At 63.4% G+C, this 111993-nt stretch carries 106 protein-coding genes, 1 tRNA gene, 1 other RNA gene, 1 pseudogene and 1 riboswitch (2 of these 110 cut by a window edge); of the genes and pseudogenes, 55 read left to right on the top strand and 54 right to left on the bottom strand.

Features of this window, described 5'->3' with window-relative positions; genetic code table 11:
* The 5 genes in view from AC58NV_RS08025 to AC58NV_RS08005 are tightly spaced (at most 53 nt apart) and all read left to right on the top strand, a layout consistent with a single transcriptional unit that may run on beyond the window.
* Positions 1–1569, top strand: the final stretch of a protein-coding gene (locus tag AC58NV_RS08025; RefSeq protein WP_497226658.1) for a MupA/Atu3671 family FMN-dependent luciferase-like monooxygenase. It extends 2997 nt beyond the left edge of the window; 1569 of the gene's 4566 nt are visible here — the last part of the coding sequence; its start codon lies off the left edge, out of view; it ends in the stop codon at positions 1567–1569.
* Positions 1566–2255: a 4'-phosphopantetheinyl transferase family protein gene (locus AC58NV_RS08020; protein WP_497226657.1), complete on the top strand. Its 690-nt coding sequence runs from the start codon at positions 1566–1568 to the stop codon at positions 2253–2255. Before AC58NV_RS08025 ends, AC58NV_RS08020 begins: the two co-directional genes overlap by 4 nt.
* 53 nt (positions 2256–2308) lie before the next feature.
* The gene (locus AC58NV_RS08015) at positions 2309–3190 is read left to right on the top strand and encodes a hypothetical protein (RefSeq protein WP_497226656.1); all 882 of its coding nucleotides are present in this window, start codon (positions 2309–2311) and stop codon (positions 3188–3190) included.
* Entirely contained in the window at positions 3187–5691 is a 2505-nt protein-coding gene (locus AC58NV_RS08010) for a hypothetical protein (protein ID WP_497226655.1), read from the top strand. Before AC58NV_RS08015 ends, AC58NV_RS08010 begins: the two co-directional genes overlap by 4 nt.
* Entirely contained in the window at positions 5688–6524 is an 837-nt protein-coding gene (locus tag AC58NV_RS08005; protein ID WP_497226654.1) for a glycosyltransferase family 2 protein, read from the top strand. Before AC58NV_RS08010 ends, AC58NV_RS08005 begins: the two co-directional genes overlap by 4 nt.
* 103 nt (positions 6525–6627) lie before the next feature.
* Here the strand turns inward: AC58NV_RS08005 and AC58NV_RS08000 are convergent, their stop codons facing one another.
* A complete protein-coding gene (locus tag AC58NV_RS08000) occupies positions 6628–7836 on the bottom strand; it encodes a glycosyltransferase (RefSeq protein WP_497226653.1) in 1209 nt (402 codons plus the stop codon).
* Between the two features lie 237 nt (positions 7837–8073).
* Between AC58NV_RS08000 and AC58NV_RS07995 the strand changes: the two genes are divergently transcribed.
* Positions 8074–9444: an oligosaccharide flippase family protein gene (locus AC58NV_RS07995; RefSeq protein WP_497226652.1), complete on the top strand. Its 1371-nt coding sequence runs from the start codon at positions 8074–8076 to the stop codon at positions 9442–9444.
* 58 nt (positions 9445–9502) lie between these two features.
* On the opposite strand, the gene AC58NV_RS07990 is transcribed toward AC58NV_RS07995, so the two are convergent.
* From AC58NV_RS07990 to AC58NV_RS07980, 3 genes are all read right to left on the bottom strand, one after another.
* Positions 9503–10747, bottom strand: a complete 1245-nt coding sequence (locus AC58NV_RS07990) for a GumC domain-containing protein (RefSeq protein ID WP_497226651.1) — start codon at positions 10745–10747, stop codon at positions 9503–9505.
* A gap of 115 nt (positions 10748–10862) precedes the next feature.
* Positions 10863–11789, bottom strand: a complete 927-nt coding sequence (locus tag AC58NV_RS07985) for a P-loop NTPase family protein (protein WP_497226650.1) — start codon at positions 11787–11789, stop codon at positions 10863–10865.
* Between the two features lie 73 nt (positions 11790–11862).
* Positions 11863–12531 carry a sugar transferase gene (locus AC58NV_RS07980; protein ID WP_497227037.1) on the bottom strand — a complete coding sequence of 223 codons (669 nt, stop codon included), beginning with the start codon at positions 12529–12531 and terminating at the stop codon, positions 11863–11865.
* 817 nt (positions 12532–13348) lie between these two features.
* Between AC58NV_RS07980 and AC58NV_RS07975 the strand changes: the two genes are divergently transcribed.
* Positions 13349–14200 carry a 2-dehydro-3-deoxygalactonokinase gene (locus AC58NV_RS07975; protein WP_497226649.1) on the top strand — a complete coding sequence of 284 codons (852 nt, stop codon included), beginning with the start codon at positions 13349–13351 and terminating at the stop codon, positions 14198–14200.
* 62 nt (positions 14201–14262) lie between these two features.
* On the opposite strand, the gene AC58NV_RS07970 is transcribed toward AC58NV_RS07975, so the two are convergent.
* From AC58NV_RS07970 to AC58NV_RS07960, 3 genes are all read right to left on the bottom strand, one after another.
* Positions 14263–14823 carry a maleylpyruvate isomerase family mycothiol-dependent enzyme gene (locus AC58NV_RS07970; RefSeq protein ID WP_497226648.1) on the bottom strand — a complete coding sequence of 187 codons (561 nt, stop codon included), beginning with the start codon at positions 14821–14823 and terminating at the stop codon, positions 14263–14265.
* Positions 14709–15062 carry a maleylpyruvate isomerase N-terminal domain-containing protein gene (locus AC58NV_RS07965; protein WP_497226647.1) on the bottom strand — a complete coding sequence of 118 codons (354 nt, stop codon included), beginning with the start codon at positions 15060–15062 and terminating at the stop codon, positions 14709–14711. Before AC58NV_RS07965 ends, AC58NV_RS07970 begins: the two co-directional genes overlap by 115 nt.
* Before the next feature lie 99 nt (positions 15063–15161).
* A complete protein-coding gene (locus AC58NV_RS07960) occupies positions 15162–16280 on the bottom strand; it encodes a THUMP domain-containing class I SAM-dependent RNA methyltransferase (protein WP_497226646.1) in 1119 nt (372 codons plus the stop codon).
* A 268-nt stretch (positions 16281–16548) separates the two neighbouring features.
* On the opposite strand from AC58NV_RS07960, the gene AC58NV_RS07955 reads away from it, so the two are divergent.
* From AC58NV_RS07955 to AC58NV_RS07920, 8 genes are all read left to right on the top strand, one after another.
* Positions 16549–18282: an ABC transporter substrate-binding protein gene (locus AC58NV_RS07955; protein WP_497226645.1), complete on the top strand. Its 1734-nt coding sequence runs from the start codon at positions 16549–16551 to the stop codon at positions 18280–18282.
* Between the two features lie 156 nt (positions 18283–18438).
* Positions 18439–19503, top strand: a complete 1065-nt coding sequence (locus AC58NV_RS07950; protein ID WP_497226644.1) for an ABC transporter ATP-binding protein — start codon at positions 18439–18441, stop codon at positions 19501–19503.
* A gap of 7 nt (positions 19504–19510) precedes the next feature.
* Positions 19511–20611, top strand: coding sequence for an ABC transporter ATP-binding protein (locus AC58NV_RS07945; protein ID WP_497226643.1), 1101 nt, complete (start codon positions 19511–19513; stop codon positions 20609–20611).
* On the top strand, positions 20611–21474 hold the full coding sequence (locus tag AC58NV_RS07940) for a carbohydrate ABC transporter permease (RefSeq protein WP_019298162.1): 864 nt from the start codon (positions 20611–20613) through the stop codon (positions 21472–21474). The genes AC58NV_RS07945 and AC58NV_RS07940 overlap by 1 nt, the downstream gene beginning before the upstream one ends.
* Before the next feature lie 13 nt (positions 21475–21487).
* Positions 21488–22285 carry a carbohydrate ABC transporter permease gene (locus tag AC58NV_RS07935; RefSeq protein WP_222505253.1) on the top strand — a complete coding sequence of 266 codons (798 nt, stop codon included), beginning with the start codon at positions 21488–21490 and terminating at the stop codon, positions 22283–22285.
* Positions 22285–22563: a DUF2160 domain-containing protein gene (locus AC58NV_RS07930; RefSeq protein ID WP_039150888.1), complete on the top strand. Its 279-nt coding sequence runs from the start codon at positions 22285–22287 to the stop codon at positions 22561–22563. The genes AC58NV_RS07935 and AC58NV_RS07930 overlap by 1 nt, the downstream gene beginning before the upstream one ends.
* Before the next feature lie 299 nt (positions 22564–22862).
* A complete protein-coding gene (locus AC58NV_RS07925; RefSeq protein ID WP_366661081.1) occupies positions 22863–23279 on the top strand; it encodes a BlaI/MecI/CopY family transcriptional regulator in 417 nt (138 codons plus the stop codon).
* On the top strand, positions 23269–24411 hold the full coding sequence (locus AC58NV_RS07920; protein ID WP_497226642.1) for a M56 family metallopeptidase: 1143 nt from the start codon (positions 23269–23271) through the stop codon (positions 24409–24411). The genes AC58NV_RS07925 and AC58NV_RS07920 overlap by 11 nt, the downstream gene beginning before the upstream one ends.
* 90 nt (positions 24412–24501) lie before the next feature.
* Here the strand turns inward: AC58NV_RS07920 and AC58NV_RS07915 are convergent, their stop codons facing one another.
* From AC58NV_RS07915 to AC58NV_RS07870, 10 genes are all read right to left on the bottom strand, one after another.
* A complete protein-coding gene (locus AC58NV_RS07915; RefSeq protein ID WP_497226641.1) occupies positions 24502–25599 on the bottom strand; it encodes a GNAT family N-acetyltransferase in 1098 nt (365 codons plus the stop codon).
* A 13-nt stretch (positions 25600–25612) separates the two neighbouring features.
* A complete protein-coding gene (locus AC58NV_RS07910; RefSeq protein ID WP_497226640.1) occupies positions 25613–26548 on the bottom strand; it encodes a sulfotransferase in 936 nt (311 codons plus the stop codon).
* Positions 26545–27651 (bottom strand): lipid II:glycine glycyltransferase FemX, encoded by a 1107-nt coding sequence (locus tag AC58NV_RS07905; RefSeq protein ID WP_497226639.1) that lies wholly within the window; start codon positions 27649–27651, stop codon positions 26545–26547. The genes AC58NV_RS07910 and AC58NV_RS07905 overlap by 4 nt, the downstream gene beginning before the upstream one ends.
* 2 nt (positions 27652–27653) lie before the next feature.
* Positions 27654–28829: a GNAT family N-acetyltransferase gene (locus AC58NV_RS07900; RefSeq protein ID WP_497226638.1), complete on the bottom strand. Its 1176-nt coding sequence runs from the start codon at positions 28827–28829 to the stop codon at positions 27654–27656.
* Positions 28822–29985 (bottom strand): glycosyltransferase, encoded by a 1164-nt coding sequence (locus tag AC58NV_RS07895; protein WP_497226637.1) that lies wholly within the window; start codon positions 29983–29985, stop codon positions 28822–28824. Before AC58NV_RS07895 ends, AC58NV_RS07900 begins: the two co-directional genes overlap by 8 nt.
* Positions 29982–31205, bottom strand: coding sequence for a glycosyltransferase family 4 protein (locus AC58NV_RS07890; protein ID WP_497226636.1), 1224 nt, complete (start codon positions 31203–31205; stop codon positions 29982–29984). Before AC58NV_RS07890 ends, AC58NV_RS07895 begins: the two co-directional genes overlap by 4 nt.
* 1 nt (position 31206) lies before the next feature.
* Positions 31207–32628: an O-antigen ligase family protein gene (locus AC58NV_RS07885; RefSeq protein ID WP_497226635.1), complete on the bottom strand. Its 1422-nt coding sequence runs from the start codon at positions 32626–32628 to the stop codon at positions 31207–31209.
* Positions 32625–33710 (bottom strand): polysaccharide deacetylase family protein, encoded by a 1086-nt coding sequence (locus AC58NV_RS07880; RefSeq protein ID WP_497226634.1) that lies wholly within the window; start codon positions 33708–33710, stop codon positions 32625–32627. The genes AC58NV_RS07885 and AC58NV_RS07880 overlap by 4 nt, the downstream gene beginning before the upstream one ends.
* Positions 33711–33928: 218 nt before the next feature.
* On the bottom strand, positions 33929–35389 hold the full coding sequence (locus AC58NV_RS07875; protein WP_497226633.1) for a hypothetical protein: 1461 nt from the start codon (positions 35387–35389) through the stop codon (positions 33929–33931).
* An 85-nt stretch (positions 35390–35474) separates the two neighbouring features.
* Positions 35475–36701: a sugar transferase gene (locus AC58NV_RS07870; protein ID WP_497226632.1), complete on the bottom strand. Its 1227-nt coding sequence runs from the start codon at positions 36699–36701 to the stop codon at positions 35475–35477.
* Between the two features lie 348 nt (positions 36702–37049).
* On the opposite strand from AC58NV_RS07870, the gene murJ reads away from it, so the two are divergent.
* Both murJ and AC58NV_RS07860 read left to right on the top strand, forming a co-directional pair.
* Positions 37050–38615: a murein biosynthesis integral membrane protein MurJ gene (gene murJ, locus AC58NV_RS07865; protein ID WP_497226631.1), complete on the top strand. Its 1566-nt coding sequence runs from the start codon at positions 37050–37052 to the stop codon at positions 38613–38615.
* Positions 38612–39709, top strand: coding sequence for a DegT/DnrJ/EryC1/StrS family aminotransferase (locus tag AC58NV_RS07860; protein ID WP_497226630.1), 1098 nt, complete (start codon positions 38612–38614; stop codon positions 39707–39709). The genes murJ and AC58NV_RS07860 overlap by 4 nt, the downstream gene beginning before the upstream one ends.
* A gap of 7 nt (positions 39710–39716) precedes the next feature.
* On the opposite strand, the gene AC58NV_RS07855 is transcribed toward AC58NV_RS07860, so the two are convergent.
* Positions 39717–40283 carry a polysaccharide lyase family protein gene (locus AC58NV_RS07855; RefSeq protein WP_497226629.1) on the bottom strand — a complete coding sequence of 189 codons (567 nt, stop codon included), beginning with the start codon at positions 40281–40283 and terminating at the stop codon, positions 39717–39719.
* Between the two features lie 287 nt (positions 40284–40570).
* Between AC58NV_RS07855 and AC58NV_RS07850 the strand changes: the two genes are divergently transcribed.
* Positions 40571–41734, top strand: coding sequence for a glycosyltransferase (locus tag AC58NV_RS07850; protein ID WP_497226628.1), 1164 nt, complete (start codon positions 40571–40573; stop codon positions 41732–41734).
* Between the two features lie 110 nt (positions 41735–41844).
* Here the strand turns inward: AC58NV_RS07850 and AC58NV_RS07845 are convergent, their stop codons facing one another.
* Both AC58NV_RS07845 and AC58NV_RS07840 read right to left on the bottom strand, forming a co-directional pair.
* A complete protein-coding gene (locus AC58NV_RS07845; RefSeq protein WP_497226627.1) occupies positions 41845–43074 on the bottom strand; it encodes a polysaccharide biosynthesis/export family protein in 1230 nt (409 codons plus the stop codon).
* A 27-nt stretch (positions 43075–43101) separates the two neighbouring features.
* Complete coding sequence (locus AC58NV_RS07840; protein WP_497226626.1) at positions 43102–44232, bottom strand: GNAT family N-acetyltransferase; 1131 nt, start codon at positions 44230–44232, stop codon at positions 43102–43104.
* Between the two features lie 321 nt (positions 44233–44553).
* On the opposite strand from AC58NV_RS07840, the gene AC58NV_RS07835 reads away from it, so the two are divergent.
* Positions 44554–44802, top strand: a complete 249-nt coding sequence (locus AC58NV_RS07835) for an EF-hand domain-containing protein (protein WP_497226625.1) — start codon at positions 44554–44556, stop codon at positions 44800–44802.
* Between the two features lie 116 nt (positions 44803–44918).
* Here AC58NV_RS07835 and AC58NV_RS07830 read toward each other — a convergent pair whose 3' ends face one another.
* From AC58NV_RS07830 to AC58NV_RS07805, 6 genes are read right to left on the bottom strand one after another with little or no spacing between them, the layout of a single operon-like run.
* Positions 44919–45143, bottom strand: coding sequence for an NnrT protein (locus AC58NV_RS07830; RefSeq protein ID WP_497226624.1), 225 nt, complete (start codon positions 45141–45143; stop codon positions 44919–44921).
* The gene (locus AC58NV_RS07825; protein ID WP_366661100.1) at positions 45140–45313 is read right to left on the bottom strand and encodes a hypothetical protein; all 174 of its coding nucleotides are present in this window, start codon (positions 45311–45313) and stop codon (positions 45140–45142) included. Before AC58NV_RS07825 ends, AC58NV_RS07830 begins: the two co-directional genes overlap by 4 nt.
* Position 45314: 1 nt before the next feature.
* Positions 45315–47195 (bottom strand): nitric oxide reductase activation protein NorD, encoded by a 1881-nt coding sequence (locus AC58NV_RS07820; protein WP_497226623.1) that lies wholly within the window; start codon positions 47193–47195, stop codon positions 45315–45317.
* 4 nt (positions 47196–47199) lie between these two features.
* Positions 47200–47994, bottom strand: a complete 795-nt coding sequence (locus tag AC58NV_RS07815; protein WP_421055590.1) for a CbbQ/NirQ/NorQ/GpvN family protein — start codon at positions 47992–47994, stop codon at positions 47200–47202.
* A gap of 3 nt (positions 47995–47997) precedes the next feature.
* Positions 47998–49341 carry a cbb3-type cytochrome c oxidase subunit I gene (locus tag AC58NV_RS07810; protein ID WP_497226622.1) on the bottom strand — a complete coding sequence of 448 codons (1344 nt, stop codon included), beginning with the start codon at positions 49339–49341 and terminating at the stop codon, positions 47998–48000.
* Positions 49342–49353: 12 nt separating this feature from the next.
* Complete coding sequence (locus AC58NV_RS07805) at positions 49354–49806, bottom strand: c-type cytochrome (RefSeq protein ID WP_039150931.1); 453 nt, start codon at positions 49804–49806, stop codon at positions 49354–49356.
* Positions 49807–49930: 124 nt separating this feature from the next.
* Between AC58NV_RS07805 and AC58NV_RS07800 the strand changes: the two genes are divergently transcribed.
* Entirely contained in the window at positions 49931–50137 is a 207-nt protein-coding gene (locus AC58NV_RS07800) for a hypothetical protein (RefSeq protein ID WP_497226621.1), read from the top strand.
* 196 nt (positions 50138–50333) lie between these two features.
* Here AC58NV_RS07800 and AC58NV_RS07795 read toward each other — a convergent pair whose 3' ends face one another.
* The 3 genes from AC58NV_RS07795 to AC58NV_RS07785 all read right to left on the bottom strand — a co-directional run bounded on the left by AC58NV_RS07795 (position 50334) and on the right by AC58NV_RS07785 (position 52320).
* Positions 50334–50651 carry a DMT family transporter gene (locus AC58NV_RS07795; RefSeq protein ID WP_497226620.1) on the bottom strand — a complete coding sequence of 106 codons (318 nt, stop codon included), beginning with the start codon at positions 50649–50651 and terminating at the stop codon, positions 50334–50336.
* A 71-nt stretch (positions 50652–50722) separates the two neighbouring features.
* Positions 50723–51328: a TetR/AcrR family transcriptional regulator gene (locus tag AC58NV_RS07790; RefSeq protein ID WP_497226619.1), complete on the bottom strand. Its 606-nt coding sequence runs from the start codon at positions 51326–51328 to the stop codon at positions 50723–50725.
* Positions 51329–51624: 296 nt separating this feature from the next.
* A complete protein-coding gene (locus AC58NV_RS07785; RefSeq protein ID WP_366661108.1) occupies positions 51625–52320 on the bottom strand; it encodes a Crp/Fnr family transcriptional regulator in 696 nt (231 codons plus the stop codon).
* Between the two features lie 243 nt (positions 52321–52563).
* On the opposite strand from AC58NV_RS07785, the gene AC58NV_RS07780 reads away from it, so the two are divergent.
* From AC58NV_RS07780 to AC58NV_RS07750, 7 genes are all read left to right on the top strand, one after another.
* A complete protein-coding gene (locus AC58NV_RS07780) occupies positions 52564–53796 on the top strand; it encodes an NnrS family protein (RefSeq protein ID WP_497226618.1) in 1233 nt (410 codons plus the stop codon).
* A 77-nt stretch (positions 53797–53873) separates the two neighbouring features.
* Positions 53874–54875: a cytochrome-c peroxidase gene (locus AC58NV_RS07775; RefSeq protein ID WP_497226617.1), complete on the top strand. Its 1002-nt coding sequence runs from the start codon at positions 53874–53876 to the stop codon at positions 54873–54875.
* Positions 54876–54900: 25 nt separating this feature from the next.
* Positions 54901–57279 (top strand): hybrid sensor histidine kinase/response regulator, encoded by a 2379-nt coding sequence (locus AC58NV_RS07770; protein ID WP_497226616.1) that lies wholly within the window; start codon positions 54901–54903, stop codon positions 57277–57279.
* A 225-nt stretch (positions 57280–57504) separates the two neighbouring features.
* The gene (locus AC58NV_RS07765) at positions 57505–59592 is read left to right on the top strand and encodes a peroxidase family protein (RefSeq protein WP_497226615.1); all 2088 of its coding nucleotides are present in this window, start codon (positions 57505–57507) and stop codon (positions 59590–59592) included.
* Positions 59593–59838: 246 nt separating this feature from the next.
* Positions 59839–61773 carry an acyl CoA:acetate/3-ketoacid CoA transferase gene (locus AC58NV_RS07760; RefSeq protein WP_497226614.1) on the top strand — a complete coding sequence of 645 codons (1935 nt, stop codon included), beginning with the start codon at positions 59839–59841 and terminating at the stop codon, positions 61771–61773.
* Between the two features lie 309 nt (positions 61774–62082).
* Positions 62083–62157 (top strand) — tRNA-Gln (locus AC58NV_RS07755).
* A gap of 305 nt (positions 62158–62462) precedes the next feature.
* Entirely contained in the window at positions 62463–62675 is a 213-nt protein-coding gene (locus AC58NV_RS07750) for a hypothetical protein (protein WP_497226613.1), read from the top strand.
* 49 nt (positions 62676–62724) lie between these two features.
* On the opposite strand, the gene AC58NV_RS07745 is transcribed toward AC58NV_RS07750, so the two are convergent.
* Entirely contained in the window at positions 62725–64164 is a 1440-nt protein-coding gene (locus tag AC58NV_RS07745) for a primase-helicase family protein (protein ID WP_497226612.1), read from the bottom strand.
* 376 nt (positions 64165–64540) lie between these two features.
* Between AC58NV_RS07745 and AC58NV_RS07740 the strand changes: the two genes are divergently transcribed.
* Positions 64541–64720 carry a hypothetical protein gene (locus AC58NV_RS07740; RefSeq protein WP_497226611.1) on the top strand — a complete coding sequence of 60 codons (180 nt, stop codon included), beginning with the start codon at positions 64541–64543 and terminating at the stop codon, positions 64718–64720.
* Between the two features lie 386 nt (positions 64721–65106).
* On the opposite strand, the gene AC58NV_RS07735 is transcribed toward AC58NV_RS07740, so the two are convergent.
* Positions 65107–65553, bottom strand: a complete 447-nt coding sequence (locus AC58NV_RS07735; RefSeq protein ID WP_497226610.1) for a hypothetical protein — start codon at positions 65551–65553, stop codon at positions 65107–65109.
* Positions 65554–65689: 136 nt separating this feature from the next.
* On the opposite strand from AC58NV_RS07735, the gene AC58NV_RS07730 reads away from it, so the two are divergent.
* The 3 genes from AC58NV_RS07730 to AC58NV_RS07720 all read left to right on the top strand — a co-directional run bounded on the left by AC58NV_RS07730 (position 65690) and on the right by AC58NV_RS07720 (position 67555).
* Entirely contained in the window at positions 65690–65908 is a 219-nt protein-coding gene (locus AC58NV_RS07730) for a helix-turn-helix domain-containing protein (protein ID WP_497226609.1), read from the top strand.
* Positions 65909–66107: 199 nt separating this feature from the next.
* Complete coding sequence (locus tag AC58NV_RS07725; RefSeq protein WP_497226608.1) at positions 66108–66707, top strand: hypothetical protein; 600 nt, start codon at positions 66108–66110, stop codon at positions 66705–66707.
* Positions 66708–66979: 272 nt separating this feature from the next.
* A complete protein-coding gene (locus AC58NV_RS07720) occupies positions 66980–67555 on the top strand; it encodes a hypothetical protein (protein WP_497226607.1) in 576 nt (191 codons plus the stop codon).
* A gap of 157 nt (positions 67556–67712) precedes the next feature.
* Here AC58NV_RS07720 and AC58NV_RS07715 read toward each other — a convergent pair whose 3' ends face one another.
* The 4 genes from AC58NV_RS07715 to AC58NV_RS07700 are packed head-to-tail and all read right to left on the bottom strand — an operon-like array spanning position 67713 to position 69586.
* Positions 67713–67886, bottom strand: coding sequence for a hypothetical protein (locus tag AC58NV_RS07715; protein ID WP_497226606.1), 174 nt, complete (start codon positions 67884–67886; stop codon positions 67713–67715).
* The gene (locus AC58NV_RS07710; protein WP_497226605.1) at positions 67883–69193 is read right to left on the bottom strand and encodes a DUF6538 domain-containing protein; all 1311 of its coding nucleotides are present in this window, start codon (positions 69191–69193) and stop codon (positions 67883–67885) included. The genes AC58NV_RS07715 and AC58NV_RS07710 overlap by 4 nt, the downstream gene beginning before the upstream one ends.
* 41 nt (positions 69194–69234) lie before the next feature.
* Complete coding sequence (locus AC58NV_RS07705; protein WP_497226604.1) at positions 69235–69426, bottom strand: hypothetical protein; 192 nt, start codon at positions 69424–69426, stop codon at positions 69235–69237.
* Positions 69419–69586, bottom strand: a complete 168-nt coding sequence (locus tag AC58NV_RS07700; protein WP_497226603.1) for a hypothetical protein — start codon at positions 69584–69586, stop codon at positions 69419–69421. Before AC58NV_RS07700 ends, AC58NV_RS07705 begins: the two co-directional genes overlap by 8 nt.
* A 190-nt stretch (positions 69587–69776) precedes the next feature.
* On the opposite strand from AC58NV_RS07700, the gene AC58NV_RS07695 reads away from it, so the two are divergent.
* The 10 genes and pseudogenes from AC58NV_RS07695 to AC58NV_RS07650 all read left to right on the top strand — a co-directional run bounded on the left by AC58NV_RS07695 (position 69777) and on the right by AC58NV_RS07650 (position 80226).
* Positions 69777–71591: an ATP-dependent nuclease gene (locus AC58NV_RS07695; RefSeq protein ID WP_497226602.1), complete on the top strand. Its 1815-nt coding sequence runs from the start codon at positions 69777–69779 to the stop codon at positions 71589–71591.
* Between the two features lie 625 nt (positions 71592–72216).
* On the top strand, positions 72217–73047 hold the full coding sequence (locus AC58NV_RS07690) for a cytochrome c oxidase subunit II (RefSeq protein ID WP_497226601.1): 831 nt from the start codon (positions 72217–72219) through the stop codon (positions 73045–73047).
* 111 nt (positions 73048–73158) lie between these two features.
* Complete coding sequence (locus AC58NV_RS07685) at positions 73159–74931, top strand: cytochrome c oxidase subunit I (protein ID WP_497226600.1); 1773 nt, start codon at positions 73159–73161, stop codon at positions 74929–74931.
* Complete coding sequence (locus tag AC58NV_RS07680) at positions 74928–75626, top strand: cytochrome c oxidase subunit 3 (RefSeq protein ID WP_497226599.1); 699 nt, start codon at positions 74928–74930, stop codon at positions 75624–75626. The genes AC58NV_RS07685 and AC58NV_RS07680 overlap by 4 nt, the downstream gene beginning before the upstream one ends.
* Before the next feature lie 12 nt (positions 75627–75638).
* Positions 75639–76355: a heme-copper oxidase subunit III family protein gene (locus AC58NV_RS07675; RefSeq protein WP_497226598.1), complete on the top strand. Its 717-nt coding sequence runs from the start codon at positions 75639–75641 to the stop codon at positions 76353–76355.
* Between the two features lie 9 nt (positions 76356–76364).
* Positions 76365–76730, top strand: a complete 366-nt coding sequence (locus AC58NV_RS07670; RefSeq protein ID WP_497226597.1) for a cytochrome C oxidase subunit IV family protein — start codon at positions 76365–76367, stop codon at positions 76728–76730.
* A 594-nt stretch (positions 76731–77324) separates the two neighbouring features.
* A pseudogene (locus AC58NV_RS07665) lies at positions 77325–78086 on the top strand (YihY/virulence factor BrkB family protein); the annotation flags it as partial.
* 144 nt (positions 78087–78230) lie between these two features.
* Complete coding sequence (locus AC58NV_RS07660) at positions 78231–78428, top strand: CsbD family protein (protein WP_497226596.1); 198 nt, start codon at positions 78231–78233, stop codon at positions 78426–78428.
* Between the two features lie 146 nt (positions 78429–78574).
* Entirely contained in the window at positions 78575–78856 is a 282-nt protein-coding gene (locus tag AC58NV_RS07655) for a hypothetical protein (RefSeq protein ID WP_497226595.1), read from the top strand.
* A 128-nt stretch (positions 78857–78984) separates the two neighbouring features.
* Positions 78985–80226, top strand: coding sequence for a cation:proton antiporter (locus AC58NV_RS07650; RefSeq protein WP_497226594.1), 1242 nt, complete (start codon positions 78985–78987; stop codon positions 80224–80226).
* 66 nt (positions 80227–80292) lie between these two features.
* Here AC58NV_RS07650 and AC58NV_RS07645 read toward each other — a convergent pair whose 3' ends face one another.
* Positions 80293–81165 carry a LysR family transcriptional regulator gene (locus AC58NV_RS07645; protein ID WP_497226593.1) on the bottom strand — a complete coding sequence of 291 codons (873 nt, stop codon included), beginning with the start codon at positions 81163–81165 and terminating at the stop codon, positions 80293–80295.
* A 98-nt stretch (positions 81166–81263) separates the two neighbouring features.
* On the opposite strand from AC58NV_RS07645, the gene AC58NV_RS07640 reads away from it, so the two are divergent.
* Positions 81264–81464: a hypothetical protein gene (locus tag AC58NV_RS07640; RefSeq protein ID WP_497226592.1), complete on the top strand. Its 201-nt coding sequence runs from the start codon at positions 81264–81266 to the stop codon at positions 81462–81464.
* Between the two features lie 235 nt (positions 81465–81699).
* Positions 81700–82392 carry a DUF2270 domain-containing protein gene (locus AC58NV_RS07635; RefSeq protein ID WP_497226591.1) on the top strand — a complete coding sequence of 231 codons (693 nt, stop codon included), beginning with the start codon at positions 81700–81702 and terminating at the stop codon, positions 82390–82392.
* A gap of 9 nt (positions 82393–82401) precedes the next feature.
* Here the strand turns inward: AC58NV_RS07635 and AC58NV_RS07630 are convergent, their stop codons facing one another.
* Positions 82402–83385, bottom strand: coding sequence for a calcium/sodium antiporter (locus tag AC58NV_RS07630; protein WP_497226590.1), 984 nt, complete (start codon positions 83383–83385; stop codon positions 82402–82404).
* Between the two features lie 376 nt (positions 83386–83761).
* Between AC58NV_RS07630 and AC58NV_RS07625 the strand changes: the two genes are divergently transcribed.
* On the top strand, positions 83762–84325 hold the full coding sequence (locus tag AC58NV_RS07625; RefSeq protein WP_497226589.1) for an outer membrane protein: 564 nt from the start codon (positions 83762–83764) through the stop codon (positions 84323–84325).
* Positions 84326–84403: 78 nt separating this feature from the next.
* Here AC58NV_RS07625 and ccoP read toward each other — a convergent pair whose 3' ends face one another.
* Genes ccoP through ccoN form a run of 4 tightly spaced genes read right to left on the bottom strand, consistent with a single transcriptional unit; the run spans position 84404 to position 87841 of the window.
* Positions 84404–85273 carry a cytochrome-c oxidase, cbb3-type subunit III gene (gene ccoP / locus AC58NV_RS07620; protein WP_366661128.1) on the bottom strand — a complete coding sequence of 290 codons (870 nt, stop codon included), beginning with the start codon at positions 85271–85273 and terminating at the stop codon, positions 84404–84406.
* Positions 85270–85476: a CcoQ/FixQ family Cbb3-type cytochrome c oxidase assembly chaperone gene (locus AC58NV_RS07615; RefSeq protein ID WP_019298205.1), complete on the bottom strand. Its 207-nt coding sequence runs from the start codon at positions 85474–85476 to the stop codon at positions 85270–85272. The genes ccoP and AC58NV_RS07615 overlap by 4 nt, the downstream gene beginning before the upstream one ends.
* A gap of 11 nt (positions 85477–85487) precedes the next feature.
* Positions 85488–86216, bottom strand: coding sequence for a cytochrome-c oxidase, cbb3-type subunit II (gene ccoO / locus AC58NV_RS07610; protein ID WP_497226588.1), 729 nt, complete (start codon positions 86214–86216; stop codon positions 85488–85490).
* Between the two features lie 14 nt (positions 86217–86230).
* Positions 86231–87841: a cytochrome-c oxidase, cbb3-type subunit I gene (gene ccoN / locus AC58NV_RS07605; protein ID WP_366661130.1), complete on the bottom strand. Its 1611-nt coding sequence runs from the start codon at positions 87839–87841 to the stop codon at positions 86231–86233.
* A gap of 205 nt (positions 87842–88046) precedes the next feature.
* On the opposite strand from ccoN, the gene AC58NV_RS07600 reads away from it, so the two are divergent.
* A complete protein-coding gene (locus AC58NV_RS07600) occupies positions 88047–88886 on the top strand; it encodes a universal stress protein (RefSeq protein WP_497226587.1) in 840 nt (279 codons plus the stop codon).
* Between the two features lie 68 nt (positions 88887–88954).
* Here AC58NV_RS07600 and AC58NV_RS07595 read toward each other — a convergent pair whose 3' ends face one another.
* Positions 88955–89212: a GlsB/YeaQ/YmgE family stress response membrane protein gene (locus tag AC58NV_RS07595; protein ID WP_174149604.1), complete on the bottom strand. Its 258-nt coding sequence runs from the start codon at positions 89210–89212 to the stop codon at positions 88955–88957.
* A 108-nt stretch (positions 89213–89320) separates the two neighbouring features.
* Positions 89321–90640 carry a serine hydroxymethyltransferase gene (gene glyA, locus AC58NV_RS07590; protein WP_497226586.1) on the bottom strand — a complete coding sequence of 440 codons (1320 nt, stop codon included), beginning with the start codon at positions 90638–90640 and terminating at the stop codon, positions 89321–89323.
* 116 nt (positions 90641–90756) lie between these two features.
* Here glyA and AC58NV_RS07585 point away from each other — a divergent pair, with 116 nt between their 5' ends.
* A complete protein-coding gene (locus AC58NV_RS07585) occupies positions 90757–91629 on the top strand; it encodes a LysR family transcriptional regulator (RefSeq protein WP_497226585.1) in 873 nt (290 codons plus the stop codon).
* A 21-nt stretch (positions 91630–91650) separates the two neighbouring features.
* On the opposite strand, the gene fnrL is transcribed toward AC58NV_RS07585, so the two are convergent.
* Positions 91651–92391, bottom strand: a complete 741-nt coding sequence (gene fnrL / locus AC58NV_RS07580; RefSeq protein ID WP_366661134.1) for a transcriptional regulator FnrL — start codon at positions 92389–92391, stop codon at positions 91651–91653.
* A 62-nt stretch (positions 92392–92453) separates the two neighbouring features.
* On the opposite strand from fnrL, the gene hemN reads away from it, so the two are divergent.
* Entirely contained in the window at positions 92454–93809 is a 1356-nt protein-coding gene (hemN, locus tag AC58NV_RS07575) for an oxygen-independent coproporphyrinogen III oxidase (RefSeq protein ID WP_497226584.1), read from the top strand.
* Positions 93810–94077: 268 nt separating this feature from the next.
* Here the strand turns inward: hemN and AC58NV_RS07570 are convergent, their stop codons facing one another.
* The 4 genes from AC58NV_RS07570 to AC58NV_RS07555 all read right to left on the bottom strand — a co-directional run bounded on the left by AC58NV_RS07570 (position 94078) and on the right by AC58NV_RS07555 (position 99931).
* Complete coding sequence (locus AC58NV_RS07570; RefSeq protein WP_497226583.1) at positions 94078–95670, bottom strand: ABC transporter ATP-binding protein; 1593 nt, start codon at positions 95668–95670, stop codon at positions 94078–94080.
* Positions 95671–95812: 142 nt separating this feature from the next.
* A complete protein-coding gene (locus AC58NV_RS07565; protein WP_497226582.1) occupies positions 95813–96919 on the bottom strand; it encodes an ABC transporter permease in 1107 nt (368 codons plus the stop codon).
* 3 nt (positions 96920–96922) lie between these two features.
* Positions 96923–98008, bottom strand: coding sequence for a microcin C ABC transporter permease YejB (locus AC58NV_RS07560; protein WP_497226581.1), 1086 nt, complete (start codon positions 98006–98008; stop codon positions 96923–96925).
* 9 nt (positions 98009–98017) lie between these two features.
* On the bottom strand, positions 98018–99931 hold the full coding sequence (locus AC58NV_RS07555) for an extracellular solute-binding protein (protein WP_497226580.1): 1914 nt from the start codon (positions 99929–99931) through the stop codon (positions 98018–98020).
* Positions 99932–100148: 217 nt separating this feature from the next.
* On the opposite strand from AC58NV_RS07555, the gene AC58NV_RS07550 reads away from it, so the two are divergent.
* Positions 100149–100385: a DUF333 domain-containing protein gene (locus AC58NV_RS07550; protein ID WP_497226579.1), complete on the top strand. Its 237-nt coding sequence runs from the start codon at positions 100149–100151 to the stop codon at positions 100383–100385.
* A 95-nt stretch (positions 100386–100480) separates the two neighbouring features.
* Here AC58NV_RS07550 and AC58NV_RS07545 read toward each other — a convergent pair whose 3' ends face one another.
* A complete protein-coding gene (locus AC58NV_RS07545) occupies positions 100481–100990 on the bottom strand; it encodes a c-type cytochrome (protein ID WP_366661140.1) in 510 nt (169 codons plus the stop codon).
* 118 nt (positions 100991–101108) lie between these two features.
* Between AC58NV_RS07545 and AC58NV_RS07540 the strand changes: the two genes are divergently transcribed.
* A complete protein-coding gene (locus tag AC58NV_RS07540; protein ID WP_019298220.1) occupies positions 101109–101942 on the top strand; it encodes a prephenate dehydratase in 834 nt (277 codons plus the stop codon).
* 192 nt (positions 101943–102134) lie between these two features.
* Here AC58NV_RS07540 and ffs read toward each other — a convergent pair.
* Together ffs and AC58NV_RS07530 are read right to left on the bottom strand one after the other, a co-directional pair.
* Positions 102135–102233, bottom strand: an RNA gene (gene ffs, locus AC58NV_RS07535) — signal recognition particle sRNA small type.
* Between the two features lie 64 nt (positions 102234–102297).
* Entirely contained in the window at positions 102298–104151 is a 1854-nt protein-coding gene (locus AC58NV_RS07530) for a 5'-nucleotidase C-terminal domain-containing protein (protein WP_497226578.1), read from the bottom strand.
* A 333-nt stretch (positions 104152–104484) separates the two neighbouring features.
* Between AC58NV_RS07530 and nudC the strand changes: the two genes are divergently transcribed.
* Both nudC and AC58NV_RS07520 read left to right on the top strand, forming a co-directional pair.
* A complete protein-coding gene (gene nudC, locus AC58NV_RS07525) occupies positions 104485–105468 on the top strand; it encodes an NAD(+) diphosphatase (RefSeq protein ID WP_497226577.1) in 984 nt (327 codons plus the stop codon).
* Positions 105469–105525: 57 nt separating this feature from the next.
* Complete coding sequence (locus AC58NV_RS07520; RefSeq protein WP_497226576.1) at positions 105526–105993, top strand: SRPBCC family protein; 468 nt, start codon at positions 105526–105528, stop codon at positions 105991–105993.
* Positions 105994–106003: 10 nt separating this feature from the next.
* On the opposite strand, the gene AC58NV_RS07515 is transcribed toward AC58NV_RS07520, so the two are convergent.
* A complete protein-coding gene (locus tag AC58NV_RS07515) occupies positions 106004–106882 on the bottom strand; it encodes an alpha/beta hydrolase family protein (RefSeq protein WP_497226575.1) in 879 nt (292 codons plus the stop codon).
* A 70-nt stretch (positions 106883–106952) separates the two neighbouring features.
* Here AC58NV_RS07515 and AC58NV_RS07510 point away from each other — a divergent pair, with 70 nt between their 5' ends.
* Both AC58NV_RS07510 and AC58NV_RS07505 read left to right on the top strand, forming a co-directional pair.
* On the top strand, positions 106953–107573 hold the full coding sequence (locus tag AC58NV_RS07510) for a TetR/AcrR family transcriptional regulator (RefSeq protein WP_497226574.1): 621 nt from the start codon (positions 106953–106955) through the stop codon (positions 107571–107573).
* A gap of 18 nt (positions 107574–107591) precedes the next feature.
* Positions 107592–107811, top strand: a riboswitch (cobalamin riboswitch).
* A 106-nt stretch (positions 107812–107917) separates the two neighbouring features.
* Positions 107918–108322: a hypothetical protein gene (locus AC58NV_RS07505; protein ID WP_366661146.1), complete on the top strand. Its 405-nt coding sequence runs from the start codon at positions 107918–107920 to the stop codon at positions 108320–108322.
* Between the two features lie 110 nt (positions 108323–108432).
* Here AC58NV_RS07505 and AC58NV_RS07500 read toward each other — a convergent pair whose 3' ends face one another.
* A complete protein-coding gene (locus AC58NV_RS07500) occupies positions 108433–108975 on the bottom strand; it encodes a protein-tyrosine phosphatase family protein (RefSeq protein ID WP_497226573.1) in 543 nt (180 codons plus the stop codon).
* A gap of 148 nt (positions 108976–109123) precedes the next feature.
* Between AC58NV_RS07500 and AC58NV_RS07495 the strand changes: the two genes are divergently transcribed.
* Both AC58NV_RS07495 and AC58NV_RS07490 read left to right on the top strand, forming a co-directional pair.
* Positions 109124–110962: a DNA polymerase III subunit gamma/tau gene (locus AC58NV_RS07495; RefSeq protein ID WP_497227036.1), complete on the top strand. Its 1839-nt coding sequence runs from the start codon at positions 109124–109126 to the stop codon at positions 110960–110962.
* 253 nt (positions 110963–111215) lie between these two features.
* Positions 111216–111560, top strand: coding sequence for a YbaB/EbfC family nucleoid-associated protein (locus tag AC58NV_RS07490; protein ID WP_019298230.1), 345 nt, complete (start codon positions 111216–111218; stop codon positions 111558–111560).
* A gap of 61 nt (positions 111561–111621) precedes the next feature.
* Here AC58NV_RS07490 and AC58NV_RS07485 read toward each other — a convergent pair whose 3' ends face one another.
* On the bottom strand, positions 111622–111993 hold the 3' portion of the coding sequence (locus AC58NV_RS07485; protein ID WP_497226572.1) for a GNAT family N-acetyltransferase. 132 nt of this gene lie beyond the right edge of the window; the window shows 372 of its 504 coding nt (coding positions 133–504); its start codon lies beyond the right edge, outside the window; it ends in the stop codon at positions 111622–111624.

Below are 111993 nucleotides of genomic sequence, written 5' to 3'. Positions count from 1 at the left end.
GAGGCCCGCCAAGTGGCGCGAGAGCCGATGAAGGATTACCTGCGCTCTGCTGCCGGGCTGATCAAGCAATACGCCTGGGCCTTCCCCGCCTTCAAGAAACCCGAAGGGTTGAAGAACCCGTTCGAGATGGACCTGGGGATGCTGTCGGAGGAGGAACTGGAGGCGATCCTCGACTTCGCCTTCGAGCGCTATTTCGAAGATTCCGGGCTGTTCGGAACCATCCAGGACGCCTGCCAGAGGGTGGAGCAGCTGAAGCGCATTGGCGTGGATGAGATCGCCTGCCTGATCGACTATGGCATCGCGCCAGAGGTGGTGCTGGAAGGGCTGAAACCTTTGGCCGAGGTGCTGCGCCTGTCGAACGCACCGCAGGAGCTGGCGGCGAATGACTTCTCGCTGGCGGCGCAGATCGTGCGCCACAAAGTCAGCCACATGCAATGCACGCCGTCGATGGCGCGGATGATTGCCGCGGATGCAGACGCCAGCGCCTGCCTGGGCCAGCTGCAGCATCTGCTGGTGGGCGGCGAGGCACTGCCCGGCGACATGGTGCAGGCTTTGCAGGAAGCGACGCAGGCAGAAATCCACAACATGTACGGCCCGACCGAGACGACGATCTGGTCGACGGTGGAGAAAGTCTCCGCCGTCGCCGCCGGGACATCGGGGATCGGAACGCCGATTGCCAATACGCAGGTTTACGTGCTGGACGAAAGACAAATACCTGTTCCAGCCGGGACACTGGGCGAGCTGTACATCGGCGGCGCGGGTGTCACCGAGGGGTATTGGCAGCGGGAGGAACTGACCTCTGAACGGTTCGTCAACGCTCCATTTGCTGCGGGCCGTCTTTACCGCACCGGTGATCTGGTGCGCTGGACCGCGGGTGGCACGCTGATGTTCCTGGGCCGCACCGACCATCAGGTGAAGATCCGCGGCCAGCGGATTGAACTGGGCGAAATCGAGGCCGCACTGGCGGCGCAGCCGGGTGTTTCCGGTGCGGTTGTGGTGCCGCGCGGCGCGGCCGGCAGCGAGCAGCTGTTTGGATACATCACCGCCGCTGGGCCGGTGCAGGAGGATGCGCTGAAACAGGCGCTGGCAGCCCGTCTCGCAGAGGTGATGGTGCCGTCGCGCATCATCACGCTGGAGGCTTTCCCGCTGACGCCGAACAAGAAAATCGACCGCAAAGCGCTGCCCGATCCGCAGCCCGCGCGGGTTGAGACCGCCCCGGCGGTGGCGCTGGAAGCAGGCGCGCAGGCCAGGATCGCCACGGTCTGGAGCCGTATCCTGGGCGTCAGCGGCATCGGCGCGCAAGACAACTTCTTTGCCTTGGGCGGCCATTCGCTGCTGGCGGTGCAGGCGCACCGGGAACTGCGCGAAGAACTGGGCACATCCACGCTGTCAATCACCGACATCTTCCGCTTCCCGACGCTGGCGGGGCTGGCGGTGCACATCGAGGGGCTTGCAGGCACCCCGGCAAATACGGAAGAAAAGCCTCAGGATACCGCAGCCCCGGACCGCAGCGACATGATGTCGAAACGCCGGGCGATGCGGGCAAACCGCAGGGCAAGGACCGGATGACGGACACCAACAGCAAACTGGCAGAGCGGCTGACCCTGGTCCGGCCGCTTTTTGCCGCCGATGTGGCGCTGGCCGGGGCAGATCCGCTGGGCGCGCCGCCTGCGCCGCTGGCGGAGGAAGCCGCTGGGCTGTCGCCCAATGCGGTGGAAAAACGCCGCAACGAGTTTGCTGCGGGCCGCGATGCTGTGCATCAGGCGATGCGGCAGCTCGGCGTGCCCCCTGCCCCGGTGCAGGTCGGCATCGACCGGGCGCCAGTCTGGCCCGCGGGACTGGTCGGCTCGATCACCCATACCAAGAGCTGCGCGATGGCGGTTCTGGCGCGAGCAGGCGAGGTGCAGGCCTTGGGCATCGATGTCGAGGAAGACACGCCGCTGAAGGACGAACTGCTGCTCGCGATCTGTTCCGAGAGGGAGCAGGCTTGGCTGAAACGGCAGGATAATCCCGGGCAGATGGCTAAGGTGGTCTTTTCTGCCAAGGAAGCGGCCTACAAGGCCCAGTACACGCTGAGCCGGGCGTTTTACGGGTTTGACGGGATGGAGCTGGAGTTTGATCTGGCGACGGGAGCTTATCTGGCGTTTTTCACCGCCGACAGGCCGCCGTTTTCGCGCGGCGAGGCGGTTGGCGGGCGGTTTGCGGTTGGCGCGGGCCTCATCATGACCACGGCGGAAATCCGGGGGCGCGGATGATGGGGCGGCGCGGATTTCTGGCCCTAGGCGCTGCCGCCGCAACACTGGGCCTGATGGCATTTGCGACCCGCAGCCGGTCTGTTCCTGTGCCGCCGCCGCTGAGCCCGCCGGACGGGCCGCTGAAGGTTTTCCACCTGGGCCATTCGCTGGTCGGGCCGGACATACCGAACATGCTGGCGCAGCTGGCGCCGGAGGGGCATGGCTACAACAGCCAGCTGGGGTCCGGCACGCCGCTGAGGGCGCATTGGGAGCCGGGAGAGGATATCCTCGATTTTGAAACGGCCAACAGCGCACCTGCCTTCCGGGATGCGAGGGAAGCCATCGGCTCGGGCGAATACGGCGCGGTGGTGCTGACCGAAATGGTCGAGCTGCGCGATGCGATCAAGTACTTCGATGCGGCCAAGTATCTGGCAAAATGGGCGGATCTGGCGCGCGGCGCCTCTCTACGGCCTCGCCTTTACCTGTATGAAACGTGGCACCGGCTGGACGACCCCGATGGCTGGCTGGAGCGGATTGACGGCGATCTGGAGGCGCTGTGGACACGCAAGCTGCTGGGCACCGACAGCCTCCGCAACCCGCAGCAGCCGGTTTATCTGATCCCCGGCGGGCAGGTGCTGGCTGCGATGGCCCGCGCGGCAGAAGCCGGGGGGATCCCAGGACTGGCTTCACGTGAATCGCTGTTCGCCCGCACGCCTGAAGGCGATCTGGACACCATCCACATCAACGACCTTGGGGCTTATGCCATTGCCCTGACCCATTACGCGGTGCTGTATCTGCGCTCGCCGGAAGGCCTGCCGCACCAGCTGACCCGCGCGGACAGCACACCGGCGCAGGCGTTCAGCCCGGAGGCGGCGGCCAAAGTGCAGCAGATCGTCTGGCAGGTGGTGCGCAGCCTGCCCCGGACCGGTCTGGCCGCGGCGGGAGCGCCGGCATGAAGCTGGAGGCGCTGATCACCTCGGTCGTGATGATCGGCCATTCACTGTTCGGGCCGGACAATCCGCAAATGCTGGAGCAGCTGCTGGACGCGCGCGGGGAGGCCGCAGTCGAGGCGCAGATCATCAATGGTGCGCCGCTCAGCTACAACTGGCAGCACAGTGGCAGCGCCGAGGGCGTTGATTCACGTGAAAGACTGACCCGGCCCGCTGATGCGGTGATCGTGACAGAAGCTATTCCGCTGGCCAACCACCTGAAATGGAGCGGCACCGAACAGGCGGTTACGCAATTTTATGAACTGGCGCGCACCACCAATCCGGAGGTGCAGTTCTATCTGCAGGAAACCTGGCACAGCCTGGACAGTGGCACCGGCAGCGAAGTGCCTTTTGACGATGGTGCGGAAGTTCCTTGGCGGGTGCGGCTGGCACAGGACCTGCCGCGCTGGCAGACGGTGGTGGAAGAAGTCAATGCCACCACCGGCGGCGACATAAAACTGCTGCCCGCAGGCCAGGCGATGGCGCGGCTGGATGATGCCATTCAGGCGGGCACCATGCCGGGGCTGGCCAGCATCCGTGATGTCTTTGCCGATGATATCCATCCCAATGCCACGGGCTTCTACTTCCTGGCTCTGCTGCAGTATGCGGTGCTGACAGGTAAGGACCCTGCAGGCCTGCCGCACCGGCTGACAGACCGCTGGGGCAAGTCCTATTCTGCGCCCTCGGCTGAGCTGGCGGCGCGGCTGCAGGCAATCGCCTGGGCCGCGGCTCAGGGTGCCAGTGTGCGCACAGCGGCCTTGCCTGCGGAGCCTGCACCGCTGCCGCAAGATCCCCCCCCGCCCGTACTGAACGCGGCAGTGCTGGAGGACGCGCTGGCGCCAGCCCGACGGGCGTCCCGCCAGCCCATCGCCATCAATCTGGCAGGAATTGCAGACTGGAGCACCCAGGCGCCGTTTCTGGACCACTTCAAGACCGCACGCCCCTGGATCGGCCATCTGCCTGGGCGCTGGGGAGGGGCAGATCACGGCGACCTGCTGGCGGCCGGCTATCTGGACCCGGCGGGCTGGCCCACCGCGATCCCGCCGGAGCTGAGCTCGATCGGTACGGTGATCCTGACGGATCTGCCAGAAGAAGCGGTGTCGCTGGCCGGCCGCTATGTGCTGCGGTTTGAGGGGGAGGGCATTGTCGAGGTTCTGGGCCGGGCCACGAATGTCCGCTACGGCAAGAGCGAGGTGCGGTTCGATTTCACCCCCGGCCCCGGCCCGGTGGAAATCCGCATCCAGCGCATGGGCCGCGGCGGCGACTATGTCCGCAACATCACCGTCGTGAAGGAAGAGCATCTGGACGCCTATGACGGCGGCGCTCTGTTCAACCCGCTGTGGCTGGACCATCTGGACGGCTTTGCCGCGCTGCGGTTCATGGACTGGATGGGTACCAATGACTCGCAGCAGACGGGATGGGAGGACCGGCCGCTGCCCTCGGACTACACCTGGGCGCTGAAGGGTGTTCCGGCGGAGGTGATGCTGGCGCTGGCCAACAGGCTGGGCGCGGATCCCTGGTTCACCATGCCGCATATGGCGGATGACACATACGTCCGGCAATTCGCCCGGCTGGCAGAGCACGGACTGGAGGAGGACCTGCGCGCCTACGTGGAGTATTCCAACGAGGTCTGGAACTGGCAGTTTCAGCAGTCTGCCTGGGCCGATGCGCAAGCACAGGCCCGCTGGGGTGGCGAAAACCTTTGGATGCAATTCTACGGCGGCCGTGCGGCGGAGGTGGCGCAAATCTGGACCGAGGTGTTCGGCAAAAACAGCAGCCGGCTGGTGCGCGTGATCTCCTCGCAGACCGGCTGGCTGGGACTGGAGGAACAGGTTCTGACGGCGCCGCTTTGGAAGGCAGAGCAGGCCGGGCGGCAGGCGCCTGCCGCCTATTTCGATGCCTATGCTGTAACCGGCTATTTCGGCGGCGTGCTAGGATTGCAGGAGCGCGCCGGGCAGGTCCGAGCCTGGATTGCAGCCAGCCGTGAGCACGCCCAAGCGGTGGCGGCAGACAGAGGGCTGAGGAGCACGGTGGCATCGGAATTTCTGGTGCGGCACCAGTATGATGCGGCCAACGCCCAGGCCGGGGCGGAACTGCGCGACGGGCTGATCTCGGGCGACGCTGCCGACACGCTAAGCGATCTTTTGGGGCGGGTGCTGCCCTATCACGCCGGCGTCGCGCAAAAACACGGGCTGGAGCTGATCATGTATGAGGGCGGCAGCCATGTGGTGGGCATCGGCCCGATGGTCGAGGATGAGGCCTTGACCGGCTTCTTCACCCATTTCAACTACAGCCCCGAGATGGGAGCGCTGTATCAGGAGCTGCTGGCGGGCTGGCAAGCGCTTGGCGGCAGCCTGTTCACCGCCTATGCCGATGTCGGGGCACCTGGAAAATGGGGCAGCTGGGGGGCCTTGCGCACCCTGAGCGATCGGAACCCCCGTTGGAATGCGCTGGAGGCCGTGAAATGATCCCCCGGGTGTCCGTGCTGATCCCGGCCCACAATGAGGCTGAATACATTGAAGACTGCCTGCAGGCGGTCTTTGCCTCGGCCTCCCTGCCCGCGGGAATGACAGCGGAGGTGCTGGTGCTGGCCAATGGCTGCACTGATTCCACCGCAGCACTGGCCCGCGCAGCAGTGCCGCCCGAAGGCTGGCAGGTGCAGGTTCTGGAGCTGCCGGAAGGCGGCAAGCTGGGCGCGCTGAATGCCGGCGACGGGGCGGCATGCGGGGATATCCTGATCTATCTGGACGCCGATGTGCTGGTTTCATCCGGCCTGATTCCCCAAATCGCCGCGGTGCTGGCCCTTGAAGCACCACGCTATGCCAGCGGCCGCCCGCAGGTAGCCCTGGCCCAAAGCGCGGTGACCCGGGCCTATGCGCGGCTATGGATGCGGCTGCCGTTCTTTTCCAGCGGGGTGCCGGGGTTCGGTATCTTTGCGATGACCCGCAGGGGCCGCCAGCGATGGGGCGACTGGCCTGATATCATTGCCGATGACATCTTTGCCCGGCTGAACTTTGCCCCGCAGGAGCGGGTGCAGGTTCCGGCAGGTTACAGCTGGCCGATGGTCGAAGGCTTCCGCAACCTGGTGAAAGTGCGGCGGCGGCAGAATGCCGGTGTGGCGGAAGTGGCGGAGAAATATCCGCAGCTGATGCAGAACGAGGACACGCCGCGGGCCGGGGCCGGCACGGCTGTTAACCTGCTGCTGCGCGATCCGGCTGGTCTCCTGACTTACGCCGCTGTTTCCCTGGCGGTGAAGTCGCCGCTGTTTGCCTCCCGCAGCCGCTGGACCCGCGGCCGCTGAAAGCCCCCGCTGGGAGCGCTCCCGCATCCGCCGAATGGCCTGAATACGTCAGACTACCCTTGGCTGCCTCGGGCGTGGCCCGGAACCGGGCGGGAGCCCCCTGTTATTCCCTGAGGGCGGTGCGGATATGTGCTGCCAGCCGGGCCGCTTCCTTGGCGCTGTCGTGACACTCCAGCACACGGACGCGGCCGGCACGGCCCATGGCGGAAAGCTGATCCTGCGGAGTATGCGACAACTCCAGGACCGCCTCGGCCAGTGCGGTTTCATCCCCTGCAGGCACCAGCCAGCCGGTTTGCCCCGGCAGCACCAGTTCCGGCGTGCCGGCGATATAGGTGGCGATAACCGGGCGAGCAGCAGCCATTGCCTCCATAACCACCATCGGCAGGCCCTCGGCAAAGGAGGGCATCACCAGTGCATGGGCGCGGGCCAGTTCCTCCCGCACGCCCTCCTCTGCCAGCCAGCCGGTGAGGGTGATGTTCTGCTGCAGCCCTAGTTCTGCAATGGCCCTTTCCAGTTCCGGGCGCATCTCTCCATCGCCGATCAGCGCCAGATGCGCATCCGGGATTTTCTCCACCAGCTGCGCCATGGCGCGGACCAGAACCATCTGGCCTTTCTGTTCGACGAACCGCCCGATGGCGGCCAGCCGCAGCGGTCCTTGGGGCAACGGCCTGGGATCTGCGAAGCGCTCCGGCTCAATGCCGCAATGCACCACCTTCAGGCTGTCCCATTTGCCAAAGGGTGCCCAGCGGCTCAGTTGGCTTTTGCCGAAACTGCTGACCGCCACAGTGAAGTCCGCGCGGCTGATCTTCTCCTCCAGGGACAGCGCGCGGGGGGCGTCGAATTCCTCCGGACCGTGCACGGTGAAACTGTAGGCGGGGCCGCCCAGCACATGCGCCAGCATTGCCACAGCGGCGGAATTGGTGCCGAAGTGCGCGTGCATGTGCTGCACGCCCTCCGCCGCGCAGCGCTGTTTCACTTGGGCCGCTTCGCCGAGGTAGATCAGGTGCCGCATTACTCCCTTGTCCGAGGCGCGCGCCAGTCTCACCGCCAGAGCCAGCGCCTGTGCGAAACGGCGCGGGGCTGCCAGCACCTCTATTGCCAAGGTGGCCAGAAGACGGACTGCGCCAGCCTGAAGCACGTATTCCGTGCGCGCCGCCTCGGCCTGGTCGCCGGGATCGGCCAGAGCCGCGCCGGAGGGGCGCATCGCCAGGCGCAGAACCTCCACGCCATGTCGCTCCAGCGCCTGCAGCTCGCGGCGGATGAAGCTGTGCGAGGGCTGCGGATAGGTGTTCAGGATATAGGCAATCTTCAACGCAGCGGTTTCCCTGCAATAGCATGTATCCGCGGCAGGTTAGCGACGGATTGGCGGCTTGCCCAGCACCCCTTGCCGCTTGTCCCGCAGGCGTGGAGAATGCGGCACAAGCACCGGGATTGTCGCAGCATTTCCAGCGTTTGCGCTGCTCCAGCTCGTAGCAGGCGCCCCCAAGATTGACGCCCCTGCCCCGCCCGCCTAGCCTGCGGCACCGGGGTTTTGGGGAATTGCGCCGACATGCAGCGGGTGGCTTCGTTTTTTGCCGGTCAGGGAATGATGGCGCGGGTTCTGCGCTCCGCCTCCTGGCTGATGATCGGATATGGCGGCAGCCAGGCGCTGCGGCTGGCCTCCAACCTAATCCTCACGCGCATCCTGTTCCCCGAGGCCTTCGGCCTGATGGCGCTGGTAACGGTGGTGACGGTGGGGTTGTCGCTGTTTTCCGACGTCGGCATCGGGCCGTCGATTGCCCAGAACACGCGCGGCGACGATCCTGAGTTCCTGAATACCGCCTGGACGATCCAGTTGATCCGCGGCTTTGGCCTGTGGGCGCTGACGGCGCTCTTGGCGTGGCCTGCGGCCGCGTTCTATGGCGCGCCGGAGCTGCTGTTGTATCTGCCGATCGCGGGCGCCGGGCTGGCCATTGCCGGCTTCAACCCGACCCGGATAGAGACCGCGCACCGGCATCTGCTGGCAGGGCGGGTCACGGCGCTGGATCTGGCGGGCCAGGCAATCGGGCTGGTGGCGATGGTTCTCTTGGCGCTGGCCACGCAGTCGGTGATCGCGCTGGTGCTGGGCGGGGTCATTCAGGCCGCGGCCAAGCTGGCCCTGTGCCACTATGGCCTGCCCGGGGCCGCCAACCGGTTCCGCTGGGAGAAGGCGGCGGCGCGGGATCTCATTCATTTCGGCAAGTGGATTTTCCTGTCCACAGCCTTCTGGTTCCTGACCTCGCAGGGGGACCGGGCGATCCTGGGCAAGTTCGTGCCGCTGGAGGTGCTGGGGATCTACAACATCGGCTATTTCCTGGCGAGCTTTCCGATGCTGCTGGGCCATGCGGTGAACCAGCGGCTGATGATCCCGGTCTACCGCAACAAACCTGCCCGGGAGGCGCCGGAGAACCTGCGGCGGCAGCGGCAGCTGCGCAGCGGGCTGACGGGCGGCATCCTGGGGCTGCTCCTTCTGATGGCCTGGGCCGGGCCGTGGCTGGTGCAGCTGCTTTATGACGACCGGTATTTGCCGGCCGGGCCGATGATCGTGCTGATCGCGCTGGCGCTGGCACCCGCGGTGATCACCATGACCTATGATCAGGCGGCGCTGGCGGCGGGTGACAGCCGCGGGTTTTTTATTTTTTCTGCCGCCCGCGCCTGCCTGCAGACGGTTTTGTTCCTGGCGGGCGTGGCCTGGTTCGGGCTTGCGGGCGGTATTGCAGCGCTGGGGCTGGCGATGCTGGCGGTCTACCCGGTGCTGGTGCGGCTGGCGCGCAGGCATCACGTCTGGGACCCGCTGCATGATATCGGCTATGCGCTGCTCACCGTTGCGGCAGGCGCTGGGGCACTGAGCTGGCATTGGAAAGATATCGCGGTAATGTCAGCGTCTTTGGGAGCACTCTGATCAGTATTTGCACCACGCACTCCTAGCGCTGCCTGTCCCGGCGGGACAACGTCTAGAACTACGTGCCCCTGCGTTTGAACAGCCCGCGGCGCGGCTGCCGGGTGTCCATTATTGGGATCGACACCACGGGCACCAGACCGGTTTCGCGCTCCATTTGCGCCGCGGTGCGCAGCACCGGGTGCCGCAGTTCCTGCAGGAAGGCGGCCAGCAGCGCCAGAATAAGGCTGGCTGCAGCCCCCATCAGCGCCTTGGTTTTGCGCGCGCCGGTCACCGGGTAGTCCGGCAGCGGCGCCGGTTCGATCACTGTCAGCCGCTCTGCCTGATGGCCGGTTTCAAGACGGAAACCGACCTCCGCCTCGTTGCGGCGGGCGGTCATCTGCGCCAGTTCTCCCTGCAACTGCTCCAGCCGGCGCTCATAAGCGCCCAACTGGCGCTCAACCTCGGGCGTGGTCTGCAAGGAGGCCTCAAGCCCGGTCTTGCGCCGGGTCAGAAGCTCCTCTTGCGCGTCGAGCGTCGCAAGCTGCTGTTCAGCCTCTTCCTGCAAGCGGCGGGCGGTGGCAGCACGCTCTTTCGCCTGGGCCTGATCGGCGGCGCGGCGGATCTCGATGCGCTCGCGGGCAATCTCCAGCAGGCCCTCGTTCATCGCCGCGATCTCTGCCCTGCGGAATTCGATGGTGCCCGGAAGGGTCACGTCATTTGCGTTGCGGTAGGCAGCGATCTCATCCTCAAGCCCGGCGACCTGATCCGCCAAGGCGGCCTCCTTCTGGGCGAAGAAGCTGAGCGTTTCACGGGCCTGGTCGATGCGGGTGGCGATGCTGAGTTCAATGGTGCGGCGCCCGAATTCGCTGGCAACCTGCTGCGCGTGCTCCGCCGTGGGCATCCGGGCCGTAATGGTCAGCACCGAGATGGTGCCGTCGTCGGCAAAGCCCTCACGGGCGGCTGCAACGCCGGTGATCTGCACGGCAGTCCGCAACTGCACCACCTTCTGCAGGTCAGTCAGCGCATCCTGATCGGTATACAGGCCGAACTTCTCGATGATTTCCAGCAAGGTGCCGCGGGCCATCAGGCGCTGTTCGATCAGCTGCATGCGGCGGGCAGAGGAGCCTTCGACAGTGGATTTGGCCAGATCGCCGGCAATCTGCGGCTGGGTGATCTGCAGCACCTCGGCGGTTTCGTATTCATGCTGCTGGCTGGCGGCGAACCACAGCGACACCAGGCAGCCAAGGACAAACACGCAAGCAATGGTGAACAGCCTGCGCCGCACCATGTCGAGGAAGTCGCCCAGAGAATAAATCGGCCCCATCTGTCTGCTCTCATCCTGCCGGGGTGCCCGGCCCGTCCCAATGCCGCCGGCCCCGCACGGGCCGCCGCCCGGTTTTACACCATAGCAACCGGGCGAAACTATGACGTTGGTGCAATCAGTGCAGCGGGCTGTCCGATTTGCGCGCCCGGTTCAGCACCACCCCCAGAAGCTGGGTGTGGCCTGCCAGCATCTTCTCGCAGGCGGCCAGCTGCGCTGCTGTTGTGCCGGTGCCGTCGGAAATCAGCAGCACCCCGTCCACCTGCTGCAGGAAGGCCGCGGTATCGTCATGCTCCAGCACCGGCGGCAGGTCGAACAAAGCAGTGTCCGCACCACTGCGCAGCATCAAGTCGTCCAAGGCTGCACCGCAGCTGCGGCTGTGCAGGATTTCGGCGGCGTCCTGGTCCGCTGCGCTGTTCAGCCCGACCGCCAGCGACTGCAGCGGGCGCAACAAGCAGTCCTCCATCAGAGCCGAGCCGGAAAGAAACGCGCCCATGTCAGCTTGGACCGGAATTCCCATGGCCTGCGCCACCCCGGGGCGGCGGAAGTTCATGTCCATCAGCACGGTGCGGCTGCCCGGCACCCGGGCCAGGCTGAGTGCCAGATTGACCGCCGAGAAGGTGGTACCGCAGCCTGACGACGGTGCCGCCACCGCAACCCGTTTCCAGCCGCGGGCCTTCAGGGTGTGCAACAACCGGGTGCGCAGCAGGTCAAAGGACTTGGCCGCGGGCGCGGTGCGGAAGCGGCTGACCAAGGGCAGGCGCCGCTGCTCCTTTGCGCCACTGTCGAACGGAACCTGGCGGATCCGGTCCCAGGGCTCCGGCAAGGTGGCGGGCAGCTGGGCAGAAGCGGGTGAGGCTGGCGCAGCCAAGGGGCGCTCCCGATCTGCCTCGGCGGCAGAAGGCATGGCAGCCGCGGGCGCGCGACGGCGGCGGAACCGCTTGAAGCCTTGCTCGGTCATGCCGTCCTCATCTTCCTTCCGTGTCTCCTGCGGGTCCTGCACCGGGCTGGCGGTCAAGGCCCCTGGTACCGCAAAATGCTTCACAACCGTGCTCCCTGCAATGGCCGGCTGGTCCGCTGCCTGTGCCTTAAGGCTCGGGCAGCAGATCACACAGGCCTTAATATCCCGTACCCTTCAGCACCACGCCAACGGTCCGCAAGATCAGCGACAGATCGCGGCCCAGCGAAAGTCCGCGCCAGTATCCGGCGTCTGCCTGCGCCCGGCTGGCAAAGCTGCCCTCATTGCGGACCGACACCTGCCAAGCGCCGGTAATGCCCGGCCGCAGGGCAAAATAGGCACGCGCATCGCCGTAAAGCGGTAGCTGTACCGGCATCATCGGGCGAGGTCCGACCAGGCTCATGTCTCCCTTGGCCACGTTCCAAAGCTGCGGCAGCTCATCCAGCGAGGTGGCGCGCAGCAAGCGCCCGACCCGGGTGATTCGCGGATCGTTCTTGAGCTTCTGGGTGTCATCCCATTCCCGGCGCAGCGCCGGATCCGCGTCCAGGTAACGCTGCAGCAGCTGGTCTGCATCCCGCACCATGGTGCGCAGCTTCAGAATGCGGAACGTCTGGCCGCCGCGACCCAGCCGCGCCTGCGTGTAGAAGGGCCGCCCGCCCTCCAGCCATAACGCAGCGGCGCATAGCGCGATCAGTGGCAGAACCACCGGCAGGCTCAGCAGCAATAGCAGCAGATCCAGCCCGCGTTTTCCGCCCGCTGCGTATGCTCCGCTGCCAAAGCCGTTTAAGGCTTGCCGCGCCGGTGACGGGCCGCTCAGCGAGGCATTCATGTTTGCCGCCTGCATGTGCCGCGCTTTGAGAAATGGAGCGGCCACTTCCGACCACCCGCCTTCCGCGTCAACGCGCACAAAAGACAGCTCCGCCCGTCCGGGAACCATGTCTTTCATTCCACACCCCTCGTTCCAGCCGGTCGCCCGGCCGGACCGCCGCCGAATGCAGCGGTCAAGCAAAACTGATCCTGACAGTCCGCAAGCCATCGGCTGCGGAGTGCCGTTACTGATTTTCAGGTTCAAAACGGGGGCGCGCCCCCACGCGCCCGCGCCAATTTTTTTGCTGCCGTCCAATCCCCTGGCGGCGGTGCATTGCAGCACTCTGCCCTAATTAAGACATATTTAGACAATTGCGCGGAAAATTTTCGATTCCCCGCAAAAAGCCCTAAAACCAGGCCTTGCAAAAGGGAGTTCCAGAAACAATGAAAATGCTCTGATTGAATTGTTTCCACTGCGTACGGAGGCGCCACGGAATCAAAGCTACGGTGCAGGCGGGACTGTTGCTGTACTGCACGGTTGCGGGAATGCCCCTTGCCTCCTGAGGCTTAGCCCACGCCACTCGGACCGGCACCAACAATCGAGCCGTTTCCCCATTTTTTCTTCAACCTAATGGTTCCAGGCCAGGAGAATGCACTCGCCTTTTGATAGCTGATTGCCGGTGCATTATGCAATTCCCGGAAATGCGGCAGAGCGGCTGATTAGCCTGTGCTGCAATTACCGCTTAACTCAACGCCGCAGCCCAGCAGGCTGCGCACTTGCCGGAACCCGGAAACACCGCCATAAGCCACAGGAAACCGATGGCAGAGAGGGTGAGAACATGATGCAGCCTCCCGGCGGCGGCGGCAGCTGGCTGGCCGCCAATCTGGACGGAAACACACTGACCGCCTGGACCGTGACCGGCAGCACCGCAGGAACCGCGCAGGTGCAGCAGCTTCCGGACAGCGGCCCCGCTGCGCTGGCAGCAGGATTGCGGCTGATGCTGGCAGGCGACGCGTTGCCGGTGGTGCTGGGCGGCAGCTTCCTGGTCCCGCCGCACAGGGTGCCAGCCGTGCCCGCAGAGCTGCCTTTGACGGCAACGCCGCTGGAAGGTCTGACCATCCATGCCCTGCCGGGTCTCAGCCAATCTGTGCCAGGCGGGCTGATTCAGGGGGGGCTGGCCAGGCTCCGCGGCTTTCTTCAGCTTAACCCGGATTGGGACGGGGTGGTTTGCCTGCCCGGCACCGCAGTCACCCATTGGGTGCAGGTCAGCGCCAAGGAAGCGGTCAGCTTCCAAAGCGCGCTGACCGGGCAGCTGGCGGCAGCGGTGGCGCAGCCTATGGCGCTGGCCGCCGCCGGTGACTGCAGCAAGGAAGCGCTCGCCGAGGCGGCGGCGGACGGCATCGCCAAGCCGGAACTGCTGGCGGCGAGGCTGGCGGCACTGCAGGCCGAGGCCGCGCTGGGTCAGCTGCAGCCGGACACTGCGCGCGGCAGGCTCTGGGGGCTGCTGCTGGGTGCTGAACTGGCTGCGGCCCGGCCCTACTGGCTGGGCCAGAATGTGGCGCTGCTGGCAGAGGCGCCCCTGCAGCCGCTCTATGCCGCCGCGCTGGAAGCCCAAGGGCTGCCGGTCACGCTGGCAGATCCGCTGCGCATGACGCTGGAGGGGCTGAGCAGGGCCTGGGCCGCCACCTGACCGCCGCGCCGGCCTGCGGCGTCAGGTTTTTCGGGGTTTCCAGAACCCGCGGGGCCGAAACTTCAGCGGCCCGCCCTGAAGCGTGCTCCCTTGCCCGGCGGCGTCTCTGGCGGGCCGGCAAAGCACTGGGCAATACGCATCCAGTTTTCCGCGGCTGCACCGGAGACCTGCAGCCGGGTATCCTGGATACTGCGCACCTGAGCGACGACCCGTGCAAACTCCACCGCAGAGCCTTTGACATAATCCGCGCCCTGCGGGGGATTCCACTCCCAGACCGCCCCCGATGGCCCGGTCAGCTGGACGAAAGGCGCGGGCTCCGGCACGTCCAGCGCGCGGTTGCGGAAGCTCCAGCCATAGGTCGCCACCCCCAGATGCGCGATGTTGCGGATGCGGTCCTGCTCCTGCCGATCATGCCCCAAGAGGTCGAACACCTCCTGCCCGTGCGCCCAGGTCTCCATCTGCCGGGCGGTCACGGAACTGAGCGCGCTCATGTCCGGCCCGATCCATTTCAGCCGTGCTTTGGGGTCAGCTTCGGCGAAAGCATCAGCGCAGCGCTCCGCCCCGTCCCGCCAGGCCGCGAACAACGCCGGCCTGATAGGCCGTCCAGCCAGGGAAACTGGCATTCGAGGATGGAGCGGCCCGCATGCATGTCCCGCAGGACCGGCGCGATGAAGGCAGCAAAGGCTTCCTCGCCCCGCAGCGACGCCTCTGCCGCAGCGTTGAACAGGTGCAGATGCCCCAGCACATGATCAATGGTCCAGCCCTTGAACTGGGTTTCGCGGTGAAACTCCGCCTCCGGCAGGTCCTCAAGGATGGCTGCCAGGGCGCGGCTCTCTGCGCGGAAATCTTCGGCTTGCTGCATGAAACCTCCCCTCATTTTGTCCAAGGCAGGATAGCCACGCGGGACGCCGGGCCGGAACAAGGACCATGCGTCACGAAGGGAGTCAAAGAGGCCGCGGCCTCAGGGCAGCGGAGCAGTCTTGAACAGGCGGATTTTCAGGCCGCCGTGTGCGACCGGCGCACCGAACGGCAGGAACGGCAGATTGGTTGCCTTGGCGAGGCTGGTCTCCGAGGTGACAATACCCACACGCCAGCCAGAGAAGCGCTCCTTCAGCACCTGCCCCAATGCACCGTAAAGAGCATAGAGCAGTTTCTTGTTGCCGATCCGGGCGCCATAGGGCGGGTTGACGATGACCAGGCCCGGCAGGCCGTCGGGACGCTGCAGGTCGCTGACCGCGGCCTGGGCAAAACGGGTGCAATCGGCCACGCCCGCCCGGTCCGCATTGGCAGCGGCCATCTCCACGGCGCCCGCGTTGCGGTCGGAGCCGTAGAACAGCATTTCCGTTTCGCGCGTCTCGCCCTGCTGCTTCAGCGCGGCCCAGGCGTCCGCATCAAAGGTTGCCAGCTGCTCAAAGGCAAAGCTGCGGCTGCGGCCGGGCAGCAGGCCCTTGGCGATCTCTGCTGCTTCGATCACAAAGGTGCCGGAGCCGCACATCGGGTCGACCACCGGCTCCGCCCCGTCAAAACCGCATTCGCGCAGGAACAGGGCGGCAAGGTTTTCCCGCATCGGCGCCTTGCCGACCGCAGACTTGTGGCCGCGCTTGTGCAACCCCTCGCCCGAGGTGTCGACGCTGAAGACGCAGAGGTTGTCCTCGATCCTGAGCTTGACCGTCAGTTCCGCGTCCTTGCTGACGGGGGCCCCGAGGGTTTCGGCAATCGCCTTTTCCACACGCTGGGCAGCAGCGCCGGCGTGGTAGATCTTGGACTTCTTGTTGGTGGAAACCTCCACCTTCACCGGCACATCCGAGCGCAGCACATCGCCCCAAGGGAACTTGCGCGACCGTTTGTCGAGCTGGGCCAGATGGAAGGCGCGGAATTCGCCGATCCGCGCCAGCACCCGTGCAGCGCCGCGCACAGACAAGTTGGCACGCCAGACCTCGACCCAGCCTCCCTGCACCGTGACGCCGCCCGGCACTGCCTTGGGGGCAGCAAAACCCAGCTCCTTGGCCTCGGCCAGCAGCGCCAGCTCCAGTCCCGGCGGCGCAGTCAGGAAAATCTCGAATGTGTTGTCTTGCGTCATGCTGCCCTCCTTAGACGCAAAGCCGATCCGCGGCGACTGTTTTTTCCGGTCGCGCCATGAGAGAAACTGCCGTTGCGTTACAACCGCGGATGCTGCACCGCGGCATTGCGACTGCGCTCACAAGGTTCAATAATTATTACTTAAATTCAATAAGTTACTCATTACTAAAAAATTAGTTTGACAACATAATCCAACCTATGAAAGCTCTATGGCAGTCAGATGCAGCCAATGCACAACTGGCTTTAAGCGACTTTCAGGGAGGAAAAAGATGCGGAAGTATCTTTTGTCCGCAGCCGCCGTTTGCGCGATGGTTGCGGGATCGATTGGCTATGCCGATGAAATGGCGGCCAAGAAATGGATTGATGAAGAATTTCAGCCTTCGGTGCTGACCAAGGATGAGCAGCTGTCTGAGCTGCAGTGGTTCATCCAGGCAGCAGAGCCGTTCAAAGGCATGGAAATCAACGTGCTGTCGGAAGGCATCCCGACGCACTCCTACGAATCCGAGGTGCTGACCAAGGCCTTCGAGGAAATCACCGGCATCAAGGTGAACCACCAGATCCTGGGTGAAGGCGAGGTCGTTCAGGCCGTGCAGACCCAGATGCAGACCAAGCGGAACCTCTATGACGCCTACGTCAATGACTCCGACCTGATCGGCACCCACTCGCGCCTGCAGCTGGCCTACAACCTGACCGACATGATGGCAGGCGACTTCAAGGACGTGACCAACCCCGGCCTCGACCTGGATGACTTCATGGGCACCCAGTTCACCACCGGCCCGGACGGCGACCTGTACCAGCTGCCCGACCAGCAGTTCGCGAACCTGTACTGGTTCCGCAAGGACTGGTTCGACCGCGAAGACCTGCAGGCCGCGTTCAAGGAAAAGTACGGCTATGACCTGGGCGTTCCGGTCAACTGGTCGGCGTATGAGGACATCGCCGAGTTCTTCAGCGAGCACGTCAAGGAAATCGACGGCACCGCGATCTATGGCCACATGGATTACGGCAAGCGCGCACCGGACCTTGGCTGGCGGATGACCGATGCCTGGCTGTCGATGGCAGGTGCAGGATCGAAGGGTGAGCCGAACGGCGTGCCGATCGACGAATGGGGCATCCGGATGGAAGACGGCTCCTGCAACCCGGCCGGTGCCAGCGTGACCCGCGGCGGCGCCGCCAACGGCCCGGCAGCGGTCTATGCGATCCGCAAGTGGGACGAATGGCTGCGCAAATACGCGCCTCCGGGTGCGGCGTCTTATGACTTCTACCAGTCGCTGCCGGCTCTGGCACAGGGCAACGTGGCGCAGCAGATCTTCTGGTACACCGCCTTTACCGCCGACATGGTGAAGCCGCAGTCCGAAGGCAACAACACCGTCGACGCCGAGGGCAACCCGCTGTGGCGGATGGCGCCCAGCCCGCACGGCCCCTACTGGGAAGAAGGCCAGAAGGTCGGTTATCAGGACGTGGGCTCCTGGACCTTCCTCAAGTCCACCCCGCTGGACCGCGCACAGGCTGCCTGGCTCTATGCCCAGTTCGTGGTGTCCAAGACCGTGGACGTGAAGAAATCGCACGTTGGCCTGACCTTCATCCGCGACTCTTCCGTGAACCACGAGAGCTTCACCGAGCGCGCACCCAAGCTGGGCGGCCTGGTCGAGTTCTACCGCTCGCCCGACCGCGTCGCATGGTCGCCGACCGGCATCAACGTGCCGGACTATCCGAAGCTGGCCCAGATCTGGTGGCAGCAGATTGGTGACGTGAACTCCGGCGCCTTCACGCCGCAGGAAGCGATGGACCGTCTGGCCGAGGAAATGGACATCACCATGGCCCGTATGCAGCGTGCGGACGAGCAGGCCAACGTCTATGGCGGCTGCGGCCCGCGCCTGAACGAAGAGAAGGACGCGGAGTGGTGGTACGCCAATGGCGGCGCCAAACCGCCGCTGGAGAACGAGAAGCCGCAGGGCCAGACCGTCAACTATGACGAGCTGGTGGCTCGCTGGGCAACCAACTAAGGCCTCCTCCCGGTCCGGCCAGCGATCCCCATCATCTGGCCGGGCTGCATCAGGCCCCGGAGACCCTTTCCCGTCATCCGGGGCCCTTTTCCCCAAGATCAGAGCGCGCCTCTGCCCCGCGCGCGAACAGGCCGCCTGCCGGAAAGTCAAAGCAAGATGGCACTCGAACTCAAGGGTGTGACCAAGCGCGTCGGCGCCATTCAGCACATCAAGGATACCTCCCTGCTGCTGGAGCCCGGTCACTTCAACGTCCTCCTCGGCGCCACTGGCTCCGGAAAAACCTCACTCATAAAACTGATGGCGGGCCTCGACCCGATGGCCAGCGGCCAGGTGCTGATGGATGGCGAGGATGTCAGCCGTCTCAGCACCCAGAAGCGCAACATCAGCCTGGTGCATCAGTTCTTCATCAACTACCCGCATATGACGGTGTTCGAAAACATCGCCTCGCCGCTGAAAGTGGCTGGAATGGCGAAGTCGGAGATCGAAGGCCGCGTCGAGGAAGCTGCAGCGATCCTGCAGCTGAAGCCGATGCTGCACCGCCGCCCGCATGAGCTGTCCGGCGGCCAGCAGCAACGCTGCGCCCTGGCCCGAGCGATTGCCAAGGAAAGCCGCGCGGTGTTCCTGGATGAGCCGCTGGCCAACCTCGACTACAAGCTGCGCGAGGAGCTGCGCGACCAGCTGCCCGAACTGTTTGCCGGCCGCGGCGCGGTGGTGGTCTACGCGACCTCCGAACCGGAAGAGGCGCTGCTTCTGGGCGGCAAGACCGCACTGATGCGCGACGGCCGCGTGACCCAGTTCGGCCCCACCGCGGAGATCTACCGCAACCCCGGCAATGTCGATGCGGCGCGGGTGTTCTCCGACCCGCCGATCAACACCGCCGAGATCACCAAGCAGGGCAGCATGGCCCGCCTGGGCGCCGGCGTCACCTGGGAGCTGAGCGGCGCTGCCGTTGGGTTGGCAGATGGCACGTACACCATCGCCATCCGCCCGCACCACGTGCTGCCTGTCGCGAAAAACGGCGCCCATGTGCAGCTGTCAGGCCAGGTGCAGGTGACGGAACTCTCCGGCTCCGAAAGCTCCGCCCATTTCGACATGGGTTCCGGCAGCTGGGTCTCGCTGGCCCACGGCGTCCACCCCTACCGCGTGGGCGAGCTGCACGACTTCTACATGGACCCCGCGCAGGCATATTTCTTTGCCCCCGACGGCAGCCGCGCGGCGTGAGGCATCAATGGCTAAAATAACTCTCTCCAAACTGCGCCACAGCTATCTTTCGGCACCGAAGTCCGACTCGGATTACGCGCTGAAGGAAATCGACCTCGACTGGACCGACGGCGGCGCTTATGCGCTGCTCGGCCCCTCGGGCTGCGGCAAATCCACCCTTCTGAACATCATCTCGGGCCTGCTGGTGCCGTCCGAAGGCCAAATCCTGTTTGACGGCCAGGACGTGACCGCCCTGCCCCCGGATCAGCGCAACATCGCCCAGGTGTTCCAGTTCCCGGTGATCTACGACACCATGACTGTGTACGACAACCTGGCGTTTCCGCTGCGCAACCGCGGACGGGACGAGGCCACCGTGCACGAACGGGTGATGGCGATTGCCGAAATGCTCGAAGTCACCGAGATGCTGGACCAGAAGGCGGCAGGCCTGTCACCTGACAATAAACAGAAGATCTCCATGGGCCGCGGCCTGGTGCGCGAGGATGTGAACGTGGTGATGTTCGACGAGCCGCTCACCGTGATCGACCCGCATCTGAAGTGGAAGCTGCGCTCCAAACTGAAGGAGCTGCACCAGCGGGTGAAGGCGACGATGATCTACGTCACCCACGACCAGACCGAAGCGCTGACCTTCGCCGATCAGGTGGTGGTGATGCAGCTGGGTGAGGTGGTGCAGATCGGCACGCCGGTGGAGCTGTTCGAGCGCCCCGCGCATACCTTTGTCGGCCATTTCATCGGCTCGCCCGGGATGAACATCCTGCCCTGTGAACTGCAGCATGGAGCCGCGGTTTTTGCAGGCCAGCAGATTGCACTGGAAGGCCCCATTCAAGGCACCTCGGAGGGCCAGACCGAAATCGGCATCCGCCCGGAGTTCGTCTCGCTGGCGGACCACGGCCTGCCCGCCATGGTCACCAAGGTCTCAGACATCGGCCGCCACACGGTGGTGGAATGCGATGCCGGCGGCTGCCGCATCAACGCCGTGACCGAAGGCGCCGCGCCGGAAAAAGGCAGCGCCGTTCATCTGGCCTTCCGCCAGGACATGACGCGGCTTTACGTGGACGGCTGGCTTGCCACCGCCCCGGCCAATGCCACCGGCGAACAAGGAGCAGCCTGATGAAAACCGAAAACCAGAAAGCCTGGTTCTTTGTCCTGCCGGTGCTGGCGCTGGTAGCCTTCAACGCGCTGATTCCGATGATGACGGTGGTCAACTACTCGGTGCAGGAGACCTTTGGCGACAACGTGTTCTTCTGGCAGGGCCTGGACTGGTTCCAGCAGATCCTGCGCTCCGACCGCTTCCACGCGGCGCTTGGCCGCCAGTTCCTGTTCACTTTCCTGATCCTGATCATCGAGGTGCCGCTGGGCATCGCGATTGCGCTGTCGATGCCGCGCAAGGGCTTCTGGGTGCCCGTCTGCCTGGTGCTGATGGCGCTGCCGATGCTGATCCCGTGGAACGTGGTCGGCGCGATGTGGAACATCTTCACCCTGCCCGACATCGGCCTCTTGGGCTACTTCCTGAACCATGTGCTGGGAATCTCCTATGACATGACGCAGGATCCGGTTGCGGCCTGGGTGACCATTGTCACCATGGACGTCTGGCACTGGACCTCGCTGGTGGTGCTGCTGAGCTATGCCGGCCTGGTGTCGATCCCCGACGCCTACTACCAGGCGGCCAAGATCGACGGCGCATCTAACTGGGCGGTGTTCCGGTTCATCCAGCTGCCGAAGATGAAGACGGTGCTGACCATCGCCATCCTGCTGCGCTTCATGGACAGCTTCAACATCTACACCGAGCCGTTCGTGCTCACCGGCGGCGGCCCCGGCAACTCTACCACGCTTTTGTCGATCGACCTGGTGAAAATCGCGCTTGGCCAGTTCGACCTCGGCCCCGCCGCTGCAATGTCGCTCATCTATTTCGCAATCACGCTCCTGGTCTCCTGGCTGTTCTACACGCTGATGACCAAGGACGACCTGAACTAAGGGAGGGATCAAGATGCAGAAACGATCCATCGTCCCCATCGTCTATATCCTGTTCCTCATGCTGCCGATCTACTGGCTGGTGGCGATGAGCTTCAAGACGACGAACGAAATCCTGTCGGGCTTCTCGCTGTTCCCGCAGACGTTCACACTGGACAACTACAAAACCATCTTCACCGATCCCAGCTGGTACTGGGGCTACATCAACTCAATCGCCTACGTGTCGATCAATACCGTGATCTCCATCGCGGTGGCGCTGCCGGCGGCCTACGCCTTCAGCCGCTACCGGTTCCTGGGCGACAAGCAGCTGTTCTTCTGGCTTCTGACCAACCGGATGGCACCGGCTGCGGTGTTTGCGCTGCCGTTCTTCCAGCTCTATTCCGCGGTGGAGCTGTTCGACACCCACCTGGCCGTGGCACTGGCACACTGCCTGTTCAACATCCCGCTGGCGGTGTGGATCCTGGAGGGCTTCATGGGCGGCGTGCCCAAGGAGCTGGACGAGACCGCATTCGTTGACGGTTATTCCTTCCCGCGCTTCTTTGCGACGATCTTTGTGCCGTCAATCAAGGCCGGCGTGGGTGTGGCAGCCTTCTTCTGCTTCATGTTCTCCTGGGTGGAGCTGCTGCTGGCGAAGACCCTGACCGCCGTCGCCGCCAAGCCGATTGCCGCCACCATGACCAAGACCGCCTCCAGCGCGGGCTATGAACTGGGGCTGCTGGCGGCAGCCGGCACTTTGACAATCATTCCGGGCGCCATCGTGATCTGGTTTGTCCGCAACTACATCGCGAAGGGCTTCGCGATGGGGAGGGTGTAATGCTTTCATGGATGGCCTGGACCTGGCCCACTGCCCTGTTGTTCATCGGCATCTTCAGCGCCATCGGCGTGCTGATCATCGCCGAAATCCGCCACCCGGGCGGCGCGGCCCGCAAGGGCGTGCTCGGCCTCACCACCACCCGGGGCGACCGGCTGTTCATCAGCCTCCTGGGCACTTCCTACATCTTCCTGGCCTGGCTCGGCCTGGTGGGGATGCCGCTGTGGTGGCCGCTGGGGCTGTCGATCGCTTGGGGCATCTTCTGCTTCTGGAAGGTCTGATGCCCAGCGGGTCAAGGGGGCCGAAAGCCCCGCCGCAGGCGGCTTGCCCTTGACGCGCGTAACCAAAACACAATCGGGACAGGCCTTGAAGGCAAACCTGCCCTTCAAGGCCTTCTCAGCCAAGACCCTGAACTGATGCGCCAAGCAGTAACTTTCGGACCGGCGCGTCACTCTGCAACTTGCTGAGAAGACTCGCGCGGCAGCGCACAATTTGACAACAAACGCCCCGCAGCCGCGCATCTTCTAAAAAAATAGTTTTCACGGAAGCCTGCTTCCCCTAGCATGACTGGAACGATCACATGAGCCGGACTGCCGAGGCGATGCGCAAGAAACACGACACTTCCCTGCTGACCGAGGTTGAGCTGGAATTCATGACCGTCGTCTGGGACATGGGCGGCGGCACCGTGCGCGATATCCTGGCCGAGTTGAACAAGGTGCAGGAACGCGCCTATACCTCGGTGGCCACGGTTCTCAAGATCATGGAACAGAAGGGCTTCCTGACCAGCGAGCGCAAGGACCGCTCCCTTGTCTACCGCCCTGCCGTTCCCAAGGCAGACTATCAGAAGACATCTCTGAAGAACCTTTCGAGCAAGCTTTTCAACGGCGCGCCCGCCGCATTGGTGGCGCGGCTGGTCGATGATGAGGATGTGACCAACGAGATGCTCGAGGAGATGCGGGCGCTCTTGGAGGAAAGGCTGGGGGATAATGAACGCTGATGTTCTGCTGAATGCCTATATTGATCTGAATATCCTGCTGCTGGCGGGTACCCTGTTGTGGTTCGCCGCCCGCAAAGCGCTGGCGCGCAGCCCGCTGGGCCGTGCTTACAGGCCGCAGTTGCGGCTCTTGAACGGGATGACGGTGCTGCTGGCCGCCTCTCCGGTGCTGATCCTCGCCTTCACCCGGTTCGTCATCGCCCATCCGCCGAATTTCTCCGACATGCTGGTGTCGCAGTACCTGCAGGGCAACGTCAGCATGAGCGCGGGCACGTTTGAAGCCACCCTGGGCCTCCGCGAGGATGCGGTGCGCGGCCTCACCAGCCTGCAGCCGGCCTGGGCACAGGCGGTTACAGCGGCCTTTGCCGCCGGAGCGCTGATCTGTTTTTCGCATGTTGCGATCTCTGTTTTCCGCCTGCGCCAGAACCTGGCGGGCGCCTTTGCCTGGAAACGCATCGGCCGGGTGCAGCTGATGGTGTCCGACGACATTCGCGTGGCCTATTCCACCCGCGGGCCGTTTTGCCGCTATGTGGTGCTGCCCACACAGCTGCTGAATGACTCGCGCGACCTGCGCCTGACTGTCGCGCATGAACTGCAGCACTTCCGCCAGCGCGACATCGAATGCGAGTTTCTGCTGGAGATGCTGCGCCCGCTGCTATTCTGGAACCCCGCTTTTTACCTGTGGCGGCGCGAGGTGCGGCTGTTGCGCGAATTTGCCTGCGACCAGGCACTGATGGCGCGGCCCGGGTTCGACGTGCGCGCCTATTGCGAATGCCTGATCCGCGCCTGCGCCCATGCCGCCCGCGGACCTGCCCTGTTCACCCGCCGCAGCCCGGTGGTGGCGCTGGTCGACCGGCGCGAAACCCGCCGCGGCGCTTCTCTGCAACGGCGGATCATTGCGGTAACGGCTGTCCAGCCGCAGGGGCCGAACTCGCTCGGCTGGGGTATTGTGTCTTTGGCGATGGCCGGAGTGGTGCTGGTAACCGCCGTGTTGCTGCAGCGGCCCAGCGACTGGAGCCATGATCGCATCATGCTGTCGACGATCGTCAACCTAGAGCGCATGGCAACCCGCAACAGCACTCCCGACCTTGCGGTTAGTGCGCTCAACGGCGGCTTTGCAGTTCCCAGCCCGTAACCTTTGAAGACAGTCCCGGAATGTTTCCGGCGAAGACGGCGGTAGCCTGACTTTCCAGGCGAAGATTTCCCTCTGATTTGAGGTTTAGTCTTAGGTCCGCGGCCGCGGTTTTTGCGGTCTGAAAGCCTGACGCAGCAGTTGCAGCTGGCTGGCAGCCTCCAGGCGCAGCCGCGCACCCGAACCGGCGCAGCTGATATTCAGGGTGACAGTTTTCATCCGGTTATTGGTCATCCGCTTTATGTTGTGGCGGGCTGACCACAAATTGAAAGAAGCCGCCCCTTCGTCCAGGCTGTGTTTGATGGACCGGTACATCAGGGCCGTCCCCGCACTCAGCTCGCAGCCCTTGGGGGTGATGGCAGTGAAGTAGCCGTGATGCGCTCCGCCCTGTTCTGCTAGATTAAAGACAAAGGCAACAGGCTCCCCTTGGCACGACACCGACCAGAACCGCAGTGTTCCGTCCCGCGCGCAGCCGCGGATTTGGTCTTCATACAGCCGCAGGCCGACCCGGCGCATGCGCGGGCAGTCCTTCCAGCTGGCAGCCACCACCGCGCGAAAAACCTTTACTGCTTCCTCCGGGTCATCGTCAGGCGTGCACAGGCCAACATCGCAGCTGGCAGCCATTTTCCGCTCGGCAGCGCGCAGGTTGCGGCGGTTCTTGCTGCTGAGCTGGGCTTCCAGTTCCGCGCCGCTTGCCACGCCCTCAACCAGATAATAGCCCAACCCGGCACTGCGCTCGACGCTGTATCCTCGCTGTTCGAAAGCGTGCGCCAGGCTGCAGCCCAAACGGTGGTCCGCCGGCAGGTTTTCAAAAGTGAGGTCCAGCCAGCGCATCCGCTCCAATGTCTGCACCATTGCCCAGACCAGTTCGTCCTGGTTGTCCTGCGGATCAAACAACAGGTCGAAGGCAGGAGAAGAGCCGTAAACAGGCGGGCCGGCACGCCAGGCAAAAGCCGCCTTCCAATCTCGCCGCCGGAACAGCGGAACGAAGCCCGCCAGATCCAGGCCTCTCCACAGGCACAGGCAGGCAGGTCTCTGCCCCTGAGCAACCGCCGCGCTCGCCCACGGCAGGAAGAAGCCTGGCCTGTCATAGGCACCTGCCCCGGCAGCTGCAGACAGTGCCGTCAGCTGCCCTTCCAGCGCCTGCAAATCAGGCAGGCGGCTGGCGATTTCAACTCGCAACGGCTGCATTCCGGTCTCCTCCTTATTCTGCCTGATCCCCCGGCCAGGCTCTGCTTCCAGCACCATATGCCGCCGACGGCCAGACCCAGCCAGGAAAGTCTGATGGCCGCAGGCTGGCAAGGCGCCGCTGAGCCGCAGCAAGCAGCGGCTGCGGCACGGCGCGCGCCATCGCTTCGGACACTCTGGCCACTGTCAGATCTGCGGCCGTCAGCGCCCGGCTGCGCTGGCTTTGGCTGGCGAAACTGGAATTCGGGGGAAAGTCCGTTTGCCGGATGCCGCCCGCCTCCAGCCCGGCAGCCGCCAGCAGCGGTGCCAGCACTTTGCCCGGATCCGCGCGCAAGGCCTCATATTCCGCCCAGAAGACGCGTTCCGTGCCCAACTGCCGCTGCAGCCGGCGCATGCATCGCAGATGAAAGACATTCGAGGCGCAGGCCCGCCCGATCAGCAGGGCGCGCCGCGGGTAGGGCGGAGGACGGCGGCCATAGGACCACAGCCGCGAACGCAGGAAACCAGGGTTCCGGCGGCTCACGCACAGAAACAGCGCCCTTGGCACCGCCTTGGCAATGCCTGGCCCCAGCAGCGTATGGTGCGGCGATTTTTCAACCCAGGCCGCTGCGCCCTGCCGCCGCGCTAGCGCCTCCATCACCCGGCAGAACAACTCAGCCGGGCTGGCGCTCGTCTCGGCCGCATCTTCTCCCCAATGGCGCGAAAGCCCGCAGAGCCGGTAGTATTCGCTGCTTAGGAAATCCCCGGCCGCATCGGCGCGCCAGCCGGGGCTAGGCCAGGGCTCCATGGAAGGGGCGAAATGCGAGAAATAAACGCTTTCATGCACCCCGTGGTGACGCTCAGCCGTCACCGCAGCAATTCCGGGCTGCGCCGCCAGCAAATTGGCAGCCAAAGTAGTGCCGGAGCGCTGCAGGCCTAAGACAAAAATGGGAATGGACTGAGATGCGTTCATGCATGCCCCTCCGTCCGTGCCCTCATCCTGCGGTAGACATGGCGCAGGTTGAACAGCAGTGTATGGCTAGGCTGGCGCAGCGGCAGCACATAAGCCGGCACCAGCGGGACCACGTCCGGATTGAAGGCGGATTTGAATTGTGCCCGGTTTCTGGTGCCACGAGAGATGTGTGCGCCGCCAGCCCCGGGCAGACCTGCGGCCCCGGCCATGTCGTATTGCGCAAAGCCTTGTGCCTGGGCAATTTTCAGGGCCTCCCAAACCAGCGGATACCCCGCAGCGGCACTGGAGCTTTCATCACAACGGGCGAAGACCAGCCAAAAGGCACGGCTGCCGTCGGCAATCATGACATGTCCTGCCACCAGCCTGCCCGCTTGCCAGGCTAGCAGGAACGCCCCGCGGCCGCGGGTCATCTGCCATTGCGATGCCACTGGCGGCACGGATTCGAGGCCCAGTCCGCGGGTGCGGAAGAAGGCCTGCATCAGCGGCTCGAACTGCAGGGCTTCTTCGAGGCTCGCGGCTGGGCGCACCTCAATGCCCGCTTTCTGCGACTTGCGGATTTGCCGCCGGCAGCGCTGCTTCAGCCTGGATTGCAGCTGTTCAGCGGATCCGTTCAGCCCGACCAGTGCAGTATCCGCATGCTGCGATTGTGCGTCGGAAGGCAGCCGGACCGCACCGGCAGTCTCCAGCCCCCCGCAGACCCGCTGCACGTCCTGTTGACCGCTCCAGCGCGGGTTGAGCTGCATCGAGCAACAGCCCTCCCGGCGCAGCCGCGCCGCAAACGCAGGCAGAATATTCGCCAGCGCCTCCGGCGTTCCGGTGACAGGACCGCGCCGGAAACTCGCCAAGAACCGCCCCGGGGCGAGCCGGGTGAGGCGCGCAACGCCGAAGCCGGCAATGCGGCCATCCGGATAATAAGCTGTCAGCGTCAGATAGCGGTGACGCGGAGATGGCGGGCAGCAGGCGCTGAAGCCGGGAGACTGCAGCCAGGTTGCAGGCGGGCAATCTTGCAGGAAAGCTTCCACTCTGCTGCGGACCGCGGACGGCAGCACCTGATCCAAGCTGACACGGATTCCTGCATTTGCGGAGTCAAGCTGCTGCAGCATGATCAAGGCCTCCCCTTGCCATCGGCAAGGATGTCGGCCCGCCGCGGCCTCCGGTTTGGCAGCAAGCCGCGTACGCCGGTCAGTTCCCGCAAGGCATCTTCCAGCTTCAGCAGCCAATAGGCACGGCTGCCCCGCCGCACTCCCCGCAAGCGCCGGACCTGATACGATCCGGTTTCGAAATCCCGCAAGTAGTGGGTCCTGCGCCCGAACTCGAAGCGCACGGGCTGTCCCTGCCCGGTCACTGCCTGCAGGCTGCAGTACATGACGCACCGGCCCGGCGACAAATCGGAGAAAGCCTCGTCAAACTCCGAGAACAAGCCGTACCAAGTTTCCCGGCAGCGGACCGCGCAAAAGGACGCGATGTCTTGTTTTCCTGCCCGCATCAGGACCAGGCTGCCGCAGCCCCGCGCGGCAAACCGGTGCCACAGTTCATCCAGGAAGGCGCCGCCACCCTGCAGCGCGGCCAGACCGGTTCCCGATTTCTGCTTCCAGCTGCGCTGCGACAGCGCGAGCATCCTTTGCACCGGCGCACCGTCCTGCGACTGAAACACCTCCAGCTCCGCCTTGGCCTCGTGCAGCTGCCTGCTGCTGACCCGGACTTTCTTACGGAAGGAGCGGCTGCGCGTCTGGCAGTAACTTTCCCAATCGGTGAGGTTCTCCGCGATTGAGCTGCCCTGAACGCGGTCGTGCCACAACTCCAGCCCACCAAGGCGCAGGCAGCGGGTGGTAAACACGTCAAGGGTGCAGACTCGGAACAACGCCAGTTCGATGCCAGCCCGCGGTGCCGTCTTGCACACGGCGTCCAGCAGCGCCCTCAGTGTTTCGCGGCTGGTGGCGAGAAATTCGAAGAAACCCGCGTAATTGCACAGCCAACCAGTTAATACCCGAGGCCGGTAGAAGGGCAGCAGCTTGCTGAAACGCTTCCGGACCAGGCACATCGGCGCGGCGGCCACCATCCGGTTGGCTTTCCAGACGGTGACGATCCTAAGCTCCCCGGGCGGGCCAAATCCCGCGTGCTGTGCCGCCAGCCAGTCAAAGGAAGAAAACAGGCGCCCGCGGCAGCGCTCGTGCATGCTGCGCCACTCCGGCTCCAGAACCGCCACGTCTTCCCAGCGGCTCAGGATCCGGGTCTGCAGCTGTTCAGGCGCTGCGGACTGCAGGGCCGCGACGTCACTCATCCGCCACGCTCCGTGCCGGCGCCCAGCGCACGCTGTGCACCCCGGCCATCGCCCGCAGGATTCCAAAAGCCATTGCAGCGTGACCCAATACGAAAAAGCGGCCGAGCCCAGAGCCAGGCAGTCGCGCCAACGGCGGCCACAGCAGCGCCCCACCTGCCCCCCCGTAGACCAGAAACTGCACCAGCAAGGCCGCGGTATAAACTCCGCCCTGCGCCACCGCAGCAGCGAGGCTCAGCACCAGCAGAACAGGCAGCAGAAAGGCCACAATCCGCCGCAGCCCCTTGTGCAGCAGTAATTGCAGCGCGTAGAGCCCGTGCTTGCCAGGGTTCATAAGCCGGCGCATCCGCATCAGGCCGCGCCAGCCCCGTTCCGTGGATCGTACCCGCCGCATGAACTCATCCCCCGTGTGGCTGGTGACAGCCTCCTGCGCTACAGCCCCGGGTTCGAACACCAGGCGGCGGTGCAGCGCGGGAGCTTGCACTGAGATAAAAAAATCATCGGCAACATCCCCGGGGACCCTCTCCGGCACCAGTGCACGGCGCATGGCGTAAAGCGTGCCCTGGGCCGACACGGCGCCACCCAGGCGGCTCTCAGCGGCTTTCAGGGCCGAGTCATAGGCCCAGAACAGACGTTCGGCCCGCGCTAGCCAGCCGCCGCGGCCCTTGCGGTGCTGCGGCTGCAGGCGGCCGCAGACACCACCGGTGTCCGGCAGCGCGAAGGGCTCCAGAAGGCACCGCAAAGAGCCTGGTGCCAGCATGCTGTTGGCATCCGAGAAAATCACCACATCCGCCTCGATCCGGGCCAGCCCGGCAGTCAGCGCCTGCGCCTTGCCGCCATGCTCCGGCGTCTGAAAGGCGCGGACACGCGGGCTGTCCAGCGACAGCGCCTGCTCCAGTGTCGCGTCCTCGGAGCCATCGGAGACCACCAGCACATCCACCTCGTGCGGGCCGCAGTCCTGCTCCAGGACGGTCTTCAGCTTGGCCCGGATGGCGGCTTCCTCGTTGCGGGCAGCGATCAGCACCGTGGCATGCAGCGGCTGTTCCGGAGGCAGCGGCGCCCGGCGCCCGAACACGGCGGCCAGAAAGCACCACAGCAGCGCGTAACCCGCCAACGAAAAAGCAATCAGCCCGGCGCATATCCAGAACAGCAGGATCATTCCGCGGCCCTCCCCAAAGCCGATGCAGAATGGGCGCGGAACAGGTCGAACTGGCGGCGCGCATTGACCGCCAGCGAAAACTCCGCCTCCACTAGCCGGCGACCGCGGCAGGCGATGGCATAGGCTGCCTCAGGGTCGGCCTGCACGTCTTCCAGCGCCTGTGTCAGGTCTTCAACGGAGCCTGGTTCAATCAGGAAACCTGTTCTTCCCGGCTGGATCAGTTCCGGGATGCCGGACACATTGGTGGAGATCACCGGCCGCTGGAACGCGAGCCCCTCAATCGCCACGTTGGGGATACCTTCAGTGCGCCCGGAAGGACCGATTACCGAAGGCACCGCGATCACATTGGCACTTTCATAGAGCTTGCTAACTTCGGAAAAGTCCTGCTTTCCAAGGAACGTAACCCGCTCACCCAGGCCCAGTTCCGCCGCCAATGCCTCCAGCTGCGCACGCTCCGGCCCATCGCCTGCCAGCGAACAGCGCCAGTCCGGGACCTTGACCGCAGCCAGCGCCCGCAGCAGCACGTCCACACCTTTGCGGACCTGCAGAGAACCCACATAGACCACGTGAAACGGCCCGTCCTGCGGCGGCGGTCCTAGTTGCGGGACCTTCTCCACATCGACGCTGGAGTGAATCACCTGGATATCCTCAGCTCGCAGGCCGCCGACGTGGCTGGCCAGGAAATCACGTCCGTAATTGCTGATGGTGCGGACAAAGGCGGCCTCGCCCAGCTTTTCCGCCAGCAGCCGCTGGGTGCGGAAAATATCGTGGGCGCGGCAGCTGACCGAATACGGGATACCGGTCAGCCGGTGGATCACCCAGGCCGCAGTTGCCGGATGACCCGCAAATTCTGCATGCACATGATCGGCGCCCCAATCTGCCAGTTCGCGCGCAATCGCGCAGGCGGCAACAGACACCACGGCGGATTTCCCGGCCAGAACCGGCTTGCCGCCCTGCTGCGCGCCGATCACTGCAAGCGGTCCGGCCATGCTGCCCAGCCGGGCCATGAAACTCGCAAGCGTGCGCGGGGTGATCAGCCCGCCGTGGCGGGCGATGGCCCGGGTCGGCGCGGCAAAGCCGTGCAGCACTTCGGACGTGTTGTAGGGCGACAGGTGATAGAGCCGGACGTCACCTCCGAATTCCAGAAATTTCATCACATCCCGCAGGATGAAGGTCTCAGTGAACTTTGGATATTCCGTAACGATGACAGCCAGCCGCACGTCAGTTTCCCCCACCCCCGTTGCCCGCCTGGCCTGTGCCAGCTGTCCCGGTGCCTCCCCCAAGGCATAGTGTCCGGGCCGCCGCACAGAGTGCGGGCAGGATCCACATAAACTTAGTGTCTTCGTTGGGCATGAACAGCGACGCGATCAAAAAGGCTGCAAAGCCGTAGGCCACCGCCCTGGCAAAAACCGACAAGCCTGGCACCGCGGCGCGCGCGGCCTGAACCGCCGATTTCAGGGCGGTCAGCATCACCCCCAGAAACAGCGCCAGGCCGATCAATCCCAGCTCTGCTGCTACTTCCATGTAGCTGTTGTGCAGCTGCCGCGGCCCCGGCTCCCGTCCCGGATACCAGCGGAATTCATCCCCGGCATAGTAATGCGGGTAGTTGCCGGGGCCGACACCGAAGACCGGGTTCTCATACAGAAGCTCCAGCCCGATCAAGTTGTAGGAGAACCGCCGCAGCAAGGTTCGGTCGGACCCCTGTTCAAAGATCGTGCCCATGCGGTCCCAATAGACTTCGGGCACGAATGGCAGCGCCGCGGCGGCCCCGGCGGCAAGGCACACCAGCATCAGGGGAAACAGGCGGCGGCTGCGGTTCTGCCACATATAGATCAGCGCGATCAGCACCAGGGCAATTGCCGCCGAGCGCGCAAGCGTCAGCACCAGCGCGGCCATACCCACCAGCACCACGGCGCCGCTGAACCACCTGAGCGGTCTGTGTTCAAAAAACAGAACCGCCGCAATCACCACGGTGCACAGCAGCATATGCGCTGCCGTGGTCGGGTTGTAATTGGAGGCGCCGGCGCTGCGGGCCTGGCCCTCGAACTGGGCGGTGGTGGCAGCGGCTTCGGTTGCCACCAGCCGAACGCCCAGCATGCTTTCTGCCAGCACGAAAAGTCCCGACACCAGCCCGGTCCCCACCAGCACCCAGACCATGGCGCGCAGCCGTCCCGGAGTATCCGCCAGCGCAACGATCAGGAAGAACAACACAATCACGCTGGCAAAGCCGATCACCTGCTCCTTGCCTTCCGCGCGGAATTCGCAGGTCAGGTAGGAGATACAGAGCCAGATCAAAAACAGAACAACCAGTGACTTGGTCCGACTGGCCGGCCCCAGCCGCAGATGCCGCGGCTTGCGGTAGCTCTGCAACAGCATCCCACCCAGAGCCGCAACGCTGAGCAGCTTGAACGCCGAAAATGGCAAGGCCTTGGACAGAAGGCCTGCCAGCGCGTCGAGATGGGAAAAGACGACCAGCAGCAGTGCCGCAGCATAAGGGTTCAAAGTCAGTATTCCGCCGGCAGCGAGGCCGGGCAACAGCATCAGGCCCTTTTTCGGCGACTCGGCAGCATAGGCGACCAACAGCAGCGCCAGAAAGCCCAATCCGCCCGCCAGCAGCAGATATCCGGTCAGCCGCCAGATCATGCCGCGCGCGCGTCCTGGCGCTGCCGGCTGCGCTGCCTGCGCTTTCTAAGACGCTTGAGCAAGGCCTTGCTTAGCCCCGCCGCCAGGATCAGCAGATACCAGTAGGAGTTGCCTTGAAAACAGCGCACCGTGGCATGGAAATGCCAGGTATCAATCCAGGCATTGGCAAACCCCGCAGCGTTTTCTCCGGCATGGACCCGGCTGATGACCGACGGATCCTCGCCCGCCCGGTTGCTTTCCTGCCCGGCAGTGGTGGCCAGATAGCCTTCCTCGGCTGCAATCCGGCGGGCCAGGCCGGAGGTGCGGTTCTGCGGCCAGCAGAAAAGCTCTGGCGTTTTGCCAAGCCGCGCCTTGAACTCCGTCCGGCAGCGGGCCAGCTCGGCACGGACCCGGAAGGCGTATTCCGCTTGTGTCTCCTGCGCGCCGCCTGCAAAGGCGGGCGCCGCCAGGGCTGCGTCGCTTTCCGGAATCGCGGTTCCGGCAGGAACGACAGGCGGCGTCTCCGTCATGTACCAGTCATGCTTGCTGCCGCGCATGGCCGCCCATTGCATCCAGGCATGGCGTTTCCAGTTTTCCCGGGTGAGGTGACCCACTGCGCGGGGGCTGACTGGCACCCGAATGTGATCGACTCCGTGCGGCTGCACGTCAAAGACCTTGCCCGGGCCTGCCTGGTCCAGCACCCGGATCTCGCCCCAGCTGAGGTATCCGTCCCAGCACGCCGGGCTCTTGGTGTCATCCAGAGTTTGCGGTGCGGGCCGCTCCGGTGCCGCGAATTCCAGCGAGACAAACAGGGTCGCCTGCATACCGTGGCGGCGCAAAATCGGCGCCGCGGCAACCCAATTGTCCAGGTAACCGTCGTCAAAGTGCAAAAGCACCGTGCCCTCAGGAACAGGCCGGCAGGCACGGCGGCGGCGGATGAATTCCGCCGTATCCATAACCGTGCAGCCCATCTGCTGCAGCTGCGCCAGCTGGCGGTCCAGGGTTTCTGGCCGAACCGAGGTCTCTGCTGCCCAGGGCAGCCAGGAGGCATCCGCGCTGACGCTGTGCCAGGTCAGGCAAGGCACGCCGCCGCGCCGCCGCATCCAGCCGTCCGCAACCCATAGCCAGCCCCCCAAAGCGGCTGCCCCGCTCCATCCCGGTACATTCGCATTGGGAAGAGCACCCGAACCCAGCACAGCCCAGATACCCAGTATGACGGCAATGCCGCCGCCCCAAAGAACTAGCGCCCAGCGCCGCTCTGCTTTGCGGCGGCCGCTGCCCAAGGATGTGTTGTGCTGAAGCACCCCCCGGTCACCTCCTGTCAGCCTTTCAAAAAAACCCCAAAAATATTCTCCACCCCCTGCCCTTGCAGCCGGGCAGTCAGCCCCTGCAGCGCTTCCTCTGCCACGGTGCCGGGACGGATCCCGATCACCACCCAGTTCAACCCCCTGGCATTGCCCATGCAGAAGCTGTCATTGGCACCGCCCAGGTCAGTCACCTTGACCCCTGTTGCTGGCACCGCTTCGGCGCGCCCATCAAGCAGGCGCCCAAGCTGTACAACCGTCTCGCTGGGACCGCCGGGCACCGCCCGGAGTGCTGCCGTTCCACCCTGGTCCCCAACCATGCCGACCACACGTTCCAAGTGCTGCTCCTTCTGAATCTGGCGGCCCTTGAGGCGGCGCAGGGCAACCTCGATCACCGCGGTCAGCCGGCGGCTTTCCTTGTCACTGCCCACTGCGGTCACAGCGCCTTGCCAGGGAATGGCATTGCATTGCATGTTCATCTTCTTGGCGAGCTCTGCAAGCTTGGCCCGGTTGGGGCGATGGAGCGGTATGGTGCCCAGGACCCGCAGCCCGAACTGCCGCCGAAGATCGGCGTCGGTTTTGACAGTGCCAGAGAATGTATCCGCGCAAATCACCAGAAAGGCCGACGCCATAACCCAGCCGATTATGGCAAAGATGGTGTTGACGATCACCCGCGGGAAAGCAGGGTAGAGCGGCACAATTGCAGGATCGATGACGCGCAACGCGGCGAAATTGTTGGCACGGGCCAGCCGCAATGCGTTGATCTGATTTTCCAATTCGGAAAAATTTCCGTTACCCTTGGCAATTTCCCTGCTCAGCACTTCCTCCATCCGGCGCGAGGCGGTGTCAGCCTGGGCCCGGGCATACTCGACATATTCGTCAGCCACGAAATTAGCAGCCGCTGCCGCCAGTTCGGGCTTGTTCCAATAGACCTTGATCTTCAGGATGTAGGTGCCTTCGACCATATCCACATCTATGGAATCCTGCAGCGTCATCACCGCATCCGTGTAGGGGTCAAGCTGCACATGCCGCCCCGAATTCAGGATGTTGTAGATCCGGCGGACGCTGCGCCGGAAATCGGTGAAGCGCTCCCCGATCTGGCGCTTGAGACGGGCCAGCTGCGGCTCAGTACCTGCCCGAGGCTCCGCATCGGCGGACCGAACTGGCGGAGGATCAGCGGGAAATTCAGCCGCCATCCTGTCCACGGTCTTGGCGGCAATTTCCCGGCTCAAGAGATATTCGATATGGGTTTGAGTCAGCAGGTTTGCCGGGTTGATCGTGGTGGACCGGACAAAGTTCTGGCTGTATGCCAGCTCTGTCTGCGTCGGCAGCAATGAAACCTTGACCGACGCCACATAGGCTGGCGAGACGTAGAGAAAGAAAGTGCTGATTGCGGCGGTGCCGCCGACCAGGATCACAAAGACAAAGGCAACCAGCCCTCGGTAGTAGTGCAGCAGCTGGCGGTAATGGGCTATCATTTCCGGCCTCCCCGGTGATCTGCCTGCAGCCCGCATCGCTGTTCCATTGTGCGGGCGGCCGCCCGCTGCTGCCGCCTGCCCCTGGTCATGACGAAATCACCGACGATTGCAGCAAGTACCGTTCAACGAAATGTCTCGCCCCCCTGGTCGTGGTAGAGTAGGTTGCATAGTTCGCAAACCCGCTGCGGCCGATCCCGACGGGTTCGCAATGTTCGATTTTTGCCCGCACCCTGAGGCGGCAAATTCGCCCGGACTTGCGGGTGCGCACCAGCGTCACGAAATGCTCGCCCTCGGGAAAGGGGCGCGTTGAGACGAATTGCAGAACCTCGTCCGAAATGCCGCAGATCGCTCCGACATGGGTGCTGTTGCCTGCCGACAGCTCAACCTTGCTGTCTGGCGGGCAATTGAAGCCGGCCCGCAGCCATTTGTGCCTGGCGAGCGGGCGGAACTGGTCCGCGATCCCAGACAGTGCAAGACGGGCTGATTTTGCCAGCACGCAAAAGCCGACGTAGGCCAGAAAGCCGAAAGCAGCGCAGTAGCGGATCGGTGTACGGCAGCACATGCGGTTGAACCGGGCCCGCAAGTGCTTGGGAGTTTCGTGGGTCATCAGCGCCTGCGCAAAGCCGACCAGCCCCGGGCGGATGCGGAAGCGTTCTTCGTAGCCGGGTGCTTCTTCACGGTAAAGGTCTTCGATTTCCGGCCGTATCGGCCGCGGGCCGACAAACACCATGTCACCGCGCAGAATGTTGATCAGTTGCGGCAGTTCATCCAGCCGCGATCGGCGCAGATAAATGCCAATTTTTGTCTCCGTCATGGACCGGCGCGGCAGGGTCTGGTCGCGGGTCACCGTGCTGGCATTGAAGCTCAGAGTGCGGAACTTCAGGATCTTGAATTCCTTGCGGTCCTTCCCAAGACGGCGGCCGGCATAGAACACAGGACCGCGCACCAGCAGCTTCTGCATCACGATGATCAGCAGCATAAGCGGACTGACAAGCGGTAGCAGGAGCAGCGCCAACCCGCGGTTGATCACCGCATCCAGAAGCGGACTGGAAGGCATGTAGCCGGTACGCAGCTCGGCGCCGCTCAGCAACCCCCTGGTTTTTGCCACCGAGGCGGATGCAAGTGCCGGTACCGAGACAACGCCAGCCACACCTGCGTCCTCTGCCGCCCCGGTGGCACGCCTTCGCTGCGGCTTTGACTTGGCCCTGCGTTTTGCAGCACTTGCCCTTTTTGCAGAAACGCTAATCTGGCCATCAATACGAGTTGCAGCACCGCCCCCCCCGGGCCGGCCGCGAAAGAAAACCCGGTTCATTGTATACCCCCATACAATTCCCAGTATTTGAGATAGTTCCGCAGGCCCGTTCGCCACCCCTAAAAAATTTGAGACGGTGAAATCTGCGATGTCCCCTGAACCCGATGCAACGGAACGAGGCGATTCGTGTCAATTGACCAACCGGCATACGCCGAAGGGATTAGACCCAAACCAAACCATTGTTTTAAAAACCAAATTACCAACACCACGCTGCAACTTCCGGCCGTTTGGCTTCGAGTTCCGTCGCGGAAGAACATCAAAGTCCAGCAAAGAGATGGCCGTTCTCCAGAATGAAGCTAAGGTGAAGTAGCGGGGGGAAATTTCCTTGATTCCAGGCGAGTGCCGCTGATGAAGCGGCGGGGTACACTGCAGAATATTGTCTCGGTCACTTTCTGGAAAACCACCGGAATGGGGCTGAGCCTTGTCATTGCCTTGGCAATCGCAAACCTGTTTGGCGCCGGGCTCGCCACGGACGCCTTTTTCTTTGCCCGCCGCCTGGTTTCAAACGTTTCCGCAGGATTGGAACGCGCCTTTCATCTGCTGCAGGTCCCGCCTCTGGTGCGGCTGGCGGAAACCAAAGGGCTGGACATCCTGGCAGCACATTTGCGCAAGCGGCTTTGGCAGGTGTTTCTGTGGGCGTCAGCCTTGTGTGCCACAGCCTTCGCCCTGTCAGGGGAAATTGTCGCATTGCTGGCCCCCGGGTTTTCCGGGGAACAGCGCCAGGAGGCCGAATTCTATTTCCGGGTGCTGCTCGCGGTGCTGCCGCTCTCTGCCGCAACTGCGCTGGCGGGGGCAACATTGAATGCGCTCAGGCTGTTCCGGATGCCGGTGATTGCCCGGCTGATGCCGCGGCTGTTCGCAGCTGCCGCCCTGGCACTGGTGCCTGTCTTCGCCTTCGGTCTGGGCGCCATCACGGCCGCCGTAGCCGCCGGCACCATGGCAATGGCAGGAATCTTCATGCTTGGCTTGCGTCACGCGTTGTCCCGCAACCGGGCGCCGATGAAATCACCTGCCCCGCAACAGCCCTATTCCCGGCGGCGCATCTGGGCGATGCTGCTGTCGCAATTTCACATGGTCGGCGCCGGCTGGATTGATTTAGCCATGGCTTCACTGACCGGCGAGGGCGGTGTGGCCACGCTGGAATTTGCCCAACGGATGACCAGCATGGCACCAGGGGTGGTAACGAGCAGTGTGGTGATCGTCTATTACACCGAATTCGCAAGCCATTTGGCCCAAGACAATCGGGACGCCTTCCGCACCAGCGTGCAGGACTCGCTGCGCGCCACCCTAATGTTTGTAATGCCGGCCGCTGTCATGCTTTTCATGCTGAACGAGCCTTTGGTTTCAGTCTTGCTGGGTCATGGCGCGTTTGAACCTTGGGCCGTTGCGCAGACGGCGGGCATCATTGCCTGGCTCGCTCCGCTCCTGCTGGTCAATGCGGTGCTGGGAACGCTGGCGTCGGCGCTGTTTGCTGACCCGGAACGGCCGCATGTCAGAATCATCGCGACGTCAATCGGCGCAGCCTTGGCCGTTAGGATTGTTCTCAATTGGCTGTTTTTGCCTGAGTACGGCATTCTGACCGTGCCTGCAGCTTCGCTTGCCTCAATGACCTTGCTCATGGCGCTGCTTTACATTTGGCTGAGCCGTTCCTTTGGACCTTTGGTGCGGTTGCAGGAGATGCGGCCCTTTGCTGCTATGGCCTTGGCGGCGGCTGCTGCAGCCATTGCGATCCAGGTTGTGCAAGCGGCTGCCGGGCCCGGCACGGCCAGCCGGGTCGAGGTAATCCTGGTAGTTGCGCTCTGCGGGCTGTGCGGCGGACTGGCCTATGTTGCCGCCGCGACGCTTCTGAAAGTGCCGGAAACCGAGCGGATACGCATGCTGCTGCGCAAGGCCGTGCGCGGGAGCGCAGCGTGAGTTTGCCTGGGTATATCCACAAATCTCCGCCGCTGACACTGCGGCTGCGCCGCGAAGCGCTGCCGTTTCCCTTTGACAACCCGCAAACCCACCTGACCTGCAACGGGCGTTTTGCAATCCGAGAGGGGCTGCGCGCCCTCGGGCTGCCGCGTGGCGCCAAGGTGCTGTTGCCAGCCTGGCATTGCGGGTCGGAAGCAGACGCGATTCTGGCTGCCGGGCTGCAGGTCTCCCTGTACCGGCTGCATCAGGACCTGTCTGCCGACCTCGACGACATCCGGCACCAGCTGGCCGGAGGCGGATTCGCCGCGATCTATACCATCCACTACTTCGGCTATCCGCAGCCTGTCGCAGAAATGCAAAGGCTGGCGCAGCAGCATAACGTGATGGTGATCGAAGATGTAGCGCTGGGGCTGTTCTCCCGCGCTGCAGACGGCGCTCCGCTGGGCTGCCAGGGTGATATGTCCGTGTTCAGCCTGGTGAAAACCCTGCCGCTGCCGGACGGCGGCGCGCTGCGGCTGCGCCAGCTGCGGCCCCAGGCGCTGGAGCGGCTGTCCGCAGCCCCCCTGGGGCCTGCGCTGGCGGGGCTGAAAGGCGTCCTGCGGCGCAGTTTCCGCAGGTCCCGTTCTTCATTGCACACCACGCCGCCCTCATCGCGGCACTTGGAAGCATGGCACCCGCGGGCGGGGATAGACCCCGCGGACATGCGCGGGCGCATATCTCGCGTCTCCCGGCTGTTGCTGCGGACGTCTGATGCCACAAGCTTTACCGCAGCCCACAGGGCGAATTTTGAGGTTTTGCATCAAGGTGTCCCGCAGCGCAGCGGCATGCGGCCGCTGATGCCGTACTTGCCCGCAGGCGCGTGCCCTGCATTCTTTCCGCTGTTCACGCCAGACGCCGACCGGGTGCATGCCGCGCTGCAGGCCGAAGGCATACAGTCGGTGCGCTTCTGGCGGCAGTTCCATCCCGCAGTGGATTTTTCCGGCTACCCCGAAGCGCAGGAACTGAAGCGGTCGGTGTTGCGGCTGCCGGTGCATCCGGGTTTGCAGCCGCAGGATCTGCAGCGGATTTGCGAGGTATTGCACAGGACCATCTGATCTACTGTCAGAGCTGACAGAAGCGGACATCATCCAGCAGCATTTCCACCGCTTCCGGGTTCGAATTGGCTGTCAGCCCCACCTGAAAGCGGTCGGCCTGCTCCTGCACAGAGATGTCCATGTGCTGGGACACGATCTCCTGCGTCAGAAGTGTGGTGCCGCGGGCATCACTCACCCGTTCACCGTCCAGCATCACGACAGAATGACCCTGCTCGCCCGCGCCTAGCGTCACCTGCCAGGACAATTCATGCCAGACACCCGCAGCAACCAAACGCGGCGCGGTTGGCAGAAACGCCTGTTTGATACCGATCTTAGAACGATCCACACGCAGCATCCCGCGGCGCAAGTACAGTCGCACGCCGGGATTGGTGTCCAGCCCGCATGAGGCGCATTCCAAATCCATCAGGATCAGGCTGTTGAGTGGTGTGCCGGGCGGGAAATAGAACCTCGCCTGCATCAGGATCACACTGCCGGCCTGCAGCGGCTCGAACCGGTGGATATAGTCCGCCTTTCCAACCTTGCCCTTCTGCTTGGGGCCGGCCGTCAGCCGCGCCACCTGATTGCCCGGCAGCATGGGATCTTCAGCCAGAACCGCAGTACCACGCTGCAGCTGAACATGGGCAAACCCGCCGTGCTTAGCAGCGTCGTCAAAGTGCCAGTGGCGGCTCTCTTGCGGGCACAAGACCTCCGCCCTGCTGCTGCCCGCGGCCAGGACGGCGGCAATGGCCAGGATAGGAAACACCCGCCTGCGCGGGCCGCACTTGAGCAATGGCATGGCGGACCTACTGTCAGTTGAACACAAGCTAAGGATATAGGGCCCGTTTCCGGTTTGACCCGGAGCCCGCCCTGCCGGGACTGAAGATGAAAGCCAAACAGCCGCAAGTCATCGCATTTGCCCTGCCGCATCTAAAGGCGGGCGGGATCGAGGTGGTGGTGAAATCGCTGCTGTGCGGACTCGACCGCAGCCGCTGGGCGCCGGTGCTGGTGCTGAACCGGCCCGAGGGAGAGCTTCTGGCGCAGCTGCCCGCCGATGTGCCGGTACTGGACTGCGGCGGCAATGGGCTGCTGGCACGGTCTTGGGCACTGGCGCGGCTCCTGCGGGAACACCCCGCCACGGTTCTCTACTCCGGCACCAACGCCATGAACCTTTCGGCTATCCTAGCGGTCTCCCTGCTGCCGCCCTGCCTGCGGCCAAGGCTGGTGATCTCCGAGCACACAACAGCAGAAGCCTATTTGGCCGCGGCGCGCCATCCGCGGCTGCGGAAACTTCTGATCCGCGCACTTTATCCAAGGGCGGACCACCTGGCGGTGCCGCTGCGGGCGCTTGGCGAAGGCTGGAAGGCAACGCTGACATTGGCCGGCCCGCCGCTAGCCTGCCTGCCGAACCCAGTTCTGAACGAGACTGACTTGGACCGGTTGCGCCGCGATCCGCCAAACCGGGTGCCGGGAAGGATCGTGGCTGCCGGGCGGCTGATACCGGAGAAGGGGCATGACGTGCTGATCCGCGCCTTCGCAGAGGTGCGGCAAGCCAGACCGGACACTGAGCTGCTGATCTACGGCACCGGGCCGCAACGCCGGGCACTGGAAGCCCTGGCACAGGATCTGGGCGTAGCGGATCACGTGCGGCTGATGGGCTATTCCCCGGATCTGCTGGGTGACTTCGCCCGGGCTGATCTCGCGGTGCTGCCGTCGCTGCGCGAAGGCTTTGGTAATGTCGCGGTTGAAGCCCTGGCAGCAGGCACACCGCTGGTGGCAAGCCGCTGCTTGGGTCCGGAAACAATCCTGCAGGACGGCAAGCTGGGAAGGCTGGTGCCTCCGGGAGACTGCAACACGCTTGCCGCTGCAATTCTCAGCGTGCTGCAGTCGCCGCCGGACACAGAAATGCTGGCGCAGGGCAAAAAGGCGGCCGGCACTTATCAGGTGGAATCTGCGGTAGGGGCATTCGACAGTTTCGCCAGCGGGCTGTTGCCCTCAGATGCTCCTGCACACACCACACTCGGCCGGAAGGCGGCGGGTATCCGGTAGCCGCGGGAGTTGTCCGTTCAGCCTGCCACGCAAACGCGCACAACACCACTGTTTGCTCAAACCGGCATCTTCCGAAAACGCAATTCCGAGGCATTGGGCTTTCTTCCGAGCTACCCCGGTTCGACAACTGCGAACCCGCCGCGGCGGATCTCCACCAGATCGCCGGGAAGGACCTGGGTGTTCAATGCAGCGGGCAGCACCTGCTCCCCCTGCCCGGTGTTCCGGCGGATACGGTATTCAGGCGGCAGTAGCGGTCCGGTGGCGGGCACTTGACCCTGCGCCGCGGATAGCGCGCGGATCAGCTCGCGCGAGGCGGTGATTTCGGCTTCTTCGTTTCGGATGGCGGCCATCACCGCAGCCAGCTCCGTGGTAATCTCTTGCGCCCGCACGCGGCGGGCATCCTCGACCGATGACAGAAGGTTGATTTCCGTCTGGCGCGCGCGGGCCTCATAGCTGGCCGAGAGCATCAGTTCGATGTTCTCGTCATTGTAGATTGTTCGCAGCTGGCGTACCCGTTCTGTGCTGGTTAGCCCTCGGTCGAGCAGCCTTTCAAGATCCTTCAGGGCCTTGGCGCTGGTTTCGATCTGCTCGCGCAGGATCGCCTGCTGATTGGACAAGGCGGCGGCTTCCTGCGCGGCCAGTTCCGCCTGGGTCTGGGCAGAGGCCGCCCTTACCCGATCGCGCTCCACCCGGGTGCGCAGGACTGCCAATTGCTCAGCGATCAGCAGATCCGCCTCCGGTCCGGCCAGAGCAGAAAAGGCCGCGTCCGGCACCAGGGAGACGGCACCGGAGCTTTCGGCAAGAAGGCGCAGCCGCTGCGCATGCAGGTCCACCATGGCGGACTGGCGCACCGCGATCTTGGAGCGTTCATCGGCGATCCGGATGTCCAGCTGACTGGAGGCCGCTTCGCTTTCGCGCGGGTACAGCCCACCGGATACCGCTAGAATACGCGCAACCGTGAGGCCCTCGCGATAGGCAATTTCGCCGGGCGTCACCACATCTCCCAGCGCGTACACCGGGCGCCAGCGGGTCACGCTGACGGCAACCGAGGCCGGCAGGCCAGTGCGCTCGCTCAGCAGCGCTTCCAGGGCGGCTTCCAGGGCGGCCGGTGTCTGCCCGGCCGCCGGCACTTCGCCAACCACATGCAGGGACAGCCTTCCGTCTGGGCGCACCCTGTAGTCCCGTGTCAGGTCTTCGCGGTTCAGTACGGAGATGTTCACCTCGTCCCCTGGCCCCAGCACCGGCGTTTCTGCTTCCGCAGTGACAGCGGCCAGGCAGACGAGAACGACCGCCCCGACCAAAAGGGCTAGCAGCCTGGTGATGAATGTGCGGCGGGCCATTGGCGGTCCCTCCTCTTGCCAATCTGGTCAGCCGGCAAAGGCGGACCGCTTTCTGGTGCGCAGCTGCTTCAGCTTACGCGCTTTCTTCCCTACCGGGCGCAGTACGTCCTGGGCGGTCAGCAACAGGTCAGCCCAGCCGTAGCGGCGGCAGATGCGCAGCCGGTGGAAGGTTTCGAATTCATCCGCCAGGCGGTCCAGGAACGGTGTTGAACGAAGCGTGTTCGACGTTTCGCACCCGCGCGCGATGGCAGCCTCGATCCCCCGCCACGCCATGATCCGGCCCGGAGAGATCTTGCCGTAGGTCTCATCAAAATCCAGAACCAGCCCGTAGGAGGTGCTGCCCGCCTCGACACACAGGCTGCTGGCCACCGGGCGGCCATCGATGGTCAGGAGGTGCACAACCATCGTGCCGCTGGCTGACATCCGCCGCCAAAGCTCCTGAAAAAACGCGCGGGTCTGTGTGTCAGTGCCAATGTCGGTGCCCAGCCTGGCTTTCCAGGTACGTGCCGACAAGCTCAGCGCTGCGTCCAGAATGCGGTCTGCAGCTGCGCCGGGGCTGTCCGCCATCAGCATCTCATGCTCCCGCTGTTTCAGCGCCCGGTGGCCCGCGCGCAGCGATCTGCGGAATTTCCTGCTGCGCCGGGCCAGGCAAGCCTCCAGGCCGTCATCATGGCGGCAGACTGCCGCCCGGATTTCCTGGCGCAGGCGGCTGCGGAAACTGCCGCTGCCGCCTGCTTCGCTGATGCGGCCAAACGCAGCCGCTGACCGCATCGGTGTCAAGTCCGCGACATCACAGTCCCTGGCCGCCAGCATTTCGCCCAGGAGCGCGGCAGCGTCCGCCTCCTGCCCAGGTGCGGCCAGAATGTCGTGAAATCCTGCACGGTCGCTGCACAGCATCGACAGCTTGCGCACCTGAGGCCCGCCCTGCCACAGCGGCTCGCGCTTCAGGCCCAGCGGCAGCGCCGCTGTCAACTGGCCATCGCGCCAGATACAGCCGATCCGGGGCGCCGCACGCTGACTAAAGGCCACAGACCAGGACAAAATCCAATCCATCGAAGAAAACGGCCCGCCGCCGGACGCGGCATGAAGCTCAGCCCAAGCGGGCTGCAGCGCCTCCAGCGCACCAGGATTGGTTATGATTTCCGTCTTTGCCGCCACAACACCCGCCAGCCAGAACACCCCTTTGCAACCTAGAAGGCATTCGAGCCTTGTCCACGCAGACCGGTGAATTAACCGCCGTCAGCAGAAACGGCAGATAACCGCACGAGGAGGCACACGCCGTAGGCGGATAAAGGATCAGAGGTTTTCCGGAGCGGCAAAGCGCCGGGCACACCGGACTGTTCCGGCATGCAGGCGCCGGAAACCACGAACCTGCATCAAGACGATAGAAGCAAGCTCTGCGTCGGCCTAGCACTGTCCCATGGCACGCGGAACACCGCGGCCTCAGGAAGATCAAAGCAATCGAATGGAGTGTCTCACATGAAAAATCTCGCACTGACCGCCGCCGCATTTGCTGCCCTGGCCGCTTCGCCGCTGGCGGCGATGGATTCCATCACTGAAGCCGATACCGACGGCAATGGCACCTATTCGCTGGAAGAATTGCAGGCGGCGTTTCCCGACCTGACAGAGGAAACCTTTGCGACCATCGACGCCAATGCTGACGGCGAGGCGGATCTGGCCGAGGTGAAGGCAGCGGAGGAAGCCGGCCTGCTGGCCGCGGCTGGCTGAACCCGCGGCAAGGCGGCTCCCCCTCAAAACCAGCCGCCTTGCCACTTGTGGTTCCCCCTGATGTTAAATGGTGCAAGGCCCTGCTCTGCAGGGCCTTTTTACCTTAGCGTCCAGGGTTAGCCGCCCTCAGCCTGCCGCTTCAGCCGCTCGATATGGCGGGCAAAGATGTAAGTTGCGGGCAAGCCCAGCAGCAATCCCCAGGCCACGGATTCATAGGGGCTCAGCACCCGCCAGCCGATCCAGCTGGCAATCAGCGAGGCAAAGAAGATGTTGACCGCCGCGGCACCCGCCCCGAACGGGTATAGCGCCGCCAGCAACCGCCAGGAAGGATGCGCTGTCATCGCCGGCTCACCAAGTATTGGACAAACCCCAGGCTGATGATCAGGGCGATGGAGCCAACCAGGAACCAGAACTCCGCGGTTTCGGTCTGCGGCTGCGGGATGGGCCGCTCGAAGGTGGCGGCAAGGGCGCTGGAAGGAGCCAGCAGGGCCAGAGAAAGAATGCGTTTCATCTCAGTGCTCCATGGTCAGGGATTGATAGATTTCAGGCAGCGCGCGCGGCAGCCGGTCCGGGTCGGGCAAGAGCGTGAACCCCGCGCGCCCGAAGATGCGGGCAAACCAGTCCTGCCCGTCGGCGTCGATCACCACGCCATGCACCGACTGGCCCAGCGCACGCGCCTCGCGCACCGCCATGCGGCTGTCCTCGATGCCATGCACGCCTTCGTAGTGGTCCAGGTCGTTGGGCTTGCCATCGGTCAGCACCAAGAGCAGGCGGCGTTCGGCGCCTTCCTCGGCAAGCTGGGCGGAGGCATGGCGGATCGCGGCGCCGAGTCTTGTATAGTGGCCGGGCTTGAAACCGCCGATACGGGCGATGACCGCTTCTGACATCGGATCCTCGAACCCTTTGGCGCGGGTCAGGAACACCCGGTCGCGGCGCAGGGAGGAGAAGCCCCAGATGCCCAGCCTGTCACCCGCCGTGGCGATGCCGCCAGCCAAGGCCGCGAGTGACTCGCGGGCGGTCTCAATGACCGGGCGGTCGCCGACGGTGGCCTCGGTGGAGCGGGAGCAGTCCATCAGCACCGCCACACTCAGGTCGCGGGCCATCGGGCGGCTGGCCTGCCAGACCCGGTCGCTGCCCTGCTGACCGCAGGCCAGATCAACGTGGGATTTCACCACCGCTTCCAGGTCCAGCTCCTCGCCGTCCAGCTGCCGCGGCAGCATCACCCGGCGCGGGTGCAGCGGCGCAAACTGGCGGCGCACGCGGGACACCAGCCGCGGATCTGGCTGGAAGCTGTCGGCAGGCTTGCCTTCGGCCTCCAGCACGCAGGTGTGCGCGGGCATATGCTTGCCCAGCCGGTGGTTCCATTCCGGATAGGTGAATTGCCCCGCCAGCCGCTCGTGCTCAGCATCCTGCGGCGACAGGTCCAGCGAGATCCGCAGCCGCGAGGCCGCGCGCTTCATATGCTGCGAGAGGGTGAGGTTGTCCTGATCCTCCGCCGCTTTCTGGGCGTTCTCGTTGTCGTCGTCATCCACCATGCGGTTGATGTTCAGGCTTTCGGCCCAGGACAGGATCGATTCAAACCGGTGGACTATGAAGCTGTCCTTGCGGGTGGTCTGGTCCTGATCCTGCCGCTTGGCCGTCTTGCGGGTGGAGACGGCGAGGCCTGGGGTTTTCATTTCCTCTTCCGCTGCGGGGGCCGCCCCCCTGCCTGCTTGCGGCACAGGCAGGCGCAGCCAGAACGGCACCGGCTGATAGGTCCGGTAGCCACGCGGCGCGGTGCAAGCGCAGGGTTCGGCAATGCGGCAATCAGAGCCGATTTGATCCAGAACCATCCGCTCGATCCGTGCCTCGAATCGCGGCAGGCCGTTGCGTTTGCGGGTCTCGGCAACATGAGCACAGAACGCGCCATAGGCAGAACGCAACCCCGGGCAGGCGGCAAACACCTTGTCCGCGGCGCGGGCATTGGCGGCGATTTCCAGCTGGTCGGCCTGATAGCGGTCTTCGTCGCGTTCCGGCAGCTCAATCGCGGCGGCCATTGCAGCCAGCCACAGATAGGCCTTGCGGTTCAACTCGCGGCTGGGAAAGGCAGCCATTTCCGGCGGCAGGCGCAGGCGCTCGCCATCGAAGCTGGCCATATGCGCCATCTCGCGCGGGGTACCGATGCGGCGCAACCGGTCCGGGCGGTGGTCCGACAGCACCGCGGGCGCCACTTGGATTTCCACGCCCCCGGCCCCGCCCAGCGCCCGGAACAGCGCTGCCACGCTGGCGCGCATGTCCTCGAACCGGACGGTGTGTTCGGCCCCATCTTCTGCGGCGCCGATCCGTGTGGCCATGCCGTGCCACAGGTTGCCAACCGTTTCTTCGGGTTCCAGAAGGTCGAGAGCGTGGATCATGGCATCACCCGTAGACGCTGGCGGCAAGGTCGCGCAGCGCCTGCTGCACGTCGGCCTCGTCGCTGAGGGGTTCGATAATGGCGGCCTCCACCGCGCGCTCCACGCCCATGCCTTTGGCAATCAGCGTGGCGGCGTAGATCAGGAGACGGGTGGAAACACCTTCCTCCAGGTCCATGCCGGAGAGCTTGCGGATATGACCCGCCAGGCGCACCAGCGCGGCGGAACGGTCCTCATCCAGGCCGCTCTCGGAAGCGACGACCGCGGTCTCGGCGGAGGCTTCCGGAAAGTCGAAACCGATCGACAGGAAGCGCTGCCGGGTCGAGGGCTTCAGTTTCTTCAGGATGTTCTGGTAGCCTGGGTTATAGCTCGCGACCAGCATGAAGGGCTTGGGCGCTGCCAGTTCCTCGCCGGTGCGATCGATGACCAGGCGGCGGCGGTCGTCGGTCAGCGGGTGCAGCACCACGGCCACATCCTTGCGGGCCTCAACCACCTCATCAAGGTAGCAGATGCCGCCCTCGCGCACCGCACGGGTCAGCGGACCATCGACCCAGACGGTTTCCCCGCCCTTCAGCAGGTAGCGCCCGATCAGGTCGGCGGCAGACAGGTCGTCATGGCAGGCAACGGTGTGGAGGGGCAGCCCGAGCCGGGCTGCCATATGTTCCACAAACCGCGTCTTACCGCAGCCGGTGGGCCCCTTCAGAAGAAGGGGCAGACCGTTGGCTTGGGCCATCTCGAAGACAGTGCATTCATCGCCTGCGGGACGGTAGAAGGGCACGGAAGGCGTATTCATCGCGTTCATGGCTTACTCTCCCGGTACGGCCGCTGGGCCGGGTTTGATGACTTCACGGCGGACCACCACAGTTGCGTAGATGAACAGCAGCGCACCCAGGACAACCACTGCACCGGAACCGAGGCGCATCAGGTAGAACAGCCCCAGCTGGTCCTGCACGTCCATGAAGTACTCACCAACGATGCGCTGCATGTGGGTCTGGATGGTGCCGGCAAAGGTCAGCACGAAGGTCATGAAGGCCATGCCGCCTGTCATCAGCCAGAAGGACGCCATGTTCAGCACCTGGTTATAGGGGTCGCGGTTCCTGAGCTGCGGCATCGCATAGGTGAACATCGCCAGGTTCATCGCCACATAGGCGCCGTAGAAGGCCAGGTGGCCGTGGGCGGCGGTGATCTGGGTGCCGTGGGTATAGTAGTTCACCCCGTGCAGCGTGTGCAGGAACCCCCAGACGCCGGCCCCGAAGAAGGCCACGGTGGAGGCGCCCAGCGACCACAGCAGGGCGGCCTTGTTCGGGTGGTTCTTGCGGCCCTTCCAGACCATGACGAAGGCAAAGCTCATCATTGCAAAGAACGGGATCACTTCCAGGGTCGAGAAGATCGAGCCGATCCACTGCCAGTAGCCGGGGGTGCCGATCCAGAAGAAGTGGTGGCCGGTGCCGAGGATGCCGGAGAACAGTGCCAGGGCAACGATGACATAGAGCCATTTCTCTACCACCTCGCGGTCAACACCGGTCAGTTTCAGCATCAGGTAGCCAAGGATAGCGGCCATCACCAGTTCCCAGGTGGCTTCCACCCACAGGTGAACAACGAACCACCAGTACATCTTGTCGAGCGACAGGTTGTCGGGGTTGATGAAGGCGAAGATCCACAGAAGCGACAGCAGCCACAGGCCCATCAGCAGGATGTTGGTGATCGCGGTTTTGCGGCCTGCCAGCACAGTGAGCGAGATGTTCACGAGGAATATCACCGCCGCGACCAGGATGCCGAATTTGACCCAAAGGGGCTGTTCCAGGAACTCCCGCCCGCCGTGGATGCCGGCCAGGTAGGAGACCACCGCGCCCAGGGTGCCGACGACCAGAATGGCCAGCTGGATGTAGGCGAGCTTGACCGAGAAGATTTCCCGCTCGGATTCCTCGGGGATCAGGTAGTAGGCGGCGCCGAAGAAGCCCAGCAGCAGCCAGACCACCAGCGCATTGGTGTGCAGCATCCGCACGATGTTGAACGGCAAGAGCTCGCTCAGCGTGTTGGGCCAGACATAGATCCAGCCCGCGAGCAGACCGCCCAGCACCTGGATGGCAAACAGGGCCATTGCCACCATGAAATAGGCGTAGGCCACTTTTTGTGATTGGTATTTCATTGTTTTTCTCCCTCAGCCCGCGTCGTTCGGCGGCCAGTTCTGGGTATCGGTCTGATCGGCCCAGCGCAGGAATTCGGACAAGGCCTTGGTCTCTTCCTCGGTCAGGTCGAAGAACGGCATCTGGCGGCGGCCCTCGACGCCGGAGGGCTGCGATTTCATCCAGCCGTCAAGCATTTCATAGGCGCCTTCCGGGTCGTCCAGCACGCCCCAGCGGGTCATGACGTTGCCCACTTCGGGGGCGAAATAGGCGCCCTCGCCGTGCAGCGTGTGGCAGTTGATGCAGGAGTGGCGCTCCCACACATGCTTGCCCTGGCGCACCTCGTCGGTCAGCTCCATGCCAGCGGTGGATGTGTTCACGATGAAGCGGTGGCTGTGCGCGGTCATGGCCACGAACACGACGACGAAGAACAAGGAGCCCCCGTAGAACACGTTCCTGGCCCGCGACTTGGTAAGTATCTCTGACATATCGCGGTCCTGAGTACAGTTGCGGATGGGAACTGCCTAAACCCGCGCACCGCCGCGGATATTGTCGAAGCGCAAAGACCGGACCCATTGCTGCACGCAAGATGCAGGAAAAGGAGGACACGCCATGCGCCGCCCCGATTTCGACAACCCTGATCTGCCCCTGTCTGAGCTTTTCCACCACTGGCCCGACTGCGCGGGCGAATTCATGCGCCGCCAGATGCTCTGCCCCGGCTGCCCGATCGCGCCGTTCCATACGCTGATCGACGCCTGCGAGGAATACGGGCTGGAGGAGATGGCGTTCCGGGAGGAGTTGCGGGGGGTGATGGGGTGAAGTGTTCATCGGCCGGCACCATCTCCAGCAATGCCCAAGCGGAGATCCACAGGCCACTTTTGCAGGCGAAGTACTTATGCGATCTGGGCGGACCAGCACTTTACCAGAGGTCCGGCCCTTCCCATCAATCCAGTTAGGCTTGCCTGCAGACCGCGCTGGCTTCAACTCAAGAAGTTCTACAAGGCGCTTTGCATTCTTACGCGGCTGAGATCCGCAGGCCAGCCACCCCAATAATGATGGCCACCGCTGAGAGCGCCTTTATCAATGTCAAGCTTTCCCCCAGAAAAAGATATCCAAGCACGATCGCACCCAGCGTTCCTACAGCTGTCCAAATCGGGTAGGCAATGCTGACCGGCAGCGTTTTCATAGACAGGGTCAGAAAGGCAATGCCTCCGATAACGGCAATCACGGTTAAAACGCTCGCCAATGGTTTGGTGAAACCATCGGAGTATTTCATACTCATCGCAAACGTGACCTCGAAGATGGCGGCAAGCGCCAGATATACCCAGGCCATTACATTTCCTCCATTGTTTGTGCATGTTCAGTCATAAATTTCACGCAGGCTGCTGCCATTGCGTTCACTCCTCAGACTCTAAGAGGTTGCAGAAATGCGTTGAACAGTTGCGGGGCCATTTCCCGGGCTGCATCGATATGGCAAAGCGCCATAGCGCCATCGCCAAGTGTCAGCATCTGACCGGCAAGCTTCCGGTTCGAAAGAGGCGATGCGAGTTCACCGTTCACTCGCGCAGTGGCAAAGCCGCTTTCGAGAGCGAGAAGAATCTTTTGGTTCGTCTTGTTGATGCTAGAAAGCACCTGGGCGTCGGATTTCAGCGAGCGGTCTGCCGAACTAGAAACAAGCAGACAACCGCGGCAATTGTGCCGGGAGATATCTCTGACCCACATATCAAACACGCCTGACAGCCCGTGAAGCCCGGACGGGAATGCGGTCAGAATTTGCCGGATTTCTCCCAGCTTTGTTTCACCATAACGTTCTAGGACAGCAAGAAAAATCCCGCGCTTGTCCTGGAATGCGTAGCGCAGGCTCTGGCGGTGCAGACCTGCCGCCTCTTCCAGCCTGGGAAAGCTGGTGCTCTGGTAACCGTGCTCAAAAAATACTGGAATGAGCCTGTCGATTACTTCCGTCTTCTCGAAGCTGCGCGGTCTGCCGATATTAGAGGGTTCTTGTGTCATGCTCTGGATTTATGACCACACGTGCACAAATTCAATGCCCTGGTAAAAAAATAGCCACCACTATTCATGGTCTCGTTTTAGTAAGGCCCTTTGCAGCGTCCTGTCATGCAAGGGCCACAGAAACCTGCCACATAGAAACAGAAAGAGATTTGAAACTGCCTCTCTTGGCTGTCAGCACAGGGTGATTAGCCCTTGCTCACTTGCATCAGGACCGTTTCCATCCGGTGGGAAAAATTGACTGCCCCTGCATGCGCAGGTCACAATTGCCGTTGCCGCAATTCGCCGAAGCAGCTCAACTACCCCTGCGCCCCGCTCAGGACCACCAGCCGGTGCGGGGCCGTGACCACGATATGCTTGCGGGTGGAATGCACGATGCCGTCCTTCTCCCAGGCCGACAACAAACGGCTGACGGTGTGCAGCGTGGTGCCGGTCATCTCGGAGATATTGCGGCGGGTTACCGGGAAGGCGATCTCGATCCCCTCCTCCACCTTGCGGCCTGACTGGGTCACCATCCGCAGAAGCGCTGCCGCCACCCGCTGCTCCACCGCTTGCGTCGCCAGTTCGGTGATCCGGGTCTGCATCTCCCCCAGCCGCTGGCCCAGGGTGTTGTAGCTCTCGGTGGCAAAGCCCTGGTACTTGGCGGTGAACTCCCCCCACAGCCGCACCGGCCAGGACAGCGCCAGCGATTCCGAGGCGGCCACCGCAGTCGCCGGATAGGTATCGCGGTTCAGCGCCGGCGCGATGCCGAACAGCTGGCCGGGCGAAATATGCAGCGCAATGATCTGCTCGCCGCCCTCGGTGGTCTTCACCACCCGGATGTAGCCGTCCAGCAGCAGGTGAAACCGCTCGGCATCATGGCCTTCGTGAAAGATTTCCGCCCCTTCGTCATAACGCTTGGGCAGCGCCTGATCGAGGATTTCGCGGATCTGGCTGCGCTCCAGGAGGCTGAAGGGCGGCAGCCCGGTCAGGAGGCTTTCGTCGAGCTTGGACAAGAATGCACCGCAAGTTTGCTGAAGGACAAAGAGGTCACCCCGCCGTTATCGCATAGTGGCGGCAGAGGAAACAACCGTGCGGGAAAAAACGGGAATCCGGAATTTGGGGGAGCCTCCCTCCTCCCTGCCCGCCGGCGCTGATCCACGGGGTCCGGCAAAAGATTGCGTCCCTTGCGCCGGACCGGCGGGCGGCACCTGACCAGTGCCGCCCGTCTTTCTTTGACCGGGCGCTTGGAGGCCGTCATGGCTGCGCGAACTGAATACACTGGACCTGTCTTGTTTTCCTTCGGCTTCCGGCCGTTCTTTCTGGGGGCCTGCCTTTTTGCCCTGCTGTCAATACCCGCCTGGCTGCTGATCTGGCGCGGCGATCTGGAGTACAGCGGGCCGTTCCTGGCCACGGACTGGCACATTCATGAGATGATCTTCGGCTATGGCGCCGCGGTGGTGGCAGGCTTCCTGTTCACCGCGGTGCCGAACTGGACCGGGCGGATGCCTGCGCGCGGCTGGCCGCTGGCAGTGCTTTCGGGCCTGTGGCTCCTGGGGCGGCTGGCAGCAGCGGGCTGGCTGGGGCTGCCTGCGCTGGGGGTGATGGTTGTCGACTGCGCCTTTCTGGCCGCCGTCATTGCCATGATCGCACGCGAGATCATCGCAGGTGAAAACTGGCGCAACCTCAAGGTCCTGGTGCCGGTCACTCTGCTGGGCATGGCCAATGCCTGTTTCTACATCGAAGCGATAACTGAAGGCGCAGCGGACCTGTCCCGCCGTCTGGGCATTGCGGTGCTGATCTTCCTGATCATGCTGATCGGGGGCCGGATCATCCCTAGCTTCACCCGCAACTGGCTGGCCAAGCACGGGGCCTCGAAAATGCCGGTAGCGTTCGGAAAATTCGATGCGGTGACGCTGGTCTTCGGTGCAGTTGCGCTGGTGGCCTGGACCGCGGCGCCCTGGGCCTCTGCCAGCGGCGCGCTGCTGCTGGCCGCAGGTCTGCTGCATGCAGTGCGGCTGGCACGCTGGCGCAGCCACGCCACCCTTCCGGATCCGCTTCTGCTGATGCTGCACCTGGCCTATGCGCTGGTGCCCGCCGGGCTGATCGCCGCAAGCAGCGTGCCCTTCGGCCTGCTGGAGCCGGCTGTTGCGGCGCATTTCCTGGGCATCGGCGCCGTTGGCGGCATGACGCTTGCGGTGATGATGCGCGCAACCATGGGCCACAGCGGACGGCCGCTGACTGCCGGCCCCGTCCTGACAATTGCCTTCATGCTGCTGCTCGGCGCTGCCGCGGCGCGCGTCGCAGGCAGCACGGAATTGGCTGCGGGCCTGGATGGTATCACCGTCTCGGCTGGCCTGTGGACCGCAGGATTTGCGCTAATGGTTTTGAAGGCCGGCCCCTGGCTGGTCACCCGGCGGATCGGCCCCAAGAAGGTCTCCGGGAAACCGGCCCAGGCACCGGCACAGCCGACGGCAGCAGGACGGGCATAGCTCACGTTTTTTTAACGGCCTTCTCAGATGCTGGCATTCCGGTTAACAAAGGTCGGGAACGGAAGAGGAGGTCCTGAATGCGGTGGAAAGCTGCTGCCGCTGCCGTAGTGCCGCTGCTGTTGTGGACTGTCCAGAGCCTGGCCCAGACGGCCGGGCTCGACGCGTTCCAGCGGCCTGAAACGGTGCCGTTTCCCGCCGAAGCCCCCTACAACCGCGAGATCGCCACGCTCGGAAAGATGCTGTTCTTCGATCCGCGCCTCTCTGGCGGCCAGAACATCAGCTGCTCCAGCTGCCACAACCCCTCCTTCGGCTGGGAAGTCCCGGTGCCCAAGGCCATAGGTGCCGCCGGCACGCCGATCCAACGTCACGCGCCGACACTCCTGAATGCCGCTTGGTTCACCCCGCTGTTCTGGGATGGCCGTGCCGGCAGCCTGGAGGAACAGGCGATCGGCCCGATCACGGCACCGGAGGAAATGAATGCCACTTTCGACGGCATCACCGAGCGGCTGTCCGCGGTGCATGATTACAGGATCTGGTTCGACCGCCTGTTCCCCGGGCGCGGCATCCGCAAGGAGACCGTGCTGACAGCACTGGCCACTTACCAGCGGACCATCGTTAGCGGTGTTGCCGGCTTTGACCGCTGGGTGGACGGCGATGAGACCGCCGTTTCCGATGCTGCCAAACGCGGTTTTGCACTGTTCACCGGACGGGCAAACTGCGTGTCCTGCCACACCGGCTGGATGTTCACCGACAACAAGATGCATGACATCGGGCTGCAGTCCAGCGACCAGGGCGGCAGCGGCCTGGTGCCGCGTGAAGCGGATCAGAACGTCCGCTTCAAAACCCCGGGCCTGCGCAATATCGCGCTGCGGGCGCCCTACATGCACGATGGCTCGCTCAGCTCTCTGGAGGAGGTAATCCGCCACTATGCCGCCGGCGGCGCTGCTGCAGCGGACCGCTCCACGGATATCGATGGCTTTGCCGTCACTAGCGATGAAACCGCTGACCTCATCGCCTTCCTGGAAACGCTGACGGACACAGAGACCAATGTTCAGACCCCAATCTTGCCGGCCAACTGATGCGACGGGCTGAGGGGAACCACGCATGAACATCAAACGGTCCATTGTTCTGCCGGTTCTGCTGATTGCAATGGCGGCGACATGCGCAGCTTTGCTGGTTGGCGGCATGGCAATTTATGCTTCCGCCCGCAAGGACGCAGTGCTGGAGGCTTCGCTGGAAGTCACCCGGCGCACCAGCAGCGTTACCGCCGGTATCACCGCCGCGGAGGTTTACGCTCAGGACGTGCTGGCAATGACGCGGCTGATCCCGCAGGAGGAAGTGGCCCGTCAGTTCCAAGCCTATTTGAACACCATCAACAGGGAGCTTGCTGCGCTGATGGACCTGCCACTGTCCGCTCCTCTGCGGGCCGAAGTTCGGGCACTGGACGGGGCACTGGCCGAATGGTGCGTCAAGGCAGTTGTGCTTCTGGGCATCAAACAGGAACAGGAGATTCCCACGCTCAGCGCGCTGACCATGAGCAGCGAGGCCGTTACCCTGCAGGCAGAAACAGTGAGCGCGATGGCCGCAGAGCACGCGGAACGGGCCATGGCGGCGGCAAACGGGGCTCTCACCCGCATTCTGGTGCTGGGCCTGACCGGAACCACCCTCTTGATGGCCGCCGCACTGATGTTCGCCATGCGCAAGGCGCGCGGTTTTTCCTCCGCAATGCAGCTGGCCGCCCGGAATCTGCGGCGGCTCGCCACCCGGGAGCAACCTGCAGCGCCGGAAGGCGACGACGAGATTGCGGCAGTGTTCAGCGCGCTCGACACATTGGAAGCCAGCCTGGAAGAAAAGAAGCGGATCGCCGACAGACTGTTGCAGGAAAAGGCCCGGGCAGAGGCCGCCACTGAAACCAAGTCGCGGTTTCTGGCCACCATGAGCCATGAAATCCGCACCCCCATCAACGGGGTGCTCGGGATGGCGGAGGTGCTCAGCGAAACGAGCCTGACGCCCGAACAGCAGTCCTGCACCAGCACCATACTGGCCTCCTCCGAGGCCTTGCTGCGCATCGTCAACGACATCCTCGACTTTTCGAAGCTGGAAGCCGGTAAGGCGCAGATGCTGGAGCAGCCCTTCAACCTGCGCGACGTGATCTATGATGTTGCGGCCCTGATGTCACCCAGCGCCACCGCCAAAGGCGTGGAGATCTGCATAGACATTCCCGAAGGCACGCCGGCTATTTTCACCGGCGACAGCGGCCGCGTGCGGCAGATCCTGATGAACCTCGTCGGCAACGCCGTCAAGTTCACGCTTCAGGGCCACATCAGCCTTACCCTGAATTATGACGCCAGCCACAAAATTCCGCTCTGCATTGCTGTGCGGGACACTGGCGTTGGCATCCCCGAAGACAGCATCGGCCAGATATTCCACGCCTTCGAGCAGGTCGAGAGCACAACAGCCCGCCGCTTCGAAGGCACCGGTCTGGGGCTGGCTATCTCCTCCCGGCTGGCCCAGGCCATGGGCGGGCGGATCGATGTGGTCTCCGAGCCGGGCAAGGGGTCCTGCTTCACAGTCTGCCTTACGCTGCCAGTGGCGTCCCCGGTCCCGCTCCCTTCGCGACCGCTAGCCGACACGCAAGTGGCGGTCATTGCCGATCTGCCATTCTCCCGTGAAGTGCGGCTGCGCCAGCTGGAGTACTGGGGGGCCGCCACATTCGCTCCGGCCGGGCTGCCTGAGCTGGTGGCCCGGCTGGAAACCACGGCCGCCCAAGACCGCCGCCCCGACCTTGTGCTGGTGGAAACCAGCCTGCCGCTGGAGCAGGCCAGGACCCTGTGCCAGGACCTGCATGCACTGCCGGGCTGCCGGGAACTGCCCATTGTCTACTGCACCGGTGGCCAACTGCTCGCCGACTACCAGGCACTCAGAAGTTGCAAGACCGTGCATGTTCTGATGAAACCGGCCCGCGGCAGGCTGCTCCTCCAAACGCTGCAGAAGGCGCTCAACACCGGACCGGTTCCCGCCGCCGCCGCCCGTTCGACTGAGCCCGGCAAAACGGTGGACCGGTTCAGCGGCCTGCGGGTTCTAGCGGCCGAGGACAACCGCACCAACCAGCTGGTTCTGAAGAAGATGCTTGCCCCGACCGGCATTCAGCTTACCATTTGCAGTAACGGCCAGGAGGCAGTTGACACCTTTGCTGCTCAGGACTTCGACCTGGTGCTGATGGACATGTCGATGCCGGTCATGGACGGGCTGGAGGCAACCCGGCGCCTGCGGGACTGGGAGCGGAAAAATGGCCGTAGCTCCTGCCCGATTCTGGCGCTCACCGCCAATGTCCTGAGCGCCGATGAAGCCGCCTGCCGCAGGGCCGGAATGGTTGGCTTCCTGTCCAAGCCAGTGCGCAAGAAAGAACTGCTGGACCGGATCGCCGAATGGACGCAAAGCCCGGTGGCAGAGGACGCAGGCTCACAGATCAAACAGGCCTGAACCGCGCAGCGCCACCTTATAACCAGCTGTAATTTTTAATTAAAAAAATCACCTCACGAAAACTCACAATCAGTCACAAAAATATGATAAACTGAAAAGTGATCCTGTGCTCCGGCAGTTTTTGTTCGCGTGGAGCCAGCAGGTGATTGGCCGCCGCTGCGCGCTGGGGAGTGTGCATGGCGCGGCGGCGTTTTTAGTAAAAGTAACGAGTGATTGGGGGATCACATGTCCAATTTAGAGATTGGGGCCGCGCGCCCCGCCGATGGCACTTCCGCAAATCCTGACCATCCAGACTGGGGCGCAACAAACACAGCGCTGATACATATGGCACCCAGCAGCCTGGGCCCGAATGGGGAGATGGCTGGCGATGACCGGCCCAACCCACGCGAAATTTCGAACATCCTGTCGCAACAGCACGGCAGCACGCACGCTACCGGTGGCGTCTCTGACTTCCTGTGGATCTGGGGCCAGTTCCTGGACCACGACCTGTCGCTCTCCGGTGCGGAAAGCGAAATAACCGCGCACATCGAGGTGCCGGCAGGGGACCCGTTCTTCGATCCCTTCGGCACCGGCGAGGCGATAATTCCCTTCACCCGAGTCGAACACCACCACGACGGGTACCACAACGAGATCACGGCCTATATCGACGCCTCAATGATCTATGGCTCGACCGAAGAAATGGTCAGCGCAATGCGCGATGCCGGCGGCAAGCTTAAAATGACAGAGGACGATTATCTGCATCGAGACGGCGACGGCTTCCTGACCGGCGATGTCCGTGCCGCCGAAAACGTCGCTTTGACTTCAATGCATACCCTTTTCACGCGCGAGCACAACCGGCTGGTCGAAGAGTTGGCGGCAAAAGACCCGATGCTCACGGATGATGAGCTTTTCGAAGCCGCCCGCGGCCGGGTCGAGGCTCTGGTGCAAGCCATCACCTTCAAGGAATTCCTGCCGATCCTGATCGGCGAAGATGCCTTCGACGCCTACCAGGGCTATGACAAGGGGGTGAATCCCGGGATCGCTATCGAGTTTTCCACCGCGGTTTACCGGCTGGGGCACACACTGCTGTCCGCCAACCTGCAGCGAGTCACGGAAAGCGGAAAGCAGCTGGACCCGCTGGCCCTGCGCGATGCGTTTTTCCAGCCGCATCTGGTCAGCCAGAAAAACATGATCGAAAACGTGCTGCGCGGCGCGGCCACTCAGACCTCGGAAGCCATTGACACCAAGGTTGTTGAGGATGTGCGCTCCTTCCTGTTCGGACCGCCGGGCGCCGGCGGGCTTGACCTGGCAGCTCTGAACATCCAGCGCGGCAGGGATATGGGCGTCGCCAGCTATAATGACCTGCGCGAGGCGCTTGGCCTGTCACGGGCCGAAAAATTCTCTGACATCACGTCCGACGCTGCGCTGGCCGCCAAGCTGAAGGAGGCCTATGGGGATACCGACCTGGTGGACGCCTGGATTGGCGGCCTGGCCGAAAATCCCTATGGCAAGGGCTTGCTGGGTGAAACCTTCACAATTGTCATGATCGATCAGTTCACCCGGCTGCGTGATGGCGACCCATACTGGAGCGAAGGGCGCAAAGGCATCCCAGAGGATGAACTCGCAGAGCTGTGGGATACCAGCCTCTCTGACATCATCGTGCGCAACACCAGTGTTCAACTTTTACAAAAGGACGTCTTTGCCGCGATGGACCGCATTATTGGGACCAAGGGTGATGACGACCTGTTTGGCACTAGCGGAAGCGACTTCATGCACGGACGCATCGGTGCAGACTTCCAAAAGGGACGCGCGGGAGATGATGATCTGCAAGGCGGAGGCGGCAACGACACCCTGATAGGCAACAAAGGCGACGACTGCCTGCATGGTGGCGGCGGTCTGGACCTTCTTCGCGGTGGTTCCGGTGACGATTTCATATTTGGCGGCTCCCACAAGGATACGCTTAGTGGCGGCAGCGGATTAGATGAACTGGAAGGCGGCAACGGTAACGACCTGTTGCGCGGAAACAAGGGAAATGACACCTTGGACGGCGGTCGCCACAACGACTTGCTGATCGGCGGTGAAGGCGATGACCTGCTCACTGGCGGAGCGGGTGCCGACGTCTTTCTGTTCCGGACGACACACACCGGCGAGGACACCATCACGGATTTCGAGCTAGGCAAGGACTTCATCAAGGCCGAAGGCACGACCCGACATTCGCTGCAGATAACGGACCTGGGAGACGACCTCGAAATTTCCGACGGCAGCAACTGGTCCGTGGTCCTGGAAGACGTCAGCCTGTATGACTGGCAGAACTCCGGCTTCAACCTGTTCTAACCCAGCAAGTCTAGTGGTCCCCAGTGAGCGAGTGGCCAGTTTTGGCTGCTCGCCCTATCAGCCACATGCTGACGCCAATCGGAAACTTCCCGACCGGCGCAGCCGGCGGATGTCGTAACTCCCCGAAACGCTGACGCAATCGAAGGACAGCCCCAGGCCGCCCCGCGCCTAACATTCCCGACCATACTGCCGTAAGGATGCTGATCCCTATCCGGCGGCAACCGGCATCGGGGAGGAGGCGCTGCCATGAAAGACAAGACGACCACGACCGAACAAGCGATGGCGCTGATCCGCGACGGCGACGTCGTAACCACCACCGGATTCGTGCAAAGCTGCATCCCTGAGATGCTGCACGCAGCGCTGGAAAAACGGTTCCTGGCCGAAGGCGCCCCCCGCGATCTAACGCTGATCATGTGCGCAGGCGCCGGCGACAGCAAAGGCTTGGGCACCGGGCGGCTGCATCACGACGGCCTCCTGCGGCGGGTGATTGCCGGCAACTTCGGCCGCATGCCCAAGGTCGCACAGGCCGCGCAGGAGAACAAAATCTGCGGCTACAACCTGCCCCAGGGGGTGATCTCCCAGCTCTACCGCGCCTGCGCCGCCGGCCAGCCCGGCCTGTTCTCCAAGGTCGGCCTGCACACCTATGTCGACCCGCGCCACGGCGGCGGCAAGGTCAACAAGGTGACCGAGGAGGACATCGTCCGCTATCACGAAGTCGATGGCGAGGAATGGCTGTTCTACAAAGCCACCAAGATTGACGTCGCTTTCATCCGCGGCACCAGCGCCGACCGCTCCGGCAACATCAGCATGGAACGCGAGGCTCTGACGCTGGACTGCCTGGCCCAGGCGATGGCGGCCCACAACAACGGCGGTATCGTCATCGCCCAAGTGGAGCGCATCGTCGAGGACGGCTCAATCAAACCCAAGGACGTGAAAATCCCCGGCCTGCTGGTGGACTGTGTCTGCATTGCCGACGACCCGGAGATGCACCGGATGAACTATGGCGTGCAGCACAATCCGGCTCTGTCAGGCGAGATCCGGGTGCCGGTCGAAGGCATCGCCAAGATGCCTCTGGACCAGCGCAAGATCATCGCCCGCCGCGCCGCCTTCGAACTGCCGCCCAACGGCGCCGTGAACCTGGGCGTCGGCGCGCCCGACGGTGTCGCGGCGGTGGCCAACGAGGAAAAGGCCACCCCTTATATCACCCTCACCACCGAGGCCGGCGCCGTCGGCGGGGTGCTGGCGGGCGGCTCCAGCTTCGGCTCCTCCGCCAATGCCGACGCCATCATCGACCAGAACCAGATGTTCGATTTCTACGATGGCGGCGGGCTGGATCTCACCTGCCTCGGCATGGCCGAATGCGACGCAGAGGGGAGCGTCAACGCTTCTCGCTTCGGCGGCCGCCTCAACGGCTGCGGCGGCTTCATCAATATCTCGCAGAACTCCCGCGCCGTGGTCTTTGCCGGAACCTTCACCGCAGGCGGGCTCAAGGTCGCGGTAGAAAACGGCGAGTTGCGCATCGTCCAGGAAGGCCGCAACAAGAAGTTCGTCCGCCTGATCGAACAGATCACCTTCTCCGGGCCTTACGCCTCCCAGCGCTCGCAGCCGGTGCTGTATGTGACAGAACGCTGCGTGCTGCAGTTGACCCCCAAGGGGCTGGAACTGATCGAGATCGCCCCCGGGATCGACCTGCAGCGCGACATCCTCGACCAGATGGAGTTCAAGCCGATCATCGAAAACGTCGCCCTGATGGATGCGCGCATCTTCCGGGATGAGCCGATGGGGCTGATGAACGACCTGTTGAACCTCAACCTCTCCGAACGCGTGACCTATGACGCCGCCCGCCACACCATGTTCCTCAATCTCGAAGGCTGGAGCGTCCGCAAGAAGCAGGACGTCGAGGATTTGGACCGGGTGCTGCAGGACGCCTTCGCCAGAAGCGGCCGCGATGTGAACATGGTGATGAACCAGAACGGCTTCCGCATCGCCGAGGACCTGCAGGACGATTACGCCGCCTCGGTCGGCCAGACGCTGGAGAAACACTCCGCCTCGATCGCCAATTACACCACCAGCGCTTTCATGCGTCTGAAGATGCAGGGCGAGCTTGCGAGCCGCGGCGTGCAGCCGCATATCTTCGAGAGCGGCGAGGAGGCGCACCAGCAAGCAATCTGGGGCTCCTGAGCGGGAATTCCTGCTCAGCCCCAGCCGGGCCCGCCCCAGCCACGGCCCGGTCTTCGCGCCAGCCGGCCATGGCTCCGGCAGACCTGCTTTTCAGGGCCGCCCTTGCCGGTGCGGCCCTGCGCTGCCGGGCGCAAAAAGTCAACCCAACATACTGAAAATAAAACGTTTTCTCTCTAAAAATTCGCCCCGGCGAGCACCGTCTTGCACGCCAATCTAGGCTTTTCCCCGAAGGCCGGAAAAAGAACTGCACTTTTTTTCAAAAACCCTCTTGCACCCCCCCGAAACAAACTTTAGACAGCGCCTCACCGATGGGGTGTAGCCAAGTGGTAAGGCAGCGGTTTTTGGTACCGTGTACCGTAGGTTCGAATCCTACCACCCCAGCCATCGGCCTCTCACTGAACAAACCAAGGCACCCGAGGGACCCGTTAGCCCCGAAAAGGCCCCAAGTTTATGCCCCAGTTGGTTTGAGCACCCCCGAAGCACCCGCTATCACGTTATACGGGTGGCGCGGGTTGCCCCTCCCGAGATGCGGGAGAGGCGGGTTAGCTGTTTCCCGGTCGGGATTTGGGCATGGCCTCAGACTATAGCAGCCTCCAGTCCACTCCGTTCGCCCGCCGCTCCAGTTCATCTCTGAAGTTATCTCCTCGGTCTCCTATGTCTAAATGCCGAGGGTTCAGGCAGCGCCGGTTATGACATCGGTGTCGGATCACTTGGTCGCGGGTGGCGGCAAGCTGGTTGAGTATGCAGTAAACAAACCTGTACGCACGATCTTGCTGGCCTCGAAAGCGAACCTTCCGGGGGCCGGCAGTTGGCGTGACCATGCAGCCATTTTCATCTTGTTCAGTCTCATTCAACAGTTCCTCCACTTTCTGGCAGGCTTCTTCATAGTGATTGGCAAATAAGCTGGCGTACCATTCCTGATTACGGTCCATTGCCACGAACAGGTCAGAATTACTCAATGATCTCAATCTCCTCTTCGGTTTTACTTACAGGCTCATTGTATCCGTTAGGGCCAAGAACCCGCCCACCGGACACCTGATAGTCCCTGTGAACCCAGATCGCCCGGCTATGATCGACACCGCCCCATTTGGCCGTTTCAGAACGCCAGCCCAACTCAGGCATCATGTGACGAATGCGGTTTTGGTTGGTCTTCAGCTTCTCAACGAACAGCTTGGCAATGACTTCCAGCGGAACAGCAAACACACCCAAACCAGCAAGAAGCTCCTCCAGGCGAACAAGCAGAACCTCACGGGATGCCCCCATGATCTGCTGCATCACCGGGGTTTCGATCAGGGAGAGGTTCAGCGAACGAGGATTGAAGTCATTCGATAGCTGATGCTCCATCAGTCCGCGATACAGCCCCGCGATGTTCTCATCACGTTCCATCCAGGCATTGAACTCGGCGATGAAGCTGCCGAATTCCTCAGCATCCGGGCCCGAAGCATGACCAGAGTGATCCACGTCGATAACATAGTACCTGCGCTCGTCAGCCTCGATCCAGAGGGGCAAGTGGTTAGAAGTAAAAAGGAAACAGCAAGATTGCTGAATCTTCTCGACATCTCTGCCTTTTGCCTCCGAAGTCGTCTCTTTCTCAGAAATGAACGTCTTCAACGTGTTCCCGTGAGGCGAGTCGGGCTTCAGCTGTAACTCCTCCGAAACTACCAGTTTGCTATCCAGGATCGGCTTGTTGAACCGGCTGGTCAGCTTAGTGATGCTGTTCTGCGTGATGGAGTTAGCTTCGCCAAAGAGCCTTGAAGCCAGTTGGCAAAAAGTGCTCTTTCCCGTGCCCTTCTTCCGAGAGTACAGGAACAGTGCCCATGCAGGCTTATCTGCTTCATTCTGGAGGCACCAAGCCAGCCAGTCTTTGCATACGCGACGGTCAACTTCGTGAGGGAAGATCCGGGCAAGAAACTCATCGAACATGGATGTGTCAGGAGCGGCTTCACTGAAGCTGCGGTAGGCTGGCATGGTCCAAGTGTTGATGGCCACCGTATCGCCCTCAGGAATAATCGCTCCGTCAACAGCCGGTGAGCAACGCGTCGAGCCATCCCAGATGGGAATGCACTGCTCTGGATCGTCATGCGCTTCCGCAATTGCCCGCTGAAACACGCCCCTCTCAAGTTCAACGGTTAGGTCGATCTCGGGAAACCGTGTCCTAAAGCGGCGGACACAGATCGCTCTGACGTTCGCTTGTGTTAGGGGGGCGGAGAGCTTTTCCACTAGGAAATACTGGCTCTTGCTCTGGACGAACCACTTCGCAACCTTCTTGCAGAGAAATGTGGTGTGGTCCTCGGCATCTGAAGTTTCTGGCTTCGATGCCTCTGTTGAAACCTTGACCCGCTCCCTGTGATGGCGACTGGTTCGAAGTTGTGGTTTAAGCGGCTTGTTCATCGGTGTAACCATATGATTGTTTGATGTTTTCTCGTAGTTTGAGGATTTTTGATTGAAGCGTGTTTGTTCGATGGGGTCTCCTTTCAGAACAAAAAAGACCGCCCTTGCGGACGGCCTACGGATTGGATTTATTTGACAGTTGGCGGAAGGTGTCAGGGGAAGACGGAAAAACAGCTTTTAGAACAATTTGTTGCTCCGTAGCCAAAGAATACCCGGGTTCTAGCTTCCCTCCAGGCCTCCCATTTATGCTGAGTTTTGTCTGCTGCGGTAACGCAGGCTGAACTGAATACGGCAAGGCACACCGCTGACGGCGGCAGACGCATTCTCCGCATTACCAACAGCTAAGCGCGAAGGTAATGAGCTCAGTGGGTTGGAAATGTCACCTCTTGTTTTGAAAGTCAACCAGCTTGCCGCCACCCGCGACCAAGTGATCCGACACCGATGTCATAACCGGCGCTGCCTGAACCCTCGGCATTTAGACATAGGAGACCGAGGAGATAACTTCAGAGATGAACTGGAGCGGCGGGCGAACGGAGTGGACTGGAGGCTGCTATAGTCTGAGGCCATGCCCAAATCCCGACCGGGAAACAGCTAACCCGCCTCTCCCGCATCTCGGGAGGGGCAACCCGCGCCACCCGTATAACGTGATAGCGGGTGCTTCGGGGGTGCTCAAACCAACTGGGGCATAAACTTGGGGCCTTTTCGGGGCTAACGGGTCCCTCGGGTGCCTTGGTTTGTTCAGTGAGAGGCCGATGGCTGGGGTGGTAGGAAGCCTTGCGTCCCGATCCGCTTCATCGCCTTAGCCGAGCCGCTAGCAAATCTGGGGCAGTTCCTGGGGCGAAACGTAGTGAATCCTGGGGCGGTTTGGCAGCTAACGACCCGCCAGCAGACCTCTGGAGGCCCGCTAGCAGTTGATTTCGACCGCGGACGTGGCTCGGGTGGTTAGTTCAGATGAATGTCTTCAATAATTATGTATGACACGAGGCACCTCTTAGAGACGTGCAACATCATCGAAGCGGCTTCATCTTGAGCTATGGCGCTATTGTTCGTTACAGAAGCAAGCATTCCCTCAGAGGCGTCGCTTCTTAAGTTATTGAAAACGGTGTAAGAGTTGTCATTTCCGAACTTCTCTATGAAACGAGCCAAGTTGCTTTCGTGACCATGCTTCGCGTCATCTATCTTTTGTTGTGGAACCGACACTTGATAGCTTGTCGGATCCCTGAGCCGTAACGCCTCCAAGGCGTCAAAAGACGCTAGACAAAAAATAGTTTGCGTCAAAGGTTCCTTTGGAAACTCGGAGTCAGCCCAGACTTGCTGACTTGTCGCACCGAGAAAGCCAACAATAAGGCATCCGCTAAAGAGGTTTTGCCCCAAAAAGTTATTATGCATCCATCCCTCCAAGGACCTGCTGCCAAGCAAACGATGCCTCTTTTGCCAAAGAGATGCCCAGCGTAATTTTGAAGCGGCCAACAAATGAGACTCATAGTCTGTAGATTATAAGTCTACAAGACTGCTCTTTCCGAGCATGGCGATACGCAGGCTAGTCGGACGAAATCTGAAGCGTTTCAGGGAAGAAGCAGGGTTCTCGCAAGAGGCTCTGGCCTTTGAGTGCGGCCTGCACAGGACCTATGTCAGCGGAGTTGAGCGAGGCGTCAGGAACCCGACTATCGTGGTGTTGGAGAAACTTGCGGAACCTCTTGGTGTCCCGGCTTGGCGGTTGTTAGTGCCTGAGAATGAGCAGTAGTCACGTCAGACTAATTCCTTCTGCAACGAAACTTTTCTCTTTGCTGGATAGAGCGCCAGCAACCGACTTGTTATTGAATGCATGGAGTGATTGCGTTCGTTGCCGAGTTGTGCACCATAGGCTCTGACCCGAAGGTTGGCCCGAAAGGCTGATCTTCTTCGAGGGGGAACCCTCAAGCCAAAACGAAATGGAGGCAAAAATGGCGACTCACCGCTACTCTGACTACTTTCATACGATTCACGATGAGACTTCACCCGTTGGTCACTTAGGACGCGGGACGCACTATTCAGTACTTCGCTATGCATCGTGGCACGACGTCGAACGCCGTCAGCTGGATCGGCCTGTTACTCACGACTTTGCAGTGATCTGGGATGAAGACCACGACACCAGAGTAATTTCTGTCATCGAACGGATCTTCCAAGCTGGTTTACTTGCTCCGATCCAATTCATCGGTGAGAGGAAGGCGCATCTATCGATCGTTGTTGCAGCTCGTTTCCGCTTCGCCTGCGGAGATGATCAGGTTTGGGAGCGCTACACAAAACAGCTTGAAGAAATCGCTGCAGATGTCGACGGGGATTATTGGAACATCGAAGTCGGCTACTACGACCGAGCAGGTCCTCACCATCAAACACACTTGCCCGCGATAATAAATTGCCCTGACAGCGCTATAGATATCTATCTGAGAAACATTGATAATCTTTGGAACTTGGGCACTTGGTCCTTTGAGCGCAGCTATCGTATGCGGCCAGAGTTGCCGCCTCCAGCAGACCTATGCCCTCCCTTGCCTCCGCGAGCTTGAGGGGTCATAGAGCACCACCTTCGAAGAGCGATGTCGCTCACTAGAAGCCAGCAGTCTCCCCTAATAATCGAAGTCACCTACGGCCAGCACCAAGCCAGCCGGAGCTCTATTTTCTATTTTTCGGGTCAGCACATATTCAACCAGCCAACGCCAGTAAAGACGCCAGAGTTGCACTCAGCAGGGCACGTCTAAGACTCTATTGCCACCTACAATGATATGCACCTATTAGTTGCCGAACTTCCATACTCGAAGACAGCAGAGGGGCTTAGGATTTGAGAGAGACGAAGCGCGTCCATAAACTTTCGCATGAGATGTTCCGGATCAGCACGAAAGTTATAGGAATATATGGAGAAATTCTACAAGAAGTCTTGCGTGTACTGTTTCGGAACTTTGGCGTACCGCTGCCCGCCGAGTTGGAGCGCGCACCTATTGATAAGCGGCTTGACCGGTTGGATGAAGCCCGCGACGCGCTGTCCGATACTCTATCCGCAGTTGATGAGCTCCGTAACGAAATCGAAGTAGGCAGGCAAGAACACCAGCATATGCTTGTTGAATTGTCTCGCACCTTGGAGTCAAAGGAAAGTGCAGACAATAAGCTAGCTGCCCTGCGCAAACTTATTGAGAACGACCAGGAAATACTTAGAGAGGTAACGGCGCCGCAGAACGTGGCGAGACAACATACAATAGGTTTCTTCCTTGGCATAGTTGCTTCGCTAGTCGCTGCTGGGGTGCTTCACGTTGCCCCCACTGTATGGACAGCGAAAACTGACCTAGAAACTGTCGAAAAAGTAGAAGGTGAAAATGTTTCCGAACTAAGTTCTCAAACTGCTGAGGCAGAACAGAACTAGGACTTCATCAAATCGGCCATCCTCTAGCTTGCGTACCATTAGTCTGGCTCTCCATTTCCTCGTGGAAACCCAGTTGCTGCCTATCGCCTTGGGTAGGTTTCCAGCCGAAAAAAAGTGAATGAAAGCCCCGGCCAGCGCGAAGCCAGCCGGGGTGTCTTTATGGTATCTTGCAGGTCAGCACGTATTCCGCCAGCCAGCGCCAGTAGTCTTCAGCGTCAGCGAAACCCTGCGACTGTGCCGCCAGATCTTCAGCCGCCCTACGAGAAAGACCGCCGTCGTATTCAGCGATAGCGGCCCTCTCCTCGAACCCCTCAATGTTGGGTGATCTCATCCCGGCACCGGCAACCGTATCTGGTCAACTATGGACCGCTTCTGCTTGTCACTGATCCCTGCGGAATAGATGCCGTAGGTGATCCCGTTCTCTGACCGTGCTGACTTATGGCCCACCAGAGACGCCGTGAAATGCTCCGGAACGCCTGTTCGCTCGCACTGGGTGATGAACCACTTGCGTGTCGAGTGAAACACCAGACCTGGACGCTCAAGCTTCAACTGCCGACGAAGAACAGCGAACCCTTTTGTGATCCGGTTAACGGTTAGATCAGGAAACAGCGGCCCGTGGCCCGGCAACTCCCGAAACAGATCATCCAGCACCGGGTGAGCCGGAACCTGTCTCTCCGCAGCATCCGTTTTCAGCAAGCGCAACTCATTGGGACGAACGTGGATGAACGTCCCGAGATTGCCCTTGGCTACGAGGTCTTCCCGAAGCAGTCCCGCCGCTTCCCCCGCCCGCATCCCGGTCAGCAAGCACGTTACCAAAGCAGGATGCAGATCAGGGTCCTGAACCCGCAGCAGTTGGGCCACCTCCTGATCCGTCAGAACCGCATAGGGCCGAGGCTTGATCTTCTGGTCGAACAGAACCGACTTGAAGGGATTGGCTTCCAGATGGCCGTCGTAGACGCACCAGTCGAGGAAATGGTTCACCTGCGACCAGATACGCTTCTGGGTTCGCACCGTGATCTTGACGGCACAGTTCTCTGAGAACGAGAGCAGCGCGTTGAGCCCCAAACCACGGGTTTTCTCCGACTTGCCGATCAACGGTGAGAGCCGGGCAATCGCCCCGAGGAACTCCCGCCCCTCCGTCCGGGACAAACTGCAAAGGGACCGGTCACCGTATTGGCTGGCGAACAGCCCAACTGAGTACCTGACCGACTTGAACCCGCCGGGCCGAAGCTCATTGCTCCTCCTGTTAGTATATACTCTGCTCGCATCACGGATCAGGGTTTTCTCGCGGGATACCAATCGGTTGAACTCAGGGCGCTCCAGAACGGTACCTGAGTGCTCCAGAGTGGCCCGCAGGCGGTCAAGAGCGGCCTCCGGTTCCGCTGCCCATCCCGGGGCGTTTACGCGGCTCTCCGGGGCAGAGAGAGCGTCTTCGGCCTTTGACCGTATCCTTGCCACCAGCGTCTCGTAGCGGGCGTTTATCTCCGCTGCCCGGACGCGGGCTGTCGAAGTGTCCCGGGTCTTCAACGATTGCTTCAAGGCTTGCTTACCGAGCACAACGGCAACATCCTTAGGGTAGTTGCGCCGATAAAGCCACGTATGGCCTTTCAAGTACGCATACTTGATCTGAGCAGACATAGCGTCTCCTCCTTCTAGCTAGATTGTTGGGATTTGGGGCTTCAGTCGCCCTCGTAGACCCTCAGGATCAGGTCGAAGTCCGGCTCGCCGTATTCGCCTTCCAGTGGTCCGTTCAGTGAGTAGCCGCCCACGCAGTCGTCAAAGACTTCAGTGATCCGGAACAGGTGCTCCGGCCAGTCTTCAGATGCGCGGATGACCACCACATCGTCGGGTTGCAGGTCCAATTCAGTCATTGCCGTTCTTCCAGGCCGACACGACTGCCAGCAGCACGAGAGCCGAGACGGCGGGATGAGAGCGGGAGACAACCCAGAGAACGGTGGTCAGCACAGCTTTCGGCGGCGGGGGCAAAAGAAAACCCCCGGCGAGGACGCCGAGGGCAGATAGGTACTTCATTGTACAAACTCCTGTGATTGCTTTCTATTTTAGATGCATCAAAGGGCGCGGTTTGAGGGGCGGGGGCGTGGCGCAAAGAGAGCTACACATCCATTTGTCTGCATGGAAAATGCAGCAATTATAGGCTGTTGCCTTCACCTAGAAGAACATCTACTTTCTCGGCATAGTTGCGGGGGGGGGCGGGGGGTGCATGCGTCTTATCAAGAAAATCGAGGTCAGCTACCTCAGATCACTTTACAAATTTTCATTCGACAAAGTTGGTGATCTAAACGTTGTCTTTGGGAGAAATGACAGCGGGAAATCAAACTTTTTGAGAGCTCTAAACCTCTTTTTCAACGAGGAGACTGACCCCTATCAAGATTTCGACTTCAAGCTAGACATGTCAGACCCGCGGAAGGCGGAAGCTCGATCTGCGAAAGGCAAGCAGTTCATAGCTATTAAAATAACGTTCAACGTACCTGAAAATTACGTCTCTGCTTTGGGGGCAGAAATCGCGGTTAAAAAACAGTGGAACCGAGATGGCTACATCACCCAGTCAGTGCATCCTGCGCTTGAAGGTGCTGGAAAAGTTGCTCGTCTCACACGGTTCCTAAATGATATCGATTTCACCTATATCCCTGCGATTAAGGATCTTAGTGTCTATGCAGATTTGGTGGAGCGTATGTACGGCGCAGCCGCAGAGACAGAAGAGTTGCAAAGTGCCACTACGAATTTTGTTGATGCAATCGGTGGACGAACTACAAGCCTAACTGAACAGCTTTCCGAGATTTTTGGATCGAACACTCGGTTGGCTCCTCCGGCCGAAATGCAAACTCTCTTCAGAAATTTAGACTTTGCACATGGCACGGAGGGACACTCCCTATTTCGCCAGAAAGGCGACGGCATTAAAGCTCGCCATCTTCCGGAGTTGCTTCGCTTCATCAATGAAAACGAAGCTAGGAAAAAGCTATACCTATGGGGCTTCGAGGAACCGGAGAATTCTCTCGATCTTGGCGCGGCTGACGAGGAAGCAAGGCGGCTTCTGGGGTTTTCGGAACGACAAGACACTCAAGTCTTTGTCACGAGTCACTCACCCGCATTTTACCTTTCACAGTCGACAACAAGTGCGCAGATCCGTCGGGTCTTTATCACTAAGCAGGAGGCTTCTAGCGAAGGGGGCATGTCTCCATCCAACGCAGCGGCCACAATTGATACGCTTGCGGAAGCTGAGGCAAAGATGGAGAGGGCGGGCTTACTCCAACTGCCCTTTGTAATCAGCAAAATGGACGCTCAACAGAAGGCTCTTCAAGCGTACCAGAGTGAAGCCGAAGCACTTCGAAAGAAATTAAAGGATCTGGCTTTTCCAACCCTTTTCGTTGAAGGCAGTCATGATGTGAAGTTGTTTCAAGACGCTTTCGTACGCCTAGATATTCAAGATAAAATTTCAGTCAAAGAGCTAGGCGGCACTCCTAAGTCCGCCGAAGAGCTATTGGGAGCTTTGATGAAACAGGGGGGGATTTCGACGGAAGCCCCGAACCTATTTCTATTTGATAACGATAAGGCTGGCCGGGGAGCTTTCCGTAAGCTGTGCAAAGATGCCCCCAGCGGGACGCCATCCAAACACCAACCAAACTCATTTGCTTGGGTGCTTCAACCATCAGAGGAGTTCCGTAAATTTCAGAAAAATCATAAGATTAAGCCGGATCAAGTGTTCTTTACTGCGGAATTTCTGCTTCCAACATGTCAGACGATCCCTTTGCTCAGCCAACTGATGAACGACATCGGGTTGAAAAAATTCAAGGATTGGTCGGCGGTGATCAATGGAGATTACTGGCCAAGCCTTGGACAGAGTAAGTGTAGCGAATTGGCAAGTGCTGATCGCGAGAGCATCGAGTGGTTCTTCTCCCGAGGCGTACCTAGTTCCTTGAAAGGGCGCTTTGCCAATGAAGCGGCTGAAAAGAACATCTCCATGGCCGACGTGGACACTCATGCAGAGACGATAGCTTCTTGCTTGGGTGTTCTTTAGTTCTGCCCGCCACGTCCGCGGTCGAAATCAACTGCTAGCGGGCCTCCAGAGGTCTGCTGGCGGGTCGTTAGCTGCCAAACCGCCCCAGGATTCACTACGTTTCGCCCCAGGAACTGCCCCAGATTTGCTAGCGGCTCGGCTAAGGCGATGAAGCGGATCGGGACGCAAGGCTTCCTACCACCCCAGCCACTTTCCATGAAAAACTCAATAAAGTCAGCAGATCAGCTTCAAGTTGATGCTGGCACGGTTGCGCTGCTTTTGCGTGATAGCCGTACAGCTAACGCCGACCGCAGCCCCGTCGGGCGAACAAAAAGACAATCAAACCGGCTCTCAAACTCGTTTCTGACCAAACGCAAAGAGACTCACGTCCTTCCCACAGACACGCCTCTATCGCTCACGTTAGACCGGGTTCAACGGACGGACACCATCAGCACGCTGGCCAGCCAGAAGAGACTGCTCGATTTCCCGATCGGTGACTCGCGCAGCGTTTATGAAATCAATGGGTCGTGCCCTTAGACCGGTTCACTGGATTATTTCGCAAAAATACCCTATAGTGGTGCGGCTTACCAATAATTCTGCTTGCCGGACGTCCTGGATGTTCTGCGGGGCAGGGAAAGGGGGCGAGATGCTAATCGTGGTCGCACTCGTCTTGATCGTACTAGGGTCCATTGCGTTCCATCTGTTAAGTCCATGGTGGTGGACACCGATCGCGTCGAACTGGGACTATATCGACAACACGCTGGTCATCACCTTCTGGATCACCGGCGCGGTGTTTGCTGCCGTTATTCTGTTCATGGCCTATTGCGTGCTGAAGTTCCGGCACCGGCCGGGGCATAAGGCGGAGTTCGACCCGGAGAACAAGCGCTTGGAGTGGTGGCTGACCGGGGTGACCGCCGCCGGGGTAGCGGCCATGCTGGTGCCCGGGCTGTTCGTGTGGAAGCAGTTCGTCACCGTGCCGGAGGAGGCAACCGAGCTCGAGGTCTTTGGCCAGCAATGGAGCTGGGCCTACCGCCTGCCGGGCGCCGACGGGGTGCTGGGCACCGCGGATGCCCAATGGGTGAGCGGCGAAAACCCCCTGGGCGTCAACCCGCATGACAGGTTCGGCAAGGATGACCTGATCGTCGAGGGCGGCGAGATCTACCTGCCTGTGGACCAGCCGGTGAAACTGCTGCTGCGCTCGATCGACGTGCTGCACAATTTCTACGTGCCCGAATTCCGCGCCAAGATGGACATGGTGCCGGGCATGGTCACCTACATCTGGTTCACCCCGACCCGCACCGGCGACTTCGAGGTGCTGTGCGCCGAGTACTGCGGCACCGCGCATCCCTTCATGCGCGGCTATGTGACCGTTGTGGAGGCAGAGGAATACCAGGAGTGGCTGCAGGAGCAGCTGACTTTTGAAGAATACGCCAGCAATGCCAGCGCCGCGCAGCCGGTGCGGCTGGCGGAGAACTGACCGGCGCATCGCCGGAAGCAAGGCCTGACCGGGCCGCCCCCCTTCTGCGGCCCTGATGGTCCGGCGCGCTGAATGCCGCCGGGGATGGAGGAAGCATGCAGGGAGGAAGGCATGGTAGACCGCGGTTCTGACGATCGGATGCAACTGCCGCCGCGCGAAGTTGCAGATGTGATGCCGCCGCATGCGCACAGCTGGATCGGCAAATACGTTTTCTCGCAGGATGCCAAGTACATCGCCATCCAGTATTCCGGCACCGCCGTGGCCATCGGCCTGGTGGCGCTGGTGATGTCCTGGCTGATGCGGCTGCAGCTGGGCTTTCCCGGCACCTTCGACTTCATCACGCCCGAGGCCTATTACCAGTTTGTCACCATGCACGGGATGATCATGGTGATCTATCTGCTGACCGCGATCTTTCTGGGCGGGTTCGGCAATTACCTGATCCCGCTGATGGTCGGCGCGCGGGACATGGTGTTCCCCTTCGTCAACATGCTCAGCTACTGGGTCTACTTGCTGGCGGTTCTGGTGCTGGTCGCCAGCTTCTTTGTTCCCGGCGGGCCGACCGGCGCGGGCTGGACGCTGTACCCGCCGCAAGCGGTGCTGTCGGGCACGCCGGGCGGCGCGCAGAGCGGCATCATCCTGATGCTGGTCTCGCTGATCCTGTTCATCATCGGCTTCACCATGGGCGGGCTGAATTATGCGGTGACCGTGCTGCAGGCCCGCACCCGCGGCATGACGATGATGCGGCTGCCGCTGACGGTCTGGGGCATCTTCACCGCCACGGTGATGGCGCTGCTGGCCTTCCCCGCCCTGTTCGTCGCCTGCGTGATGATGCTGTTCGACCGGCTGCTGGGCACCTCCTTCTTCATGCCGACGCTGGTGGAGCTGGGGGAGAAGCTCAGCTACGGCGGCGGCAGCCCGATTGCCTTCCAGCACCTGTTTTGGTTCTTCGGCCACCCCGAAGTCTATATCGTGGCGCTGCCCGCCTTCGGCATCGTTTCTGACCTGATCGCGGTGCATGCGCGCAAGAACATCTTCGGCTACCGGATGATGGTCTGGGCCATCGTGATCATCGGCGCGCTCAGCTTCATCGTCTGGGCGCACCACATGTATGTGTCCGGCATGCACCCGTGGTTCGGCTTCTTCTTTGCCACCACCACGCTGATCATCGCGATCCCGACCGCGATCAAGGTCTATAACTGGGTTCTGACCCTATGGAAGGGCGATATCCATCTGACCATCCCGATGCTGTTTGCGCTGGGGTTCATCGTGACCTTTGTGAACGGCGGGCTGACCGGGCTGTTCCTGGGCAATGTGGTGGTTGATGTGCCGCTGTCCGATACCATGTTCGTCGTGGCCCATTTCCACATGGTGATGGGGGTGGCGCCGATCATGGTGATCTTCGGCGCGATCTACCACTGGTACCCCAAGATGACCGGCCGGATGCTGAACGAGGCAATGGGGCAGATCCATTTCTGGGTCACTTTCATCGGCGCCTATGCGGTGTTCTTCCCGATGCATTATGTCGGCCTGGTCGGTGTGCCGCGCAGGTACTTCGAAATAGGCGAGCCTGAATTCCTCACCGCGCCGGTGGACGGGCTGAACGCCTTTATTTCCTCTGCCGCGCTGCTCGTGGGGGCGGTGCAGGTGCTGTTCCTGTTCAACATCTTCTGGAGCCTGCGCCGCGGCCGCGAAGCGGGCGGCAACCCGTGGCGGGCGGCCTCATTGGAATGGCAGACACCCGAGACCCCGCCCAGGCACGGCAATTGGGACGAGCTGCCCGATGTCTACCGCTGGGCATACGACTACAGCGTGCCCGGGGCGCCTGAGGATTACCTCGCCCAGAATGACCCCTGGGTTTCAGACGGGGAGGACAGGCGGCTGTGACGGTCATTCTTGCCTTTCTGGCGCTGGTCGCCCTGGTTGCGGGCCTGTGGCTGTCGCAGCAGCGCCTGGCCTCCAAGCCCTGGCTGGAGACCGGGATCGCGCCCCTGGCAGGCCATGGCCCGGGCCGGGCGCCGGGGTTCATCTTCATCGCCGTCTTTCTGGCCGTGGTGGGCGGGCTGTTTGCCATGCTGGGCAGCGCCTTCGTCATGCAGATCGAGGAGACCCCTTGGGAGCTGGTGCCGCTGCCCGGACGGGTCTGGCTCAACACCGCGCTTCTGCTGCTGGCCAGCGTGTTCCTGCAGTTCGTGGTGATCTCGGCACGGGCCGGAACCACGCGCTGGCTGCGCGCCAGCCTGATCGCCGCCAGCATTGCCACGCTCGCATTCCTGGCCGGCCAGGTGCAGGTGTGGATCGCGCTGACCGCGGGCGGCTACCGGCTGGAAGGGGTCCCGGCGGCGAGCTTCTTCTATCTGATCACCGGGCTGCACGGGCTGCATGTGCTGGGCGGTATCATTGCGCTGGCGGCGGTCTGCCTGCGCCACACCGGCGCCGGGGACGTCAAGGCGCTGCTGCCGGGTGTCCGGCTTTGCGCGCTGTACTGGCACGCGCTGCTGGCGTTCTGGCTGATGCTGTTTGCGCTGCTGCAGGGCTGGGGCAACGCGTTTCTGGCGCTCTGCCGCGCCGCTGTGAGTTAAGGGGGAGGAAACATGGAGAGCAAATTCCGAGGCCAGGACCAGACCCTGCTGCAGCGGGGCCACAGCGGCTTTGCCGCCGACTGGAGTTCGGACCAGCGGGTGTTCAAGCGGGTCTCCTGGGGCAAGGCGATGATGTGGATCCTGCTGCTCAGCGACACCTTTGTCTTTGCCTGTTTCCTGGTCGCCTACATGACCGCGCGCAGCTCGACCACGGTGGACTGGCCGAACGCAAGCGAGGTCTTTGCCCTGCACATCGGCGGCCACAACTTTCCGCTGCTGCTGATCGCCATCATGACCTTTGTGCTGATCTCCTCCTCCGGGACAATGGCAATGGCGGTCAATAGCGCCTACCGCAAGGCCCGCGTTCCCACGGCCCTGCTGATGCTGGCGACTGCGGCGCTCGGGGCCGCCTTTGTGGGCATGCAGGCCTTTGAATGGACCAAGCTGATTTCCGAAGGCGCCCGGCCTTGGGAAAACCCCTGGGGCGCCGAGCAGTTCGGAGCCAGCTTCTTTATGATCACCGGGTTTCACGGCACCCACGTCACGATCGGGGTCATCTTCCTGGTGATAATCGCCCGAAAGGTCTGGCGCGGCGATTTTGACCGCGATGAGCGCAGCTGGCTGTCGAGCGGCAACGGCGACTACGAAGGCGTCGAGATAATGGGGTTGTACTGGCACTTCGTCGATCTGGTCTGGGTCTTCATCTTTGCATTCTTCTATTTGTGGTAGGGGGACGGAATGGCACACTCATCACAGACCGCCGGGACGCACGCCAAGGCTGCCATTGAGGAGCACGGCGGGCAGCAGCATCCGATCAAGCTCTATCTGCTGGTCTGGGGGCTTCTGTTCGTGCTGAGCGCGGCGTCCTACTATGTCGACTATGCCGGGCTTCAGGGGCTTTTGCGCTGGACCCTGATCCTGATCTTCATGGTGCTCAAGGCGGGCCTGATCGTGGCCGTATTCATGCATATTGCCTGGGAGCGCCTCGCCTTGAGCTATGCGATCCTGCTGCCGCCGCTGGCGCTGATCGGCCTGCTTGTGATCCTGCTGGTGGAATCCGATTACACCGTGGCTACACGGTTGATAGAATTCGGATCCCGTTAGCATCAGGCTGCATTGATTTCCGGAGCGCTGCGTGAGCCACCGTTCGAAAAATCCAAGCGATGATATGAGCGGACTCTTCTGACTGACCGGCGCGCACCAGCCGCTTGTTTTAATTGGGAAATTACCCACCCACCCTACAACCCGGCCATCAGCCTTTTCTCCAAGGAAGCCAGGACGCTGTCAGGCAAGACAGAACAGGATTCGGCTTTGGGCCCCAGTTTCCTGGACGGTTCCAGCGGGCTGACAGAACTGATTACCAGAAGCTTGAGTTGAAGCATCTGAACAAGGCCATCCGCCACGCCGGGGAACCCGCTTCGTCCTCAACCGGGCCTGGATAGTTATACACGGGAGCCACATCCCTCCAGCCCTCCCTGCGGCAGCCCATTTAGTCTTCGCCAATCATCCGGGTCCGCAGGCAGGTATATTATGCCCTATCCGGAACTCCTGCACCCCGCCCTGCGTTAGGCCTTCATGGCACGTACCCGGGAGACCGCCATGACCACGCAAGACGCCCTCGCACAGAAGCGACCGGTACCGGAGGCCGGCCTCCTCGGCCTCGCCCGCGGGATCTGAGCGCGGCAGTCCCGTGCCAATGCAGGCCTTCTGGCAGCGGGCATTGCCTTTTACGGGCTGCTGTCGCTGTTTCCTGCAATCACCGCCGGGGCGGCGCTGGCAGGGGCCGCGCTGCCGCCCCGCCTTGTCACAGAAAACTCCGAGGCACTGGCCCGTATCCTGCCGGAAGAGGCCGGCGGCATCATCCTGGCTGAGCTGCGCGGCGTGCTGGCGGCGGACAGCACCACGCTCGGCATCGCCGCCGTCGCCACCCTCGGCCTGTCTCTCTACTCCGCCTCCAAGGCGACCGGCCAGGCGATGACCGGGCTGAACGCGGTGCTGGATCTTGAGGAAAACCGCAGCTTCCTTGTGCTTACCGCCCTGAATCTGGGGCTTACGCTGTTCGCCATCCTGCTGCTGATTGCCGCCATTGCCGTCTCCGGCGTGCTGCCCGCGCTTGCACGTTGGACCGGCAGCAGCCTGCTGGAGCAGATCATGCTGGTGGCCCGCTGGCCGGTGCTGCTGCTGAAGGGCGCCTTCGGTGTCAGCATGCTCTACCGCTACGGCCCGGACCGCCCCTCCGGCGACCGCCCGTGGATCACCAAGGGCGCGGCCGCCGCCTGCCTGTTGTGGTTCGCCGCCAGCGCGGGCTTCACCGTCTATGCGGGCTCCTTCGGCTCCTACAACCAGGTATTCGGCGCCCTGGGCGGTGTCATTATCCTGCTCACGTGGCTGTGGCTGTCCGCCTATTCCGTGCTGCTGGGCGCCGCCGCCGACGCGGAACTGAGAGCCCGGCGCGGCTGAGCCTGCGGGCTCCGGCAATGCCCCGCTGCGGTGCCGGCGCGCCGCAATCCGCGCCGCGCAATCAGGGAACCCTGCATCCGCTGCGGCGTTCTTTCTATGCCCCCGCAGCGCGGCGCAAAATTTAAACACCACGGAGGACACGACATGGACGACGACCGCATCACCGGCAAATGGACCGAACTCAAGGGCCGCCTGCGCGAAGCCTACGGCGAGCTGACCGAAGATGAGCTGGAGCAGACCCGGGGTGAGCGCGCGCAGCTCGAAGGGCTGCTGCAGCAGCGCCTGGGCAAGACCAAGGACGAGGTCCGCCAGGCCGTTGACCGCATTCTCGATAATATTTGATATGGCCCGCAGAGCTGACAGCGGCGCGGACACTGCCGCCCAGCTGTGGAGGCGGCCCGGGGACACCCGCACGGGCTTGCTTTCGGTGAACAGCATCCGCCGGGCGGGGACCCGGTGTCTCTTTCATCACAGAAAGCGAGGTCGAAATGGCACTGAAAGTTGCACAACTGGAAGAAATACACTCTGAAATGTGCGGGCTTCTGGCCGAGCGCCAGGGTGAACTGGCCCGCACAGCACCCTCCGGGGAAGACACAGCCGCTAGCGATCTGGACCGGCTGGCCGCGGAAATCGGGAACTGCTCGGACGACGCGGCAAAGGTCGAGACGGCGGACGGCAAGGAAAACGAGGCGGCAATCACCGGTCTGTCGGATCGGGCCAAGCAAATCTGCTGGCGTCTCAGCAGCGGCTATTCGGGCGGCGGCAAATGACGGCAGAGCGGGGAACAGACCGCTCAGATGCGCACGCTTACCTGGCTTGAGGCACCGGCCGTCAGCTGACAGGCCGGATGCAGCATTCGGCAACCGCACACAGGCTTTTCTCCTGTACAGTACCACTTATGAACCTCACCGAGTTTTTTGAGTTCGCCCCATACCATGTGATGCTCGCCGCGGCGGGCGCTGTGATCATACTGGCCCACTGGCTGCCGCGGCTGGTCTCCTCTCGGGAGCCCGCAGCAGCCCCCCTGCTCATCCTGCTGGGCATGGCCGCCTACTGGCTGGTGCCGGACAGCCCGGCGGCGCCGGACCCGCGCCTGCATCCCGAACCCTGGGAGGTCGTCAGCGAGCTGACGGTGATCGTGGCGTTGTTTGCAGCCGGTCTGCGGCTCGACAGCCTGCGGCCCTGGAAACGCTGGGGGCCAACGCTGCGGCTGCTGCTGATCGGGATGCCGCTCACCATTGCCGCCGTTGCGCTGCTGGGCTGGGGCATCGGCGGCATGACCGCGGCCGGAGCGATCCTGCTGGGCGCCGTGCTGGCCCCCACCGATCCGGTGCTGGCAGGGGACGTGCAAGTCGGGCCGCCGATGGAGGGCGGCGAGCACCCGGTGCGCTTCACCCTGACGACTGAGGCCGCGCTGAACGACGGGCTGGCGTTTCCCTTTGTCTACCTGGGCCTGATCGTCGCCCTGCAGGGGCTCGACCCGCAGGGCTGGCTGCTGCATTGGGCGGCCATCGACGTGGCCTACCGGATTGCCGCCGGCGCCGCGATGGGGATCTGCGGCGGCTGGGTGCTGGGGCAGGTTCTTTTCATCTACCCCGGCCATGCGGCGCTGGCCAACACCGGCTCCGGCGTGGTAGCGCTGGCTGGGGTTCTTCTGTGCTACGGCTCCACCGAGCTGGTGGAGGGCTACGGCTTCATCGCGGTGGCGGCAATGGGGCTGACCCTGCGCCGGATCGAGAATGAGCACCGCTTCCACCGCCGCCTGCACGACTTTTGCGAAACCATCGAGCACGCCCTGACAGCGCTGCTGCTGGTGGCGCTCGGCAACGTGCTGCCCATCATCCTGGGCGACCTCTCCCTGGCGCTTGTGTTGATCGCGGTGCTGCTGATCGTGGTGATCCGCCCGGCAGCAGGCTGGCTGTCGCTGGCCGGCGCGCGCATCGGCCGCCGCGACCGCTTGGTAATCTCGGTCTTCGGGGTGCGCGGCATCGGTTCCATCTACTACCTGTGCTATGCCGGCGCCCATATCGAGTTCGTGAACGAGCCGGAACTGTGGTCGCTGATCGGGCTGACCATCCTGCTGTCGACCATGCTGCACGGCTTCACCGTCGGCCGCGCGATGAATGAGATCGCCAAGTGACGCGCCATCGGGCGCCCCTGGGCCGCCTGCCTGCCCAGGACAGCGCGGCAGCGCGGACGGCGGCTGTCAGTTGTCCGACTGTCTCTGCAACCAGGCTGCGAACTTTCGAGCTTCCGGGCGAAGCACGCCAGCGCGGGTGACGACATGATAGCCCCGGCCTTCACCCTCGGTGAACAAGGCGCACAGGCGGTCGGCCTGCAAATCCTCTGCGACGAACGCCTGGACACTGACCGCCACCCCCTGCCCCGCACGCACGGCCTGCATCAGCAGGTTCCCGGGCAGCCGGGTCCGCGATCCGCGCAGGCTGTCCTTGACGCCCCGCGATTCCAGCCAGCGCGAGGCTTCCGTCGTGCCCAGTTCTTCCAGCCAGGGCAGGTCCAGCAGATCTTCCGGCGCCGCCACCTGACGGCCCTTCAGCAGACTGTCCGCGGCAATCACCACCATGGGTGACGGCAGCAGCATCCGGGTGTCCATCCCGGCCCAGTTCCCGTCGCCATAGCGGATGGCAAGATCGATGCCGCCCGGCTTCAGTTCCACAATCTCGCCCCTTGGGTCCAGCACCAGGTCGATCTCCGGGTGGCTGGCCTGGAACTCCGCCAGCCGCGGCATCAGCCAATGTGCGGCAAACATCGGCGTGCAGGTAACGTGCAGCGGCCGGGCCGCACCGGCGGCGGAAATCTCTTGCACCGCAGCCTCGATCGCGCCGAACCCCAGCTGCAGCGCCCGCGCCAGATGGGCCCCGTCCGCAGTCAGCTCCAGCGCCCGGCCGCTGCGGTCCAGCAAGGCCGTTCCCAGATACGCCTCCAGCGCCCGCAGCTGCTGGCTTATGGCAGCGTGGCTGACATTCAGCGCGGCCCCCGCCTGCACCACATTCCCCGTCTCCGCGAAGGCGGCAAAAGCCCTGAGCGCCGCAAGCGGCGGCATGTGCAGCCAATCCATATGTAATCCACACTTACATAATCACATTCTTCTTAACTCGCAGGAATCGCGCATTCAGGCAAGAGTCGGGATCAGACGCCAGAACAGGAGGCCCTGCCATGCTGATTAACATCTATGCCCGTTCGATGATGACCGCCGCCCGCCAGGACTGTGTGCGGCTGCGCGATCTGCGGCCCGCAAAACCGCTGCCGGGCGCCTATCAGGCGCCATCGCGCGCACCGGGGCTGCTGGCCCGGCTCAGAGCCTGGCTGCGCGGCCGACCGCAGCGGGTCCGCTGCATCGATCCGCAGAAGATTTGACGGAAAAAAGCGCCGGTTTTCCAGGAAACGCGCGAACAGATCGGAAAACCGGCGCATGGCCCGTCTGGCCTGCACGTCGGCCTCGCGGGATTTCTTGCTGCCCAGGAGGGGGTATTGGCTAAGCAGCAAACTCTTTCACCTGCGGTTTTACCCCGCCTGCGGCGCCCGCAGTTTGATGCGGATCAAACTGGCGCAAATAATTTGCCCGGTTACAGCAGAAAACTACTCTCAGTTCATGACCAGTTTAGAGCGCGAACAGACTGCAGGCGTCGCCCGCGCGCCGCTGTCGGCGGAGGAAGTCGGCGCGCTTGCGCATCTGTACCGCGGCGAGATTTACCGCAGCACGGTCTGGCGCACCCGGCTCGACACCACCACAAACTGGTCGGTGGTGACGCTGGGTGTGGCGTTGTCGATCTCCTATTCCTCGCCCGAAGCCTCGCCGCTGCCGCTGATCCTGGTCGGCGTGCTGATCATCTTCTTCCTGATGCTGGAGGCCCGGCGCTACCGCTATTTCAACGTGTTCCGCGCCCGCGCCCGCTGGCTGGAAACGCATTTTTATACGCCGATGCTGGTCGAGGGCGACCTGCATCTGGAGGAGCACTGGCAGGACGTGCTGGCCGCCGATTATCTGCGCCCCGAATACCATGTCGGCGTGATGACCGCGATCGGGCGGCGGATCCGGCGCAATTACTTCTGGATCCTGCTGATCCAGTCGCTGGCCTATGCGGGCAAGCTGGCCGTGCACCCCACGGGCGTAACCAGCTGGCAGCAGGCTATGGGCCGGGCCGACATCGGCCCCTTCCCCGGCGAACTGGTGCTGGCAACCGGCGCCTTCTACGTGGTGCTGTGGGGCAGCATCGCCTGGTGGAGCGCCAAGACCGACGCCGCCCGCGCCGGCAAGCGCAAGTCGATGACCTCAATGGGCTGAATCGCGGGGTCAGGCCGGCCACAGCCACCAGACATAGGCACCGTAACCTGCCAGCAGCACCGCGCCCTCGCGCCGGGACACCCGCAGCCCGGTCCAGGCCAGCGCCAGGAAAGCCAGCGTCACCAGCAGCATCACCGGGTTGTCGAAGCCGGCAATCCGCTCTGGCACCTCCGAAGGCGCGATCAGCGCGGTGGCCCCGCCGATGCCCAGCAGGTTGTAGATGTTGGAACCGATGATATTGCCAAAGGCCATCTCGCCCTGGCGCCGCAGCGCTGCCGCAACAGAGGTCGCAAGCTCCGGCGCCGAAGTGCCCAAGGCAACGATGGTGAGGCCTATCACGGTTTCGGACACCTGCATCATGCGCGCCAGCTCAACCGCCCCGTCCACCAGCAGGCCGCCGCCGCCGATCACCAGCGCCAGCCCTCCCAGGGCAGTGGCCAGCGGGCGCCACAGCGGCCGCCTGACCGTGCTCTCAGGCGTTATTGCCGGGTCCACGCCCTCCAGCGCGGCGGCCTTATCGTACAGCGCGCCGTGGTCTGCCGCCGCTGTCCGTTCCTGGCGGATGGCAAGCCAGACATAGGCCGCCAGCGCCAGAACAAAGCTCAGGCCCGCCAGACGCGTCACCGGCACCGTTGCCGCCAGCAGTGCAAAGACCGCCGTGGCCGCCAGCATGACGCCGCCGTCCCGCCGCAGCGCTGCCGACTGCACCGCAATCGGCGCGATCAGCGCCGACAGGCCGGCAATCAGCAGGATATTGGCGATGTTCGAGCCGGTGATATTGCCATAGGCAATCCCCGGAGCCCCGGCCAGCGCCGCACGGACCGAAGTCACCAGCTCGGGCGCCGAGGTGCCGAACCCCACCAGGGTCAGCCCGATCACCAGCGGCGAGATCCCGAACCGCTCGGCAACACGCACCGCGCCGCGCACCAGAAACTCGCCGCCCAGGATCAGCAGTAAAAGCCCGCCCAGAAGCGGCAGCCAAATATCAAACACCTGAGACCTTTCTCAAATTGGCGCCCGGCCTGCCCGGAACGCCAGCAGACGCCGCCCCTCTGCCCCGCCGGCCGCGGGCAGCATCTGGCGTGTCCGCAAGGAAGATGAGATCGCAGGCCCTGCGGCTTCAAGTGGCCAGGAGAGAAAAATTCGCTTATGCAGGGGCAGCCCGCCGCGCAGCCATCCCCGCACGCCGAAAGGCGTGCTAAGCGAAAACCGGCGCATCACGGCTGTATAATGGCAAAAGACCGCCTGCCGCGGGCAGATGGGCGGCGCCTGGCTCCCGCAGGCCTTTCCTCTGCGGAAGCTGAGTTATCTTGTTTCACAAGTGCGGCAGCCGGTGTCCCGGCTCCATCAGTTAGAAGGTATGTCTGTTATGAAAAGCAAATGTCTCCCCGCCCTGCTCCTTTTTTCCGCCGCCACCGCAACCTCTGCCTTTGCAGGCGACTGGGAGGGCGGCTACGTCGGCGGCCAGATCGGATACGGATCCGGGGATTTTGACCTCGGCACGCTCACCGAGCTCGACACGGACGGCGCAGTGGGCGGCTTCACCATCGGCTACTTGTGGGAACTGGGGGATTGGGCGGTCGGCCCGGAACTGCAATACGACTTCTCCGACCTGTCTGTTGAATCCGGCGGGGCAACAGGCGATTTTGACAGGATCGCACGGCTGAAACTCCGCGCCGGCTACGATCTGGGCAATGCGCTGCTCTACGGCTCCCTCGGCTTTGCCTACACAAATTTCGACGGGCTTTCGGGCGTGAGCAGCATTGATTTCGACGATCCCGGCTATGTCATCGGCTTCGGCTACGACCACCAGATCAACGACCGTTGGGTGATCGGCGGCGAATACCAGTACCACAAATTCGACGACTTCGGCACCGACGGCAATGATGTCGATTTCGGCACCCTGCACATCCGGGCCATGTTCAGGTTCTGAACCGCGGGTCCGGGCCAGCGTAAATACAAAAGGGGCCGCAGTCTGCGGCCCCTTTTCTTTTCCAGGAGTACGGAGTGCTTACTCGCCGCCGCCCAGCTGGTGGACGTAGGAGGACACCGCGCGGATCTGCGCCTCGGTCAGGCGGGTATTCCAGGCCGGCATCACGCCGTAGCGCGAGTTGCTCACGGTCTCGGTCAGCGTGTCGTAGTCGCCGCCATAGAGCCAGATCGCATCCGCCAGGTTGGGGGCGCCCTGCGAACGGTCGCCGGTTCCGTCCTCGGCGTGGCAGGAGGCGCAGTTGTCGGCAAAGACAACCGAACCGGCCTCAACCTGTGCAGCATCCTGCGCCTCGCCCGACAGCGACATCACGTAGTTGACCACCTGGGAGATTTCTTCCTTCTCAAGCAGTTCGTCGCGGCCGAAGGCAGGCATCTCGGAATAGCGCGCTTCGTCGCTGTCCTCGTTGCGGATGCCGTGGGTGATGGTGGCGTGGATGTCCTCCATCGAGCCGCCCCAGAGCCAATCGTCGTCCAGCAGGTTCGGATAGCCTTTAGCGCCGGCCGCGCCGGAGCCGTGGCACTGGGCGCACCAGGTCTTGAACACGGCGGAACCGGCGGACACCGCGTAAGAGCCCAGTTCCGGGTCTTCCGCGATGGCGGTCAGCTCAGCCGCTTCCAGCTTGGCATTGATCGGTGCGTTGGCTTCTTCCACCGCGGTGATCTCGGCTGCCACGTCGCCGCGGGTCGACCAGCCCAGCACCCCGGCAGTGGCGCCGTTGATCAGCGGCCAGGCCGGATAGGCGATGGTGTAGATCACGCCCCAGATGATGGTGGCGTAGAAAGTCCACAGCCACCAGCGCGGCATCGGGTTGTCGAATTCCTCGATCCCGTCCCACTCATGGCCGGTGGTATTCGGATCGCCTTCGAATTTCTGCGATTTCTTGCTCATGCCCTCGCCTCCTTAGTCGCGGCGGGTTGGTCCTGGCTGGGCGCAGGTGCGTCATCATGCCGGAACGGGATGTTTGCAGTGTCCTTGTAGGCCTTGGTGCTGCCCGGGCGGAACGCCCAGACAATCACACCAATGAAGAAGGTGAACAGGAACAGCAGCATCCAGCTATCGGCGAACTGCCTGAGGAGTGTGTAGAGTTCCATACCATCCTCCCTCAGCGGCTCGCGTCCGGGGTGAAGGTCGAGAAGTCGACCAGCGTGCCCAGCATCTGCAGATAGGCGATCAGCGCGTCGGCCTCGGAGATCCCCGGCTTGCCATCGAAGTTGCGCACGTTGATGTCCTCGCCATAGCGCTCCAGCAGCCCGTCATAGTCGCTGTCCGGGTCGGCCTGGGCGCGGAAGTCAGCCTGCGCGGCGTCGATCATCTCGTCACTGTAGGGCGTGCCCAAGAGCGCGTTGGTGGCCATGATGTCGCCGATGTACTTGCCGTCGATCTTCTTCTCCTCGAGGAAGCCGTATTTCGGCATCACCGATTCCGGCACCACCGACTGCGGGTCGCGCAGGTGGTCTGCGTGCCACTCATCCGAGTAGCGGCCGCCAACGCGGGCCAGGTCCGGCCCGGTCCGCTTGGAACCCCACTGGAACGGGCGGTCGTACATCGACTCCGCCGCCAGCGAGTAGTGGCCGTAACGCTCGACCTCGTCGCGCATCGGGCGGATCATCTGGCTGTGGCAGACATAGCAGCCTTCCCGGATATAGACCTCGCGGCCCGCCATCTCGAGCGGAGTGTAGGGACGCATGCCCTCCACCTTCTCGATGGTGTTTTCCAGGTAGAACAGCGGTGCGATCTGCACCAGGCCGCCGATGGTCACGACCAGGAAGCTGAAGATCAGCAGCAGGGTCGCGTTGGTCTCGAGGATCTTATGTTTGTCGAGAATAGACATTGCTTCCTGGCTCCTTATTCAGCCGGAACCGGGACCGTCAGGCTGGCCTCTTTGGCCGGCGCCTTACGGACCGTCATCCACAGGTTGTAGCACATGATGATGGACCCCGCGAGGAACATCACCCCGCCCAGACCGCGCACCACATACATCGGGAACTTCGCTGCCACGGTGTCGGCAAAGGAGTTCACCAGGAAGCCGTTGGCGTCCACTTCACGCCACATCAGGCCTTCCATGATACCGGTCACCCACATCGAAGCGGCGTAGAGAATGATGCCGAGGGTGGCCAGCCAGAAGTGCCAGGAGACCAGCCGCAGGCTGTAAAGGCTCTCGCGCTTCCACAGCGCCGGCACCAGGTAGTAGAGGGCGCCGAAGGTGATCATGCCGTTCCAGCCCAGCGCGCCGGAGTGCACGTGGCCAATGGTCCAGTCGGTGTAGTGCGACAGCGAGTTCACCGCGCGGATCGACATCATCGGGCCTTCGAAGGTGGACATGCCGTAGAAGCCCAGCGAGATCACCATCATCCGGATCACCGGGTCGGTGCGCAGCTTGTCCCAGGCGCCCGACAGGGTCATCAGGCCGTTGATCATGCCGCCCCAGGAGGGCATCCACAGGATCACCGACATCACCATGCCCAGGGTCGACGCCCAGTCAGGCAGCGCAGTGTAATGCAGGTGGTGCGGACCGGCCCAGATGTACAGGAAGATCAGCGCCCAGAAGTGGATGATCGACAGCTTGTACGAGAAGACGGGACGCTCGGCCTGCTTGGGGATGAAGTAATACATCATGCCCAGGAAGCCCGCGGTCAGGAAGAAGCCCACGGCGTTGTGGCCGTACCACCACTGGATCATCGCATCCTGCACGCCCGGCCACACGATCACCGACTTGGAGCCCCAGATCGAGACCGGGATGGTCATGTTGTTGATTAGGTGCAGCATCGCCACGGTGACGATAAAGGACAGGTAGAACCAGTTCGCCACATAGATATGCGGCTCCTTGCGCTTGATGATGGTGCCCAGGAACACCGCAAGATAGGCGACCCAGACGATGGTCAGCCACAGGTCGACGTACCACTCGGGTTCCGCATATTCCTTGGACTGGGTGCCGCCCAGCAGATAGCCGGTTGCCGCCAGCACGATGAACAGCTGGTAGCCCCAGAACACGAACCACGCCAGGTTGCCGCCCCAGAGGCGCGCCGCAGAGGTCCGCTGCACCACATAGAAGGAGGTTGCGATCAGCGCGTTGCCGCCAAAGGCAAAGATCACCGCAGACGTGTGCAGCGGGCGCAGGCGGCCAAAGTTGGCCAGGCCGTCGGCCCATTCAAAGTTCAGCGCCGGAAACGCCAGCTGAAACGCGATGAAGGTCCCCGCCAGGAACCCGACCACGCCCCAGAAGGCCGTTGCAATCGTGCCAGCGCGGATCACGCTGTCGAAATACTCGTTTTCCAGACCGGCGGCCGCCACTTTCGGCTCGTCGGTTCTGCGCAAAGTGTAGAGGAACAGGCCGCCGGCCACGATCATCACAATGATCGCGTGCACCTGGTAAGCCAGATCCCGCGCGTAATTGGTGCCGATCATCGCAAACAGCGTGACCAGACCAAGCGCTATCAGCTTGATATAATTAGACATCTTGCGTCCCTTTGCCATGCCCCCGCGAATCCTGCGGATACGGGAACGTTATTAGACCGCGCCCTTCATGCAAAACGCGCCTTTCTGCTGCCTTGATCTGCATCAAGACAAATCCGGGCAACATGTGACACTTCTTCCCGTGCAGTGAAACTCCGTGCACCAGCGCCATCCGGGCCTGCGGTGCACTTTCCGCCGAGAGGTGTCAATGTCCTACAAGTCCTTGCTTACCGTTCTCACAGCTGCGGACACCGCAGCGGCGCCTTTGGCGCAAATTGCGGCCCTGGCTGAGGAATTCGGCGCCCATGCCGATGCGCTCTGCCTCGGTGTCGACCGCACCCAGACAGGATACTACTACGCCGGCGCCAATGCGATGGTGCTGCAGGAAACCCTGGCCCGCGCCCAGGAGGAGGCCGAAGAGGTCCAGGCCCAGGCCGAAGAGACCCTGAAGCAGGCCGGCGTCGCTTACGGCACCGACAGCGGCGTCGCCCAGATCGCCGACATCGGCCGCCATGTGGCGCGCCAGGCGCGGTTTTCCGACCTGGTTGTGCTGGGCCAGCCCTATGGCGCGGGGAAGCGCGCCGAGGCAGAGCCAATCGTCGAAGCGGCGCTGTTCGAAGGCCGCGCCCCGGTGCTGGTGGTGCCGGACAAATCCGCGCCGCTGAAGCAGCCCGAAACGGTTCTGGTGGCCTGGAACGAAAGCATCGAGGCCATGACCGCGATCCGCCGGGCGATGCCGTTCCTGAAAGGCGCCGATCTGGTCCGCATCGCGGTGATCGATCCGCCGCAGCACGGCCCCGAACGCTCCGACCCGGGCGGCATGCTGGCGCAGATGCTGGCCCGCCACGGGGTGAAATGCGAAATCGATGTGCTCAGCAAGACGCTGACCCGGGTTTCGGACGTGCTGAACCGCCACGCTTCCGACACCGCCGCGGACATGATCGTGATGGGCGCCTACGGCCATTCCCGCTTCCGCGAGGCAATCCTGGGCGGCGCCACCCGCAACATGCTGGAACAGGCCGCGGTGCCGGTGCTGATGGCACACTAGGGTCAGACAGTATTTATCAACCGGAAAGGCGCCCCGCGGGGCGCCTTTTTCATGCAGGAATCCCGGCCTTACCCCGCCTTGCGGATCAGCCCGATCAGGAACAGGAGGATCACTGCGCCCAGGGTGGCGTGGATCAGCGTCCAGAAAAAACCGCCGCCCGCGGCAAACCCCAGCGCCGGAAAGATGGTGCCTGCCAGGAAGGCGCCGACCACGCCGACGATGATATTGCCGAGGATGCCAAAGCCGCGCCCCTGCATGATCTTGCCCGACAGCCACCCCGCCAGCGCCCCGATGATCAGCATCCCGATCAGACTTCCAAACTGCATTGCCGCCTCCATGTGGTGTTACCGCAATAGTAGAGCACAACCGCGGCGCCGGGTCACCCGCTGCCTTCAGGGTCCGCAGCCAGAGCCCCTCCCGGCCGTCGTGCGGCCTCAGCGGACGTAGTGCATGCCCTGGAACGCAGCGCGGAACGCGGCAACCTCTGCCGCCATGGCCGCCGGATCCTCCGCCCGCAGGGCGCGGGCAATCAGCTCCGCGAGCTTGGGCGCATGCTCCGGCGTGACACCGCGGCGCACCAGCTCAGGCGTGCCGAGGCGCAGCCCGTTCATGTCCCCCGGCACCTCCGCAACCGGCAGGCCGATGCCGCAGGCCAGGAAGCCCGCCTTGCGCAGATGCTTCGACGCCGCCTGGCCGCCGCCGAACTCCGCCGCTTCCAGGGCAAACTGGTGCGACTGCGTGATCCCGCGCGCAGCGGCAAAGACCGGCAGCTCCTGCCCGGCCAGCGCTTCGGCCAGTGCCAGCGACAGATCGGCCATCGCCTTGGCATAGCCCGCGCCATGCTCCACCCAGTCCAGCAGGCTCATCGCCAGCGCAGCGGACTTGGCCGCATCGAAGTTCGCAGTCATGCCGGGAAAGGCGATGGCATCCAGCCGCTCAGCTACCCCTGCGTCATTGGTGACGATCAGCCCGCCGACCGGGCCGCCCAGGCTCTTGTAGGTGCTCATCGTCATCATATGGGCGCCCTGCTCCAGCGGATTGGCCCAATGCCCGCCCGCAATCATGCCGCATTGATGGGCGGCGTCAAACAGCACCTTGGCGCCGACCTCATCGGCAATCGCCCGGATCTCCGGCACCGGATGCGGGAACAGGTTGAGGCTGCCGCCAATGGTGATCAGCTTGGGCTGCACCTCGAGCGCCAGATCACGCAGCGCATTCAAATCGACCGTATAGCCATCCGCATCCACCGGTGCCGGGTGGGTCTGCAGCCCGTAAAGGCCCGCACAGCCGCCCGCGTGATGGGTGACATGCCCCCCCACCGTGGCAGGCGGCGCGATGATCGCATCGCCGGGCTGGGTCAGCGCCATGAAGCCGTAAAGATTCGCCAGCGCGCCCGATCCCACCCGGATCTCCGCGTAACGCGCGTTGAAGACCTGTGCCGCGACCTCAGCTGCGATCACCTCGATCTCCTCGATGGCCTCCAGCCCCATCTCGTATTTGTCGCCGGGGTAGCCCAGCGACGGGCGGCTGCCGAGACCGGTTGCCAGCAGCGCCTCAGCCGCCGGGTTCATCACGTTGGTGGCCGGGTTCAGGTTGAAGCAGTCGCGGTCGTGGATCTCTGCATTGCGGACCGCCAGCGCGGTCAGCCGCGCAGCGGTCTCTGCGCTGGTCGCAGCGGCGGTTTTGGCGGCCACGGTCTGCACGTAGTCTTCGCAGGCGGCGGGCACCCAGTTGCGGCGGGCAAGCTCTGTCATGGTCTGTCTCCTTCGCGCAATGGCGGGTTTCTCTCAGCCCCCATCAAAGCGCTGGTGCCCCCTTGCCCGCAAATCAGTTTTCCAGAAAACTAGGGCTAGAAAAATTGAGGCTAGCTATGACTGTTTCCCCGCCCCCCGCCCGATCCCTGCCGCTGACCGCCCTGCGCGCGTTCGAGGCAGCCGCGCGGCTGGGCGGGTTCTCTGCGGCCGCGCAGGAGCTGGGGGTGACCCCCGGCGCGGTCTCGGCCCAAATCAAATCGCTCGAGGACACGCTGCAGGCGCCGCTGTTCATCCGCCGCCCCAAGCAGGTGGCGCTGACCGCCCTTGGCGCACGGGTGCTGCCGGAGTTCACCGCCGCCTTCGATCAGCTTAACGCCGCCACCCGCCACCTGCGCGAGGAGGCGCAGCCCAGCACTGTCCACATCGCCACCCTGCCCGCCATCGCCCAGTTCTGGCTGTCACCGCGGCTGCCAGCGCTCAGGGCCGCGATGCCGGAGATGGTGGTGTCTGTCACGGCCACCGAGGAACCGCCCAACCTCAAGCGCACGCCCTACGACCTGTGCCTGTTCTACGGCGGCGTTCTGGGCGAGGTTATCGAGCAGGACGTGATTTTCCCGGTCTGCGCCCCCGCGCTGGCCCAGCAGTTGAACGGTCCCGCCGACCTGGAAAACGTACCCTGCCTGTCAGACGCGGTCTGGGCGCAGGATTGGGAGGCATGGCTGCAGGCCGCCTGCCCCGGTGAGACCCTGCATCTGCGGGGGCCGGAATACTCGCTCTATTCCCTGGCAGTGGAGGAGGCCATCAATGGCGCGGGCGTTCTGATCGGCCATCAGGCGCTGGTGGCACCGCTTGTGGACAGCGGCAGGCTGGTGGCGCCGTTTGCAGTGAAGGCCAGCCTGCCGCGGGACTTGAGGCTGTGGAGCCTGCGCGCCTCCGGCCCGCGCAGCCCGGCAGCGCGGGTGGCGCGCTGGCTGGCGGAAAACAGCTAGATAAAACGGGAAAAGGCGGCCTCAGCCCAGGAAGCCGCCGTCGCTGTCGTCGCCTGCTTCTTCCATCAGGCGGCGCATGTCAGGCACGGTCACATGCCGCTTGCCTTCCAGCTCGATGACGCCGTCCCGCTTGAGCGCGGAAATCTGGCGGCTGACGGTTTCCAGCGTCAGACCCAGGTAGTCGGCCATTGCCTCCCGCGTCAGCGGCAGGTCGAACACCATCCGGTTGGTGGCCCCGCCGGGCGTCAGCGTGGCATCACGGCGCGCGATAATGGCCAGGAGGCTGGCGATCTTCTCGCGGGCGGTCTTGCGGCCCAGCACCAGCATCCACTCGCGCGCCGCGTCGAGTTCGTCCAGGGTCATTTCCAGCAGACGGTGCGCGATATGCGGGGTGCGCTCCATCAGCTCCTCGAACGGCTTCTTGCGGAAGCAGCACATCACCACATCGGTGGTCGCCGCTACATCGTAGGCCGCGCCTTCGCGACCCGGGCGGCCGACGAAATCGCTGGGCAGCAGCAGGCCCACCATCTGGGTGCGCCCGTCCTCCATCGTCTGGGTGAGAGAGGCGATTCCGGAGACCACGGAGCCCACGAAATTCATCACGTCGCCGGACCAGATGATCGGTTGGCCGGCCTCGTAGGTGCGGTAGTACTTGATCGCGTCCAGCTCCTCCAGCTCATCCGCGTTGCAGCGCGCGCAGACGGCCCGGTGGCGGATCGGGCAGTCACCGCATCTGGAATGGGAAAGTACGGGAGCGTTCATTCGTTGGTCCGGATTGATCTGGGTCAAGGCTCTGGTTCGCGCTTTCCCATAACGGTAATTGAATGGAACAGAAAGCTCAATTGGCCGAACTGGGATTGTTTGACGCCAAAGTGCCGCGCTATACCAGCTATCCCACCGCGCCGCACTTCGGCAAGAAGACTGATTCCGCGCAGTTTTCCAGTTGGGTATCCAGAATTGCCCCCGGCAGCAGCATCTCGCTGTATGTGCATGTGCCGTTCTGCCGCAGGTTGTGCTGGTTCTGCGCCTGCCGCACGCAGGGCACCCATTCCGACGCCCCGGTAGAGGCTTACGTTCAGGTTCTGAAGGCCGAGATTGCGCTGCTGAAGGCGCAGCTGCCCGCAGATATCACCCTGTCGCGGCTGCATTGGGGCGGCGGCACGCCGACGCTCCTCAGCGCGGAGCTGATCCGCGATCTGTCCGGCGCCGTTACCGAAGCGATTCCGCTGGCGCCGCGGGCAGAGTTTTCGGTGGAGATCGACCCGAATGAGATCGGGGACCGGCGGCTGGATGCGCTGGCCGAAGCGGGGATGAACCGCGCCTCTGTCGGGGTGCAGGATTTCGACAGCACCATCCAGCAGGCGATCGGCCGCATCCAGAGCTTCGAGGCCACCCGCGCCGCGATCGAACAGCTGCGCAGCCACGGCATCACCAGCCTCAATGCCGATATCCTTTTTGGCCTGCCGCATCAGACACCCGCCATCATGACCGAAAGCGTGCAAAAACTGCTGTCGCTGACACCGGACCGGGTGGCGGTCTACGGCTATGCGCATGTGCCGTGGATGGCCGGGCGTCAAAGCATGATCCGCTCCGATGCGCTGCCCACCCCCGAATCACGGCTGGAGCTGTTTGAGACCGCCCGCCAGCTGTTCCTGTGGGACGGCTACCGTGAGATCGGCATCGACCATTTCGCGCGGCCCCACGACGGGCTGGCAGTGGCGCAGCAGACCGGGCGGCTGCGGCGCAATTTCCAGGGCTACACCGACGATCCGGCAGAGGTGCTGATCGGCATCGGCGCCTCGGCGATCTCGCGCTTCCCGCAGGGCTATGCGCAGAACGCGCCCGCCACCTCGGCCTATGTCCGCGCCATCCGCGGCGGGCAGTTCGCCACCGCCCGCGGCCATGCGTTTGGCGGCGAGGACTTGCTGCGGGCGCGGCTGATCGAGGCGCTGATGTGCGATTTCCGTATCTGCCGCGAGGAGATCCTGTCGCGCTTTGCGGTGGCCGAGGCGGATCTTGACCAAATGTTTGCAGAGGCAGACGCCGCCTTCCCCGGCATGCTGAAAGTGTCCGCCAAGGGGCTGCAGATCCGAAACGAGGCGCGTCCTCTGACCCGGATGATCGCCCGCAGCTTTGACGCCTATGACCTCAGCACCGCAGGCCACAGCACCGCCATCTGAGCCCATCTCCGGTTCACGAAGATCTCCCGCCCGTCGCATCTGCGCCACAGGCGCAGTGCTCCCGTTGGGCGAGGCTCAGCCGGGGCGCCTGCGGGCGCGGGAGGAGGCCGCTGTTTTCCGGGGTGACACCCATTAGGTCAGCACTGCTGCCCGAATGTTTCGCGCGCGAAACATTTGGTCAAACTGGCTGCCGCAACTTATGGGCGTTGCGTCAGGTGCGAACGCATAGATGCTGCAAAGCCTGCCAAAGGGTTAATTCAGGGGCGGGTCAACCGGCGGCGGCCAGCAGCCTGCGGGTGTAGTCGGCCCGCGGGTTGGCAAACAGCTCCTCCGCCGCGCCGGTCTCCACCACGTCGCCCTGGTTCATCACCACCACCTTGTGCGACATCGCCCGCACCACATTGAGGTCGTGGGAGATGAACAGATAGGCGAGCCCGTAGCGCGTCTGCAGGTCGCGCAAGAGCTCGACAATCTGCACCTGCACCGTCATGTCCAGCGCCGAGGTCGGCTCGTCAAGCACCACCAGTTTCGGGCGCAGCACCATGGCGCGGGCAATGGCGATGCGCTGGCGCTGGCCGCCGGAGAACTCATGCGGGTAGCGGTCCATGGCGCCTGGGTCGAGTCCCACCTCCGTCATCACCTCCGCCACCAGCTCGCGGGTGTCGCGGTGCTGGTCCACCTTGTGGATCGCCAGCCCCTCCGCGATGATCTGGGCGCAGGTCATCCGCGGGCTGAGCGAGCCGAAGGGGTCCTGGAACACGATCTGCATGTCCTTGCGCAGGGCGCGCAGATCGCGGGTGGACCATTTGCGCAGGTCCTGGCCCTGGAAGGTCACCGCGCCCTCGGATGCAATCAGCCGCATGATTGCAAGCGCCAGCGTGGTCTTGCCGGAGCCCGACTCGCCGACGATGCCCAGGGTTTCGCCTGCGCGCACCGAGACCGACATCGGGTTCACCGCCTTCACATGTCCAACGGTGCGTTTCAAGAGGCCGCGCTGGATCGGGAACCAGACCTTGAGGTCCCTGGCCGCCACCAGTTCCTGCGCATCCGGAGCCACCGGCTGCGGCTGGCCGGAGGGCTCTGCCGCCAGCAGTTTCTGCGTGTAGGGGTGCTGCGGATTGGCAAAGATTTCTGCCGCCGGGCCTTCCTCGACAATCTCGCCGCTTTTCATAACGCAGACCCGGTCGGCAATTCGGCGCACGATGCCGAGGTCATGGGTGATGAACAAGAGCCCCATGCCTTCGCTTTTCTTGAGTTCCGCCAGCAAGTCGAGAATCTGCGCCTGGATGGTCACGTCGAGCGCCGTGGTCGGCTCATCGGCGATCAGGATGTCGGGCTTGTTCGCAAGTGCCATGGCGATCATCACCCGCTGCCGCTGACCGCCCGACAGCTGGTGCGGGTAGGAGGTCAGCCGGTTTTCCGCGTCGCGGATGCCGACCTTCTCCAGCAGTTCCAAGATGCGCGCGCGGGCGGATTTGCCGGTCAGCCCCTGGTGCAGCGCGAGGGATTCCTCCAGCTGCCGTTCGATGGTGTGCAGCGGGTTGAGCGAGGTCATCGGCTCCTGGAAGATGAAGCTGATGTCATTGCCGCGCACCTGCATCAGATGGCGTTCGCTGGCGCCGACCATCTCGGTGCCGTCATAGGTGACCGAGCCTGTCACCGTGGCGCTGTCGCCCAGCAGCGAGACGGTGGACAGCGCCGAAACCGATTTGCCGGAGCCCGACTCGCCCACCAGCGCCACGGTTTCGCCGCGGCCGACGGAGAAGGAAACGCCGCGCACGGCTTCGGTCACCTTGCCGTCCTGGCGGAAGGAAACGCGGAGGTTCTGGACGTTCAGGAGGGGGGATTGGGATGTGGTCATGAGAACGTCCAAAAGTATGAAGCCCAGCTTTTAACAACCACCCGGGATGCGCAGCAGCCCGGATCGCCCCCGACCCGCCCCCCAGGGCGGGGGCGATTTGCCCCCACCCTCGGGCCGGGGGCAATCCTTATGTTCCGCATCCTCATGAAAACGTCTTCCGCGGATCAAAAGCATCGCGCACGCCCTCGAAGATGAAGATCAGCAGCGACAGCATGATGGCAAAGGTGAAGAAGGCGGTGAAGGCAAGCCAGGGCGCCTCCAGGTTCTGCTTGGCCTGCAGCGTCAGCTCTCCCAAAGACGGCGCCGAGGACGGCAGGCCGAAGCCGAGGAAATCCAAGCCCGCCAAGAGGCCAATGGTGCCGGTGATGATGAAGGGCAGCATGGTCAGCGTCGCCACCATCGCATTGGGCAGCATGTGGCGGAGCATGATGGTGAGGTTGCCGACCCCCAGCGCCTTGGCAGCGCGGACGTATTCCAGGTTGCGGGCGCGCAGGAACTCGGCCCGCACCACGCCGACCAGCGCCGTCCAGCCAAACAGCACCATCAGGAACACCAGCAGCCAGAAACTGCGCCCAAGGATCGCAAACATGATGATGATGACATAAAGCGAGTTCACCGAGCCCCAGACCTCGATCACGCGCTGGAACACCAAGTCCGTCAACCCGCCGAAATAGCCCTGCACCGCACCGGCAAGAATGCCGATGAGGCTGGCGGCGCCGGTCACCATAAGGGTGAACAGGATCGACAGGCGGAAGCCGTAGATCACCCGCGCCAGCACGTCACGCTTGGTATCATCGGTGCCCAAGAGGTTCAGCCCGCCGGGCGGCAGCGGTGCTGCACCGGGGCGGTCCACGGTGGTGTTGAAGCTGTAGGGGATCGGCGGCCAGAGGGTCCAGCCTTGGTGGAAATCTTCGCCCGTATAGGTGCCAGCGGCGATCTGCTCCAGGATGGTTTCGGGCTCGTCAAAGCAGTCCTCGATGCCGCCGGAGCGGATCAGGCATTCGACCTCCGGGTCGCTGTAGACGGCTTCGGTCTGGAAATCGCCGCCGAAGCGGGTTTCCGGGTAGAACTTGAACACCGGCGCATAAATCTCGCCGCGGTAGCTCACGAGGATCGGCTTGTCGTTGGCGATGAACTCGGCAAACAGCGACAGGCCAAACAGCACCGCAAAGATCCACAGCGACCAATAGGCGCGGCGGTTGCGGCAGAAGTTGCGCCAGCGGCGCTGATTGAGGGGGGAGAGCGCCATGGATCAGCCCTCCCGCTTTTCAAAGTCGATGCGCGGGTCGACCACCACATACATCAGGTCGGAGACGATGCCGACCACCAGCCCCATCAGGCCGAAGATATACATGGTGCCGAACATCACCGGGTAATCGCGCGCCACCGCGGCCTCGAACCCGAGGCGGCCGAGCCCGTCGAGCGAGAAGATCGTCTCGATGATCAGGGAGCCTGCGAAGAACACGCCGATGAACACCGCCGGGAAGCCCGCAATCACGATCAGCATCGCGTTGCGGAACACATGGCCGTACAGCACCCGGTTCTCGCTGAGGCCCTTGGCGCGGGCGGTCATCACGTATTGCTTCTTGATCTCATCCAGAAAGGAGTTCTTGGTCAGCAGCGTCAGCGTCGCAAAGGCTGCGATGGTGGAGGCGGTGACCGGCAGCGCGATATGCCAGAAATAATCCGCAATCTTGCCGAACAGGCTGAAGCTCTCCCAATTGTCCGAGGTGAGGCCGCGCAGCGGGAAGATTTGCCAGTAGGAGCCGCCGGCGAACAACACCAGCAGCATGATGGCAAACAGGAACCCCGGGATCGCATAGGCGGCGATGATCACGCCGCTGGTCCAGGTGTCGAACGGCGAGCCGTCGCGCATCGCCTTGCGGATGCCCATCGGGATCGAGATCAGATAGGCGATCAGCGTCGACCACAGGCCGAGCGAGATCGACACCGGCATCTTCTCCAGCACCAGATCGGTCACGTCGATCTTGCGGAAATAGCTCTCGCCGAAGTCAAAGCGGGCGTAATTGCCCAGCATGGTCAGGAAGCGTTCCAGCGGCGGCTTGTCGAGGCCGAACTGTTCTTCCAGTTCCTTGATCAGTTCCGGCGGCAAGCCCTGGCGGCCGGCGTAATTCTCATTGGCGCTGATCGCCTCGGTGCCGGTATCACCGCCGCCGCCGGCAAAGCCCTCGAACACGTCGCCGCCGCCTTCGAGCTGGGCGATGATCTGCTCCACGGGGCCGCCGGGCACGAACTGCACCAGGGCAAAGTTCACCACCAGAATGCCGAACAGCGTCGGGATCACCAGCAGCAGGCGGCGGAGGATATAGGCTGCCATTTGTGGTCCTTACCGCAGCGCGCCGGCGGCCTTTAGCGCGGCCTCGCGCTCCGCATCGATCCACCACAGGTCCAGCAGGCCAGTGTCATAAGGCGGCAGGTTGTCAGGCTGGCGGTACATGTCCCAGTAGGCAATCCAATTCACGTCCAGATACCAGGTCGGCACCACAAAACGCTTGGCCCGCAGTACCCGGTCCAGCGCGCGGGCATTGGCGCGCAGCTCCTCCTGCGTCTTGGCTTTGACGATATTGTCAATCAGCGCATCCACCGCCGGATCGGCCAGCCCTGCCGGGTTGAACACCGAGTATTCATGTGCCTCGGACCCGAAGTACTGATACAGGCCGGTCGACGGTTCCAGCGACATCGGGAAGGCGGAGGAGATCATGTCGAACTCCTTCTCGCGGCGGCGGCTGGTATACTGGGCGTAATCGACCCGGTTCAGCACCGCATCCACCCCCATGGTGCGCAGGTTGGCGACATAGGGTTGCACGATGCGTTCGATGGTCGGGCTGTCGGCCAGAAACTCGATCTTCAGCGGCTCGCCTTGCGCGTTGCGGCGCATGCCGTCATCGCCGACAGTCCAGCCGGCCTCATCCAACAGCTTCATCGCCCGGCGCAGGTTCTTGCGGTCGCCGGGGCGCGACGCCTTGGAGGCATGCGCCATCACCGGCTCGGAGGTCAGGAGGGACGGGTCGATCTGATCGCCCAGCGCTTCCAGCACCTCTTTCTCGCGGCCCTCGGGCAGGCCCTGTGCCGCGAGCGGCGAATCCTGCCAGAAGGAGGAGCGGTGGCGGAACAGCCCGTATTGCAGGCTTTCGTTGGTCCATTCGAAATTGAACGCCAGCTGCATCGCCTCGCGCACGCGGACGTCCTGGAACTTGGGTTTCAGCAAGTTCATCACAAAGCCGCTGGCGGGCGGCACATTGCCGTCGGGAATTTCGCCCTTGATCACATGGCCCTTCTCGACCGCGGCGAATTCATAGTTGGTAGCCCAGTTCTTGGAGTTGTTCTCCGGGCGCAGAGTATAGACGCCGGCCTTGAAGCCCTCCATCGCGGCGACATCATCGCCGAAATACTCGACCCGGATACGGTCATAGTTGTGATGACCTACGTTTACGTTCAAGTCCTTGCCCCAGTAATCGGGGTTGCGGCGGTAAACGATGCGCTGGTTCACATCGGCGCTTTCCAGAACATAAGGCCCAGACCCGATGCCCGGATCCAGCCGCGGCTGGTCGATGCGGCGGTTTTCAGGGTCGGCCTCGAACCAGGCCTTGGAGAACACCGGCGTGCCGCCGACCTGGGTGATCATCGCCCGGCGCGGGAAATCCGGGGAGAAATGGAATTTCACCCGGTGCGGGCCCAGCGCCTCTGCCTTGGGGATGCGCTTGCGCACCGCCTCGGCATAGGATTTCAGCCCCTGGTCCAGCAGGATGTTGTGGGAAAACACCACATCGTCGGCGGTGACCGGCGTTCCGTCGGAAAACTTTGCCTCGGGCCGCAGGTTGAAGATCACCCAGTCCTGGCTTTCGGGGTATTCTAGGCTTTCGGCAACCAGACCGTAGTAGGATCCGGGCTCGTCATAGGATTCCACCAGCAGGCTTTCATAATGGCTGGAGGACAGCGTCCCGGCCCTGCCCTTGCGGGTATAGGGGTTCATGCTGTCGAAGGTGCCGACGGCGGATATCGACAGCTCGCCGCCCTTCGGGGCCTCCGGGTTCACATAGTCGAAATGGGCAAAGCCTTGCGGGTATTTCAGCTCCCCGAACTCGGCAAAGCCATGCGCCTTGATGATGGTCTCTTCCGCCTTGGCCAGTGTCGCGGCTGCCAGCGCCAGGATCAGCCCCAAGGCCAGCGCGGCGGTGGCCTGCAGCGGGTTCACTCTGTCCTTTGCGCGCACGCGCGCCGCAGCTTTGGCGGTGTTCATCTGCCATGACCTCCTATGCCCGGAACTTTGGCCCGGGTTATCCGGCCCCAAGCTAATGTCCGGGGGCGGTAACATTCAAGTTGAGATTAGGTGATCAGACGCCCGATCTGGGCAAAAAGCAGCCGAAACAAAGGCCTGCGTGCAACCGTGCTTGCCCGCAATAAAATTGCCTGCCAGCCTCACATCACGATTGTGTTATGAAACGAGGGAGTTTGCGATGCTGAAGTCAATGAAACTTGCCGCCCTTGCGGTTGCCGGGGCCGCCGCGCTCAGCGCCTGCGCCCAGCAGGAAGAGGAAGTGGTCTACACCAGCCCGGAAGAGGCCTATTGCGTGCAGACCGGCGGCCAGTACGTGCTGCGCAGCGGCAAGGCGGGCACCATCGGCGTCTGCATCCTGCCCGACGGCACAGAGCGCGATGCGCTGGCCTATTACCAGGAAAACAACCCGGCCTGAGCCGGCACCGCTTTTACCGAACCGCTCACGCGAACAAAAAAGCCGCTGCAGATCGCAGCGGCTTTTTCATTGGATAGCTGGGACAGCGGTCCGGATTAGTCGTCCAGGCTGTCCAGATAGGCGATGAGGTTCACCCGGTCCGCCTGTTTCTTCAGGCCGGAGAACGACATGGTGGTGCCCGACGCATAAGCCGACGGCTTGGCCAGGAAGGCGTCCAGCTCTTCCGGGGTCCAGGCCTTGCCGGCCAGGCCGGTCAGCGCGCCGGAATAGCCGAAGCCCGAAGCGGCAGCGATGTCGCGGCCGACCACACCGTACAGGTACGGGCCGGTTGCGTTGGCGCCGTCTTCCAGCTTGTGGCAGGCAGAGCATTTCTTGAACACCTTGGCGCCTTTGGCGGCGTCGGCGGAGGCCATCAGCTCTTCGAAGCTGACTTCCGGTTCGTCGCTGCCGGCATCTTCGGCAGTTGCGACTTCGATCACATAGGAAGCCTCACCGTGGCTGTCCATGTGATACAGTACTTCTGCGCCCCATTTGCCCAGAAGGAATACCAGGAACGCGCCGCAGACGCCTGCGGTCGCTTTGGTGAGGGTCATCGTGTCAAACATGATCGCGAGTCCATTTAGCTGTCTGCTGGGGTGTCTAAGGCTTCCCCTCCCAAGTGGCAAGGTATAGACAGCGCGACGAAACGCCCAATTCTTGAAGTTTTGCACGGGGAACACACCCATGAGCCGCAAAATCGCCATTCAGGGGGAGCTTGGCTCCTACAGCCACGAGGCCTGCCGCATTGCCCGCCCCGGCATGGAGGTGCTGCCCTGCCGCACCTTTGAGGAGATTCTGGAGGCGGTGCGCAGCGGCGAGGCGGAACAGGCGATGCTGCCGGTGGAGAACTCCACCTACGGGCGGGTGGCCGACAGCCACAGGCTGCTGCCGCACAGCGGGCTGCACATCATCGACGAGGCGTTCGTGCGGGTGCATATCAACCTGCTGGCGGTGCCGGGGGCGAAACTGGAAGACATCCGCGAGGCGCATTCGCATCTGGTGCTGCTGCCGCAATGCGGAACCTTCCTGCGCGAGCACGGCATCCGCGGCCGCGTCAGCCCCGACAACGCCCGCGCCGCCCGCGACGTGGCCGAGGCCGGCGACATCCACTCTGCCGCGCTGGCCAGCGAATTGGCAGGCGAGATCTACGGCCTGGACGTGCTGGCCCGCCATATCGAGGATAACGGCGACAACACCACCCGCTTCCTGATCATGGCGAAGGACATAGATTACACCCGCCGCGGCGCCCACAACATGATCACCAGCTTCGTCTTTCAGGTGCGCAACATCCCGGCGGCGCTCTACAAGGCGATGGGCGGTTTTGCCACCAATGGCATCAACATGACCAAGCTGGAAAGCTACATGGTGGACGGGTCGTTCACCGCGACCCAGTTCTACGCCGATATCGAAGGCCACCCCGATGACGCCAATGTGCAGCTGGCGATGGACGAGCTGAGCTATTTCACCACCAACGTGGAAATCCTCGGCGTCTATCCGGCGGACAACGGGCGGTTCTGAGGCCGAAACAGGCGGAGGGGCTTTGCCCCTCTTGGCCTTACGGCCGATTCACCCCAGGAAATATTCCGGCCAGATGAAAAAGCGGTCCCGCCGCGCGGCAGCGCGGCGCCGGGCGCAACGGCGGCTGAGCAATCCTTGATTGCGCCAGAGCGGGCGGGAGCAATCCCGTTTTCCTTGAAATGCGCGGGGAGCAAGTGAGAGGCTGGACATCGACCCAAGCGGGGCTCGTTGTGGCTGCTTCCTTCCGGACCTGACCAGGTTGGCGAGGCGCTTGCCCGCGCCAACCTCTCGAATCCCGATATAAGGACCGCTGCCGGGATTGGCAAGGGCCGCTCCGGTGCCGGAGTCCAGCTGCTCACAGCTGCAGGTCCAGCTCCCAGAAACCAGTGCTGCTGAAGCCGCGCGGGGCGGCCAGGCCGGCCGGCAGATCCTCAAGGTGCTCCGCAGCTCCGGGACCGGTCACGGCCACAGCGCTGGCGCCCGGCACCGGCACCAGCTGCCAGGGATACGGCGCCTCTGCCATCGGCTCCGGCGGCAGCCGCCCGGCAATATAGTCGCGGATCGCCTGGCGGATCCGGACCGGCGGCAGCGCCAGCTCCGCCGCCGTCTCCAGCATCCGGAACCGGCCGCCGCCGCTGACCCGGTAGCTGTTGACCGCAACCGCAAAGCGCTGGCCGGGGTCCACGGGACGGCCCTGCCAGCGAAGCTCCGTGATCCGCCGCGCCTCCGGGCTGATCAGTTCCCCGGCAGCGGAAAACCGCGGCGGCTGCGTCACATCGATCCGGTAGCTGAGGCCGAAAATCACATCGAAGTTATGCCCCGCCCGCAGCGGGTCGGTCAGCCGCTGGCCGGAGCTGCCCGGCTCGATCCGGTTGAACAGCCCGGCGGACATTTCCAGCCAGTCGCGCAATTGTGCGCCGGTGACCTCGACCGCCCGCAGCTCGTTCGGGAAGACCTGCAGGTCGGCAATGTTGCGGGCGCAGAGATCGCCCGCCGCGATATCGGTATAAGACTGCGGGCCGGAGCGGCCGCCGAATTTGCCCGGTGAAGTTGCCGACAGCAGCGGCAGGCCTTCGGCGGCAGTGCCGCGCAGCAGCAGCCGCGCCGCTGCGGCCTGGGCGCAGGCAGTCAGGGTCAGCCCCCGGTCCGGTGCAAAGAAGGTGAAATAGGAATGCATCGCCACCGGGCTATGGCCCGCGGGCTCCTGCATCCGCTTCTGGGTGCTGGCATGGTACGCCGCCAGCGCCTGCACCAGGGCCGGATCCTCTGCCGCCAGCGGCTGCGCGGCCCCGGCCCCGTCCGGCCGCGCGACCGGCTGCAGGCTGGCATCCCCGCCACACAGCTGCCAGCCGCCGGCGGCGTATTCCAGCTCCAGCCGGATCACCCCAAGGTGCGACCCATGCGCCCCCGGCATCACCACCGGCTTGGCAAAGGGATGGTCGGGATGCGGCAATGTCAGATGGGTGTGGCCGCCGACCAGGGCGTCGATGTCTGCCAGCGCGGCCAGCTGCCCCAGGGCGTTTTCGCTGCTCTCGCCGCCGGCAGCCGCCAGCCCGGTATGCGCCAGCGCCAGCACCAGGTCGCAACCCTGCGCCTTCAGCCGCCGCGCCTGCTCTGCCGCGGCCTCGACGAGGTCCGCCGCCAGCAGCTGCCCTTTCAGCACCTGGCTGCACCAGGCCAGTGTCTGCGGCGGCAGCACCGACAACAGCCCGATCCGCACCGGCGGCAGATCCGGGCAGCAGGGCATCTGCCGCTCCAGCACCGCCGCGGGCGCAAACGGCAGCGCGCGGCCAGGATCAGACGCCTTCAGGTTCGAGCACAGCACCGGGCAGGGCGTGTCCGTCAGCGCCTCCCCCAGCGTCTCCAGCCCGAAATCGAAATCGTGATTGCCGAGCCCGGCGGCATCATATTCCAGAACCTGGAATGCGCGCACCAGCGGATGCGGCGCGGCGGCCCGCGGCAGCACATCGCCCAGCGGCGCCCCATAGAAACCATCGCCATTGTCGACCAGAATGCAGGCCGCCCCCTGGGCCGCTGCCCGGGCGCGCGCTTCCGCGATCAGGGTCGCCACCCGCGATAGCCCGATGGCCGGATCCGGCCGGTCGGCGTAGTAATCATGGCTCAGCAGATTGCAGTGCAGGTCCGTTGTGGCCAGCACATGCAGCTCCCCGGCACTGCGGGCCTTGGCGGCCGCCGCGCCGCCTGTCATGTCCGAACTTCTGCTGACACCGCCTGCCCGCCGCTCCTTCCGCACCATTCGGCGCCATTCTTGTTTGGCGCTATTTGAATCAGCGTTTTCACGATTTGCAAAGAAACCTTTTAACTGCGTGTTAACTTTTTCACAGGCCTCCTCCGCACCGTTCCGGATCCGCCCTGTTCTGCTGAAAAATGCCCCTGCGGCAGCCCCGCGGGTGTGGCCGCACGGCGACAGGCAAGCGCAGATCGCACCCGAATGCTGGCAACAGCTGCGGCACACTGTCATGGATTGCCGCATTCCCCCTTTGAGCGCGGTGCAAAGCCCGCCAGCCACAGGAGAATTGCCATGAAACGCGCGGAACAGGTGACCTTCGGCGGCGGCGGGCTGGAGCGCGCCGCGCATCTGCGCAGCGATGCCGCTGCGCTGGCGGCGGCCTGGACCAGCCCCGGGGCCCGGGTGCTGCTCATGTGGCGCGGCAAGCCGCTGACGCTGCGCGAGACGGAGGCGGATCTGCCCTGCGGCCTGGCCTGGATTGCGCCAGCGCATCCGCTGGCCGCGGCCCGCAAATCAGACGCACTGTTCCTGGGCCAGGAATCCGGTGGCGGCGCCTGCTTTGCCTGCGACATCAGCGATTGGCAGCCGCAGGACCTGGACCAGGAGGCCCTGAGCAGCTTTGCCGACGCCAGCGAGCAGCAGCACCCGGACCTGCTGGATACCCATGTCTTTGCGGAGTTGCGCCGGATCATGACCCGCCTCACCCCGCTGGAGGCGGAGCTGGCCACCACCGCCAAGGCGCTGCTGGCCTGGCACCGCAGCCACCGGTTCTGCGCCTGCTGCGGCGCGCCCAGCGATATGGCGCAGGCGGGCTGGCAACGGGTGTGCCCGGCCTGCAAGGCACCGCATTTTCCGCGCACGGACCCGGTGGTGATCATGCTGATCACCCATGGGGATTCGGTGCTGATGGGCCGCTCCCCCGGCTGGCCGGAGGGGATGTATTCGCTGCTGGCAGGCTTCGTCGAACCGGGCGAGACGCTGGAGGCGGCAGTGCGCCGCGAGGTGCTGGAGGAAACCGGCGTCCGGGTCGGCGCGGTCAGCTACCTGTCCAGCCAGCCCTGGGCCTTTCCGATGTCGCTGATGTTCGGCTGCGCGGGCGAGGCGCTGAGCCGCGACATCACCATCGACCCGGCAGAGATCGAGGACGCGCTATGGGTCAGCCGCCAGGAGATGATGACAGTCTTTGCCGGAGAGCACCCGGTTCTGAAACCCGCGCGCAAAGGGGCGATTGCGCAGTTTTTAATCCAGAACTGGCTTGCGGACACGCTGGACTAACGCGCATATTTGCCGGAAACGGCGCAGACCCAAGAGCCGAAGACGAGGCAGGCGAATATGGAATTCCACAGCAAAGAAGACATCGAAGCCCCGATTGCCGAAGTATTCGGCGCGCTTTCGGATTTCGGCATGCTGGAGCGTTCCGCCCTGCGGCGCGGCATTGAGCTGCAGCGCCGAGGCGATCCTGCGCACCCGGAGGCCGGCCTGGCGTGGGATCTTGCCTTCAGCTTCCGCGGCAAGCCGCGCGAGATCCAGCTGACGCTGGCCTCTTACACGCCGCCGTCGGCAATGGTGCTGGAAGGAATCGGCAGCGGCATCGACGGGCGGATGGAAGTTGAGCTGCTGGCGCTGTCGCCGCAGCGGACCCGGATGTCGGTGCGGCTGAAGCTGTCGCCGACCACCCTGACCGGGCGCTTGCTGGTGCAATCGCTGAAGCTGGCGCGCAGCAACCTGAACCGCCGCTTCAAGCTGCGGCTGGCGGATTATGCCCGCATCACCGAAGAGCGCCTGAGCCGCACCGCCTGACCGGCCCGGCTCAGACCTGCGGCACCAGCCGCGGCCACAGTGCCGCATTGGCACGGGCAAAGGCGCCGAGGTGGCCGATCTTCCGCCCCCCGGCCTGCTGCGGGCCCAGCACCACTCGCTGCTGCGGCACATCCCCGTAGACATCGCCCAGCCGCCAGACCGCGGCCGGCGGCACCACATCGTCATCCGCCATCGCGAACATGTCCACCGGAATGCCGGTTTCCGCCCAGCGCGGCTGCGGCAGCGCAGCGCCGGATTCCGGCAGGTAGCTGCCCGGCGTGGTGCACCAGCGCCGCCACTGCCAGTAGACGCCTGCCGGCAAATCCGCCCCGAACCCCACCGCGCGCCCGGGCAGATAGCCCAAGGCACGGACCAGCGGCGGCACGTGGCCGAACCAGAAGGCCAGCGCCAGCGCGCGGTAGGGCCAGGGATGATCGTGGTGATGCACCAAGCCGCCCGCGACCACGATCATGCGGGCGACGTCTTCCAGGCCATCCTGCAGGGGCATCAGCATCGCCCCCAGAGAATGGCCAATCACATACAATGGCACGCCCGCATAGTGCCGCTGCATTTCTGTCCGGGCGGCCGGCTGATCCGCCAGCGCCCACTCGGCCATGGTGGCCTGTGAGCGGCGCGGATGGGCACGCGCCGAATCTCCGAAATCCCGGTAGTCGTAGGTCAGGCATGCCATCTGCCGCTCCGCCGCCAGCCAGCGCGCGAAATGCCGGTAATAGCCCTGCGGCACCCCGGTTGCGCCATTCAGCACCACCGCTGCCCTGGCCGGTCCCGCCGGGTGGTACAGCCGCCCGGCCAGCACCGCATCACTTGCGGCAAAGCGCAGTTCCTCCACCCGGATATCCGCGTCGTGTTCTGCATGGCTGTCGAGCATGGCACCCTCCTAGACCGATTGGTCTATTCCACCTCTGGACCAATCGGTCTAATGCTGTCAACCTGCCGCCATGACTGACGTGACGACACCCTCTGCCGCCCCGGACGGCCCCGCCCCCACCCGCGAGCGGCTGCTGCGCGCGGCTGCCGGCCTGTTCCGCAACAAGGGCTACAGCGGCACCGGCCTGGCGGAATTGCTGGCCGCGGCGGAGGCGCCCAAGGGCTCGCTCTACCACCACTTCCCGAACGGCAAATCCGATCTGGCCCTGGCTGCGGCGGACTGGGCGTCGGAGCAGATGCTGGCACTGATCGACGCTTCCTTCACTCCTGCTCCGACATTTCAGGAAGGCGCCAAGACGGTCTGCTACAAGCTGGCCAAACTGTTCGACAAACAGGGAAAATGGAGCGGCTGCCCGGTCTCCGCCACCCTGTTCGAAGGACCGGAGAACGAGGGTTTTCACCAGCACGCCGCCAAACTGTTCGAGGGCTGGATCACCGGGACCGCGGCCCATGCCCGGCGCCTCGGCCTGGCTGAAGGCGAGGCCCGCGCGGCGGCGGAAAACTTCTATATCCTGCTGCAGGGCGGCTGGCAGCTGGCCCGGGTGCGGCGCGACTCGGATGTGATCCGCAGGCTGCACCTGCAGATGCACACGCCCGTGCCCGCGTCTATGCAAGCGCAGAAAAACGATTGACGACTCGGGCCCCCAGCCGCTACCGCTTGTGGCGATGGTTCCCGCGCCACAGAATCTTGTGTCCGGGATGAAAAGGGAACACGGTGCGGTGCCGCCTTCAGGCGATGCCAATTCCGCGACTGCCCCCGCAACTGTAAGCGGCGAGCGACCCCGATAGAGCCACTGGCCAATGGGCCGGGAAGGATCGGGAAAGCATCGACCCGCAAGTCAGGAGACCTGCCATCGGAAGTGAAACTCGAACCCGGGCGGGGTGTCCGGACAGGGTCTGATGGCACCGCGGGGCTCCCGCTATCTCATCCGGTCTCTTGTCCCAAACCCCCGCACCACGCGCGGAGGGCGCAAACATGATGTGGACGGACAAGACGCATTTCTATGCGGCAACGGATTGCAAATACCTGGGGAAACCCTGCCCCGCGGCAGAACGGATGATCGCCAAGCTGGCCGAGGCGATGACCAAGGCCAAGCCGCTGACCCAGGAGGATTTCGAGATCACCGGCACCACCGCGCTGGACGGCTGCCCGCGCAACTGCCCGGCGCAGTTCGTGGCCAGCCATGACCGGATCCGGCTGTTCTGCGGTGTCGGCGAAGAGGCCCCGCGCGAAGGGCTCGACCGCTTTGCCGACGCGATCCTCAGCCGCGACGGCACCGGCTTTGCAGCCTCCAGCCTGAACGCCCGCCCCTGCGCGCTGATGGAAGCGCTGCCGAAGACGGAAGACGCGCGGCAGGCCGAACAGATGCTGGCGTTGTGAGGAAGCCGCTTAAGGGTTTGACATCACAGTGAGCGCAGCACCGGTTCCGCAAAGAACGGGCGCTCCCCGGCCTTCGGCCAGGCAAAAGCTCTGATTGATTGTTTTGCGGCTTAGCAGGCCTTGCTGCCGTCGCAGGCCCAGTCCAGCTGCTCGTCGGTTTCCACCGCGCAGGGCCGTACCGCGCGCAGCCGCGCCAGCGCCTGCGCCGGATCCTCGCCGCATTCGATCATCAGCCGCAGCACCGCCATGCCGGACCGGCCGCAGCCGCCCCGGCAATGCACCAGCACCCGGCCGCCGCCCGCCAGCGCCTGCCGCGCCGACTTGCTGGCCGCAGCCCACTTCGCGTTCACACTGGGCGGCGGCACCTGAAAATCCGGCACCGGCAGATGCAGCCAGCGGCAGGCCATGCTCTGGATATCAACGCCCAGCCGCGGCACCCCTGCGGCGGCGTGCTCGGCCTCCGTGGTCATTGAGATCACCAGCCCCGGCTTCCATTGATAGATCTGGATCAGGTCGCTGCGGTAATCACCCTCGCCGCCCGGCAGCCGGCACAGCGCCAGAATGCCGCCGCCTGCTGACAGCGCGTGGATGGTCAGGCCGGCCTGCGCCGCAGTCTCCTGCATCGTAGGCTTCGAGGTGTCTTCAGTTCGCATACCGCCTCCCTGGACGCCGCGCTTCTGCACTTCCCCCGCAATTCCCCCTTACCCTCAGCCTAGCCGCTAACCGTGCATTCCCAAAGCGCTTTTGCATCCCGCGGTTTGCGCCCTTCTGCGGTGGACGAACGGGCTGCGCTTCAATACCCTGCGCGGAACGCGGGCGCCCCGCAAACCGAATCCGGCACGAGACACCATGAACGATACCCCTAGCGGCACCACCCAATCCCAATACCAGGTCCTGGCCCGCAAATACCGGCCCGAGACCTTTGCCGATCTGGTGGGCCAGGACGCCATGGTGCGGACGCTGAAAAACGCCTTTGCCGCCGACCGCATCGCCCAGGCCTTCATCATGACCGGCATCCGCGGCACCGGTAAGACCACCACCGCGCGGATCATCGCCAAGGGCATGAACTGCGTCGGCGAGGACGGCCAGGGCGGCCCCACCACCGATCCCTGCGGTAAATGCGAGCATTGCACGGCAATCATGGAAGGCCGCCATGTGGATGTGATGGAGATGGACGCGGCCTCGCGCACCGGCGTCAACGACATCCGCGAGATCATCGACTCGGTGCAGTACCGCGCCGCCTCGGCCCGCTACAAGATCTACATCATCGACGAGGTCCACATGCTGTCGACCAGCGCGTTCAACGCGCTGCTGAAGACGCTGGAGGAGCCGCCCGCGCATGTGAAGTTCATCTTTGCCACCACCGAGATCCGCAAGGTGCCGGTGACGGTGCTGTCGCGCTGCCAGCGTTTTGACCTGCGCCGGATCGAGCCGGAGGTGATGATTGCCCTGCTGCGCAAGATCGCCACCGCCGAGGGGGCTGAGATTGCCGAGGATGCGCTGGCCCTTATTACCCGCGCCGCCGAAGGCTCTGCCCGCGATGCCACCTCGCTGCTGGACCAGGCGATTTCCCACGGGGCGGGCGAAACCACCGCCGATCAGGTCCGCGCCATGCTGGGCCTTGCCGACCGCGGCCGGGTGCTCGACCTGATGGACATGATCCTGCGCGGCGATGCGGCGGCGGCGCTGACCGAGCTCAGCGGCCAGTATGCCGAAGGCGCCGACCCGCTGGCAGTGCTGCGCGATCTGGCAGAGATCACCCATTGGGTCTCAGTCGTGAAAATCACTCCGGACGCGGCAGAAGACCCCACCGTCAGCCCGGACGAACGCGCCCGTGGCAAGGCGATGGCGGATGCGCTGGCGATGCGGGTGCTGACCCGGATGTGGCAGATGCTCTTGAAGGCGCTGGAGGAAGTGGCCGCGGCCCCCAACGCGATGATGGCTGCGGAGATGGCGGTGATACGCCTCACCCATGTGGCCGACCTGCCCAGCCCTGAGGAGCTGATCCGCAAGTTGCAGGATACCCCGCCCCCGCCGCCCCCCGGCCCCGGCGGCGGCGTGCCGATGCAGGGCATGGGCGCCCCGGCGCTTGGCGGCGGGCCAGCTGGCACTGCCCCTCAGGGCAGCCCCGCTAGCGGCGCGCCGGTGGCCCACGGCGGCGGCGGCACGGTGGCAGCGCTGGCGCCGCAGGTCAGCTCCGCGCTAGCCCGCTACCCCAGCTTCGAACATGTGGTCGAACTGATCCGCACCAACCGCGACGTGAAACTGCTGGTCGAGGTCGAAACCGGCGTGCGGCTGGTCTCCTACCAGCCGGGACGGATCGAATTCACCCCGTCGGCCCAGGCGCCGCGCGATCTGGCCGCCCGGCTCGGCTCGGCGCTGCAGAACTGGACCGGCGCCCGCTGGGTGGTCTCCATCGCGCCGGACGGCGAGGCGCCGACCATAGCCGAGGTCCGCGACGCTGCCGAGAACGCCCTGCGCGAGAAGGCCACGGCGCATCCGCTGGTGCAAGCGGTGCTGGAGAGCTTCCCCAAGGCCAAGATCACCCGCATCCGCACGCCGGAGGAACTGGCCGCCGAAGTCGCCGCCGAGGCCCTGCCCGAGGTGGAAGACGAATGGGATCCCTTCGAGGACGGATGACGGCGGGCCAGGGACGCGTAGGTTCCGGCGCCGCATCGGTTTTTCAATAATGCAATCAGCTATTTAGGGCAGCGCCCGTCCCGTTGGGGCAGGAAGCGAAGCGCCCGCCCCGGTGGGGGCGGGACGGGCGCTGCCCGGCCTGCCGGCCGGGCGGAAGAGCGCTAAACTGTTCCACGCAGACGATCCTGCCCCTTGTTTCGCAGCCCCGCGGCCCGTATTTGTGCCCCAAACTCGGAATCTCAGGAGAAACCACATGCTCAAAGGCCTCGGCGGTCTTGGCGACATGGCCAAGATGATGAAATCGGCACAGGAACTGCAGACCAAGATGGCGCAGATGCAGGAAGACCTGCACAACGTCATGGTGACCGGCGAGGCCGGCGCGGGCCTGGTCAAGGCAACCGCCTCCGCCAAGGGCGACCTCAAGGCGCTGGACATCGACCCGTCGATCTTCAACGGCGACGACAAGGAAGTGGTCGAGGACCTGATCCTGGCAGCCATCAAGGACGCCCAGGCCAAGGCTGCGGAAAAGGCGCAGGACGAAATGGCTAAGCTGACCGAAAGCATGGGCCTGCCCAAGGACATCAAGCTGCCGTTCTGAGCTGCACGAAATTCCCCTGCAAAAGGCGGCCCGTCTGGTGCCGCCTTTTCTTTTATCCGCCTCAACCCGTCTCCAGACGGAACTTCAAAAAGCGCTGCCCCTCGTATTGCACCTCCCCGGTCTGCACCGCTCCCAGCCGCATCAGCGGCCGCAAATGCCGCCGCGTCGGCGGCAGCAGGAAGGTGACGTAGGGGATACGCAAGTCCGCGCGGGCAAATGCCAGCGCCTTGCGGGCGATGGCCGGGCCAAGGCCGAAGCAGTCCGGCCTCAGCACCAGGCCGAAATCCCACTCATCCCCCTCTTTCTGGAACCCGCCCCAGCCGAGATAAGTGCCACCGCGCAGAAACGCCCAATGGCCCAGCCCGTCGCGCTGCCAGCAGGCCTCCTTGGCCGCCACAAAATCCTTGGCCGCCGCCTCATCCCAAGCCCCTGT

This window comes from Leisingera sp. ANG49 (genome assembly GCF_059694505.1).
Note: the sequence above shows the minus strand (reverse complement) of the source record. Positions and strands in the feature narration are given on the sequence as shown.

Coding starts and splice junctions, on each gene's coding strand:
- AC58NV_RS08020 (WP_497226657.1), top strand. CDS start 1,566: ATGACGGACACCAACAGCAAACTGGCAGAGCGGCTGACCCTGGTCCGG.
- AC58NV_RS08015 (WP_497226656.1), top strand. CDS start 2,309: ATGGCATTTGCGACCCGCAGCCGGTCTGTTCCTGTGCCGCCGCCGCTG.
- AC58NV_RS08010 (WP_497226655.1), top strand. CDS start 3,187: ATGAAGCTGGAGGCGCTGATCACCTCGGTCGTGATGATCGGCCATTCA.
- AC58NV_RS08005 (WP_497226654.1), top strand. CDS start 5,688: ATGATCCCCCGGGTGTCCGTGCTGATCCCGGCCCACAATGAGGCTGAA.
- AC58NV_RS07995 (WP_497226652.1), top strand. CDS start 8,074: ATGCAGCGGGTGGCTTCGTTTTTTGCCGGTCAGGGAATGATGGCGCGG.
- AC58NV_RS07990 (WP_497226651.1), bottom strand. CDS start 10,747: ATGGGGCCGATTTATTCTCTGGGCGACTTCCTCGACATGGTGCGGCGC.
- AC58NV_RS07980 (WP_497227037.1), bottom strand. CDS start 12,531: ATGAATGCCTCGCTGAGCGGCCCGTCACCGGCGCGGCAAGCCTTAAAC.
- AC58NV_RS07975 (WP_497226649.1), top strand. CDS start 13,349: ATGATGCAGCCTCCCGGCGGCGGCGGCAGCTGGCTGGCCGCCAATCTG.
- AC58NV_RS07970 (WP_497226648.1), bottom strand. CDS start 14,823: ATGCCAGTTTCCCTGGCTGGACGGCCTATCAGGCCGGCGTTGTTCGCG.
- AC58NV_RS07965 (WP_497226647.1), bottom strand. CDS start 15,062: ATGCAGCAAGCCGAAGATTTCCGCGCAGAGAGCCGCGCCCTGGCAGCC.
- AC58NV_RS07960 (WP_497226646.1), bottom strand. CDS start 16,280: ATGACGCAAGACAACACATTCGAGATTTTCCTGACTGCGCCGCCGGGA.
- AC58NV_RS07955 (WP_497226645.1), top strand. CDS start 16,549: ATGCGGAAGTATCTTTTGTCCGCAGCCGCCGTTTGCGCGATGGTTGCG.
- AC58NV_RS07950 (WP_497226644.1), top strand. CDS start 18,439: ATGGCACTCGAACTCAAGGGTGTGACCAAGCGCGTCGGCGCCATTCAG.
- AC58NV_RS07945 (WP_497226643.1), top strand. CDS start 19,511: ATGGCTAAAATAACTCTCTCCAAACTGCGCCACAGCTATCTTTCGGCA.
- AC58NV_RS07940 (WP_019298162.1), top strand. CDS start 20,611: ATGAAAACCGAAAACCAGAAAGCCTGGTTCTTTGTCCTGCCGGTGCTG.
- AC58NV_RS07935 (WP_222505253.1), top strand. CDS start 21,488: ATGCAGAAACGATCCATCGTCCCCATCGTCTATATCCTGTTCCTCATG.
- AC58NV_RS07930 (WP_039150888.1), top strand. CDS start 22,285: ATGCTTTCATGGATGGCCTGGACCTGGCCCACTGCCCTGTTGTTCATC.
- AC58NV_RS07925 (WP_366661081.1), top strand. CDS start 22,863: ATGAGCCGGACTGCCGAGGCGATGCGCAAGAAACACGACACTTCCCTG.
- AC58NV_RS07920 (WP_497226642.1), top strand. CDS start 23,269: ATGAACGCTGATGTTCTGCTGAATGCCTATATTGATCTGAATATCCTG.
- AC58NV_RS07915 (WP_497226641.1), bottom strand. CDS start 25,599: ATGCAGCCGTTGCGAGTTGAAATCGCCAGCCGCCTGCCTGATTTGCAG.
- AC58NV_RS07910 (WP_497226640.1), bottom strand. CDS start 26,548: ATGAACGCATCTCAGTCCATTCCCATTTTTGTCTTAGGCCTGCAGCGC.
- AC58NV_RS07905 (WP_497226639.1), bottom strand. CDS start 27,651: ATGCTGCAGCAGCTTGACTCCGCAAATGCAGGAATCCGTGTCAGCTTG.
- AC58NV_RS07900 (WP_497226638.1), bottom strand. CDS start 28,829: ATGAGTGACGTCGCGGCCCTGCAGTCCGCAGCGCCTGAACAGCTGCAG.
- AC58NV_RS07895 (WP_497226637.1), bottom strand. CDS start 29,985: ATGATCCTGCTGTTCTGGATATGCGCCGGGCTGATTGCTTTTTCGTTG.
- AC58NV_RS07885 (WP_497226635.1), bottom strand. CDS start 32,628: ATGATCTGGCGGCTGACCGGATATCTGCTGCTGGCGGGCGGATTGGGC.
- AC58NV_RS07880 (WP_497226634.1), bottom strand. CDS start 33,710: ATGCGGCGGCGCGGCGGCGTGCCTTGCCTGACCTGGCACAGCGTCAGC.
- AC58NV_RS07875 (WP_497226633.1), bottom strand. CDS start 35,389: ATGATAGCCCATTACCGCCAGCTGCTGCACTACTACCGAGGGCTGGTT.
- AC58NV_RS07870 (WP_497226632.1), bottom strand. CDS start 36,701: ATGAACCGGGTTTTCTTTCGCGGCCGGCCCGGGGGGGGCGGTGCTGCA.
- murJ (WP_497226631.1), top strand. CDS start 37,050: ATGAAGCGGCGGGGTACACTGCAGAATATTGTCTCGGTCACTTTCTGG.
- AC58NV_RS07855 (WP_497226629.1), bottom strand. CDS start 40,283: ATGCTGCCGGGCAATCAGGTGGCGCGGCTGACGGCCGGCCCCAAGCAG.
- AC58NV_RS07850 (WP_497226628.1), top strand. CDS start 40,571: ATGAAAGCCAAACAGCCGCAAGTCATCGCATTTGCCCTGCCGCATCTA.
- AC58NV_RS07845 (WP_497226627.1), bottom strand. CDS start 43,074: ATGGCCCGCCGCACATTCATCACCAGGCTGCTAGCCCTTTTGGTCGGG.
- AC58NV_RS07835 (WP_497226625.1), top strand. CDS start 44,554: ATGAAAAATCTCGCACTGACCGCCGCCGCATTTGCTGCCCTGGCCGCT.
- AC58NV_RS07830 (WP_497226624.1), bottom strand. CDS start 45,143: ATGACAGCGCATCCTTCCTGGCGGTTGCTGGCGGCGCTATACCCGTTC.
- AC58NV_RS07825 (WP_366661100.1), bottom strand. CDS start 45,313: ATGAAACGCATTCTTTCTCTGGCCCTGCTGGCTCCTTCCAGCGCCCTT.
- AC58NV_RS07820 (WP_497226623.1), bottom strand. CDS start 47,195: ATGATCCACGCTCTCGACCTTCTGGAACCCGAAGAAACGGTTGGCAAC.
- AC58NV_RS07815 (WP_421055590.1), bottom strand. CDS start 47,994: ATGAACGCGATGAATACGCCTTCCGTGCCCTTCTACCGTCCCGCAGGC.
- AC58NV_RS07810 (WP_497226622.1), bottom strand. CDS start 49,341: ATGAAATACCAATCACAAAAAGTGGCCTACGCCTATTTCATGGTGGCA.
- AC58NV_RS07805 (WP_039150931.1), bottom strand. CDS start 49,806: ATGTCAGAGATACTTACCAAGTCGCGGGCCAGGAACGTGTTCTACGGG.
- AC58NV_RS07800 (WP_497226621.1), top strand. CDS start 49,931: ATGCGCCGCCCCGATTTCGACAACCCTGATCTGCCCCTGTCTGAGCTT.
- AC58NV_RS07795 (WP_497226620.1), bottom strand. CDS start 50,651: ATGGCCTGGGTATATCTGGCGCTTGCCGCCATCTTCGAGGTCACGTTT.
- AC58NV_RS07790 (WP_497226619.1), bottom strand. CDS start 51,328: ATGACACAAGAACCCTCTAATATCGGCAGACCGCGCAGCTTCGAGAAG.
- AC58NV_RS07780 (WP_497226618.1), top strand. CDS start 52,564: ATGGCTGCGCGAACTGAATACACTGGACCTGTCTTGTTTTCCTTCGGC.
- AC58NV_RS07775 (WP_497226617.1), top strand. CDS start 53,874: ATGCGGTGGAAAGCTGCTGCCGCTGCCGTAGTGCCGCTGCTGTTGTGG.
- AC58NV_RS07770 (WP_497226616.1), top strand. CDS start 54,901: ATGAACATCAAACGGTCCATTGTTCTGCCGGTTCTGCTGATTGCAATG.
- AC58NV_RS07765 (WP_497226615.1), top strand. CDS start 57,505: ATGTCCAATTTAGAGATTGGGGCCGCGCGCCCCGCCGATGGCACTTCC.
- AC58NV_RS07760 (WP_497226614.1), top strand. CDS start 59,839: ATGAAAGACAAGACGACCACGACCGAACAAGCGATGGCGCTGATCCGC.
- AC58NV_RS07750 (WP_497226613.1), top strand. CDS start 62,463: ATGACATCGGTGTCGGATCACTTGGTCGCGGGTGGCGGCAAGCTGGTT.
- AC58NV_RS07745 (WP_497226612.1), bottom strand. CDS start 64,164: ATGAACAAGCCGCTTAAACCACAACTTCGAACCAGTCGCCATCACAGG.
- AC58NV_RS07740 (WP_497226611.1), top strand. CDS start 64,541: ATGTCACCTCTTGTTTTGAAAGTCAACCAGCTTGCCGCCACCCGCGAC.
- AC58NV_RS07735 (WP_497226610.1), bottom strand. CDS start 65,553: ATGCATAATAACTTTTTGGGGCAAAACCTCTTTAGCGGATGCCTTATT.
- AC58NV_RS07730 (WP_497226609.1), top strand. CDS start 65,690: ATGGCGATACGCAGGCTAGTCGGACGAAATCTGAAGCGTTTCAGGGAA.
- AC58NV_RS07725 (WP_497226608.1), top strand. CDS start 66,108: ATGGCGACTCACCGCTACTCTGACTACTTTCATACGATTCACGATGAG.
- AC58NV_RS07715 (WP_497226606.1), bottom strand. CDS start 67,886: ATGAGATCACCCAACATTGAGGGGTTCGAGGAGAGGGCCGCTATCGCT.
- AC58NV_RS07710 (WP_497226605.1), bottom strand. CDS start 69,193: ATGTCTGCTCAGATCAAGTATGCGTACTTGAAAGGCCATACGTGGCTT.
- AC58NV_RS07705 (WP_497226604.1), bottom strand. CDS start 69,426: ATGACTGAATTGGACCTGCAACCCGACGATGTGGTGGTCATCCGCGCA.
- AC58NV_RS07700 (WP_497226603.1), bottom strand. CDS start 69,586: ATGAAGTACCTATCTGCCCTCGGCGTCCTCGCCGGGGGTTTTCTTTTG.
- AC58NV_RS07695 (WP_497226602.1), top strand. CDS start 69,777: ATGCGTCTTATCAAGAAAATCGAGGTCAGCTACCTCAGATCACTTTAC.
- AC58NV_RS07690 (WP_497226601.1), top strand. CDS start 72,217: ATGCTAATCGTGGTCGCACTCGTCTTGATCGTACTAGGGTCCATTGCG.
- AC58NV_RS07685 (WP_497226600.1), top strand. CDS start 73,159: ATGGTAGACCGCGGTTCTGACGATCGGATGCAACTGCCGCCGCGCGAA.
- AC58NV_RS07675 (WP_497226598.1), top strand. CDS start 75,639: ATGGAGAGCAAATTCCGAGGCCAGGACCAGACCCTGCTGCAGCGGGGC.
- AC58NV_RS07670 (WP_497226597.1), top strand. CDS start 76,365: ATGGCACACTCATCACAGACCGCCGGGACGCACGCCAAGGCTGCCATT.
- AC58NV_RS07660 (WP_497226596.1), top strand. CDS start 78,231: ATGGACGACGACCGCATCACCGGCAAATGGACCGAACTCAAGGGCCGC.
- AC58NV_RS07655 (WP_497226595.1), top strand. CDS start 78,575: ATGGCACTGAAAGTTGCACAACTGGAAGAAATACACTCTGAAATGTGC.
- AC58NV_RS07650 (WP_497226594.1), top strand. CDS start 78,985: ATGAACCTCACCGAGTTTTTTGAGTTCGCCCCATACCATGTGATGCTC.
- AC58NV_RS07645 (WP_497226593.1), bottom strand. CDS start 81,165: ATGGATTGGCTGCACATGCCGCCGCTTGCGGCGCTCAGGGCTTTTGCC.
- AC58NV_RS07640 (WP_497226592.1), top strand. CDS start 81,264: ATGCTGATTAACATCTATGCCCGTTCGATGATGACCGCCGCCCGCCAG.
- AC58NV_RS07635 (WP_497226591.1), top strand. CDS start 81,700: ATGACCAGTTTAGAGCGCGAACAGACTGCAGGCGTCGCCCGCGCGCCG.
- AC58NV_RS07625 (WP_497226589.1), top strand. CDS start 83,762: ATGAAAAGCAAATGTCTCCCCGCCCTGCTCCTTTTTTCCGCCGCCACC.
- ccoP (WP_366661128.1), bottom strand. CDS start 85,273: ATGAGCAAGAAATCGCAGAAATTCGAAGGCGATCCGAATACCACCGGC.
- AC58NV_RS07615 (WP_019298205.1), bottom strand. CDS start 85,476: ATGGAACTCTACACACTCCTCAGGCAGTTCGCCGATAGCTGGATGCTG.
- ccoO (WP_497226588.1), bottom strand. CDS start 86,216: ATGTCTATTCTCGACAAACATAAGATCCTCGAGACCAACGCGACCCTG.
- ccoN (WP_366661130.1), bottom strand. CDS start 87,841: ATGTCTAATTATATCAAGCTGATAGCGCTTGGTCTGGTCACGCTGTTT.
- AC58NV_RS07600 (WP_497226587.1), top strand. CDS start 88,047: ATGTCCTACAAGTCCTTGCTTACCGTTCTCACAGCTGCGGACACCGCA.
- AC58NV_RS07595 (WP_174149604.1), bottom strand. CDS start 89,212: ATGCAGTTTGGAAGTCTGATCGGGATGCTGATCATCGGGGCGCTGGCG.
- glyA (WP_497226586.1), bottom strand. CDS start 90,640: ATGACAGAGCTTGCCCGCCGCAACTGGGTGCCCGCCGCCTGCGAAGAC.
- AC58NV_RS07585 (WP_497226585.1), top strand. CDS start 90,757: ATGACTGTTTCCCCGCCCCCCGCCCGATCCCTGCCGCTGACCGCCCTG.
- fnrL (WP_366661134.1), bottom strand. CDS start 92,391: ATGAACGCTCCCGTACTTTCCCATTCCAGATGCGGTGACTGCCCGATC.
- hemN (WP_497226584.1), top strand. CDS start 92,454: ATGGAACAGAAAGCTCAATTGGCCGAACTGGGATTGTTTGACGCCAAA.
- AC58NV_RS07570 (WP_497226583.1), bottom strand. CDS start 95,670: ATGACCACATCCCAATCCCCCCTCCTGAACGTCCAGAACCTCCGCGTT.
- AC58NV_RS07565 (WP_497226582.1), bottom strand. CDS start 96,919: ATGGCGCTCTCCCCCCTCAATCAGCGCCGCTGGCGCAACTTCTGCCGC.
- AC58NV_RS07560 (WP_497226581.1), bottom strand. CDS start 98,008: ATGGCAGCCTATATCCTCCGCCGCCTGCTGCTGGTGATCCCGACGCTG.
- AC58NV_RS07555 (WP_497226580.1), bottom strand. CDS start 99,931: ATGAACACCGCCAAAGCTGCGGCGCGCGTGCGCGCAAAGGACAGAGTG.
- AC58NV_RS07550 (WP_497226579.1), top strand. CDS start 100,149: ATGCTGAAGTCAATGAAACTTGCCGCCCTTGCGGTTGCCGGGGCCGCC.
- AC58NV_RS07545 (WP_366661140.1), bottom strand. CDS start 100,990: ATGTTTGACACGATGACCCTCACCAAAGCGACCGCAGGCGTCTGCGGC.
- AC58NV_RS07540 (WP_019298220.1), top strand. CDS start 101,109: ATGAGCCGCAAAATCGCCATTCAGGGGGAGCTTGGCTCCTACAGCCAC.
- AC58NV_RS07530 (WP_497226578.1), bottom strand. CDS start 104,151: ATGACAGGCGGCGCGGCGGCCGCCAAGGCCCGCAGTGCCGGGGAGCTG.
- nudC (WP_497226577.1), top strand. CDS start 104,485: ATGAAACGCGCGGAACAGGTGACCTTCGGCGGCGGCGGGCTGGAGCGC.
- AC58NV_RS07520 (WP_497226576.1), top strand. CDS start 105,526: ATGGAATTCCACAGCAAAGAAGACATCGAAGCCCCGATTGCCGAAGTA.
- AC58NV_RS07515 (WP_497226575.1), bottom strand. CDS start 106,882: ATGCTCGACAGCCATGCAGAACACGACGCGGATATCCGGGTGGAGGAA.
- AC58NV_RS07510 (WP_497226574.1), top strand. CDS start 106,953: ATGACTGACGTGACGACACCCTCTGCCGCCCCGGACGGCCCCGCCCCC.
- AC58NV_RS07505 (WP_366661146.1), top strand. CDS start 107,918: ATGATGTGGACGGACAAGACGCATTTCTATGCGGCAACGGATTGCAAA.
- AC58NV_RS07500 (WP_497226573.1), bottom strand. CDS start 108,975: ATGCGAACTGAAGACACCTCGAAGCCTACGATGCAGGAGACTGCGGCG.
- AC58NV_RS07490 (WP_019298230.1), top strand. CDS start 111,216: ATGCTCAAAGGCCTCGGCGGTCTTGGCGACATGGCCAAGATGATGAAA.